This window comes from Telluria sp. AZSoR62, assembly GCF_058111565.1.
Genome location: NZ_JBYTST010000006.1, coordinates 1 through 114,242 on the forward strand (window position 1 = coordinate 1; position 114,242 = coordinate 114,242).

The following is a 114,242-nucleotide window of genomic DNA, read 5'->3' on the forward strand; positions in this document are numbered from 1 at the left end:
CACTGGCACCTTCATCAAACGCCCACACTTATCGACTGTTGATTGTTAAAGAACGGTATTCGGTACTGCCTTGCTGTATTCGACGAAGCGTTGTGTTCGTCAGCAGCAGAGAAGCGAGAGTATGCAGTGTTTCGCGTAACTCGTCAACCCCTCGTTCGCTTCGCTGCAGATTTCTCTGCAGCCCGTTGTTACCGTAAGCACTTGATTACGTTAACCTTTTCAGGCGCCCACACCAGCATTGACTGCTGAGTGTCCCGAAGCGGAGGCGAACTATAGCAACCGCCCGAGGCTTACGCAAGAGGCAATTCAGCTGTTGTATTTCTGCCGCCTGACGCCGTTCCGGCGCCTGGCGGCGGGGCTGGCGCCCCGCATTACTTAGATGCTTAGAGCCCGTCGAAGTTCGGCTTGCGCTTCTCGAGGAAGGCCGACATGCCCTCTTTCTGGGCTGGGGTGCCGAAGCCGGCATGGAAATAACGCCGCTCGTAACGCACGCCTTCGGTCAGCGGCATCTGGTAAGCCTGGTTGACGCAATCCTTGATCTGCATGGCGACCGACACCGGCATGTCCGCAATACCCTGGGCTGCCTTGATCGCCTCTTCCATTACGCTCTCGGCGGGGTACACGCGCGAAACCAGACCGGTGCGCTCGGCTTCGGCGGCGTCGATCATGCGGGTGGTGAGCAGCATGTCCATGGCTTTGGACTTCGAGATTGCCCGCGGCAGGCGCTGGGTGCCGCCGGCGCCCGGGGTGACGCCGACCTTGATTTCCGGCTGGCCGAACTTGGCATTGTCTGCCGCGATAAGGAAGTCGCACATCATGGCCAGTTCGCAGCCGCCGCCCAGGCAGTAGCCCGACACCACGCCCACTACCGGCTTGCGGATGTTCAGGATGTGTTCCCAGTTACGTCCAATATAGTTGCCCGGATAGGTGTCTGCCGCATAGGTGTAGTTCGCCATTGCTGCGATGTCCGCCCCAGCTGCGAAGACCTTGTCGCTGCCGGTCAGGACGATGACGTTGACGGCCGGATCGGCATCGAACTTGTGCAAGGCGTCACCCAGCTCGTTCATCATGTTGTCGTTCAGTGCGTTCATCGCCTTTGGACGGTTCAGGCGGATCACGACGACTTTGCCGTGGTGTTCGATAAGCAGATCTGCGTATTCCATGAGGCATCCTCTTTGTGAAGTGTGACGGATTGGAGCTTAGACGCGCGATTGTAACGTCTTGAACAGCGCCAAACACAGGTATGATTATTTGTTCAGCAACATCCCTAGGTGAGATCACTATTTTCTCGTTTGGCTCCAACTGGCTGCAAGGGCGCGTCCCGCTCGACTCGGTGATGCGCAATCCGGATTTCCGCCGTTTCTGGTTCAGCAGCATCCTGGCCCAGTTCGGCGCCCAGGTCACCCTGCTGGCCTTGCCGATCTGCGCGGTGCTGTTCCTGCATGCGACCCCGGGCCAGATGGGCGTGCTGGCCGCCTTCGAGTCCCTGCCCTTTCTATTGTTCGGCCTGCCGTCCGGCGTCCTGTTGGAGCGCAACCGGCGCCTGCCGATCATCATGTGCAGCGACCTAGCGGTGGCGATCGCCCTGGCCACCGTCCCGGCAGCCTGGTGGCTCGACCTGCTCACGATCGAATGGCTGTATGCGGTGGGCTTCGTGATCGGCGCCGGCCACGTGGTGGGCGGCAGCGCCGAACAGGTCTTCCTTACCTTCCTGGTCGGGCGCGACGGCCTGGTCGACGCCCAAGCAAAGTTCGCCGCCACCGAATCCGGCGCGCGCGTCCTTGGTCCCGGGCTGGCCGGGGGCCTGGTGCAGCTGCTCGGCGCGCCGGTCGCGATCCTGTGCAATGTGGCCAGCTTTGCGATCTCGCTGCTGAACCTGCGCCGCACCCGCACCCGCGAGCCGCAGCCGCCGGCATCCACTTCCCACCCGCTGCGCGATATCCAGGAAGGTTTGGCTTTTGTCTGGAACCAGCCCTTGCTGCGCACGCTGGCCTGGGTCTCGGCCTGCTGGCATTTGCTGTTCTATGGGTTCACGGCCCTGCATGTGATCTTCGCCACGCGGGTGCTCGGCATGACGCCGGGGACCATGGGGATGGCGAACATGCTGGGCGGCCTGGGGGTGCTGGCGGCTTCGCTGCTGGTCAAGCCGCTGTCGACGCGCTTCGGCACGGGCGGCGAAATCCTGATCGGCCTGTGCGTCTCGGCGCTCGGCTTCGCACTGGTGCCGGCGATTCCGCCCAAGCTGTTCGGCAGCGATGGCTGGACGGTTGCCGCCTACGCCATCGTGGTGTTCTGGATCGACTGCGGTGCGACGCTGTTCTTCGTGCCGTATATCGCGCTGCGCCAGCGCGTGACGCCGGACGCGGTGTTGGGGCGCATGGTGGCGACCATGCGCGCACTGACCGTGGCGGCAGCGCCGCTCGGCGCCTTGCTGGCCGGCGCGCTGGGCGAAGGCTTCGGCGTGCGCGCAGCCCTGGCCTGCATCGCCGCGGGCGCCGTCATGCTTGCGCTCGGGGGCGTATTCGGCACCCGCCTGCGTATGGCAAAGGACTAGCCCTCAGGGCGCGGCGGGACGCGGCAGCAGCACCCAGATCATGCCGCGCTGCTTCATCTTGCCGGCCCGGTCCATTGCATCCGGACCGAAACCGTAGAAGAAGTCCGCACGCACCGCGCCGCGAATCGCGCCGCCCGTATCCTGCGCCATCATCAGGCGCTGCATCGGAGTTTCGCTTGCCGCCTCGGTCGTGGCCAGGAACAGCGGCGCACCCAGCGGCAGCAAGGTCGGGTCGATCGCCACCGACCGGCCAGGGGTGAGCGGCACGCCAAGCGCGCCTTTGGGGCCGAGCGACGGATCGGGCAGCTTCTCTTCCCGGAAGAAGATATAACTGGGGTTCACATTGAACAGCTCCTGGCGGCGTCCCGGATTGCCGGCGATCCAGGCGCGGATGCCCTGGGCCGTCGACTGCTCGGCGGTGAGTTCGCCCTGCTCCACCAGCCAGCGGCCGATGGTTTTATAAGGATGGCCGTTCTGGTCGGCGTAGGCCACGCGCACGGTCTCTCCCGTATCCAGCTGGACGCGGCCCGAACCCTGCACCTCGAGGAAGAAGGACTCGACCGGATCGTTCACCCACAGCAGTTCCTTGCCCGCCAGCGGCGCACGCGCGATCTCGGCGCGGGTACTGTAGGGAACCACGGTCTTGCCGGACAAGCGCCCGCGCAGGCGCATGTTCTTCAGCTGCGGGTAGACGCTGCCAAGGTCCACGGTGAGCAGATCGTCCGGCACCCGGTAGAGCGGCGTCTGGAAGGCGCCGCCGCGCTTGCGCGAACCGTACAGCATGGCTTCGTAATAACCGGTGATCAGTCCCGTGTCCGCCCCGTCGCTGCTGCGCACCAGGTTCGGTACAAAGTAAGCTTCGAAGAAGCGGCGCACCGCGGCCGCATCGCCCGCATCGACGGCGCGCGCCGCGGCGCAGGTGGCCTTCCAGTCCGCCTTGCCCCCGAGCGCCCGGCACGACTGCATGAAGGCCGGCCAGGCCTGGCGCAGGTCGTCCTGCTCCCAGCCCGGCAGGGCGCTGAAGCTTGTCGGGGTGAAGAGCGGGACAGGCGCCGGCGGCGGGGCGGGCTGGGACGGCGCCGGCTGCTCCGGCACATAAACCGGACCGACGGGCGGCGGCATGCGTACCGGCTCGGCGGGCTTGGGTGGCTGCGGCTGCTGGGGCGGCGGCGTGGTCGAGCAGGCCGCCAAAAAGACGACCAGGGCAAGCGAAGCGGTTACACTGCGGCGTGTTGAAAGCATAAGGAACGATATGTGGATCTTGATGGTGGAAGCCGGCGTGGCGCTGTTCCTGCTCGTCTTTATCGTCTGGTGGACGATGTTCGCCGGCCGCAAGGACGTGCCTGACGACGAGGCGCAGGACGACCGGGACGCCGGCGGACAGCCCTAAATCAGTGCAGCGCGTGCGGCAGCGACAGCACGAACTCGGGTATCGGGACTTCGAAACGGTGGCCGTCCTCGGCCACGCAGAAGTATTCGCCATACATCGAGCCCTGGGCTGTCGCCATCTGCGTGCCGCTGGTGTACTCGAACTCTTCGCCCGGCTTGAGCAGCGGCTGATGGCCGACGACGCCCAGGCCGCGCACTTCCTGCACCGTGTTGTTGGCGTCGGTGATGACCCAGTGGCGCGAAATCAGCTGGGCGGGGACGGTGCCCGTGTTCTTGATGGTGATGGTGTAGCTGAACACGAACTGGTCCCGGTCCGGTTTGGACTGTTCCGGCAGGTGCTGGGTCCTGACGGTGACAGTGAATTCATAGGCGGACATACTATTTCCTTGCGTGATCGGCAATGCGGTTGTCGGGAATGCGCGGCTGTCGAGCCGGCGCGCCGGTGTGGCGCAAACGACAATCATACTCCGCGCCGCCCTTTCCCGGCGCCCTGCCACAGCACCAGCCCCTCTCATCGGCGTAGAATAGCGGCTTCACTTTACCTGCACTCCCGCCCATGACCACCTACCGCATCGCTCCCAGCATCCTGTCCGCCGATTTCGCCCGCCTGGGCGAGGAAGTGCGCAATGTCGTCGCCGCCGGCGCCGACATTATCCACTTCGACGTCATGGACAACCACTACGTCCCGAACCTGACCATCGGCCCGCTGGTATGCCAGGCGATCCGCCCGCACGTGCAGGTGCCGATCGACGTGCACCTGATGGTCAAGCCGGTCGACCGCATCATTCCCGACTTCGCCAAGGCCGGCGCCAACATCATCACCTTCCACCCGGAAGCCTCGGACCACATCGACCGCACGCTGCAGCTGATCCGCGATAACGGCTGCAAGGCCGGCCTGGTGTTCAACCCGCACACGCCGATGCATTACCTCGACCACGTGATGGACAAGATCGACATGATCCTGATCATGTCGGTCAATCCGGGCTTCGGCGGCCAGTCCTTCATCCCGCAGGCGCTGAAAAAGATCGCGATCGCGCGCCGCATGATCGACGAGTCGGGCAGCGACATCCTGCTGGAGGTCGACGGCGGCATCAAGGCCGACAACATCGCCGAAGCGGCCGCCGCCGGCGCCGACACGTTTGTCGCCGGCTCGGCCATCTTCGGCAAGCCGGATTACAAGGCGGTCATCGACGAGATGCGCGCCCAGCTGGCCAAGGTCGGCAAATAATGCAGGCCGGCGCACCAGCCATCCGGGCCGCCATCGTCGACCTGGACGGCACCATGCTCGACACGCTGCCCGACTTCGAGGCGGCCCTGAACGGCATGCGTGCCGACTTCAAGCTGGCGCCGATCACGCAGGCGGTGATCAAGCCGCTGATCGGCAAGGGCTCGGAAAAGCTGGTGCGCGATGCGCTGCTGCTGGATTGGGAACCCGCGCGTGTCGACGCGGCGTTCGAGGAGGCGCGCGCCGGCTACCAGCGCCACTACCTCGCCATCAACGGCGACCACAGCCTGCTGTTCGACGGCGTGCTCGAAGGCCTGGATGCATTGAAGGCGCTCGGGCTGCGGCTGGCCTGCGTGACCAACAAGCCGATGGCCTTCACCACCCCGCTGCTCGCGCAAAAGGGATTGGCCGGATATTTCGAGCTGGTCTACGGCGGCGACTCCTTCCCGAAAAAGAAGCCGGACCCGATGCCGCTGCTGGGCGCGTGCAGCGCCTTCGACCTGCCGCCGTCAAGCGTGGTGGCCATCGGCGACTCCTCGAACGACGCGGAAGCTGCGCGTGCGGCCGGCTGCCATGTGCTCACCGTGCCATATGGTTATAACCACGGACGGCCTGTACAAGAAATTAATTCCGATGGTATAGTTGGTTCGCTGCTCGATGCAGCGCACCTGATCGCTGCCCACAACCGCACGACAACCTGAACTTATCTATACATGTTTTTCACCAAAAAACACACTGTCAACCAGACCGGCGCCCTTGAGGCCTGGCTGTGGCGACGCTGGCAATCCTGGGCTGACTAAGCCGTACCGATTGCTGCCTGTGTTCGAGCCTACGCTCGTCCCCGGCAGGTTTTTTGAAACAACCACCGCCCTCTTCCCCCTTGGGCGGCACGGAGAAAAGCATGACCGAACTCGAATTCAAGTCGCTGGCCAGCCAGGGCTATAACCGCATCCCCCTGATCGCGGAAGCCTTCGCCGACCTGGAAACCCCGCTCACGCTCTACCTCAAGCTGGCCCAGTCGCAGGGAGCCGGCAAGAACACCTTCCTGCTCGAATCGGTCGTCGGCGGCGAGCGCTTCGGCCGCTATTCCTTCATCGGCCTGCCGGCGTCGACGCTCTTGCGCTCTTCCGGCAACCTGACCGAGATCGTGAAGCACGGCGCAGTCGTCGAAACGCATGAGGGCAACCCGCTCGACTTCATCGAAGCCTACCAGGCGCGCTTCCGTGTCGCCCTGCGTCCCGGCCTGCCGCGCTTCTGCGGCGGCCTGGCCGGCTACTTCGGCTACGACACCGTGCGCCACATCGAGCGCAAGCTGGCGGACACCGCCCCGCCGGACGCGCTCGGCCTGCCGGACATCCAGCTGATGCTGACCGAAGAACTGGCGGTGATCGACAACCTGTCGGGCAAGCTCTACCTGATCGTGTATGCCGATCCGGCCCAGCCCGAAAGCTACATGAAGACGCGCCAGCGCCTGAAGGACCTGCGCATGATGCTGCGCCGTAGCGTGGACGCACCGGTGACCTCGAGTTCGGTCCGTACCGAAGCGGTGCGCGAGTTCAGCAAGGAAGACTACCTGGCGGCGGTGGCCAAGGCCCACGACTACGTGATGGCCGGGGACCTGATGCAGGTGCAGATCGGCCAGCGCATCCGCAAGCCCTATGTCGATTCGCCGCTCTCGCTGTACCGCTCGCTGCGCTCGCTGAATCCGTCGCCTTACATGTACTACTACAACTTCGGCGACATGCAGATCGTCGGCTCCTCGCCGGAGATCCTGGTGCGCAACGAGGCGCTGCCCGAAGGCGGCAAGAAGGTCACGCTGCGCCCGATCGCCGGTACCCGCCCGCGCGGCGCGACGCCGGAACGCGATACCGAGCTGGCGGCCGAACTGCTGTCCGACCCGAAGGAAGTGGCCGAGCACGTGATGCTGATCGACCTGGCGCGCAACGACATCGGCCGCATTGCCGATACCGGCAGCGTGAAGGTCACCGACCGCATGGTCATCGAAAAATACTCGCACGTGCAGCACATCGTCTCGAACGTCGAGGGCAAGCTGAAAGACGGCATGTCCAACCTGGACGTGCTGCGCGCCACCTTCCCGGCCGGCACCCTGACCGGTGCACCGAAGGTGCGTGCGATGGAAGTGATCGACGAACTCGAACCGGTCAAGCGCGGCATCTACGGCGGCGCCTGCGGCTACCTCAGTTTCGGCGGCGAGATGGACGTGGCGATCGCGATCCGCACCGGCGTGATCAAGGACGGCAACCTGTACGTGCAGGCCGCGGCCGGCATCGTGGCCGACTCGATCCCCGAGATGGAATGGCAGGAGACCGAAAACAAGGCGCGCGCCGTGCTGCGCGCGGCCGAGCAAGTGCAAGACGGCCTGGATGGGGAGTTCTGACATGCTTTTGATGATCGATAACTACGACTCGTTCACCTATAACATCGTCCAGTACCTGGGCGAATTGGGCGAGGACGTGCACACGGTGCGCAACGACCAGATCACGCTCGAGCAGATCGAGACGATGGCGCCCGAGCGCATCTGCATCTCGCCAGGCCCGAAGGCGCCGAAGGATGCCGGCATCTCGCTCGACATCCTGCGCGAGTTCAAGGGCAAGCTGCCCATCCTGGGAGTGTGCCTGGGCCACCAGGCCATCGGCGAAGCGTTCGGGGGCAAGGTGATCCGCGCCAAGCAGGTCATGCACGGCAAGACCTCGCTGATCGCCCACACCGGCGAAGGCGTGTTCAAGGGACTGCCCAGCCCCTTCACCGTGATCCGCTACCACTCGCTGGCGATCGAGCGCGCGTCGCTGCCGGACTGCCTGGAAGTGACCGCCTGGACCGACGACGGCGAGATCATGGGCGTGCGCCACAAGGAGTACGACATCGAGGGTGTGCAGTTCCATCCGGAGTCGATCCTGTCGGAGCATGGGCATGCGCTGCTGAAGAACTTCCTCGTGCGCTGACGCACCCCTCGCGTATGCGCCGTCACCGCGGCGCAATGCCCGCGCAGTGACAACAACATTACGCCTAGCCTGACTGGACCCGCCATGCCGATCACCCCACAAGAAGCCCTGCTGCGCTGTATCGAACACCGCGAAATCTTCCACGACGAGATGCTGCACCTGTTCCGCCAGATCATGTCGGGCGAGATGTCGCCGACCATGGTGGCGGCGCTGACCATGGGCCTGCGCGTCAAGAAGGAAACCATCGGCGAGATCACCGCCGCCGCCCAGGTCATGCGCGAATTCTCGACCAAGGTGCCGATGGCCGACACCAGCCGGCTGCTCGACATCGTCGGCACCGGCGGCGACGGGGCCAACACCTTCAACATTTCGAGCGCCTCGATGTTCGTGGCCGCCGCCGCCGGTGCGCGCGTGGCCAAGCATGGCGGGCGCAGCGTCTCGTCCTCGAGCGGCAGCGCTGACCTGATCGAAGCGCTGGGCGCCTGCATCGACCTGAAACCCGAGCAGATCGCGCAGTCGATCGCGCAGACCGGCATCGGCTTCATGTTTGCGCCCAACCACCATGCGGCCATGAAGCACGTGGCGCCGGTGCGCCGCGAGCTGGGCGTGCGCAGCATCTTCAACATCCTGGGCCCGCTGACCAATCCGGCCGGCGCCCCGAACATCCTGATGGGCGTGTTCCACCCCGACCTGGTCGGCATCCAGGTGCGCGTGTTGCAGCGCCTCGGCGCCCAGCATGCGATGGTGGTCTGGGGCCGCGACAACATGGACGAGGTCTCGCTCGGCGCCGGTACCCTGGTCGGTGAACTGGTCAATGGCGAGATCCGCGAATACGAGATCCATCCGGAAGACTTCGGGATGTCGATGATCTCGAGCCGCAACCTGAAAGTGGCCGGCACCGCCGAATCGAAGCTGCGCGTGCTGGAAGCCCTGCGCGGCGACGCCGGGCCGGCCACCGATATCGTGGCCCTGAATGCCGGCACCGCACTGTATGCGGCCGGCGTGTGCGCCTCGATCGAGGAAGGCCTGGCCAAGGCGCGCGCCACGATCGCTTCGGGCGCCGCCACGGCCAAGCTCGAGCAGTTCGTGCAGGTGACCCAGCAGCTGGCGGGCCAGCGCTGATGCCGGGCGGCGCCGCTTTTACCTCACCTACCCTGGCCGAGCAGAATTAAAGGTTTTCATGTCCGACATCCTCAACAAGATCCTGGCCGTCAAGGCCGACGAAGTCGCTGCCGCAAAGAAGCACCGCGACCTGTTCAGCCTGCGCCGCGAGGTGGAAGGCGACGCCGAGGCGCGCGGCGGCATCCGCGGTTTCGAGAACAGCCTGCGCGCCAGGATCGCCGCGGGCCAGGCCGGCATCATTGCCGAAGTGAAGAAGGCTTCGCCGTCGAAAGGCGTGCTGCGGCCGGACTTCCAGCCTGCGGCGATCGCGCAGAGCTATGCCGAGCATGGCGCGGCCTGCCTGTCGGTGCTGACCGACGTGCAGTTCTTCCAGGGGTCGAGCGACTATTTGCGCCAGGCGAGGAGCGCCTGCTCCCTGCCGGTCATCCGCAAGGACTTCATGATCGACCTGTACCAGGTCTACGAAGCGCGCGCCATGGGGGCCGATGCCATCCTCCTGATCGTGTCGGCCCTGGACCATGGGCTGATGGCGGAACTGGAAGCCTGCGCCCACGAACTGGGCATGGACGTGCTGGTCGAGGTGCACGACGGTGACGAGCTAACCGCGGCGCTGAAGCTGCAGACGCGCCTGGTGGGCATTAACAACCGCAACCTGCGGACCTTCGAGGTGTCGCTGGAAACGACGCTGGGACTGCTGCCACGCATTCCGCCGGAGCGCATGGTGGTGACCGAATCGGGCATCATGGGCCCGGCCGACGTGACGAAGATGCGCGCGGCCGACGTGCACGCCTTCCTGGTGGGCGAAGCCTTCATGCGGGCGCCCGATCCGGGAGCGGAGCTGGCGCGCCTGTTCGGGTGAGCGCGCAGCGCGCTCAACACGATATGGAACTCCGGATGAATCGACGGGTCAAAGGATAGCGCTCCAGAAGCGCCAACCTGCGACCTTCATTCATCCGCCATGAACCTCACTCCTCGCAGTCAAGCGCTTCCCGTCTTTTTGCTGGCAGTCCTGTGCGGATGCGCCAGTCCCCCACCGCCCAACGCGGCGCCGGAGAGCCGGGTTGTCGTCAGCATCGCTCCCTTGCCGGCCGCAGCACCCGTCCCGCCTCCATCGCTGACGCTCGAGGCCTACAAGGCGAGTGTGGCGCGCCACATCGTCGAGCGCAATGCGGTGCACACCTTCAGCGGCAGGCTGCCGGCCATGCTTCCCGCCATCGTGGTGGTCAACATCACGGTGGACCGGGAAGGCCGGCTCACCGATGTCCAGGTGCAGCGCTCGCGCGACCCGGAGGCCTCGACGGTCGCGCTGGCCTCGATGCGGCGCAGCGGCACGCTGCCCCGGCCCGCTGGCCTGCTGGCGGCGAACGCCAGCGCCATGACCTTCTCCGAGACCTTCCTGTTCAACGGCGACTATCGCTTCCAGCTGCGCTCGCTGGCCGGGCCGCAGGAGTGAGGCTGCGCGGGTGCGGTCAGCGCCCGAGCACGTTCAACACGGCCAGGCTCATGGCCTGCGCGGCGGTCTTGATCGACGGTTCCGGCACCGGCGCATAGAAGGGCGAGTGGTTGAAGGCGATCGGCTTGCCGCCTTCGCGCTCGGCCTCCTGCACGGCTTTCGGGTCGTAGATGCCGGTGAAGAAGAACATCGACGGCACGCCTTCGTTGACATAGGCCGAGAAGTCTTCGCTGGCCGTCATCGCCGGCATGCGCTGGGCATTGGCCGCACCAAAGGCATCCTTGAACACCGCCTCGGTTTTTGCCACCAGCGCTTCGCTGTTGACGATGGCCGCGCCGCCGGTGATGAAATTGAGCTCCGGAGCCGGTGCGCCGGCCATGGCGGCGGACGCATTGGCGACCCGGCGCACGCCTTCGAGCAGCTTGGCCCGCACGGCCGGGCTGTACGAGCGGATGGTGCCGCGCACCAGCACGCTGTCCGGGATGATGTTGCCGACCGTGCCGCCCTGGATGGCGCCGATCGTCACCACGCCGAATTCCTTCGGATCCTTCTCGCGGCTGATGACGGTCTGCACGTCGACCACGAAGCGTGCGGCAATCGCAATCGGGTCGACCGATTTATCGGGCGCCGAACCATGGCCGCCGCGGCCCTTGAACACGAATTCGATGGTGTCCGAATTGGACGAGACCGCGCCGGAATTGAAGCCGATCGTCCCATGCGCCAGCGGCCAGGAATGCAGCGCGAACGCGTAGTCGGGCTTGGGGAAGCGCTTGAACAGGCCGTCGTCGAGCATTGCCCTGGCGCCGGCGCCGATTTCTTCGGCCGGCTGGGCGATGAAGACCAGGGTGCCCTTCCATTTTGGCTTGATTTCTACCAGGGTGCGGGCAGCGCCAAGCCAGCTGGCCATGTGGACGTCGTGGCCGCAGCTGTGGGTGACGAAGCTTTCGCGCCCGTCGCTCGTGGCCCGGGCGCGGCTGGCATAGGGCAGGCCGGTTTTTTCTTCCATCGGCAGGCCGTCCATGTCGGTGCGCACCAGTACCGTGGGGCCGGCGCCGTTCTTCAGCACCGCGACCACACCTGTCTTGCCGACCTTTTCGGTGACCTCGAAACCGAGCTTGCGCATTTCGGCGGCCAGCTTGCCGGCGGTGCGGGTTTCCTGGAAGGCGATCTCGGGATGGGCGTGCAGGTCCTTGTAGACGCTGTCGAGCCAGGGGTACATGGCGTTGACGCGGGTGCCGATGTCGGATTTGAGGGGAGCCGGGAGCTGGGCCGATGCGGCGCCGGTGGCGAGAGCGAGGACGGCGGCAATGCTGGTCAGGGCGGTTTTCAAATGGACCTCGAAGCTGGCACTGGTTGAACGCGTGGGCAGGAAAACCTGCCCACCCTACGGTGATGCGGGACGCAAGCGTCGCTTGTTAAATCGCGCTGGGACGCTTGAGTGCCGACGACTTCTTGCCGGCGACGGCCTGGGTCAGCGTAATGCACGGCACGCGGTCGCCCTGCAAGACCACGTCGAAGGCCATCAGCTCGTCGCGGCGGAAGGCGTGCACGACCACCTTGTCGCCGACGCGGTAGCGCGCCACCAGCGCGTCGAGGTTCGAAGGGTTGCCGTTGACGCGCAGGCCGTCGACGGCGATGACGATGTCCTGCGCCGACAGGCCGGCCTTGTGCGCGGCGCCGCCTTCGTGGACCTGGGTCAGCTTGGCCCCCAGCGGGTCGCGGCCGATGCCGGCGTCGAGCGAGGCCTTGGCGTTCTTGCGCTCGTCCACCAGCTTGACGCCGAAGGGCGCGTACAGCTTGGCCAGCGGCAGGTCTTCCATGCCCCGCACCCAGCGCTCGAACAGGCTGCGCAGCCTGGCGCCGCAGACTTCGTCGAAGATCGCCTCGACTTCCGCCTCGGTCACGCCGCGCCCTGCCCCGGCATAGAAATCGCGCCCGAAGCGCTCCCACAACGCCAGCATCACATCGTCGAGCGATTTGGCGCCGCCGGTCTTGGCGCGGATGGTCAAATCAAAAGCCAGCGCGATCAGCGAGCCCTTGGTGTAATAGCTGATGATCGCGTTGGGCGAATTCTCGTCCTGGCGGTAGTACTTGCTCCAGGCGTCGAAGCTCGAATCGGCCACGCTCTGCTTGGTGCGCCCGCTGCCGCGCAGCACGCCGCCGATGGTCTTGGCCTGCAGCTTCAGGTAAGTGGCCTCGCCGATGATCCCGGCGCGCACCAGCATCAGGTCGTCGTAATAGCTGGTGAAGCCTTCGAACAACCAGAGCAGCGGCGTGTAGTTCTCGACCTGCAGGTCGTAGGGTGCGAACACGGCCGGCTTGATGCGCTTGACGTTCCAGGTGTGGAAGTATTCGTGGCTGCACAGGCCCAGGAAGCGCAGGTAGCCTTCGCCCGGCTCGGCGCTTTTCGCGGCGGCCGTGCAGGGCAGGTCGGCGCGGGCGCAGATCAGGGCGGTCGAGGCGCGGTGCTCCAGGCCGCCGTAGCCGTCGCCCACCGCCATGGTCATGAACACGTAGCGGTCCATCGGCGCGCGCTGGCCCTGTGGGTCGAAGAAGGCGATCTGGGTTTCGCAGATGAGCTTCAGGTCGGCCTGCAGGCGCGCCATGTCCAGGTTGGGCACGCGGCCGGTGATGACGATGTCGTGCGGGATGCCGCAGGCGGTGAAGGTGGCCAGTTCGAAGTCGCCCATTTCCACCGGATGATCGATCAGCTCGTCGTAGTCGCCGGCGACATAGGTGCCGAAGCCGTAGCGCTTGGCGCCGAGCTCCTTCATGGCGGTGGCGACGCGCCAGCCTTTCGCTGCCGGGTCATGGGGACGCTGGATGTCGACCTGGTGCGCCAGGGTTTCCTGGCCGGCCACGCGCAGGAACACGCTGGTGCCGTTGAAGAAACCGTGGGTCTGGTCCAGGTGCGCGGCGCGCACCGACAGGTCCCAGGCATAGACCTCGTAGTGCAGGCTCAAGGGCCCAGAGGCGGGTGCGGCGCGCCACGAATGCTTGTCCAGTTTCGCCAGCGCGACGTCGGCCCCGCCGCTCTCGGCGCGGATGCGCACGATGTTGCGGGCAAACTCGCGGATCATGTAGCTGCCCGGGATCCAGGCCGGCAGTGCGAACACCTGTCCTTCCGGATCCGGGTTGGCAACCGTGAGGGTCACGTTGAACAGGTGGCCGGCCAGGTCCTTCGGCACGATGGTGTACAGGATGGCGGGCTGCTTTTTCGGGGATGGTTTCTTCATGATGGGATCGTGGTCGTCCGGCCGGCTTATAGTTGTTGTTCTTCCTAGTGTAATCGGATTCGATCACAGCGGGAAACAATGGCATGCATATGTCATGCCGGGAGGTCGGACGCGGTATCGATATCGCGCAGGATGCCGGGGTCGTCGACCGCGATCTCGGTGACCGGATGCTCGCGCAGCAGGCGGCGCGCGCCCTGGTCGCCGCCCAACTGCAGCAGCGCATCGCGGTGGGGGGCGCCGAAGGCCACCGGATTGCCGCGCTGGCCGCCGCTGACCGGCACGGCAATGCCGGCGCCCTCTTCCAGCGCCGCGCGCAGTGCGGCCAGCGTGGCCTCCTGCACGAAGGGCATGTCGCCCAACGCCACCAGCCAGCCGTCGGCGGGCAGCGCATGGCGGATCGCATGCACCAGCGAGGCCCCCATCCCGCTATCGGCCTGCGCGCACACGGTGACGTCGCAGCCGAGCGCACTCAAGGCGTCGGCCACGCCGCCATCGTCCGGCGGCACGACCGCCACCACGCGCGGAAGGCAGGACAGCAGCCGGCGCGCGCTGGCGACGACCACCAGGTCGCCGCCGGGCAAGCGCTGCAGCAGCTTGTTGCGTGCTCCGGAAGGATCGAAACGGCGTCCGCGTCCGGCGGCAAGCAGGATGCCGGCAAGGACCATGTCAGGCGAGGGTGGCGGCGGCATCCTTGATGGCGGCGCGGATGCGTTGGTAGGTGCCGCAACGGCAGATGTTGCCGCTCATCGCGCTGTCGATGTCGGCGTCGCTCGGGCGCTTGTTGGTGCGCAGCAGGACCACGGCGCTCATCACCTGCCCGCTCTGGCAGTAGCCGCACTGCGGCACGTCGTGCCTGACCCAGGCGTCCTGCACCGCCTTGCCGACCGGGTCGGCTTCCATCGCTTCGATGGTCGTGATCTGGCGGCCCTGCGCGCTGGCGATCGGCGTGATGCAGGCGCGCACCGGATTGCCGTCCAGGTGCACGGTGCACGCGCCGCACAGTGCGGCGCCGCAGCCGAACTTGGTGCCGGTCATGTCGAGGTTGTCGCGCAGCGCCCACAGGATGGGCGTGGCGGGATCGGCGTCGACCTGCCGGTCGCGCCCGTTGATGTGCAAGGTGACCACGCGGGCGCTTCCCGATTATTTGCCGAGGGACTGCAGCTTGGCTTCCAGCGACTTCAGGTCGATCGCGCCCGGGATGCGGCTGCCGTCGGTGAAGAAGATGGCGGGCGTGCCCTGGATCTTGAGCTTCTGGCCGAGCGCGGCAACCTTTTCGTTGGGCGAATCGCAGGCGGCAGGCGCCGTCGGCGGCACCTTGCCGTTGATCATCCAGTCGTCCCAGGCCTTGACGCGGTCCGGTGCGCACCAGATGTTCTTCGACTTCGTGAACGAATCCTCGGACAGGATGTTGTACATGAAGGTGTAGATCGTGACGTTGTCGATGTCCTTGAGCGTGGTCTGGCGCAAGCGCTTGCAGTAGCCGCAGTTCGGGTCTTCGAACACGGCGATGGTGCGCTTGCCGTTGCCCTTGACCTGCTTGAGGGCCATTTCCAGCGGCAGGTCGGAGAACTTGATCTTGTTGATCTCCTCGATCCGGGCGGTGGTCAGGTCGGTCGAGGTCTTGGTGTCGTAGACGCGGCCGATGAACAGGTAGTCGCCCTTCTTGTCGGTGTACAGGATGTCGCCGGCCACGCGCACTTCAAACAGGCCGCCGTAAGGCGTTTCACGGATCGATTCGATCTTGGCGCCGCCCAGGCGCGGCTCGAGCGCCTTGCGGATGCCGGCCTCGGTCGTGTTCTGCGCCTCGACGCAGGATGCCAGCAGGCCCGTCGCCAGCAGGACGGCGACCTTCGTTTTCAACATGGTATTTCCTTCAATAGTTACTTGCCCATCGCGTGCGCCATCAGGCGGCGCTTTACACCTGGCAATTTATCGAGCAAGTTTAATCCGAAATTGCGCACTACGCGCACTGGTTCGAGGTTGGCGCCGAACAGGCGCTCCAGTCCGTCGGTTGCCCATTGCATCAAGAGCACGTCTTCCTTGCGCTTGCGGGCATAGCGCGCCAGCACGCGTTCGTCGGCAATGCCGCGGCGGTCTTCGCGCTCGCGCAGCACGGCCAGCAGGTCGACGATGTCGCCGAAGCCCAGGTTCATGCCGTGGCCGGCCAGCGGATGCACCGCGTGGGCGGCATCGCCCACCAGCGCCACCCGCGGCGCGACGATCGAATGCGGGCGCACCAGCGCCAGCGGCACGGCCTTGACGTCTTCCGGCAATAAGGGACGCAGCGCACCGAGCTTGTCGTCGGCGTATTCGCCCAGCCGGATCGCCATTTCGCCCAGCGACTCGTCCATCAGGGTATCGGCCAGGGTTTCCGGGGCCGACCATACCAGCGACACCCGGTTGCCCGGCAGCGGCAGCAGCGCGATCACGCCGTCGGCGCAGGTGAACCACTGGTAGGCCACGCCGTGATGCGGCTTGTCGCAGGCAAAATTGGTGACGATGGCGCGCTGGTGGTACATGCGGTAGTCGACCCCGATGTCGCACTGCCCGCGCACCCAGGATTCGCGCCCGTCCGCGCCGACCACCAGTTCGCAGTCGATGCGCGTGCCGTCTTCCAGCTGCACGCCCGCACCCAGTTCGCTGCAGCCGAGCTTGATGGCGCAGCCCGTGACCAGCTGCACGTTGGCGGCGAACTTGAGCGCGGCGTCGAGCGCCCCGTTCAGGTTGCTGTCCTCGACGATCCAGGCCAGGGTGCCGACATGGGCGCCGAAGGCGTCGAAGCCGAGGTTGCCGCCCTCCTTGCCGTCGCCGTGGATGGCCATCGCATCGACCGCCTGCACCCGCGCCAGGTCCAGCGCACCCCAGACCTTGAGCGAGGCCAGCAGGTCGTGCGCCGTGTGGTTCAGGGCATAGACCCGCGCATCCCAGGGTTTGTCGGCGGTCGAGACGGCCGGTTTGTCCGGCGCCGGGCGCGACGGCGGCACCAGCAGTGTGACGCTGTACCCCGACTGGGCGAAACCAAGGGCGGCAGTCTTGGCGATGGCGCCATTGCCGACGATGCAGACGTCGCTGCGGTGCTGGGCGGTGGTGGTAGTCATGAAACACATTATAGCGAGATGTCAACAGCGCGCCGGGGCGCTTTGGCGCGTGCGGCAATTGTTCCGTGATCTCGGGGGCTTGCGCAGATGAAAAACGCTGGCTATAATCATGCCTCTCTTGGCCTGGTAGCTCAGTTGGTAGAGCAGAGGATTGAAAATCCTTGTGTCGGTGGTTCGATTCCGCCCCGGGCCACCAAGAATTCAGCAGCAAAGCACAACGCCAACCCATGCAGGTTGGCGTTTTTGTTTCCGAAGCTCGGAAGCATCGCGATCAAGCCCTGGCCGGCAAACCCGGGGCGACCGCCCCTTTAGTCTTTCTTCTCTCGAAATTCACCCTCGATCACCCTGTCATCGACGCGCGTGGACGGTTTTCGGCCGGTGAAGGCGGAGACGGACGAGACGATGCGATCGAAGACGGCCCTTCTCAACCAGGGATAGCCGAGAAGAAAAGCCATCGCAAACCCCGTGAACCCGGCAGGCGGGTAGTCGCCTCGCGACAGGAAAGTCACGAAGCACAGTGCCAATATGCCCAGGATGAGCGGCCGGCGGGCAGGTTTCGGCAGTAGGCCGACGATGCGCGGCTTGCCTTTGCGAATCCAGGGAAACCTCGCAAAGAGGATGCCGAGCAGCAGCCCGGCGGTAACGCGGCCCGTGCCGAGATACTCGGCCAGCACCCCGACCACCAGGAAACCGGTATAGGTCATCGTGCTGGCCAGGACGACCAGTACGAACAGGGTAACAGCGAGGGTGAGCTTGGGCGTACGGATCGCCGCTCTGAGTAGAAGACCTAGGATTTGTGTACTCCTGCAAATGGCGCCGGACGGCCAGGACAAATTCTAACCGGGGATCGCGCAACGCGCGCGACACTACCCCGGTTCAGGCCGGCGGCGCGACCCGCGTCATGACAAATTCCGCCCGCGGCCTGGCATGCCGCTCCAGCCGGTAGCGCAACTCCTTGCCATCCTCGCTCAGGCTGACGGTCCAGACATTGGTTTCCGCCCCCGGCACCATCTTCGCGGTGGCGGCATCGGCCAGGAAGGATTGCGAACGCGCCGTACCGCCCTCCTTCGCCATGCCCCCATACATGGTCACGGCATCGGGCGTGCCGTCCGGATGGCGATGGTCGTGGCGCAGTTCCAGCCCCGCTAGCGAGCGGGTAAAGATCCAGGTGCGCGAGCGGTCTTCGCCAACCCGCACCGGCATGCGCACGCTGCCCGCGGTGCAGACCACTTCGGTCGAGATTTGCTTGCCGCGGAATTCGCTGTTCGGGTCGATCGCATAGGCCAGGGCGCCTTCGAAGCGCTGGCCGCACATGCCCTGCAGGGTCGCCATGAAGGCGTCGCGTGGGTCAAGGGGCGCCGTGGCGCAAGCGCCCAGCACGAGCGCGGCGAAGAGGGGAACGAGTACGGGTTTCATGGCTGCGGACAGGAATGGATGAGCAACAAGGGTAGCATGCGCCCGGCTTCCCGCATGTGCCGAAAAGCGGTTCACATCGCCTCAATGACGCTCAATTGAACCGCTTATAGTTCGCACAATACGGTTCATGACTCGACATTTTAAGAATTTAGGCATAAATTCTAATGCAACAGCGGTACAAACCCACCCCCAAGGAGCTCAAGATGAAGAAACTGGTACTCGGCGCCGTCATGGCATTCTCCCTTTCCGCCGCACAGGCTGCCGACATCGTCGACACCGCCAAGTCGGCAGGCAGCTTCAACACCCTGATCGCAGCCGTCCAGGCAGCCGGCCTGGTCGACACCCTCAAGGGCCCAGGCCCGTTCACCGTGTTCGCGCCGACCGATGCCGCCTTTGCCAAGATCCCGAAAGCCAAGCTCGATGCGCTGCTGAAGGACAAGGCTGCCCTGACCAAGGTCCTGACCTACCACGTGGTGCCGGGCAAGGTGATGGCTGCCAGCGTCAAGCCGGGCGACGTCGCTACCGTCGAGGGCAGCACCTTGACGGTGAGCATGAAGGGCAAGAACGTCATGGTCGACAAGGCCAAGGTCGTCAAGACCGACGTGGAAGCCGACAATGGCGTGATCCACGTGATCGACTCGGTGATCATGCCGTAACGAGCGGCACCCAAGTCATTGGTAGGCCCAGGCCGGGCGGATGCATGCATCCGCCCGGTTTGCTTTATCGCTCAGCCGCCGTAGGGCGTGTAGGCGATCCCATGGCCGATGATGCCGATCAGCGCATCCTGGTTCTCCGCCGATTCGCTGAAGCTCTTGAGCAGCTCGGCCTGCGTCATGGCGCCGCGGTCCATCACGCTCACCCAGAAGTCGACGCCCGCGGTATCGGGCGTGCGGTGCAGTACGTGGCGGTACATGCCGTCCACCAGCTTGGTATTGCTCGGGTTCACGCCGAACACCGTCTTGAATTCGAGCGAATCCACGAAGTTCTGCGCCACTGCGTCGATCGACATGCCCGAGGCCAGGCGCGAAATCCAGTATCCCAGCCCTTCCAGGTCGGGCTTGCGGTCGAAGGCCGCCTGGTAGAGCCGGTAGGCCATGGCGGCCGTGCCGGTCGTCTCGAAGGTGACCTCGGCATCGGCAAACTTCAGGTGCTCGATGCCCTGCAGGTAGCTGACCGGGCCGCCACCGGTTTTCGCCACTTCGTGGCGCCAGCTGGTCCTGGTGAAGGTGTAGTCCTTGATCGAGCCGGTGAAACTCGCGATGTCGAAGCCGGCGTCGCCGTGCAGCGTGTCGGATCCGCCGTAGCCTTCGAGGACGTCGTTGCCGGCGCCGCCGCGCAGGACGTTGTCGGCTGCGGTGCCGCGCAGCAGGTTGTCCAGGGCGTTGCCGTTGGCGTTGAGCGCCGCCCCGGCCAGGTGCAGGAATTCCACGTTTTCCGGCAAAACGTAATTGTTGACCGATGCGACGACCAGGTCGCCGCCCTGCCCTGGATGCTCGATGACGATGTCGCCGTAATGGTTGACGTCGTAAATGTCGCTGCCCAGTGCCCCTGCGAAGGTATCCGCGCCGGTACTGCCGGAAAAGCGCGAGCTGACTTCCGCCGTCGTGAAGGCCGGCCGCGGCGCAACGAAGACGTGAAACACGGGGTGCAGCGACGGCGCGTCTTCCATCTTGACGCCCATGTAGGTCACCATCTCGCCGTTGGCCGAGATCTGGGAGGCCTCGACCGTGCTGGTGACGACCGCCGGGCTGCGGTTGACCAGGCCGACGCCGCCGGTCTGCAGGTCCTTGACGATAATGTTCGGCCCGTATTCCAGCGCGCCGGGAAGCCCCAGGCCGGTATGCGTCACCAGCGTCACGTAGCGGCCATCGGCCGAGATGCTCGAGACGCTGGCGCCGAACTCCAGCGGATTGCCTGCCGCATCCTCGGAGATCCGCACCAGTGCGCCGGTCCGCAAGTCCTTGACGTAGGCGGCTTGCTTGACGACGGCGCCGTCGGCGACCAGGTTGGTCGAATTCGAATCGAAGGCCACGTAGCGGCCGTTGGCGGACATGACGGCATTGAAGATATAGCCATTGCCGATGGTGCCATCGGTGCTCGACTGGACTGCCGCTGCCCTGCCTGTGAGCATGTCCTGGACAAAATAATCGTGGGACTGGTTCGTGTCGCCTGCCACGACGTTCGACGAATAGGTATGGAACATGACCGTGCGGCCGTCATCGGACACGCCGATGGCGCGCGGCGGACCATCGCGCAAGGTGTTGGCAACCGATTCGACCGGGCGCATCGCGCCGGTCTGGCGGTCGTGCCACTGGAGGCCGCCGAAGATCTGCCCGGGCTCCGCCTGGGCCTGCGCCAGCATGTAACGGCCGTTGCCGGACATCGGGCCGAAAGCGCTCGGGAACGAAGCGGCCGCCACGGTGACGCCGGTAATACCATCCGTCATGTATACGGTGCGCGCACCGCTGGAAGGCGTCGTGATCGACGAGAAAAAGACCTGGCTGGCGTCCTGGTTCATCCCCACGAACTCGGGATAGGGCTTGCCTTCCGCCTGGAGCGGCGGCGGCGTCATCGGCACCACGCTGCCATCGACGAGATCGAGGATGACCAGGCCGGTGGTGTATTGCTTGCCTCCCAAAAACTCGGTATTGCCTTCGACATTCACGACGAGATAACGGCCATCGTCGGACAGGAAAGGCCGCTTGGAATAGAAAGGCGCGGTGAGGATATGGGTGAGCGAGGCGATCGCCATGGTACGGTCTCAGCGTAAATAGGAAACCATTAGTATACCAACGGCAACAATTTGATTGCCAATGCAGCAAGCATCGATATGCCGGTATCGACGATAAAACAACGGGCCCACATCGCTGTGGACCCGTTGTCCCTGGCTGGCGCCGCTTACCAGAAGATCACACGCTCCTGCGGCGCCAGGTACATCTTGTCGCCCGGCTTGACCTCGAAGGCCTCGTAGAAGCCCGGGTGGTTGCGCAGGCTGCCGTTGACGCGGAATTCCGCCGGCGAGTGCGGATCCGACTTGACCTGGGCGACCAGGGCCGCATCGCGCGCCTTGCCCTTGCGGGCTTGCGACAGGCCCATGAACAGGCGCTGCTCGGCGGTAAAGCCATCGATCACCGGGCCGGGCCTGCCCTTCAGATAGATCTTGTAGGCGCGGCTGGCCATGATGGCGCCGGCGTTGTCGGCGATGTTCTCGCCCAGCGTGAGGTCGCCGTTCACCGTGTAGCCCGGCAGCGGGCTGTAGCCGCCGTATTGCGCCACCAGCACCTTGCCCCGCGCGGCGAATTTCTCCGCGTCGTCCTTGGTCCACCAGTTGCGCAGGTTGCCGTCGCCGTCGAACTGCGAGCCCTTGTCGTCGAACGCGTGGCTGATCTCGTGGCCGATCGAGATGCCCACCGAGCCGTAGTTGACCGCCGGTTCGGCGTCGGCGTCGTACAGCGGATACTGCAGGCGCGCGGCCGGGAACACGACTTCGTTCAGGGTCGGGCTGTAATAGGCGTTCACGGTCTGCGGCGACATGCTCCAGGCGCTACGGTCGACCGGCTTGCCCAGGCGTCCCACGTTGTACTCGTGGGCGAATTCGCGCGCGCGCATCACGTTCCCCACCAGGTCGCCGCGCACGACCTTGAGCTTGCCGTAGTCGCGCCACTTGTCCGGGTAGCCGATCTTGACCTTGATCTTGGAGAGCTTGACCTGCGCCTGCTTCTTCGTTTCCGGCGACATCCAGTCCAGCAGTTCGATGCCTTCGCCGAAGGCGGTGATGAAGTGCTTCGCCATGTCCTGGACCTGCTGCTTGCGCTCGGCCGGGAAGTGCTGGGCCACATAGGCCTTGCCGACCACTTCGCTCAGGTTGCGGTTGACCTCCGCAACCGCGCGCTTGTCCAGCGGACGGTTCTCTTTCGCGCCCGACAGCACGGCGCCGCGGAAGGCAAAGCTCTCGTCGACGAAAGCCTGCGACAGGTAGGGCGCATAGGCGCTGAGCAGGCGGAACTCGAAATACGGCTTCCACACGTCCAGCGGCGTGGCGGCGACCAGCTTGTCCAGGGCAGCCAGGTAGGAAGGCTGGTTGACGATCACCGATCCGGCCTGGCCCGCGCCGGTGCCCTCGAGGTAAGTCTTCCAGTCGAAGCCCGGGGTCAGGCTGGAGAGCTCGGCCAGGGTCATCTTGTTGTAGCGCTTGACCGGATCGCGGTTCTCGACCTTGGTCCACTGTGCGCGGGCGATCCCGGTTTCCAGGGCCACGATCTGCTGCGCCTTGGCCTCGGCATCCTGGTGGCCGGCCAGCGCCAGCATTTTCGCGATATGCTCCTGGTACTTCGCGCGAATGTCCTTCAGGCGCGCGTCGTCCGCCGACAGGTAATAGACGCGGTCCGGCATGCCCAGGCCCGACTGCGAGATGCCGACGATATAGCGGGTCGAGTCGCGGTTGTCCTGGCCGACGTACATGTCGAGCGGCGCATCCGCGCCGATGCGCGCAAAGCGCGCCATCAGCGACGCCAGCGCGCGCTTGTCCTTCAGCGCGGCGACGCGGGCGAGTTCGCCCTTCAGGGGCGCCAGGCCCAGTGCATTGCGGCGCGCTTCGTCCAGGTAGCTGGTGTAGAAGTCGCCCATCTTCTGCGCGTCCGAGCCGGCTGGCGCCTTCTTCGCCGCGGCGGCGCCCTCGATGATGGTGCGGACCTGTTGCTCCACCCGGTCCTGCGCGATATTGAAAGCGCCCCAGCTCGACCGGTCCGACGGAATCTCGACATCCTTGAGCCATGTGCCCTGGGTGTAGCGGAAGAAGTCGTCCTGCGGGCGCACGGTGCGGTCCATCGCCGCGACCTCGATACCGGAAGCCGCGCCTGCGACAGCGGCCGCCGCACCATGCGGGCCATCGTGCTCGCCGGCGTGGGACACGCACTGGGCGGCGAACAGGCCCGCAATCAAACTGCTGCACAAGCTGCGCTTCATGTCTCTCTCCGTATTGTTGGGAACCGGTCGATGCTAATCGAACTGGAGGAGCGATGCCAAGCGCATTGTTGTATGCATGTTGCGTCACGCGCCCCGTCAATACAGGCGCTATGCGAAGCTGTCCTTACTTGCCGCGCACCACCAGGAGCTTGGCTTTCTTGCCCTTGCGGTAGGTGTAGAGCGTCATCGCGGCGTTGCGCAGGTCGCCCTTCGGATCGAAGGCGATGCTGCCGGTCACGCCCTCGTGCTTGATACTGGCCAGCACGGGCAGGAACTTCGCTGGCTCGACCGACTGCGCCTTTTGCATCGCGGCGGCGAACACCATCACCGCATCGTAGGCATACGGTGCATAGGTTTCCACCGGCAGCTTGAAGCGCTCGCGGTAGCGTTCCGTGAAGGCCGTGTAGCCGGCTTCCTGCGCGCCGGTAACGCCGCCCGCCACCACGCAGAACACCTTGTCGTCGCCGAGTGCGTCGCCCGCCAGCAGCGGCAGCTTTTCCGAGCACACGCCGTCGCCGGCGACGAACCTGGCCTGCAGCCCGAGGGTCTTCATCTGCTTGAGCATGGGTCCGGCCACGGCATCCATGCCGCCATAGAAGACGACGTCCGGCTTGTGCGCGCGGATCTGGGTCAGGATGGCGTTGAAGTCGGTGGCCTTGTCGTTGGTGAACTGGCGGCTGACGACGGTGGCCGTGCCCAGGCGCCGCACTTCTTTTGCGAACTGGTCGGCCAGGCCCTGGCCGAAGGCCGTGCGGTCGTCGATCACGGCAATCTTCTTCGCCTTGAGCGTATTGATGGAATAGGCCGCCAGCGTGCGGCCGATCAGGTTGTCGTTGGCCACGACCCGGAAAGCCGTCTTGTAGCCCTGCTGGGTGTAGAGCGGCGTCGTGGCGGCCGGCGAAATCTGCGGGATGCCGGCGCTGGCATAGATCTTCGACGCGGGCACGGTGGTGCCCGAATTGAGATGGCCGACCACACCGGCAACGCGCGCATCGACCAGCTTCTGGGCGACGGCCGTTCCGGTCTTCGGGTCGGCCGCGTCGTCTTCGGCCTGCAGCACCCACTTGAGCTTGCGCCCGCCGATCGCCGCGCCCTTTGCATTGAGCTCGTCGATGGCCATGCGGGCGCCGTATTCGATGTCCTTGCCCTGGTGGGCGCCGGGACCGGACAACGGCGAGGCGGTGCCGATCTTGACCTCGGTCTGGGCATGCACGCCCGATGCGGCGAGCGCGAGGGCAAGGGCGGGAATCACGGCGGACGAACGCATGGGCAGCCTTTCAGCGAATGGATGGGGTCGATTGTACTGCCGCCCCGCAAGGCCGGGCGCTGCCCTGCCCGGCCCCGGTGTTACCCGCTAGTGCAGCACGTCGGGCGGACGCTTGACGATCACCGCCTCCAGGTATTCGGCAGGCACCACCAGCGAATCGTCGCCCGAGACATTGAAGCGCTCGAGCAGCGCCCGGATCTCGCTTTCCAGGCCCTGCTGCCCGGCCGGGTCGAGGGCGGCAAAGGCCTTGTGCACCGGCCCGTAGTAATCGCGGAACACCTGCAGCCAGTGCGCGATCGAGCCATAGCGCATGTTGAAGGTCTTGCGCTCGGCGCGGATGCTGGCCGCACTGCTGCCGAACAGCTGGCGCAGGTAGTCTTCCTGGCCCCATCGCGGTGGCGGGGTCAGGCCGGCCGGCGGCGGCACGAACCTGCCGACCGTCTTGAACAGGTTGCCGATGAAGCCGTCCGGGGTCCAGTTGGCGATACCGATCCGCCCGCCGGGACGCACCACCCGCATCATCTCGCTGGCCGAACGCGCGTGGTCGGGCGTGAACATGATGCCGAAAGTCGAGAGGGCGACGTCGAAGGCGCCGTCGTGGAAGGGCAGCGCTTCCGCGTCGGCTTCGCGGAAATCGACGGCCAGGCCTTCGGCCGCGGCGCGGGCCCGGCCTTTTTCGAGCAGCGCGGGCACGTAGTCGGTCGAGGTCACGTGGGCGAAGCGGCGCGCCGCGGCCAGGGTGGCATTGCCGTTGCCCGCGGCGATGTCGATGACGCGCTCGCCGGAGCGGATGTCGACCGCCTCTGCCAGCGACTCGCCGACGATCTGCAGCGTGACCCCGATGATGGCGAAGTCGCCGCTGGCCCAGGTGGCCTGCTGGCGCTGCTTGATGGCGGCGAAGTCGGGGGTGGGAAGAGCAGGCGCCTGCTCCGGCGCCGGCGTGGAAGGGGTGGGTTGGCTCATGACAGGTCTCCCCCGGGAAGTCCCGGCAGTTGATATCACGATTAGACTCACGGGAAGCGAAAAAGATCGTTGCCCCCGGCGCCTGCCAGGAACCGTCCGCCCATCCATGCGCACGCTAGCGCGGCGTTGGTGCGCCGGGTTTCTGGAGCCAGGGCTATACTCAGTTGTAGCCTGATCGACATGCACTGGCCCCGTCATGGGCCGGATGGCAGGCGATCGCTGGTCCATAGCGCTTACGTCGTTCCCGGCTGTTGCGCACCTGCTTGCCGCGGAACGAACATACCAACAATCCATATACTGACAGGGGGTAGCATGCCAACAACCTGGATTCTTTCGGCCAACGCTGGCCGTGCACGATTCTTCTCGGAGTCCGATTCTTCCAGTCCGCTGCAGGAAATCGAAGACATGGTCAATTCCGGCGCGCAGCTGCGTACAATGGACACCGAAACCGACCGCCTCGGCCCGACCTCGGCGTCCAACAGCAGCCATAATATCGGTCACTCCGGTGGCGCGGGGCCCGGCATGTCCCACACGGCCAACGCCGGCGCGCCGAACAAGCAATACGAGCCCAACCAGACGCCTGCCGAACACGCAACCGAGCTGTTTGCCAAGGACGTATCGGCTTACCTGCTCAAAGCGCAGCAGGAGGGCCGCTTCCAGCAGCTGGTCATTTCCGCTTCGCCCGAATTCCTGGGAGTCTTGCGCCAGAACCTGGATCCGCAAGTGAAGGGGCTCGTCAAGTCCGAGTTCAACAAGGACTACACGCACTCGAATGCGCAGCAATTGCGCGAGCAACTGCACGCACAGCAGGCGAAGTCCGAATAAGACCCATCGCCCGGACACCAGGCGCCAGCCGATACGGTTGGCGTTTTTTTTTGCGCAAAGCCCCGGGGGCTACCTCAGTGCCGCGCTGCGCAGCTGCCCCGAGGACTCCGCGCAGACCCGGTTACGCCCGCCCTCTTTCGCTTGGTACAGCATCGCGTCCGCGCGCAGGAAGAGCTCGTTCTCGCTCTTGTACTCGGGATAGGCCGCCACCCCGCCGCTGAAGGAAAAATGGCGGATGTCGCCGGCGCCGACCTCGAAGTGAATGGCGCAGAAGGCCCGGCGCATGGCGTCTAACCTGGCCTGCCCCTGCTCGAGCGTGCAATCCCAGAATACGACCACGAATTCCTCGCCGCCGAAACGGCTGAGCAAATCCGCGTCTCCCACCTGCGCGGCCAGCGTCAGCGACAGGCGCTTGATCACGATATCGCCGAAATAATGGCCCCAGGTATCGTTGATGGTCTTGAACTTGTCGATGTCGATCACGCCAAAGGCCAGGGAGCGGTCTTCCTGCCCGGCGCGGCGGATCAGGTCCTGGGCTTTCTTTTGCAGGCCGACCTTGTTGAGCAGGCCAGTGGCGCGGTCCTTGCCGATCAGGTCGCGGCCGATGCGGATCTTGCTGGCCCGGTTGATCAGCTGGGCCGCCAGCAGGTCGGCGTCCCCTACCGGCACGATCGCATCGAAGCCGCTGGCCAGCGCGCGCCGGGTCAGGGCCGGGTCCGGCTGGCGCTGCAGCAGGGCGATTTCGCGCACCGGGTCGGCTTCCATGTTCTTCTTGAGCACCCGCACCAGCGACTCGGTGCGCGCGTATTCGGCGTCGGTAATGAGGACGATATCGGGCTGCAGCTCCTTGACGCGCAGGTGCAGGGTCTGGGCGTCGAGGTGCTGGGTCAGCTCGATGCGCTGGTCCAGCAGGGCCGCCGGATCGAGCCCGGCCAGTTCGCCGAGATGAATCAGGCGCACCAGGTCGCCGCGCTTTTGCTGGACAAAGAGGTTGAACAGCTTGTCGACCAGCACGTCGTTGGCGATGGGTTTTTCGGCATAGGCCAGGCAATTGCTGTCGACCAGGCGCTGCTGGAGCAGGAAGCGGCTGCCCTGGCGCGCGCTTTGCAGGTAGACATAGCTGTGCTCGCACGGCAGGCGCTGCAGCAATTCGCCCAGCATCAGGGTCTTGCGGCTGTCGTGCATGTCCGCCTGCATATTGTGCAGGGCATCCAGGTCGATTACGTACAGGCTGTTGCACGCGTCGTGCTCGACGGCCGCGACGAAATCGCTCACTTCGCTAAAAAACAGGATGTCGAAATCGTACTTGTGTGCGCACAGCAGCAGCTCGGACTGGTTGTCCTTGATGAAAAAGTTTTGAGACAGGAACAGTACCTTGTTCTTATAAAGTGGCACGTCGCTCATCGTGTTCTCGTCAGCGTCATTGTTGCGGTAAATACCCGTCTGCAACATCAACCATACACAAGAATCGCTGTCCCATGTGCAATTCTGGAGGGCCTGTTGCGAAAAAACCGGGGTGGCCGCGCGTCCCGTTCGGCTACCCGGACAGGCCGTCCGCCGGACCCGTGCTTGCTGGGGCGGGAGCGCGGTGCGACAATCCCCGTTTCCCCCTGGATTCACGACCGCCATGAGCGCCCTGCCCCCTTGCCCGCAATGCCAGTCCACTTATACCTACGAGGACGGCTCGGGCCAGTACGCCTGTCCCGAATGCGCCCATGAATGGCCCATTGCCGCCAGCGGCGCCGCGGCGGAGAGCGCCCGCGTCTACCGCGATGCCTCGGGCACGATCTTGCAGGACGGCGATACCGTGACCGTCATCAAGGACCTCAAGCCGAAGGGCTCGGGCGGCGTCATCAAGCAAGGCACCAAGGTCAAGAATATCCGCCTGGTCGACAGCGACCACGACATCGACTGCAAGATCGAAGGCTTTGGCGCCATGAGCCTGAAAACGGAATTTGTCAGGAAAGTCTGATTTAGCTCAAGACGGTCGCCAAAGGAGACGCTAGACCCTTCGGCTGTCTCGAACTCCCCTTCCCCGCATCGACTCCAATCCGGATGCCCTGGCATGTGGGAGCGGATTGATGAAAACAGCACAGTTCTTTACGGCAGCCGGCGCCATGGCGCTGGCAGCAGCGGCCACGGTGGCCGCGGTCTCTTCGGCGCAAGACGCACCCACGGCGGCTCAGCCTGCCTTCGATCCCCTGTTTGCCGGCGGCGCCAACTGCGCGCCGGCGCGCGGCGGCCGTCCGCCCCTGCTCGATCGCCTGGTGCTGGCCCAGGCCGAAACGGCGCCGTTCAAGCCGGGTCAGCAAAAGCCGGTCGCAAGCGACAGCGCCATGCCGCCCCTGTACGACAACCTCGGCGCACTGCACGTCCCGATCACCACCGGCAACCCCAAAGCGCAAGCCTATTTCGACCAGGGCATGCGCCTGACCTTCGCTTTCAACCATGCGGAGGCCGCGCGCGCCTTCCGCGCCGCGCAAGCTTTCGATCCCGGCTGCGCCATGTGCTACTGGGGCGAGGCGCTGGTGCTGGGGCCGAACATCAATGCACCCATGTTCCCCACTGCGGCGGCGCCGGCCGCGGCGGCGGCGGCCAAGGCCGTGTCCCTGGCCGGCAAGACCACGCCGCACGAACAGGCCCTGATCCGCGCCGTGTCCAGGCGCTACCTGGCAGAGCCGCCGCAAGACCGCTCCCCGCTCGACAGGGCCTATGCCGATGCGATGGCCGAGGCTGCGCGCGCCTTTCCGACCCACGACACCATCCAGGTGCTGTTTGCGGAAGCGCTGATGGACCTGTCACCCTGGGATTACTGGCAGGCCGGTGGCGCCCAGCCGAAGAACCGCACCCCCGAGATGCTCGCGGCACTGGAGCGGGTACTCGAGCGCAATCCCACCCACCCGGGTGCGGCCCACTATTACATCCATGCCATGGAAGCGTCCACCCATCCGGAAAGGGCGCTGCCGGCGGCCAGGGTGCTGGCGCGCCAGATTCCGGGCGCGGGCCATATCGTCCACATGCCCTCGCATATCTATTACCGGCTGGGCATGTACCGCGACGCCCTGCAAGCGAACCTCGACGCCATCGCCATCGACGAGCACTACTTCAGCCGCTCGCCGAGCGACCCGGTCTACCGCGGCGCCTACTATCCCCACAACATCCATTTCGTGATGGTGTCGGCCCTGATGGGCGGCGACGGCCGCACGGCGCTCGAAGCGGCCGGCAAGCTGGACAAGGCGATTGCCGCCGACGTGCTCAAAGAGTTCGCCAGCCTGCAACCCGTGAAGGCGGCGCCGTATTTCTCGCACGTGCAGTTCAGTTCGCCCGACGTGCTGGTCTCCCTGCCCGACCCGGGACCTGACTTCGTGCTGGTGAAAGCGATGTGGCATTACGCCCGCGCCGTCGGCTTCGCGCGCAAGGGCATGCTGGTCGAGGGCAAGCGCGAAGTCGCTGCCCTGGACCGCATCGAAAAGACCGCCGACTTCAAGCCGATCGCAGACTGGGGCATCCCGGCGCGCCAGGTCGTGCAGACGGCGCGCGCCGTCGCCCGCGGCCGCCTGGCCGATGCAAGCGGCAAGCTGCCGGAAGCCATCGCTGCATATCGCGAAGCCATTGCCGTGCAAGACCAGTTGCCGTACATGGAGCCGCCGCACTGGTATTACCCGGTGCGCCAGTCGCTGGGCGCGGCCCTGCTGCGCGCGGGACAGCTCGACGCCGCCGAGCAGGTGTTCCGCGATTCGCTCGCCCGCATCCCGAGCAATGGCTGGGCCCTGCGTGGCCTGATCGAGGTCTATCAACAGCGCGGCGATACGCGCGCGCTGGCGGCGGCGCAGAAACGCTTCGAGACGACCTGGCTGGGGGAACGGGGCGGCCCGCCCCTGGCGCGGCTGTAGCGCCTTGTTACAGACCGGCGCTTTCGCGGCGCCGGTGCGGCTGCTATAGTGAGATCTGCCGCGCGGGTTTGCTTCACCTGCCGGCCCATGAAAACGCTGACTTCCCCGGTCGGCGTTTTTGCATTCTTGCTTGAGTTTATTTACTGTCAATGCAACTTTGTCATACCGGCGCCCGCGCGCGACGAGGAATCATCTTGCACCCGACCATCCCGACCCTTGCTTTTCCTCCTAACGCCATCCGGCAAGGCGTGCTGCTGCTCGCGCTCGCAGCGTCCTGGCCGATGCAAGCCTCGGCCGCGCCGTCGCCGGCCGAGGCAAGCCTGACTGCCCTGATCAATGCCTACCGCACCGCGCCCGGCAGCTGCAACGGCCGCGCCGCGAACCCGGTCGATGCGCTCACTGCGCACCCGGCGCTGGCGCGTGTGCGCATCGGCCCGGCCACCTTCATCGAGACCGCCCTGGAACGCGCCGGTTATGACGCCGACCACGCCGAAACCATCAGCGTCACCGGCCCTCAGAACGCCTCCGATGCAATGACCGTGATCCAGGAAAAATACTGCAAGACCTTGCTGAATCCGCGCTTCTCCGCGGTCGGCAGCTACCGCGACGGCAATGCCTGGACGGTCGTGCTGGCCCGTCCGTCGCCACCGCTGCCCTCCAGCGTCTATCCGGACTGGCGCGATGCGGGCCAGGCGATCCTGGCCGGGGTCAACGCGGCTCGCGCCAGCGGGCGCACCTGCGGGACGCAGTCGTTTGCGCCGGCGCCGCCTTTGAGCTGGGACCCGGAGCTGGGCAATGCCGCCCTGGCCCACAGCCGCGACATGGCGGCGCGGCGCTATTTCAGCCACAAGGCCAAGGATGGCAGCACCGCCGCCGAGCGCGCCCGGCGCGCCGGCTACCAGTGGCAGCGCGTGGGCGAGAACATTGCCTTCGGCCAGCGCACCCCTGAAGAAGCCATCGCCGGCTGGCTGGACAGCCCGGGGCACTGCGCCAACATCATGAACCCGGGCTTTACCGAGATGGGCGCGGCCTACGCCCTGGCCAGCCAGCACCGCGCCGGCATCATCTACTGGACGCAGGTGTTCGGCCGCCGGGGTTGACGCCGGGACGAATCCGGGACGCCGTTCGTGCCGTGTGCAAGGGTCGCTTAAGATAGAGTTCCCTGCCCAGCCAGTCGACTCCAGCTACCATGCTACCCCATCTCGGCCTCGTTTGCATTACCGCCTCGAAAGACGTCCGCTACCGCATGGTGACGCGCAAGCGCCTGCTCGAACACGACGACGCGGGACAGCGCCGCATCCTCGAAGACATCTACCGCGACAATATCCAGACCTTCGACAAGGCGATGGCGTATTGCCAGGGCGAAGGCATCGGGCTCTACCGCATCCCCTCGTCGATCTTCCCCTTTGCCGATGAAGACATCGGGCGCGAGGTGCTGGCGCCCTTTGCCGCTACCCTCGCGCGCTCGGGGCGGCGCGCGACCGAGCGCGGGATCCGGCTGGTGATGCACCCGGACCAGTTCGTCGTGCTCAGTTCGGATTCGGAGGGCGTGGTGGCGAACAGCATCAAGATCCTGCAGATGCACGCCGACATCATGGACTTGCTCGAACAGCCGCGCTCGCCGTGGGCCCTGCTCGAGGTGCATGGCGGCAAGGGCAACCGGGCCGATGCGCTGGTGGCACGCATCGCCACCCTGCCCGACGGCATCCGCCTGCGCCTGGGCCTGGAGAACGACGAATATGCCTACGGCGCCGAGGAGATCCACGCCATCTGCATGCGTAGCGGCGTGCCGATGGTGTTCGACGCCCACCACCACATCGTGCACGCCAACCTGTCCAGCTACGAGGATCCCAGCGTCGGCGCCATGCTGCTCAAGGCGCGCGAGACCTGGGCCGATCCGGCCCACCAGCTGGTGCATATCTCGAACGGCCGCGAAGGCTTCAACGACCGCCAGCATTCCGACCTGATCGCCGTCATGCCTTCGTCCTACCTGGCCGCGCCGTATATCGAGATCGAGGCCAAGCTCAAGGAAGAAGCGATCCGCGGGCTGCGCGACTGGTCGCTCACCCAGCCTGGCGTCGCGGCTACCGCATCGCTCTAGGCGGGCAGCACCCGCTCCAGCCAGGGCAGCACGGCCCCCAGCAGCGCCTCAGGCGCCTCCAGCGGCAGCAGATGGCCGCTCTCTTCGATCACCACATACTCCGCGCCCGGGATGCCCGCATGCAGCTCGTCGGATTCCTCGCGCGTGCGCAGCCGGTCCTGGCCCGCCGCAATGACCAGGGTCGGGCAGCGGATCTCGTGCAGGCGGTCGAGGTCGCCCGCGCGCTCCAGCGCCGACTGGCGCCGGAACACCTCCCCGCCCAGGCGCACGCCCATCGCGCGCACGCGTTCGATCAGCGCGTCGTTGTCGCGCTGCTCCGGGTGCAGCGAGGTGGCGATCGCCGTGCGGCTCAAGCCCGAGAACGATACCGACTGGGCTGCCGCGCCGACCCGGCCGCGGCTCTGGCGCAGCGCCGGCGAGTCCGGACGGGTCGAGGTGGCGATGAGCACCAGCGCCTGCACGCGGTGGGGCGCCATGCGGACGATCTCGCGGGCGACATAGCCGCCCATCGAAAAGCCGACCAGGATGAAATGCTCGGGCGCGTTGGTCAGCGCGCGGCTGGCCATGGCGTCGATGGTGGCATCGTGACGCAGGTCGGCGTGCACCAGCGGTCCGAACCTGTCGAGCCCCTGGGCGACGTCGTCCCACAGTGTTTCATCCAGCATGTAGCCGGGAACGAGGAGAAGTGACATCGCGCCATCATAGCAAAGCGCGCGCGGCGAACTGCCGCGCGACGCATCAGGTATTGCGCGACTGGGCCTGCGAGACGTTGCTGCCGGGCGGCACGCTCTGGGTCAGCCAGACGTTGCCGCCGATGGTCGAACCCGCGCCCACCGTGATGCGCCCCAGAATGGTGGCGCCGGCATAGATGACGACGTCGTCTTCGACGATCGGGTGGCGCGGCGCGCCCTTGACCAGGGCGCCGTTGGCGTCGACCGGGAAACGTTTCGCGCCCAGGGTCACCGCCTGGTACAGGCGCACGCGCTCGCCGAGGATTGCGGTCTCGCCGATGACCACGCCGGTGCCGTGGTCGATGAAGAAGCTGCCGCCGATGGTGGCCGCCGGGTGGATGTCGATGCCGGTCAGCGAATGGCCGATGTCCGCGACCAGGCGCGCCAGGAAGGGCACCCCCAGGCGGTGCAGGCAATGCGCCAGGCGGTGGTAGAGGATCGCGATGGTGCCGGGATAGCACAGCATGATCTCGGCCACCGAGCTGGCGGCCGGATCGCCCGCCAGTGCGGCCTGCACGTCCGACACCAGCAGCGCGCGGATCGCCGGCAGGCTGGCGGCGAATTCGTGCGTGATGGCGCGCGCCCGGTTGGCCAGCAGCGCCTCGTCGTCTTCCTCGAACTGGGGCGAGAAGCGCAGCGCCCGCCGCACCTGCTCGACCAGCCGGTCGAGCGTCACGTTGAGGGTGTCGCCGACAAAATAATCGATGCTCTCGTCATTCAGGTCGGGCCGCCCGTAATGGGTCGGGAACAGCGCCGCCGAGACGCCGTTGACGACCTGCGTCAGGACGTCGCGCGAGGGTAGTTCGCGCACGCGCCCCTGGTGGCGGATGTTGTGGGTCGACTCGCGCGAGGTGCGCAGGGCATCGATGATCGGACCCAGGTGCCATTGCACGGAGCCGCTGGAGGGAGGGAAATCGCTGTTCATGTGCCGAGCCTACCCGATCCGCCGGGGTACGTGAACGATTCAGATCACACTTAGATATAAGTAAATCGTCATAAGGCATTCGCCGCCGGTTTGATCCAGTCGCTAGTCCGCAGGCATCCTTTTGCTCTACGTTAATAGTTTGCGGGCAACACCTGCACCTGCAGCCCCGCCACGACCCAGGAGCCACCGTGTTCAAAGCAGCGTCCCATGTCCGTGCCCAACTGCGCATCGCCTTCGCCTTCGTCATCGTCATTTCCTTCCTCTCCACCGCCGTCGCAATCTGGCGCCTGCAGGTACTGGCGCAGGAAACCAAAGCGCTCACCCAGCGCCCGCTGGTCAAGGAGCGCCTGATCTCGCAATGGCTGCTCAACCTGTCGGTGTCGGCCAAGCGTACCTCGGCGGTGGCGCGCTCGACCGACGCGGAGCTGGCCAAGGTGTTCGCAGTAGAGAGCACCGAATCGAGCCAGCGCACCAGCGTGCTGCAGGAGAAGGTGGGACAGCTGCTCGACACGGCGGCGGAAAAGGCCCTGTTCGACGCCGCCGTCGAGGCGCGCAGCCGCTACATCGCCAGCCGCGACCGCGTGATGCAGCTCAAGTCCGGCGGCAGCGCCGAGCAGGCGATGACGGTCTACGAACGCGAGTTCCTCCCCAGTACCCAGCAATACCTGGACAAGGTCTCCGAACTGCAGGCCCTGCAGCACAACACCATCGACAGCGCCACCCGCGAGGTGCTGTCCGGCGCCGGCGACAGCACCAGCATGCTGGTGCTGCTGTGCGGCTTGAGCCTGGCGGGCAGCCTGGGCGCATCCGCCCTGTTCTCGCGTTCCCTGTTCCGCCGCCTGGGCGGCGAACCGGCGGAGGCGGCGCGCATCGCCAATGAAATCGCCGCCGGCAACCTGGACGTGCGCGTCGCGCTGCGCCCGGGCGACGAGTCCAGCCTGCTGTACGCCCTGCAGCGCATGCGCGACAGCCTGGCCGAGATCGTCGGCAAGGTGCGCGAAGGCACGGTCACCATCGCCTCGTCGGTGGATGCGATGGCGAGCGAAGCGCAAGACCTGTCGCGCCGCACCGAGAGCCAGGCCGCGGCGCTGGAGCAGACCGCCTCGTCGATGAACGAGCTGGCGCATGCGGTCCAGCACAGCGCCGCCAATGCCGAAGAAGCCAATGGCCTGGCGCTGGCGGCGTCGAAAGTCGCGCAGCAAGGCGGCGACATGGTGGGCCAGCTGGTCGAGACCATGGGCGCGATCAACGAATCCTCGGCGCGCATCGTCGACATCATCGGCGTCATCGACGGCATCGCCTTCCAGACCAATATCCTGGCGCTCAACGCCGCCGTGGAAGCGGCGCGCGCCGGCGAGCAGGGACGCGGCTTTGCCGTGGTAGCCGGCGAGGTGCGCTCGCTGGCGCAGCGCTCGGCGGCCGCGGCCAAGGAAATCAAGGAACTGATCGACGACTCGACCCGGCGCGTGTCGAACGGCGCCGACCTGGCCGGCCGCGCCGGCACCACCATGACCGGCATCGTCGAGAGCATCGGCCGCGTAACCGCGATCATGGGCGAGATCGTCCACTCCAGCCACGAGCAGGCCAGCGGCATCGGGCAGGTGCATGGCGCGGTGGCGGACATGGACAGCGTCACGCAGCAGAACGCCACCCTGGTGGAAGAATCGGCCGCCGCCCTCGAGTCGATGAAGGACCAGGCTTCAAGCCTGGCCCAGCTGGTGTCGGTGTTCCGGCTGGCCGGCAAGCCGGTCCGCGGCGCGGCGCGCTTGAGCTCGCCCGTTCCACCCGCGAAGGCCGGCGCCAGGGTGGAAGCTCGGGCGAACGCCAAGCCGGCGCCCAAGGCTACCCATTCCGTGCAACCTGTCACGCCGGCCGTGCGCCCTGAACCTGCCGCGCGCCGCGCTTCGGCCGCTGCCGCCAGCGCCGACGAGGCATGGGAAGAGTTCTGAGCCCATACGGGGCCGCGGCAAGGCGACCCCGCCCTACCAGCTCGCCGTCATTGCCTGTTGGGCATTTCTGAAGCAACATAGGACTTTGCCCTGAAGCGAGTCCCGCATGAACCTGCCCTCCCACCAGCTGTCGATGACGGTCCTGATGACGCCGGACACGGCGAATTTTTCCGGTAACGTCCACGGCGGCACCATCCTCAAGCTGCTCGACCAGGTGGCCTATGCCTGCGCCAGCCGCTACGCCGGCCGCTACGTCGTGACGATGAGCGTCGACCAGGTGAGCTTTCGCCAGCCGATCCATGTCGGCGAACTGGTGACCTTCCTGGCCTCGGTGAACTATGCCGGCCGCAGCTCGATGGAGATCGGCATCAAGGTCGTCGCCGAGGACATCCGCTCCCAATCCGTGCGCCATGTGAACAGTTGCTTCTTCACGATGGTGGCGGTGGACGACGACCGCAAACCGGTGGCGGTGCCGCAGCTGACGCCTTCGACGCCGGAAGAAGAGCGCCGCTTCGAGGAAGCCAAGGGGCGCAAGGCCGCGCGCCTGGAGCTCGAGCGCCAGCACGCCGAGCGCGCCGCCGCGCGTACCTAGTTGCCGCCACGGCGGCCTGCGGTGCGGCGTGCCCGGGGCACGGGCCGCTACCATAGGCGCTCGACCATTCAAGGAAACGACATGAAAGCTGCCCTTCTCGCACCGCTGGCATTGCTGTTCGCCGTCCAGGCCCAGGCCCAGGCAGCCGGCGCGGCGCCCGCCCAGGACAAGCCGCTCGCCGCCATTGCCTCGCTCGACGTCAAGCGCTACATGGGCACCTGGTACGAAATCGCCAAGTTCCCGAACTCGTTCCAGAAAAAATGCATCGGCTTCACGACCGCCACGTATAGCGCGCGCGACGACGGCCGGGTCGACGTGGTCAACCGCTGCCGCCTCGCGGACGGCGACAACAACGTGGCGACCGGCGTCGCGCGCCAGCCCGCCGGCCCGAGCTCGCCGAAGCTGGAAGTGCGCTTCGCACCCGCCATCTTTTCCTTCCTGCCGATGATATGGGGCGACTACTGGGTGATCGACCTGGACCCGGATTACCAGCTTGCCGCGGTCAGCGAGCCCAAGCGCGAATACCTGTGGATCCTGTCGCGCACGCCCAAGGTCGATCCCGCTGCCTACGATGCGCTGCTGGGAAGACTGGCGGCCCAGGGGCTGGACATGAAGCGGCTGGAGCCGACCAGGCAGTAAGCCGGCCAGCGCCCGTGCAGCGCATATCGGCGCAACACTACCGCCGGGTTTGCGGCTGTGCTAGAATGCGAGCCCTTGGCCTGGTAGCTCAGTTGGTAGAGCAGAGGATTGAAAATCCTTGTGTCGGTGGTTCGATTCCGCCCCGGGCCACCAAGAATTCAGCAGTATGTGAAAAACGCCACCTTCGGGTGGCATTTTTGTTTCTGCATGACCCTTCAAACATTGCGTCGACACAGGCATTCAGCGATTTCTGTTGCGCCAGGAAAAACAGCGTTCGTGATACTTTAAAAAGCAGGGTTGGTCTACCGGCCATCGGACGCAAGCCATGGCCACTGTCCATGCGCCGGACCTTACTATCGCAATGTTCATTGGAGTAAGCATGTCAACACAAGCAAGTACTGGTGATGAGGACGCGGCCCGGCGCGAAACGGTCGCGGAGTTCAAGCAGGCGGTGAACATGACGCCAGCCCAACTGGAGAAGTGGCTCGACACCGACGATTCCAGGCGTGTCGGCCAGAAGCACGGCAATGCCGAATCGACCGGGCACCAGTCCGGACGCCGCATCGTCGAACTATTGCACCGGCACGCCCAGGACTTGAGTGCGGAAGACGTCGCACACATGCGCAAGGTGGTCGGGTACATCCACCGGCACCTGGCACAGGGGCCTACCGGGAGCGATCCGGCATCGAGCGATTGGCGCTATTCACTGATGAACTGGGGCCACGATCCCGAGAAAAAGTGAGCCTCTTATTGAAGCCTTGCGCCGCTTTTCGCAGGCTTGCGCCGCAACGGCAAGCTAAAACGCCAACCCATGCAGGTTGGCGTTGTCGTTTCTGGAACATGGATCAGGCGCAGCGCGCCTAGATGGTGCCCTGCCTGCCTCCGGTCTTGCCGGGAATGACGACGCTCTCGAGGTCATCGTTCCCATGCTGGAACAGGGCGGGGGAAGTCTGGACAGGCGCCTTCCTGCGCTGGCATCCAGTCTGTTTGCATTGCTCGCCGAACTTCAATTCTATGTAGGCGGGACAATTTCTATAGTCATGATCAACGCAGGGCATAGTGCCTCCCAGGATGTTGATTGATTACGAGGCTCTTTCTTCTTCAGACTACGCTGCGCGCTAAAAGTTTGCCTAAAAATAGTGCACCTTTCCTACACTGCCTCCAGCACCACCGACTTGCTGTTGAGCTCATCGGAAAATACCGATTGTCTGTATCCTCCTGTCGGCCCTATTCGCAAGCATGGGCGTCGCCCAGGCACAAGCTTCAGCCCCTGCTCCGCTGCAGTGGCTCGCCGGCATCGGCATCAGCGGCGGCGGCGACGACCTCGCCACGGCCGAATACACCAACGGCAGCTCGCAGGATATCAAGGCCGGCGGCGGCGTTTACTTCACCGCCGGTGCCAACTACCGCTTCAGCCCTGCGTTCTCGGTCCAGGGTTCGCTCAACTTCCACGTCGACGACACCAATGCCGATAACGGCAGCATCAAGTTCAAGCGTTTCCCGGTCGAAGTGCTGGGCTACTACCACCTGAACGACGCATGGCGCGTCGGCGCCGGCGTGCGCTATGTCAGCGGCGCCAAGCTGAGCAGCAGCGGCGTTGCGTCCGGCCTGGAACTCAAATTCGACAACACCGTCAGCGGCGTGATCGAAGCGGAATACTTCTGGTCGCCGCAGGTGGGCGTGAAGCTGCGTTATGTGAACGAAAGCTTCGAAGCCCCGCGCTATCGCGATGTGAAGGCAAGCCACGTCGGCATCTCGGGCAACTTCTACTTCTAAGCCTTGCCAGGACCTTGCCCCAGGGCGAGGATCGACGCTCGATGCGTCGTCGCGACAACGCCAACCCTCGCCGGTTGGCGTTGTCGTTTGTGGACTAGCTGCCGCCCTGCGCCTGCGCCATCTCCAGCGCCGGCAGGGTAACCGTCAGGAAGGACGACACTTGCCCGATCAGGTCGGCGGCCTGCTGGCGCACCTGCCCCATTTGCAGGATCGACAGTTCCGCCTGGCGCACCGCCTGCTGGATCAGGGTGCGGCGCTGAGTGAGCGCATCTTCCAGCGCCGCATCCAGGGCGCCGCCGGCCAGCTTGGCCACCACGGCCAGCACGGCCCCGTGCAGGGCCAGGTTGCGCGCCGATGCTTCCAGGTTACGGGTGGCGCCTTCGCTGTCGGCCAGCAGCTGCACCAGCTGCTCGCGCGACGCCATCAACACAGGCTTGTACTGCGCGGGCGTCATCTGGCGGCGGAACAGCTTGCCGAACATGCCGGGCGCCGCCCGCGTGCTCTCCAGCGCAGCCTCCAGCTGCGCGGGCACGGCCAGCTGCGCGAATGTGAGCACCAGTTCCGTGATGGGCTGGAGCTGCGCCGCCTGCTCCATCAGCGCCCCTTCCGCCCAGTCCGTGACCAGCTTCAGGCGGACCGGCAGGATGCGGCGGAACAGGGCCGCCATGCGCTGCTCGGCGTGCTCGAACAAATCAGGGTAGTCGGCCCAGGCCAGCGCCAGGGCATCGCGCACTGCGGGATGGTCTTCGCTGTCGAACAGGGCCTTGGCCACGGCCTTCGGCATGGCGCTGGATGGCGCCGGCGCCGCGGGAAGCTCGTCAAAGGACAGCGCCCTGGGCGGGCTGGCGGGAGCCGGCGGCGCCGGCTCCTCGCCAAGGTCGAAGGCCCGCGGCACGGCCTCGAACCCGGCCTGCGCCGTGGACGGCTCCGGCTCGTCGTCGAAATCGAAGGCCTTGGGCGTCTGGTGGGTCATTGGCTAGTCGACAGCCATGCGCGCTGCAGGGGGCAAGCGGCAGGCGCGCGGGGCCGTCTTCAGACGGTGCCGCCGAGCTTGCGGATGAAAGTCGCCAGGTTCAGCTTGAAGCCTGCGCCGACGGCATGGAAGCGCCATTCGCCATCCTTGCGGTACAGCGAGCCGAACTGCAGCGCGGTCTTGTCCGAATAGTCTTCGTCGAGGTCGTATTCGGCGATCACCTCGCCGGTCTCGTCGTTGTAGACCTTGACGTAGGCGTCGGTCACGCGCCCGAACGTCTGCTTGCGCGCCTCGGCCTCGTGGATGGTGACCACGATCGGCATTTCCATGACGGCCGGGTCGACCCTGGACAGGTCGACGGTGATGACCTCGTCGTCGCCATCCTTGTCGCCTGTGCGGTTGTCGCCCGAGTGCACCACCGCGCCATCCGGCGAGGTGGTGTGGTTGTAGTAGACGAAATGGGCGTTGCTGAGCATGACCGGGTGGTCGCTCGCATCCTTCTTGCACAGGAATACCGACGAGTCGAGGTCGAAGGCCTGGCCCTCGGCCGCGTTGACCTTCCATCCGAGGCCGATCCGCACACGCTTCAAGCCCGGGGCAGATTTTTCGAGATTGATGCGATGGCCAGTTTCGAGCGTCGTCGACATGATGTTCCTTATAGTGAAAATGTTGGTTTCGCTGGAATGCCCATCGCCGGCAATGGGCGCCCTTCTGCTTACGCCCCGCCCGGCGAGAAGCGTTCGATCAGCTCGCGCTCGAGTTGCTGCAGTTTCGGCAGCTCGTCGCGGCGGCGCTGCTGGCCTTCGTTCGAGATCTGCTCGAGCTTGTCGAAGGCGGTAATGAGCTGGGTCTGGACATGCTGGGCGGTTTCCAGGCTGACCAGGGAGCGCTGCTTGGCGCGGGCCACGGTCTCGGTATTTTCCAGCAGCATGTCGGCCTGGGCGCGGAAGGCCGCGTCGGTGGCGTCGTAGGCCGCATTGGCGACCGCCGCGCTCTGCTTGGCCTCGAGCTGCAGCAGGTACAGCGAGAACACGTTGCGCCAGGCCGGGATCGACACGTTGACGATGTCGGTGAAGGTGTCGGTCAGGGCGCGTGCATTGTCCTGCGACAGGCGGATCTGCGGCACCATCTGCGTGGCCATCAGCATGGCGCGGCGCAAATCGTCGATGCGCTTTTCCAGGCGCTCGAGACGGCGCTTGAGCTCGGTAGCCTGCTGGGCCTCGAAGGCATTGGCCGGCGCAGCCTGCTGCGCCACGGCCTGCCTGAGCTGCTCGGCCCAGGCTTCGCCCTTCTTCACGTCGGCATCCAGGCCCTGGTAGTACATCTCCAGGCCCTTGTACATCTCGTCGAAATCCTGGATGCGTCCGCGGTGCACGTTGGCATGGCGCGTCATCTCCGACACCAGCGTATCCATGCGCGACTCGACTACCTGGTATTGCGACAGCATCTTTTCCTTGACCGAGCCGAACATGTTCGTCACGCGCGACAGCAGGCCGCCCGAGCGCAGCTTGGCCGGGTCCAGCCCCTTCGATGTAGCGATCAGTTCGTTCAGCTGTGTGCCGAACACATCCGCATCCGACGCGCGCACGGTGCCGAGCAGCTTGGCCGAGACCTTGGCCACGCCGGCGCCGGTGTTGCCCCCCAGGGCCTCGATGGCCTTGTCGTCGATGCCGGAGACGTCGACGCGGACCAGCGGGGCCGCGTTCGCCTCGGGACGCAGTGCAGGCAGCGCGTCGGGCATGCCGGCAGGCGTGAGCAAGGGCGCCAGTGTGGGCGCGGGCGCCGCGGGTGCTGCGTTCGCTTCTTCGTCGGAGGAGAACAGCGGTTTCATAACTTTCCTTCAGGTTGAAGTGACAACGTGAATAGCTTACCACCGGACAATGCCGCTGGGCGAGCATCGCCTTGCCGTCCTGCCTGGCCTCAACCAGCCATGCCCAGGGTGTCCGTTCAGTATAACCAATCTGCGCACCGCCATTTCTCACCAATCGACACGCCTTCGGCCTGGCCTGGCCGGCAACGGCCACGGCCTCGGCCGCCAGGGGTGGGCAGCCGATCGCGCGATCCGGTAGGCTGTTGTTTCGATAGTAAAACCTGCCGGCGCCCTGCCGCACACATGGATCCTTATGAAAATGCGCAAGAAATCCGAGCTGCCAGCCAAGCTCTGCGCCCATTGCGGTCTTCCTTTCAGCTGGCGCAAGAAATGGGAGCGCGACTGGGAGCAGGTCAAGTATTGCTCCGACCGCTGCCGGCGTGCCACGCGGCCGGCCACCGCCGATACGCCGCAACGCCCTGCTTGACGCGCCGCCTGCACGCTTCTTTTCACAAGGTCACCTCCACGGCGGCCTTGCCGCTTCACCCGGTCAGGCGTACCTCGATGCGTTCGATGACCTGCTGTACGTCGGCAGGCGGCACTGGCGGGCTGAAGAAATATCCCTGGCCGACATGGCAGCCATGGGCCAGCAGCCAGTTCATCTGCTCGCGGGTCTCCACCCCTTCGGCCACCACCGTCATCTTCAGCGCGATGCCCATGGCGACGATCGCCTGGGTGAGTTTTTCGGCGTTCGGGTCCTGCAGCATGGTGCGGGTAAAGGACTGGTCGATCTTCAGGCATTGCAGCGGCAACTGGCGCAGGTAGCTCAAGGAAGAAAAGCCGGTGCCGAAGTCGTCCAGCGCCGTGGCGATGCCGCTCTCGTTGAGCGAACGCAGCACGTCCTGGGTTTCGACCAGCTCGCGCATGAAGCACGACTCGGTCACCTCGATTTCCAGGTCGGTGGGCGGCACCTGGTATTCCTCCAGCAAACCGGTCAGGTAGCCGACCAGGTTGGGCGAGTGGATGTCCGCGATCGACAGGTTGATGGAAATGGGCAGCTTCATCTGTCCCTGGGTACGCCAGCGGGCCTGTTCCGCGATCGCGCTGCGCATGACCCAGCGGTCGATGCGGATGATCTGGTCGCTGTGCTCGGCGATCGGGATGAAGGCGGCGGGGCTGTTCTGGCCGCGGGTGGGATGGTTCCAGCGCACCAGCGCTTCCAGGCCGACCACCTTGCGGCTGATGAGGTCGACCTTGGGCTGGAACACCAGCGACAGCTGGTTGCGCTCGACCGCCTCGTCCAGGTCGCGCTCGAGCAGGTAATGCTCGAGCTGGTCGGCCGCCATCGCCAGCTCGAACACCACGCTGCGGCTGCGTCCTTCCGATTTGGCCTGGTACAGCGCCAGGTCGGCGTGCCGCAGCAATTCGCTCACCGTGCGCCCATGCGCCGGCGGGATCGCGATGCCGACCGAAATCCCCAGCCGGAATTGTTGTCCCTTGATGTAGAACGGGGCGGCCATGGCCTGGTGCAGGCGCTCGGCAAAGGTCAGGGCGGTGGCCGCGGTCGGGTGCGGGATTTGCAAGAGCAGCATGAACTCGTCGCCGCCCAGGCGCGCCAGCAGGTCGAACTCCCGCATCACGGCCTTCAGCCGCAGGCTCAGCTGCTGCAGCACCAGGTCCCCGGTTTCGTGGCCATAGGTGTCGTTGATCTTCTTGAAGTGGTCCAGGTCGAGCAGCATCAGGGCCGTGTTGTACTGGCCGTCCTCGAGACGGTGCGACACCTCGTCTTCCATGGCGCGGCGGTTGTACAGCCCGGTGAGATGGTCGTGGTGGGCGCGCCAGTGCAGGGTTTCCTGCATCTTGCGGTTCATCTGCAGCTTGTTGACTTCGCTCAGGATGCGCAGCAGGTTCTGCAGCGCGTCGGCATCGACCTGCAGCCACGGGTCCGAATGACCCCGCACGGATTGTTGCCATTCGGCAAACGAACGGCGCGGCTCGAGGCGGATGCGGCCATTGGGCAGCGCCCGCACATCCTTGACGGGCTCGCCGCCCCAGCGCACTTCGCGCACCACTTCGCGGCGCGTCAGGAAGCAGAAGATGACGTCCTCGTCGCGCCGTTGCGCCAGCAACAGGCCGGCCGCCTCCGGCAGGAACACCAGGGCATTGCGGCTGGACGTGAGCAGGTTGTCCCACATCCGCACTTCGGGGCTGCTGCTTTGCAAGTCGACCCGCGCCCCGACTTCGTCGAGGATCTGGTGGGTCGACCCCTGGCGCCGGCCTGCCCCGCCGATGCAGGCGAGCGTACCGATCTGCACGCCGAAATTGCTGGCATTGAAAGCCTGCAGCAGCTTGGGCAGCCACAGCTCCAGGATGACCGGAATATCGCCGTCGTGGATCAGGGCCTGGTGAAACTGGTTCAGCAGGCCGTCGAGGGCCAGGCGGTGGCGCACCGCCTCCAGGTGCGACAAGGCCTCGATCCGCATGTTGGCGATTTCCGCCAGCAGCTCGGCGATCTGGCGCATGCCTTCCCGGATCTGGTACGGCGGCGTCCTGGGGCGGTGGTGGTGGCAGGCGATCAGTCCCCACAGCTTGCCGTCGCAGACGATGGACAGGGTCATGGTCGCGCGCACGCCCATGTTGCGCAGGTAGGACAGGTGCACCGGCGACAGGCCGCGCAGCATGCAGTGGCTCTGGTCGAGCGCCTCGCCGTTGGGAAGCAGCCTGGGCACCAGCGCATCCATCGAGGCTTCGACATCGGCCAGCACGCGCAGTTTGTTGGTCAGGTAGAGCGTGCGTGCCTGGCTGGGGATGTCGGAGGCGGGAAAGCGCAGGCCCAGGTATTTTTGCTGGTACTCGCTGGAGGTGTGCTCGGCCACGACTTCCCCGCAGCCATCGGGCATGAAACGGTAGAGCATGACGCGGTCGAAGGCGCTCACTTGCTGGACCACCTTCACGCACACGCGGAAGAAGGCGTCGAGCCCCTCGGCGCGGCGCAGGCGGGCAATGACGTCGGCAAAATCGGCGAAGATCTGGTGTTGCCGCCCCGGTTCATCCGGGCAGGCATTCACGGGCAACCATTCGATCACCGCCATTGCCCCGGACCGGTGGCCCAGGCACTCCCATTCGAGGCTGGCAGGATGGGCCTGCGCGCTTGTATGCTCGAAGCGGGGCCGCCAGGGCAAGGCAACCGGATGCGACGGCGGCAGGCTGTCGAGGTCGAAGGGATCGGCGGCGTCGGCGGAAGCGACGAGCTCACTGAGCGGCCTGGAGAGGAGCGCGGTGGCGTCGTGCAAGCCCGGCCAGTGGCGCACGACCCCGGCCGAGACCTGGACGGTGCAGCCGCTGGCGATGTCCACGACCATGAGGAAACCGTAGGCCTGGACCGTGCCCAGGAGGTGGATGGCCTCCTGGGCACAGGATTTCTCCAGTTCTGCAGGGATGGTGTCGTCATGCACACCCGGGCTCATGCTCTCCAACCTTTTCCAGATTGCGGACAACGGAAAGTGAGACATGCGCCATGGCCGTTGGTTCCGCCCCCGGGCAGGCAGTGCCCGGGAGCGGATCGCATGTGCCGCCGAGAGGCGGCGCCGGGTTAGTTGCGCTCGGCTGCCGACTTGTCGCGCGCCGCGCGGAACTCGGAATCGACCGACCAGTTCGGCCAGGTCTTGCCATTGGCCAGGTCCAGGCCCAGCGAGTACAGCAGCCCGAGGTCGCGCGCCATGCCGGTGAAGGTCCAGCTCGGGTCGAATTCATCGGCCGGCTGGTGGTAGGCCTTGGCCGTATAGTCGTCCTCGGCGGCCTGGCCGGCCTTGTCTCCGCCATCGATCCAGTTCTTGCCGGAGCCGAAGGAAATGGCCGGCACACCGCGTTTTGCGAATGGGAAGTGGTCGGAGCGGAAGAAATAACCCGCTTCCGGCTTCGGATCCGGCGAGTAGCTGATGTCCGCCGCCTTGGCCTTGGCGACCAGCTGGTCGAGCAGGTCCAGCTTGGCATTGCCCGAGATATTGAAGTCGCGCGAAGGACCACGCGGGTTCAGCGCATCCATGTTGATCAGGGCGACCGTCGTGGCCAGCGGATAGACCGGATTGGACGCGTAGTATTCGGAACCGAGCAGGCCCTTTTCTTCGGCTGTCAAGGCCAGGAACACGACGCTGCGCTGCGGCGCCGGCGCCTTGCCGTAGGCGCGCGCCAGTTCCAGCAAGGCGGCGATGCCGGTCGCATTGTCGACCGCGCCGTTGTAGATCTTGTCGCCCTTCGCATCGGGCTGGCCCACGCCCAGGTGATCCCAATGGCCGCTATAGATCACGACTTGCTTCGGTAACTTGCTGCCTTCGCGGATTGCCACCACGTTCTTCGATTTGATCACCTGCGCATCGACCGCGTAGTTGGCCGACAGGGTCACGCCCTTGAGCTCGACCGGCTTGAAGGTGCGTGCCTGCGCCTGCTTTTTCAGGGCCTCGAAGTCCAGGCCGGCTGCCTTGAACATGTTGGCAGCCAGGTCGCGCTGGATCCAGGCTTCCATCGGGGCATGCGCCTTGCGCGGCTCCTTGCGCACGATGTCGTACATCGTGTTGGTGTTCGAGTTCTTCACCGTCGGCCAGCCATAGGATGCCGGGGCGGTCTCGTGCACGATGATCGTGCCCAGTGCGCCGCGGCGCGCCATTTCCTCGAATTTATACGTCCAGCGGCCGTAGTAGGTCATTGCCTTGCCGCCGAACTCGCCCTGGCCCGTCTCGAAGTCCGGGTCGTTGATCAAGACCACTGCGAGCTTACCCTTCAGGTCCATGCCCTTGAAATCGTCCCACTTGCGCTCGGGGGCGGTGACGCCATAGCCCACGAACACCAGGGGGGCCTTCTTGAAGTCGACCTGCTTCGCGCCGCTCATCGATGCGCGCACTGCCATGTCCTCGCCCTGCACCAGCTGGCGGCTGCCCTTGGCGTCGACCAGGGTCAGCTGGACCGGACCCTTGATCTCGAAACGGCCGAGCGGCACGTCCTGGGTCCAGCTGCGCTTGCCCCCTTGCAGGTCGCCGCCGGGCTGCAAGCCGGCCGCCCTGAATTGCTCGACCAGGTAATCGACGGTCTTGGTCTCGCCGGGGGTGTTCGGGCCGCGGCCTTCGAACGCGTCCGACGACAGGACCTTGACGTCCCGCGCCAGGCGCTGTGGATCGATGACCGGGGTTTCAGCAGCCTGGGCGCATGCGCCCACCAGGCCCAACAGCACGAAGCTAAGGTGTTTCAATCTGGCTCTCCATCGTGTGAACATAGCAAGAAGGCCACATTATCACAGGCGCCGCCGGAAACGGGCGGCGTCCCGCGCCTGCCTTCCGGGGTTCACACCTTCTTGAGCGCATCCGCCTTGTGCGCCGCTTCGGCGCCGGTCTTGTCGCTCACGACCAGGTATTCCGGATGGTCGGGCGAGGCCGCGACGTGGTGCCCCTTGATGTCGGTGGGCGAAGTCAGCTTCTTCTTGATGGTGCCGTGCACGGTGCCCTGGGATGATTGCCAAGTCACCTTGTCGCCAGCCTTGAATGCGTTCGTCATGATGTCCTCCGAAATGAGCGGCCTGTCTGCTCTCCCCCCAGGAAGAGCCGGCCAGGCTGTCATTTGACCATACATCGCCAAGGCGTCCTGCACGCTATGGCGCCGCGCCATCGGGCCGGCAGCTAGTCGAGCACGATGCTGCCGCTGCGCAGCCGGCTGCTTCGCGCGGCAGTGGGCGCACGCCCATTGTCGTAGTCGACTACGTCTGCCTTGCTGGCCGGATCGGTATGCCAGATCCTGAGCCCGAACCGCCCTGCCGCGCCCGCGGCGCCGGGATCCGTCGCCAGCCTGAACCGGTAGCCGTCCTTGCCCTGGAGCCTGCCGCTGCCCTCGAACACGTGCTGCGTCCCCTGCCGTCCCAGCAACCGGATGCTGTCGCTGCGGAAGTTCCAGCCCGGCAGGTCGAACTGCAGCCGGGCCGGCAGGCCGGCATTGGCGGCCGAGGGCGCGACCAGGCTGAACGCCGCTGGCCCCGCATGCGAGGGCTGGCGCCGGAGCGCGCCGGGCGGCGACATGATGGCGCCGCTTCCCGCCACCATGCTGCCGGACGGCCCCGCCACCGCGACGTTGCGGCTCACGGTCGTGCTGCGGCCCCTGCCGTCGGTCACGGTGGCGGCGACCCGGTAGATGCCGGGAGCGGCAAAACTGTGGCCGGCGCTGGCGCTGCCGGCGCCATTGGCCTCGGCCACCCGGCCCGCCTGGGCGCCGCTGCCGTCGCCCCAGGACCAGCTGACGCTGCGCGTGCCGGCCCGGTCTTCGTCGACGAAGGCCAGGGTTGCCTGCAAGGCCACGCCGGCCCTGGCCACGGCCGGCAGCACGATGGGACCGGCCACGGGGCCGCCGGCCAGCTCGCTCTTGCTGGCCATGACCGGCTTGAGCAGCACCAGGCCCGCATTCGAGCTCGCCACGATGGCGCCGCTGTCGTTGATGGCGATGGCGTTGTCCAGCACCAGTCCGGCCGGCGCCTTGCGCAGGCGCTTGTTGAGGTCGACCATGCCGCCCTGCGCGGTCCAGGCGAAGGCGCGCGCTTCGCCGGCCCGGTTTTCGGCCAGGCCGACGATCTGGCCGAGGCCGTTGATGCCGAGCGCAAAGGAGGTAGCGCCGCCCAGCGTGCCCAGGTTGCGCATGCTGGTGGCGCGGGTCCAGGACATGGCGCGCTGGGTGCCGTCGGGCAGGTTGATGATGCCTGCGATGTGCAGGCCGGGACTCATCGCGCTGACGAAGGATTCGGTGCCGCCGGCCGTCCCCAGGTCTTTCATCGAGCCGCCCGGCGTCCACAGGAAGGCATGGTAGAGGAAGCTGGTGTCGAGGATCACGTTGCCGGCCACGTGCCCGCCGGCGCCGACGGCCACGCCGATGGAGTCGAGGCCGCCCAGGGTGTCGATATCGAGCAGGCCGCCGCCGCGCGTCCAGGCAAAGGCATGCCCGCTCATGCTGGCGCTGGTGGAGCTGCCGGTGATCAGGCCGGCATCGTTGAGCGCCGTGCCCGAGGAAAAGCTTCCGGAGCCAGGCGTGAGGGCCCCGAGGTCTTCCATGCCGCCGGCCGCGCTCCAGCGGAAGGCGCGCGGCGGGAAGGACGGCACCGCGTCGGAAGTGCCGGTGACCACGCCCTGCCGGTTGATCGCGGCGGCGCGCGCAAAGCTCGCCTGCGGCAGCACGCCGATGTCGCGCATGCCGCCGCCGGCCGTCCAGACGAAGGCGTGCTCGTTGCCGTTCGCCAGCATGGAGCCGCCGGTGACCTGTCCTGCATTGTTCAGGTCGACCGCCAGGGTCTCGGCGCCGCCCAGGGTGCCGATGTCCTGCACCGCATGGCCGTTATAGAAATAGCCGCGCGAGCCGGCGCCCGGGTTCAGCGAGAACGACACCTGGCCCATGGCGTTGATCTTCGGTAATGCGCTGAGCGGATCGGCGCCGAGGTTGACGACGCGATAGGCCGTGGGCAGCGCTGCAGCAGCCTGCTGGGCGCGCGCCGCGCCGGCCACCGCCAGCACGAGGACCAGCAGCAGGAGGGATAGCCAGGCTGCACCGCTGCTTTGTAAAAGGTTTCGAGGAAGTCGTCGCATGATTTCTCTACCGGTCGGGATTGAAGAAGCGGCCTCGGCGCCACAGCGCAGGTGGCGACGGCAAGCCGACCAACGATCATGCGCCGCATCGGCGCCGCGCGGTAGGGGTCATGCACGCCAAAGCAGGCGCGCGTGGCCTAAATCAAACGACTTTTTGGCTCTATTCCCGCTAGGTTATTGCACAGGCAAAAAAAAGGCCTGGCGTCAGCCAGGCCCATCAGCGTTACCTTCAGGCAGCGTGCTTACGCCGCCTTGCCCGGCAGCGGCAAGCCTTCGGCCAGCGCCAGCCTTTCCATCGCACCTTCCAGCACCATGCGCGCCCGGGCCGCGGCCAGCCCCAGCTCGTGGTGCAGGCGCGCGTCTTCCTGGTTGCGCGAAGCGCATTGGGCGCTGTAGCGCTCGAAGCTGCCGACCATCATCAGGATGTCCGACAGGTGGCGCGGGCATTCGCAGGACAGGCGGTTGCCGGCGGCAATAATAGTCGCCAGCATCTCGTCGTCGAAGCGGCGCGGCGCGATCTGCTCGCTTGCCTGCTCGGGCGCCGGCAAGCCCTGCCCGGCCAGGGCCGAGCGGCACAGCAGCACCAGTTCGCCGATCTCGGCCGGCACGCGCGCCACCAGGCAACCCTGCTCGCGCAGGGCGCGGATGGTAGCGCTGCCGCAGAAGCGGTACAGCACCACCACGGCCGTGGCCCGCGTGATGTCGCGCGCCGCCGCGATTTGCGGCACCGTCTCGTCGTTCAGCTCGGACGCCTCGATCAGCAGCACGTCCAGGCCCAGGCCGTCGGCAACCGCCGCCACCCCTTCTAGGCGGGCGCAGTGGCGCTGCACCTGGAGCGCGCGGCCGTCACGGCCGCTGGCCGCGATGCGGCGCACCAGGCTGTCGCCGACCACCAGGGTACGCATCGGCCCGCTGACGTCCGCCGCGCGCGACGCGTCCGGCGCGATCATTTCCTCGAGCCGTTCGACCGGCAGCTCGGTCAGCACGCCGATCGGATGGCCGAGGTCGACCAGCTGCTTGAGCAGGCCCAGGCGGCGCACCTGCTCGGCCGTATAGAGCCGTTGCCCGTGCGGCGAACGCTGGGTATCGGACAACGCATAACGCCGCTCCCACACCCGCAAGGTTTCCACCGGCAAGCCGGCCAGCCGCGCCGCCACGCCGCTACGGTAGGTTACCTGCCGCTGCCCGTCCTGCTTCTCATCCGTTTTTTCGATCATCTGACCCGCCGTTGAACCTGTATTTTAAATATATGTCCCGCGACAAACCCGAGACATACAGAGTGTAGCGCAAAAATATGCCGAATATGAGTACAAATGCCATTTGTGCGCTGCATTCAGGCAAGAAAAAGCCACCCGGAGGTGGCGGCGCAGATGGCAAGGCTGGCCCGGATTACCAAGTGAAGTCGTCCGGAATCTGGTAATCGGCATACGGATCGTCCGCGTCGACCTCGTTGACTGCCTGCTTCACCTGGATCACGATGGCCGGATCGCGCTCGGCGATCTTGGCGGCAATGACCTTCGGCACCAGCTCATAGGTCCCGTTCAGGAACACGATCGCCAGGCGCCCGGCCACCAGGTGTTTCTGCACGGCGGCCGAGACGTGGATGCGCTCGATCTTGGTGCCGTGGGTGAAGTTGTAGGCGATGTCGCCGGCGCCGCGCGGCTGGCGGTTGGTGTGCACCAGCTGGGCAATCTGCGCCGCCACGGCTTTCTGCTGGGCCGCCGCGTCGCGCTGGGCATTGAGCTCGCGCGCCCGCTCGGCATTCTTGCGCTGCAGCTCGAGCGCGGCCTCGCGCGATTCGTTGACCGACTCGGTACCGGTACGGCGCTCGATCTTTTTCTGCTTGGTCTTGTCCTGCGTGACCTTCTGGACCTTCTTCTTGTCTACCAGACCTGCTTTGAGCAACTGCTCCGCCAGCGACACCATGTTCTTGCTCCTTCGAATGCCGGCCAGCACCCTGCCGGCCGCCGTCAAGCCGCTAGCATAGCAAACCATTGCCAGGCTGCGGCTATCCTTCCCGGCGAGAGCCCATGCCGGGCAGCCGGAGCAGGCATGCGACCGGCAAGGGCCTTGTGGTGCAATCGCCTCAACTATTTCGCCACGACATCGTATTTGCCGCATAATCCCTGTAACTACAGCAACCTTCTCCTGCGATGCCTTGCCGCTTTGCGCCACGCCTGCTATTCGCTTTCGCCGCCATTGCGGGCGCGACCCCATGACTACCAAGGCGCCGTCGCGCGTGTCGCGCCTGTACGAAGTCATGGACCTGATGCTCGACTCGGTTGGCGAACCGCTGGCGCTCGATGGCCTGGCCGCATCGGCCAGCTACTCCAGCTTCCACTTCGACCGCATCTTCCGCGAGCTGACCGGCTTTTCGGCCGTCGAATACCAGCGCAAGCGGCGCCTGCGCCGCGCCGCGCACCAGCTGCGCCATGAGCCGGACGTGCCGGTCGGGCGCATCGCCCAGGATTGCGGCTTTCCGTCCAATGCGGCCTTCGCCAAGGCCTTCAAGCAGCAGTTCGCGATGTCCGCCAAGGCCTGGCGCGAAGGCGGCTGGCGCGCCTACATGGACCAGCAGGTCGGGCGCGAGAGCGACGTCAGTTTCTTTGTCGCGGAGCCGGGCAACCTCGACGTGATCCTGGCGCCGTATTGCGCGCCCGAGCCGGGCACGGTGGCCGCGCGCATCGAGGTGCGCACGCTGCCGGCGGTGACGCTGCGCTACCAGCGCTTCTTCGGCCAGTCCGGGGCGGCGCTGTCGATCGCCTGCCATGGCTTCATCTGCGAGGCCGAGCGCCGGCACGGCATCGCGCCCGGCGCCCCCTGGTATGGGGTGTTCGACGAAGACCCGGGCTTTACCGGCGAAGACGAATACTGCTACGACTTCGGCCACGCGGGCGCGGCCGCCGATGCGGGCCTGGGCATGCGCGTGCTGCCGGCCGGGGCCTACGCCTGCCTGGATTTCCGCCACGAGTGGCCGCGCTTCCGGTCGATGTATGAAGATTGGCTCGACCGCCAGGCGGCCTGGCGCCTGGACAGCACGCGCCCGCACATCCAGAAGGTCGAGCGCGACGGCGCCGGCCAGTGGCGCGGCTACCTGGCCCTGCCGGTCAAGAAGCGCTGACTTCTTTCTCTCCGCCGGTTTCGAGCCGCATGAAACGGCTCAGCACCAGCACCGGCAGTGCGCAGGCCAGCACCCACAGGAAGAAATCGCGGTAGCCAAGCCAGCGCTGGATGTCGCCGCTCACCATCTTGGACAGCACGAAGCCGAGCTGCATGAAACCGGTGCCCAGCGCATAGTGGGCCGTCTGGTAAGGGCCGCTGGCCACCACCTGCATAATGAACAGGATCACCCCGACGAAGCCGAAACCGTAGCCGAACATCTCCAGTCCCAGCGCGGCGGCGATGACGCCGAGCGACTCCGGCTGGGCCGTGCCCAGGTACCAGAACACGGCATTGGGCAGGTTCATCGCCACGATCAGCCAGGGCATCGCGCGCCGCAAGCCCAGGTAGGCGGTGAAATAGCCGCCCGCGATGCTGCCGGCCAGGAAGGCCACCGTGCCGGCGGTGCCATACACGGCGCCCACTTGCGCCGTCGTCAAGCCCAGGCCCCCCAGGGCGCGCGCGTCGCGCAGGAACAGCGGGCCGATGGTCTGGATCTGCCCTTCCCCGGCGCGGAACAAAATGATGAACAGGATCGCCATCCAGATGCCCGGCTTGGCGAAGAAGGCGCGGATCACGTCCAGCAGCGTGGCGGCCGCGCCGCGCGCACCGCCGCCGGGGCGCGCCACCGGCGCCGCCGCGGGCAAGGCCCACAGGTGGTACAGGCCCAGGCCCGCCATGAGTGCGCCGAGCAGGCCGAACACCACCGCCCATGCCTGGGCGGGCCCCATGTGCTGCTCCAGGTGCCCGGCCAGCATCACCAGGGCGCCCAGCGACAGGAATTTGGCGGCATTGAAAAACGCGCCCTGCCAGCCGGCGTAGGCAGCCTGCTGGCGCCCGTCCAGGCTGGCGATATAGATGCCGTCGGCCGCGATGTCGTGCGTGGCCGAGGCGATGGCCACCACCGCGAACAGCGCGATCGCCAGGCCGAACCAGCCGGGCAGCTGTAGCGCCAGCGCCACCGCGGCCAAGGCCAGGCCCCCGGCCAGCTGGAAAGTCACCACCACCCCGCGCTTGCTGCGCGCCAGCTCCAGGAAAGGGCTCCACAGCGCCTTGAAAACCCAGGCCAGCCCGAGCACGCCGGTCCAGCGCGCGATCTGGTCGTTGGGCACGCCCATCGACTTGAACATCAGGCCCGCCACCAGGGCCACCGCGTAGAAGGGCAATCCCTGCGCCAGGTACAGGGTCGGCACCCAGGCCAGCGGGTGGCGCTTGCGCGCAGGTTGATGCGAGGCGGCGGGGAGTTCGTGCATGGCGGTCATGGCGACTCCACGGTCGGGGCCAGGTTGAGGGTGACGATGCGGCTGCCACGGCCGCGGGTGTCGAAGCTGGCCAGTTTCACCTGCGCCGCGCCGAACACCGGCACCGGCGCATCGTAACGCAAGCCGCGCACACAGGGGTCGCTGCCGTCGACAGTGTAATGCAGCGCCAGCCCCGGCAAGGCGACATTCGCATGCAGCACGCCGCCGCGCACCACCGCGCCCGGCGGCGGCAGCCGGTAGTCCCAGGGCTGGCGCGCGCGGTCCAGGCGCGGGAGCTCGCGCTGGCCGAGGCGGTTGGCGAATTCGTTCCAGTCGCGCAGCGCCAGGGCCGCGCGCCGGTCCGGCTCGCGGATGTCCTGCCAGGCCGGGTCCTGGGTCCAGGCCCGCTCGGCCAGGCCGATCAGGCGCGGCAGCGCCAGGTAGTCGAGCCGCGCGCGGGTGCGCACGTTCTCGCCCCACAGCTGGCCCTGCAGGCCCTTGATGCGGCGCCGGCCTGCCGCGTCGAGCGGCTGCAGCGCGGCGAGCATGCGAGGGTCGAGCGCCCTGCCCATCGCATCGGTGCCCGCCATCGCCCCTGCGTCAAACGGGCAAAAGCCGAAGGCGTCGCGGGTGTCGACGAAGCCGGCCCAGTAATAGCCCGGCTCCTGCGGATGCTTGGCATGGGCCAGGTCGAAGTACAGGTTGGCGGCATTGGCCAGCACCACCTCGTAGCCGGCATTGGCCAGCCGGTGCGCGCAATCTTCCTGGCCGGCGCCCCAGGCATTGTTCCAGACATAGACCTGCAGGCCGGCGCCGGCAAAGCGCGGGTTGGGCAGCATGCGGCCGTCCTGGTGCACCAGCGCGGTCTCGTCCCAGCCGGCGAAGGCCACGCCATGGCGCGCCAGGATCGCGCGGCAGCGTTCGGTGAAATCGTCGTGCAGCTGCTGCACCCCGGTCCAGCCGTGTTCCCGCATGCGCGCTCGGCAGCGCGGGGAGCCGAGCCAGGCGCCCTTCGGCACTTCGTCGCCGCCGGTATGGATGGTGCGCAGCGGCACCCCGGCTTCGCGAAACAGCAGGCAGACCTCTCCCACCACGGTCTCGATGAAGCGGTCGACCGAGGGCAGCGCAATGCAGATCACGTTGTCGTGCCAGAGCTGCACCGATTCGTAGACCGACGCGTCGTCCGGGTCGTGCAACAGGAAGCGTTCAGCCGCTTCGGGCTCGCCGGCGGCCAGCAGGCGCAGGTAGCGTTCGCGCATCGCCACCACCGCGGCGCGCGCATGGCCAGGCATGTTGAACTCGGGGATGACCTCGATGTGGCGCGCGTGCGCGTGGCGCAGGATGGCGACGAAGTCCGACGCCGTGTAGAAGCCGCTGCCCCCGGCGCCGTCGATGTCGGCCCCGGAGCCGAAGGACGGCGGCAGGCAGGGCCGGCCGGGCGCCACGCCGCGCAGCGCGCCGATGGCGGTGAGTTCGGGCAGCGCGCCGATCGCCAGGCGCCAGCCCTCGTCGTCGGTCAGGTGGAAGTGGAAGCGGTTCAGCTTGTAGCTGGCCATGCAGTCGAGCAGGCGCAGCACCGTCGTCACGTCGGCGAAGTGGCGCGCGACGTCGAGCATGAAGCCGCGGTAGCCGAAGCGGGGGGCGTCCAGCACGCGCCCGGTCGGCAGTTCGCCACCCTGGCCCAGCAGCTGGCCCAGGCTCTGGATGGCGTTGAACACGCCATGCGGGCTGGCGCCGCGGATGCGCACCCTGCCCGGCTCGATATCGAGAAGATAGGCTTCGGGCGCGTCGCCATCCAGGCCCTCGATGGCGCCGACTTCCAGCAAGACGTCGGCCGAGCCGCCCGGCACCAGTCCGGGCAGGCTGCCCAGCATCGAGGCCAGCAGCGACGCTTCGTTCCACAGCGCGCCGTCGTAGCTCAGCGGCGCGTGGCGCGACAGCAGGCAGCGGCGACCGTCGAACTGGGCCGACAAGGGTCGCGGCGTGATGCGCCCTACCCCTGCCTCGGGCAGACGGTACAGGGCGGCATTCTGCTCGAAGCGCCACGGTGCGTCGGCGGTCGGCAACAGGTCGCCGCGCATCCGGTGGCGCTGCTCCGGCCGCACGAAGGGCGCGATCTCCGGGTCGCCCAGGTCCAGCGGCGCGCCGCCGTCGCCCGGCAGCAGGTAAAAGCCGAGGGGTGCGTCGGTGAAGCTGATGGCCCAGTGCAGCGCCTCGTATTCCACGACCAAGCTGTCGCCCGGCATCCAGGCGCCGGCGCCGGGCATGCTCAGGCAGAACAGGTCGCCGTTGACGTGGACGATCGCATGGCCGGCGCTCACGCTCTCCGGCAGCACCTTGCGGCAGGTATTGAAGCACAGCCGCCAGCCGGGCGCGATCGGCGCGCCGGTATCGTTGCGCAGCGCCAGGCGCGCGGTGAACGCGTCGTCGCGCGTGAAGTTGCTCAGGCATTCCCAGGCGATGGCGATCGCCGGGCCGCCTGCCGGCAGGTCCGTAGTCGGGATCATGATGGGTCTTGTGCAGCCGGCGGGCAGCCCGTTCCGGGGCGCCCGCCGTGGTGGGACCGGCTTACAGCTTGCCGCGGATGCCGACGTAGAAGGTGCGGCCGTTCGAGTAGAACGCGCGCGGGCGGTCCTCGTTCTCGGCATACATCTTGATCGTCTCGTTGGTCAGGTTCAGCGCATCGAAGGTCAGGGTCAGGCGCTCGGTGAGCTTGACGTTGAGCGAGGCCGCCAGCGAAGGCATGCTGTCCACGTGCTGGCTGGCGCCGCGGTCCACGCCGGCCTTGTACTTCGAGCGGTAGTTCCAGGCCAGGCGCGCCGAGAAGCGCTCGTTCTCGAAATAGCCCGTCACGTTCCAGGTGTTCTTCGAGGAGTTCAGCAGCTCGCCGCCGTCATCGAGCTCGCCGTCGGCGTGGGTGTAGTTCACCAGCGTGCCGAAATTGCCCCACAAGGGCTGCTGCCAGCTCAGTTCCATGCCCTTGTTGGTGCCGGTCGTGTTGAACGGCGAGGTGATCTGGTAGACCGCCTGGGCGCTGCGCTTGTTGTTGTAATAGGTGCCGGTCGAGGTGCCCTGGGCCACGATCGAGCGCAGGTCCATGTAGAAGAAGCCGGCCGAGAGCAGCGCCTTGGGCGCGTAGTACCACTCCATCCCGAGGTCGAAATTGGTCGAGCGCACCGGCTCCAGGTTGACGTTGCCGCCGCTGCCGCTCAGGGCGTCGTCGTTGAGCGAGACCGAGCCGCCCAGCGCGCTGTAGTCGGGACGCGCAATGGTCTTGGCCAGCGCGCTGCGCACCACCAGCTGCGGCGTCACCTCGTATTTCACGTTCACGCTCGGCAGATAGTCGCGGTAGCTGCGCTTGAAGGTGGTCGGGGTGTAGGGGCCGAAGGCCGAGCCCGTGATGGGGCTGGGGCCGCCAGGCAGGTTGACCACCGTGGTCTGGCGCGTCTCGACCGCGCGCAGGCCGATGTTGCCGCTCCAGTTGTCGCCGCCAAAGTCCGCCATCGCATACAGGGCCGCGGTCTTCTCGCCGACCTGGAATTCGTCCATCCAGTTGTGCCGCAGGGTGTAGTCGAGCAGGCGGTTGCCCGGCGCCGCGCCCCAGGCGCCCAGGGCGGCGCCGTCGTACTTGAAGTAGTTCGACGAGAGATTGCCGCCCAAATCGTTGGCGAAGTCGGACGGGTACATCTGGCCGCTCCAGGCCGGGCCCGGCGCCGTGAAGCCGTTCGGGCCGGGGCGGGTTTCCAGCGGGTGTTCGGCCGTGCGATGGTGGTCGGTCCAGCGCGCGCCGAAGCGAATCGCCTGCAGGCTGGAATCGCGCACCCGCCATTCGCCATCGAGCTGCGCGTATTTTTCCTGGTCCACCGATTGCGCTTCGCCGCCGCCGGCCCAGGCCGTGGTACCCGGCGACGTCGTGTTCCCGCCCGGGTAGCTCACCGAAGCCGGCGACAGGCCGTTCAGGGCGTACACCATGCCGCCGTCCACGTTGTTCTGGTAGAAGACGTCGTCGCGGTCCCAGCCCACGCCATGGGTTTTACCGAGCTTGCCGGAGACGGTGAGCTGGTCGCTCACGCGCATCTTGCCGTTGAAGTCGAGGTACCAGGACTCGCCGCCGGCGTCGGGGCGGTAGATGTTGTCGACCTCGCCCGCATTGCGGGTGAAGGCCGCCGCCACCAGGGTGTTGTTGCGCACCACCGGGTTTTGCGGGATCAGGTTCAGGCTGTTGATCGAATTGGCGGGCGCCGCCAGCCAGTTGGTGTTCAGGTGCGGCGCTTCCAGTTTCGAATAGAAGCCGTTCAGGTCGAGCGAGAGCCCCTGCATTGGACGCACCTCGATGTCGAAGGCGCCCCCTTGGCGCTTCTTGGTCTGCTCGAACAGGCTGGCGCCGATGAAAGTCGGGATGGCCACGCCCGCCAGCGCCGGGTTGGCGATCGCTGCGGCGCTGGTAGCGCTGATCGGCGTATAGCCGAGGATCTCCTGGCCGTCGCGGCGCACGGTGGCCTTTTCCGAAAACGCCTGCACCAGCACGCCGGCGGTATTGGCGGCGTTCTTCCAGCTCACCAGTCCCGACAGATGCGGCTGCGCCTTGTCGGACAAGTCGTTGTAGTTGGCCTGGACCGAACCTTCCACCGTCAGCTGCTGGCGGAAGTCGAGCGGGCGGCGGGTGATCACATTGATGGCGCCGGAGACGCCGCCTTCGACCAAGTCGGCGGTCGGGCTTTTCTGCACCACGATCGACCCCACCAGCTCGGAAGGCAGGAGCGAAAAGCTGCTGGAGCGGCCGACATTGCCGCCGATCTGGTTCAGCAGGAACCAGTCGCCGGTGCTGATCGCGTGGCCGTTGAACAGGGTCTGCTGCAGGCTCGGGCTGGTGCCGCGCAGGCTGACCCGGTCGTTCTCGCCGAAGCCGCCTTCGCCGCCGGCCGAGGACTGGGTGTTCACGCCGGGCAGGCGCTGGATCGCGTCGGCCACGTTCTTGTCGGGCATCTTGCCGATGTCTTCGGCCGTGACCACTTCGACGAAGGCATCGGCATTGCGCTTCTGGCGCAGCGACTGCTCGAGCGCGGCGCGCACGCCGGTCACCACCACGGTCTGCGGCTCCACCGCTTCCTGGGCGGCTGCCTGCGGGGCCAAGCCCATGATGACGCCCGCTACTGCCGCCGCGATCGCGGTGCGCTTGTACTGCCCTGCCTTCATCTCGTTCATGTTGTCTCCCAAAATCAGGTTGGTGGTTCGGCGACGGGCCGGAACCGCTTCACTTCAGCCTTCGGCCGTGCCTGGACGTTCGGCGTCTCTCGTGTGAAGGCATTGTGTCGTCATCGTTTGGGCGATGTTTGTCAAATCTTGCTATGACAAGAAGATTTCATGCAACAGGCGGGGTGCAGGCAGGCTGCGGGGAGATGCGGGCAAGGCGGGCGCCTTGCCGCTGCGGGAGGGGTGCGGGCTGAGGCGCCGTCAGGCGGCGTCCGCCATCGGCAGGCGCGCCATCGCCTTCTTCAGCGCGGCGAAGCAGTCCGCGTCGAGCGCGCTGCCGACGGTCTTTTCCATCATCTCCAGCGCCTGCGGCACGGGAATCGCGCCGCGGTAGGGGCGCTCGGCGGTGATGGCGTCGAAGATGTCGGCGGTGGTGATGATGCGGGTCTCGATGCCGATCTCCTCGCCGCTCAGGCCGCGCGGATAGCCGGTGCCATCGAGGCGCTCGTGGTGCGCGCCCGCGATCCGGGCCAGGCCCGCGAACGCGTGGATGCGGCCGAGGATCGTTTCGGTGTACTGCGCATGCTGGCGCACCGCGTCCCATTCGTCGCGGTCGAGCGAGCCTGCCTTGTCCAGCACGCTGTTGCTCACGCCCAGCTTGCCGACGTCGTGCAGCAGCGCGCCGCGCTTGAGCCAGCGGCGCTGCTGCGCGCCCATGCCGAGTTCTTCCGCGATCAGGTCGGTGTACAGCGCCACGCGCGCACTGTGGCCGCTGGTATAGGGGCTCTTGGCGTCGACCACCTGGCCGAAGGCAGTAGCGATGTCGTCGAGGTAGTCGTCGTCCAGCGGCACTTCGCGGCCGGCCGGCTCCAGCGCGAACACGGCCTGGTCGATGTCTTTCGATGCCAGCATGTCCCAGAAGGCCGGGGCGGCGGCTACCTGCTCGAAGGCCGCCGCCAGGCGCGGGTCGAACCAGCTGCCGGCGCGTTTGCGTACTTCCTTCATGGCGCTGTCGCGTCCCGACGAGGTGTTGAACACGTCGATCACCTGGGCCAGCAGCGCGATGCGCGCATACACCGGGATGGCCTCGCCGGCCAGGCCCGCGGGCTTGCCCTTGCCGTTGAAATGCTCGTCGAGCGAATAGATGCCGGCCGCAACCCCTTCGGAAAAGCGCAGCAGGCGCGCGATCTCGGCGCCGCGCTGGCAGCGGGTGGCGATCAGGCCTTGCGCGATGGTAGGGCCGTCGCGCAGGATGGTCATCACGCTGCGGAAGCGCTCGGCCAGGCCGGCCTTCAGGCCGGTATGGGACAGCACGAAGGAGAGCACCTGCGGCAGGCTGTCGCCCACCAGCTTGAAGTCGCGCTTGAAATTCCGGTCGTCGGTGAGATACAGCTCGCAGATGCGCGCCGCGTTGCTGCTGCAGCCCAGGTCCTTGAGCAGCAGGGTGTAATACAGCTCCCACAGTTCTTCACGCGGCAGGCCGATGGCCTGGCCGATGTGCATGCCGATCCAGCAGGAGCGCACGCAATGGCCGTCCGGCTGGCCCTCGGTGATATCGAGCGCGTAGCTCAAGGCGCCGATGAGTTCGGAAAGCTTCATGGCGCTGGGCGGAAACGCCTGGACTGGGCCGGTGGCTTTATTCATCGTTATAGTTCCTGTGGGTAATATCAGTTAATTCTACGCCACAAAATCCTTGTCAAACCATCCTGTCGTCAATTTCGACAATACTGGTGCTAGCTTGCCACAAACTCCCCGCCCGGAACGCGCCGCTGCCGAGGCGATCGGGCCTGGGCATCGTGCTACGGGCTTTCCCGACGCCCGGTAGACTGTGGCCGAGGACTGAGCGGCCGCCCGCGGCCCGTCCTGCCTTCCCGCGCCGGCGCCCGGCGCCCTGCACAGAAAGGATGACGACATGGCTGCTACGACGAATGGCGCTTCGGTCTCGCTCTGGCTCGACACCGCCGACCTGCCTTCCGCTCCTCCCCTGTCCGGCGAACTCGATACCGAGGTCTGCATCATCGGCGCCGGCATCGCCGGCTTGACTACCGCCTACCTGCTGGCCAAGGAGGGGCGCTGCGTGGCGGTGATCGACGCCCTCGGCATCGGCGCCGGCGAGACCGGCCGCACCACGGCCCACCTGTTTCCGCCCGACGAGTGGTATGCCACCATCGAAGACAAGTTCGGCGCCGGCAATGCCCGGCTGGTGGCCGACAGCCATGCGCGCGCAATCACGCTGGTGGAGGCCATCGTGGCCGAAGAACACATCGACTGCGGATTCGAGCGCCTCGACGGCTACTTGTACGCCCTGCCCGGCAACGGCCTGCGCGATCTCGAGAAAGAGTACGCCTGCGCCAAACGCGCCGGCGTGGCCGTCGAGCTGTTGCCGGGCGTGCCCGGCCTGCCCTTCGATTCCGGCCCCGCCGTGCGCTTCTTGCGCCAGGCCCAGTTCCATCCGCTGAACTACCTGGCCGGCCTGGCGCGCGCCATCGAGCGCCTGGGCGGCAGCATCCATGGCGCCACCCACGCGCGCCGGGTGCGCGGCGACCAGCAGCAGCAAACCGTCAGCACCGACCGCGGCGACATCCGCGCCCGCGCCGTGGTGCTGGCCACGCACACGCCCTTCAACGACCGCGTGGTGATGCACACCAAGCAGGCCGGCTACCGCACCTATGTGGTGGGACTGCAGGTAGCACGCGGCGCGCTGCCGCGCATCCTGCTGTGGGATACGGGCGACCCGTATTACTACGTGCGGCTGGAGTCGCCGGCTGGCGCGGAGCACGATATCCTGGTGGTCGGCGGGGCCGACCACAAGACCGGCCAGGACGACCATCCCGAACACCGCTACGACGAGATCGAACGCTGGGCGCGCGAGCACTTCCCGCAGGCGCAGGCGGTCGCCTACCGCTGGTCGGGCGAGGTGATGGAACCGTCCGACGGCCTGCCCTACCTCGGCCGCAATCCGATGGACGACGACAACGTCTACCTGATCACGGGCGACTCGGGCAACGGCATGACCCATTGCACCATCGGCGCCATGCTGATCACCGACCTGATCGGCGGGCGCGAGAATCCCTGGCAGGCCCTGTACGACCCGGCGCGCAAACCCGTGCACGGGCTGGCCGATTTCGCCTCGGAGCAGGCCAACACGCTGGCGCGCTATGGCGAATGGCTGACCGGGGGCGACGTCGATTCGGTGCAGGAAATCGCGGCCGGCGAAGGCGCGGTGGTGCGCGACGGCCTGCGCAAGATCGCCGTCTACCGCGACGCCCAGGGCGGGCTGCACGCGGTGTCGGCCAAGTGCACCCACATGGGCTGCGCCGTACACTGGAATTCGGCCGAACGCTCCTGGGACTGCCCCTGCCACGCCTCGCGCTTCGACATCGAGGGCAAGGTGCTGCATGGACCGGCGCCCGAGCCGCTCGAGAAGATCGAACTGGCCGAAGGCAGCCCGCTTCCCCGTTCGCCGCGTCCCGGCATGCGGGGACGCAATGCCCGCTGAGGGCGCGCCGGCCCTGTAAACGAGGACACCAGCCCGCAGGCTGGTGTCGGGCGCGGCCACCTGGCCGCGCAGGGGGATAACCGAGCGTGCTGGCGTGTCAGTAGCCGCGGCCGGTGCCGCCGGTGGTACCGGTCGTACCCGTGGTCCCGGTCGTACCGGTGGTGCCAGTCGTGCCGGTGGTGCCAGTCGTGCCGGACGTACCTGAAGTTCCCGAACTACCCGTGGTTCCGGTCGTGCCGGTCGTACCCGACGTGCCCGAGGTACCGCTGGTGCCAGTGGTGCCGCTACGGCCGGTGGCATCCATCGTGCCCGTCGAACCGCTGGTGCCCATCGAACCGGTAGTGCCGGTGGTGCCCATGGTGCCGGTAGCGCCCGTGGTGCCGGTCGTACCGGTAGCGCCGCTGGTGCCCATCGAGCCCGAGGAACCGCTGGTGCCCATCGTGCCGGTGGTACCGGTGGTGCCGGTGGTGCCGGTGGTGCCGGTCGTGCCGGTAGCGCCGCTGGTGCCCATCGAGCCCGAGGAACCGCTGGTGCCCATCGAGCCGCTGGCGCCCGACGAACCGCTGGTGCTGGAACGGGTTGGCGGCTCGCTCGAGGCGCCGGTGCTGGTGCGGCCGGCTTCGACGCCCATGCTGCCCGATTCGGTCTGGCCGCTGGAGCCGGTTGCGCCCATCGAGCCGGTGCTGCCGCTCGAGCTGCTTGCAGCGCCGGTGTCGCCGCTGGTGGCGCCGCTCATGCTCGAGCCGCTGGTGCTGCCGGTGCTACTGGCGCCGTGCGCAGCGTTATGGTGCTTGCCCTTCTTGCTCTGTTTCTTGTCCTGCTTCTGCGAGCTGCCCGTGGCGCTGGCCGAGGAGCTGCCGCTGCTTTGATCGTTCATGCTGCCGCTCTGGCTGGTGCCGGCGGTGGTGCCGGTGCTCGAGGTCGTGCCGGACTGGCCGGCAGTGCTGCTCGATTGTGCATGGACGGTAGTGGCGCCGAACATGGCAGCGGCAACGGAAGCACCCAGCAGGCCTTTCAGTAGCTTATTCATCTTCATGTCGATCTCCTAAAATTGTGTTCGGACGAAATGCTGAACAATATCAATGAGATATTGCATAGGTCTCGAAGTGTAGGGATGCACGACACAGGCAGGCGCACGGTAGCCTGCTGGAAAAATAAGCAAGTCCGGTCAGTTGCGGATCGCGGCAATGGCAGGGGCCGCCACGCGCACGGCCTGGGCCGACAGCGTGCCGAGCTGGGTGTACAGCGCCAGCACATTGCTTTTGTCGTCAGGGTAGACCCGGTTGGACAGGAAGACGTAGAAGCTGCGCGACTGCGGATCGATCCACAGGATGCAGCCGGTAAAACCCGTATGCCCGTAGGAGCCGACCGGGAACAGCGTGCCGCGCGGCCGCTGGGCATAGGGCGAATCGATGTCCATGCCCAGGCCGCGCAAGACCAGGCCGGGCGGAGACTGCGCGGTGGTGAGCAGGCGCACGCTCTCGTTCGACAGCACGCGCACGCCGTCCAGTTCCCCGCTGCCCAGCAGCATGCGGGCAAAGCGCGCCACGTCGCGCGCGGTGGAAAACACGCCGGCCGAACCGGCCACGCCGCCCATGCGCCGCACGGTGGGGTCATGCGCGGCGCCCTGCAGCATCTGGCCGGGGGCCAGGTCGCCATGCAGGGCCGCATTGCCGTCAAGCGGCGCGCGCTGGGTCGGCGCGATCCGCCCCGCAGGCATGCGCGCCAGCGGCAGGTAGCCGGTATCTTTCATGCCCAGCGGCATGAAGATGCGCTGCTGCGCGAACTGGTCAAGCGGCATGCCGGCGACGCGCTCCACCAGCCGGCCGAGCAGGATGTAATTGATGTCCGAGTAGCGGAAGAAGCTGCCCGGCGCATGCGTCACCAGCTGGGCGCAGGCCAGGGCATGCGCGGCATCCCCGCCCTGCCAGCTCGGCTTGGCCGGCAGGCCCGCAGGCAGCCCGGAAGCATGCGCCAGCAGATGGCGCACGGTGATGGCCTCCTTGCCGCCGTTCGCGCATTCGGGAAAATAGCGCGCCAGCGGCGCGTCGAGCGCGAGCTTGCCGTCCTGGGCCAGGATCAGCACCGAGGGCGCGGTCGAGAGCACCTTGCTCAGGGATGCTGCATCGAACACCGTATCGGTTGTTACCGGCGTGGCATCGGGCTCATAGGTATAGCGTCCAAAGCCCTTTTCGTGCACCCTGCCCGCGCGTTCCAGATGGAAGACGGCACCCGGCAGTTTGCGATCGGCGATATGGCCGAGGATGGCGCGATCGAGCTCCGCCAGCGGTCCCGCGTCGAACCCCGTTTCAGCAGGCACGGCGGCGCCTCCCATGCCCGGCAGCTGCGCGCAACCGGTGGCGAACAGAACGGCGCAACAGGCGGCGAGGATGGTCGTGCGGCTGCATGGCAAACTCAGGAATCTGGACATTGGCAGGAGTAAAGTATAGGGACTGCGCGACCGATCATAAGGACGTGTTCGTCTTTGGTCAATCTTTAGGCGCTGTGCCCGTTACGTGTGGAAGATGCCCAGCGCCGCTCGGAGCAGCTGCTCGGGCGAAGCAATGCGTTCGCCGTCGAGCGCCCAGCGCCAGCCCAGGTAATTGGTCAGGTAGTGCGAGGCGACACCGCAAAAACGCGCAAGCCACTGTCGGAAGCGCTGGTGATAGCCATTCACGTTCTGCACGTGAACTGCGCCGCGCACCCGCTCACCAAGGCGCAGATTGACGATAGCGTGCGCGATGCCTGCTTCGCGCGCAAAAGCCCGGTAGGCAGGATGCCCGTCAGTCACGAGCAGCACATCCTTGTCGAGCCTGGGGCCGAGATGGCGGTGTAGCTGCCGCTTGGTGACGGCGGCCCGGCCGGTGATGAAATCGAGGGTTCGGCCGGTGCGGTCGCGCGCGACCAGAATGCAGACGTGTTCATGGGTAATGCCGCGTATGGAGGCGACTGCGCCGCGCCGCCGGGCTGGCCGGTCCAGCTGTCGCGAGCCCTTTTGCGACTCGAGTAAAAACATCTCGTCGGCTTCGGCAATCCCGGAGAGGCGCTCGACCCGGTCGTGCTGCGTGAGCGCGAGAAAACGGTGGCGCCAGCGAAAGCTGGTGTTGCGGTGCACATTGGCCGCCTTGGCAGCTGCGCGGACGCTTGGTCTCAAGCATCTGTGAGAGGAAGTCGAGCCATTTGGCGCGATGGCGCAGGCGCGACAGCGGTGTGCCGCTCAAAGCGCTGAAGGTACTGCGGCAGGCGCGGCAGCGGTAGCGCTGGATCCCGCGGTCCATGCCGTGCCGGCAAGGGTGCTCGGCCTGGCAGGAAGGGCAACAGGGCCTGGGTTTGGCCTGCGTGATGGCCGCGCAGACGCGCTCGAATCCGATTGCCGGACGCAAGGCGTCCAGCAGCTGCCCTCGCTGCCGCGGCGTCAGCGAAGACAGTTTCCTCAGCAACCTGGTAAAACCTGCTCCGTTCATGCCCCACCGGGTGATCGATCGGATCATCGTTGGACTGCGCCGGAGCTCGACAGTTCAATTTCTACAGTTTGCGGTGACAGCGCCATCTTTACAGAACATCAAGCCGATACTGGCGTTCTGGGCCATCGCGCACGCGAAAAAGCGCGTCAAGGTATCATCATTGGATGATTCCATTCTCGATACTCGACCTCTCGCCGATCGCAGAAGGCAGCGATGCGGCAACATCTTTCCACCGTTCACTAGACCTCGCCCAGCACGGCGAGCGCTGGGGCTACAACCGCTTCTGGCTGGCCGAACACCATGGCATGCCGGGCATCGCCAGTGCCGCCACTGCGGTGCTGATCGGGCATGTCGCGGCCGGCACCTCGACCATCCGGGTCGGCGCCGGCGGCATCATGCTGCCCAACCATTCGCCGCTCGTGATTGCCGAACAATTCGGCACGCTCGCATCCCTCTTCCCGGGACGCATCGACCTGGGCCTGGGCCGCGCGCCGGGTTCGGACCACGTCACCGCACGCGCCCTGCGCCGCAACCTGGCGTCCGACGCCGACGCCTTCCCGCAGGACGTCGTCGAGCTGATGGATTACTTTGCCGACTCGCCACGCCGCCAGGTACGTGCGGTGCCGGGCGCGGGCCTGGACGTGCCGGTCTGGATCCTCGGCTCGAGCCTGTTCGGCGCCCAGCTGGCTGCCGCGCTCGGCCTGCCGTTTGCCTTCGCCTCGCATTTCGCCCCGCAGATGATGATGCAGGCGATCGAGATCTACCGCTCGACCTTCCGCCCGTCGGCCCAGCTCGACAAACCCTACGTCATGCTCGGCTTTAACGTGTTCGCCGCGGACACCGATGCCGAGGCTCAAGTGCTGGCGACCTCGATGCAGCAGGCCTTCGTCAACCTGCGCAGCGGCCGCCCGAGCAAGCTGCAGCCGCCCGTGCCGGGCTACCTGGAGAGCCTGGGCACGGCCGAGCGCATGATGCTCGACAGTGTCTTGTCGTGCACCGCGATCGGGGCGCCGGACACCGTGGAAGCCCAGCTGCGCACTTTCATTGCACGCACCGGGGCCGACGAGCTGATGATCACCTCGCAGGTGTTCGACCACGCGGCGCGCCTGCGCGCCTACGAGATCACGGCCGAGATCCAGCGCAAGGGCTGAGCGGCGCGCACGCCATTCGCAGCGTCCGCCGTTCCGGGAAAGCGGCAGCTACAATGCAACTGCCATTTTCCCGGGAGTCCCCATGCGTATCCGTTTTTCCCTGCTCGCCCCCGCCGTCTTCGCGTTCGCCCTGTCCGGCTGCGCCGTCATCGACAAGGTCACCACCGGGCCCCTGATCGAACGCCACCTGCCGAAGCAGTACAGCGGCGTGGCCGCCGTGCGCAAGGATGCCCGCTCGACCCTGGTCACGCACGCCAGCGGCCTGGCCCTGCGCGAGGAAGCCCAGGCCAATACCAAGGACACGCGCTTCATGATCGGCTCGATCACCAAGTGGATCAGCGCCGTCGCCGTGCTGCGCCTGGCCGACATGGGCAAGCTCGACCTGGACGCGCCGATCGCACGCCACCTGCCGGAACTGCCGGCCCCAAATGGGGCGGTCACGCTGCGCCAGTTGATGTCGAACCGGAGCGGCATCCCGAACGGCCTGTCCGAGGCGCTGAAAAAAGACAAGGCGATCGAGAACCTCGAGATCGGCCCGGTCGAAGCGGCCCTGCGTTTCGGCGCGGGCCAGACCGGCGCCGCCGGATCGGCCTACGATTACTCGGTGACGAACTGGGTGCTGGTCGGCGCCGTCGTGGAACGCGCTACCAAAAAAACATTTACCGAAGTGGTGGAAGAACTGGTGCTGGCCCCGGCCGGCGTGCGCGACACCAGCTTTGGCGCCACCGGCTACGAAGACGCGGTCGGCATGGCGGTGGCCTATACCGCCGCCGGCGTGCGCAAGGTCCCGGCCGCGCCGCCGATGGTGGCGGCCAGCGGCACCCTGTACAGCACAGCGCGCGACCTGGTGGCGCTGGCCGACAGCGTCTATTTCACCAAGCTGCTGTCGGACAAGGCGCGGCGCGAATTGTCCACCGTGCAGGTGGCGTCCGAAGACTATGCGCTGGGCGGCCGCGTAAAAAACCTCGCCACGAAAAAAGGCGCCCGTTCCCTTACGTGGGTAACGGGCGCCTTTGGCGGCTACAAGACCTTGCTGGCCTACGATCCGCTTGACGGGCGTGCGGTGGTGCTGCTCAATAACACCGACATGCCGCAGCCGGAGCAGGCGAAGATTGCGACGGCCTTGTTCCAGGACCTGGATTGATCGAGGTCGGTAACGTGGGCGGCATCGCCCACGTCATGCCTCCTTATTTAACAGGATTCCCATCCACGTCGATCTTGCGCACTTCGCCGATGTTCAGCGAGCGGATGCCCGATTCGATCTTGCCCAGGTCACCCACCACGACCCAGACCAGGCGGTCCGGCGTGTAGCTGCGGGCAGCCAGCGCGTTGGCTTGCTGCGGCGTGAGCGACAGCGCCTTCTCGGTGAAGGTGTTGTAGTAGTCATCCCCCAGGCCGTACTGCACGATGTTGGTGTAGGCGCTCGTCAGCTGGCTGGCGGTCTCGAAGCTGCCCGGCAGGCCCAGCGTGTTGTTGTCCAGCGCCGCTTTCAGCTCCTCGGCCGTGATCGGCTTGCCGCCGGCGATGTTGCGGTATTCCAGCACGAGTTCCTGCATCGCTTCGCGGGTCTTGTCGGTCTGCACCGGCGAGACGCTCATGAACGGACGCTGGCCGATGGCCGGCGACAGCTGGCTCGACACGCCGTACGACCAGTGCTTGTCTTCACGCAGGTTCATGTTGATGCGCGAGCTGAAGGTACCGCCGAAGACGTCGTTGACGATTTCCAGCGGCAGCGACTCCGGGCTGTTGCGCGGCGGGGCCAGTTGGGCGCCGACGATCACGCTTTGCAGCGCGCCCGGACGGTCGACCAGGTAGACCACGCTTTTCTCCTGGGGCGCCACGGTGGCCAGCACCTTCTTCGGCACCTCGCCCGCCTTCCAACCCGCGAACGATTTCTCGAGCAGCGGCTTGATCTCGGCCAGCGTGGTGTCGCCCACCACCAGCAGGGTCGCGTTGTTCGGCTTGAACCAGGTGGCGTGGTACCTGGCCAGGTCCTCGCGGGTCATGCGCTTGACCGCTTCCTCGGTGCCGGTGCCGGTAAACGGCTTGGCATACACATGCTCCTTGCCATACAACAGGTTCGGCAGCACGCGCAGCGCCATCAGCTGCGGCACGGTTTTCTCGCGCTGGATGGCGGCCAGGCGGTCTTTCTGCAGGCGGGTGAACTCGTTCTGCGGGAAGGCCGGATTCAGCACCAGGTCCGAGTACACGGCGAGCGATTGCGGCAGCGTGGCCTTGAGCGTGTTCATGGTGACGAAGGCGCTATCGAGGTTGGTGCCGGCGCCGAACTGCGCGCCCAGGCCCGCGAACTCTTCGCCGATTTCCAGCGACTTGCGGGTCTTGGTGCCTTCTTCGAGCATGCGCAGCGCCAGGCTGGCCACGCCCGGCTTGTCCGCCGCGTCCGATGCGTAGCCGCTGTCGACCAGCAGTTGGAAGTTCACCACCGGTGCATCGTGGCGCTCGGCCAGCACGACCTTCAGGCCGTTCGACAGCGTCGTCTTCTGCATGTCCGGCAGCTTGAGCGACATCGGCTTGCCCAGTGCCGGTTCCTTGCTGCGGTCCGCGGCGGCGCCGGCCACCAGGGTGGTCGGGTAAGGGTCGACCTGCAGCACGAAGTCGCCGTCGCTGAGCCAGTCGTTCATGGCCTTTTTCACGGTCGCCGGGGTGGCGGCCTTGATGCGCTCCAGGTAGACCTTGTAGCAGTCCGGGTTGCCGGTATAGGTGGTGCAGGAGGCCAGCAAGTCGCTCTTGCCGCCGAAGCCGCCGACGCGCTCGATCATGCGGGTGTACTGGGCCAGGATGGTGGTCTTGGCCAGGCGCAGTTCGGACTCAAGCGGGCCGTTCTTCATCAGCGCGCGCAGTTCTTCGTCCGCCGCGCGTTCCATCTTCGCCACGTCGGCGCCGGGGCGCGCGGTCAGGGTCAGGTCGAACTGGCCGCCGATTTCGGCCGCGTCGTCGCTGGCGGTCGCGCTGGTGGCCAGCTGGTCCTTGTACACCAGGCGCTTGTACAGGCGCGAGGTCTTGCCGCCGCCCAGCACCAGCGCAGCCAGGTCGAGCTGCGCTTCTTCCGGCGTGTGCGCGCCCGGGACGTTCCAGGTGCGGTAGATGCGCGATTGCGGCACGCGGTCCTGCACGGTGGTGCGATGGCTGCCGGTGCGCTTGGCGATCCAGGCTTCATGCTTGGCCAGCGGCGGGCCTGGAGGAATATGGCCGTAATACTGCTCGACCTTCTGGCGCGCCACTTCCGGCGTGATGTCGCCGGACAGCACCAGCACCGTGTTGTTCGGGCCGTAGTTGGTCTTGAACCAGTCCTGCACGTCCGTCATCGAGGCCGCGTCCAGGTCTTCCATCTTGCCGATCACGGTCCACGAATATGGGTGGCCGACCGGATAGGTGTTGGTCACCAGCAGTTCGTAGGCCACGCCGTAGGGCTGGTTCTCGCGCTGGCGCTTCTCGTTCTGCACCACGCCGCGCTGCAGGTCGAGCTTCTTCTTGTCGACGGTGCCCAGCAGGTGGCCCATGCGGTCGCTCTCGGCGAACAGCGCATAGTCCAGCATCGAGGTCGGCACGTTCTGGAAGTAGTTGGTGCGGTCCTGGTTGGTGGTGCCGTTCAGGTCCGTCGCGCCGATCCCTTCCATCGCATTCAGGTAGGTCTTCTTGAAGTTGTCGCTGCCGCTGAACATCAGGTGTTCGAACAGGTGGGCGAAGCCGGTCTTGCCGACCTTTTCGTTCTTCGAGCCGACGTGGTACCAGGTGTTGATCGCCACCACCGGGGTCTTGTGGTCTTCGTGCACCAGCACCGTCAGGCCGTTCTTGAGGACGAACTTGGTGTACGGGACGTTGGGGATCGGGATGTCGGGCGTGGTCGCCTGCTTGGCGGGCGCAGCATGCGCCGCGGAGATGCTGGTCACCAGCGCCAGCGCTGCGGCCAGCTTGAGATTGCGAACGGATACTGCCATGCTGCTCCTCCTGTGGGTCATCCGGGTCGGATGGAAAGAGCATTCTAGGCAGCTTTTCTCCTTGCAACAATCAATTGCGCATGGATTCGGGGAATCCATGCGCAACGCATTGCCGCCGGACGTGGCGGGCTTATTTCGGAACGATGCGCAACAGGCTGCCGCGGGTCTCGTCCGTCAGCGCATACAGCTGCCCGTCCGGTCCCTGGCGCACGTCGCGCACGCGCTTGCCGATGGCGAGCTTTTCCTGGCGCGTGACCTTGCCTTGGGCATCGAGCGCCACGCGGCGGATGTCCTGGCCGGCCAGGCTGCCGCTGAACAGGCTGCCGCGCCAGGCCGGGAAGGCCTTGCCGGTGTAATAGGCCAGGCCCGACGGCGCGGGCGAAGGCGACCAGACCACGATCGGCTGCACCATGCCCGGCACGGTCCGGGTGCCGATCGGCTCGCGGCTGCTGTAGTCCAGGCCATAGCTTTGCAACGGCCAGCCGTAGTTCTTGCCGGCTTCGACCAGGTTGATCTCGTCGCCGCCGCGCGGGCCATGTTCGCTGGCCCAGACGCGGCCGCTTTGCGGGTCGAGCGCCATGCCCTGGATATTGCGGTGGCCGATGCTCCACAGTTCCGGCAGCGCGCCTGGCTGGCCGGCCAGCGGGTTGCCCGCGGCGGCCTTGCCCTCGGCGGTCAGGTGCAGGATGGCGCCGTTGTGGCTGCCCAGGTTCTGCGCCTGGTCGCGCGCCAGCATGTTGCCGATGCGCTGGGGCGGGTTGCCGCCGTCGCCGATGCTCATCAACAGGGTCCCGTCCTTCAGGAAGACGATGCGCGAGCCGAAGTGCTGGCCGCCGCTCTTGGCGGGCGAGGCGGTGAAGATGGTCTTGATGCCATGCACGCGCTTGCCGTCGAACACGCCCTGCACCAGCACCGTGCGGTTCTCGTCCTGGGTGCCGCTGGCCATGGTCATGTAGATGCGCGGATTCGGGCCCTTGTCGGCCGGGTGCACGGCGATGTCGAGCAGGCCGCCCTGGCCGCCGGTGAACAGCGCCGGCAGGCCTTCCACCGCGACCTCTTCGACGCGCTTGCCGTTCACCAGGTGCAGCGTGCCCTTCTTGCCGGTGACGAGCATGCGGCCGTCCGCCAGCCAGGCCATGCCCCAGGGCTGGGGCAGGCCGTCGGCCACGGTTTCGGTGCGCCAGCCCTGGGCTGCGGGCGGCTCGTCCACCGGCGTTACCGCCTGTGCTGCGGCATGACCGGCTAGCGAAGTGAGCAAGGCGGCAATGGAAAGTAGACCCTTCGCCGGGATTCGTTGATAACTCGTCATCGAAAATCTCTCAAAGTTGATGAAAACATCAAGATCGTAGCCTAAAAGCCGCATTTATCCAGACCTTATCGGCAGATTTAACAAAACTGGCGTAAAATTGACCTTTGAGCGCAACCACCATAAGGATCCAATCCGATGATGCCACGCCGAGCTTTCCTGAAGTCCTCCCTCATCCTTGCAGCACCCACTCTCAGCATCCCAGCACTTGCCAAAACAGCACAAGCCGCCCCTGGCGAGCGTACGCTGCGCCTGTACAACACGCACACCGGCGAAAAGCTGACCAGCGTGTTCTGGGCTGAAGGCCAGTTCATCCCGGATGCAATGAAGGACATCAACAAGGTGCTGCGCGACCATCGCAACAACAAGGTTGCCGAGATGGATCCGGAACTGATGCTGCTCCTGACTGCCGTGAACGAGAAAATGGGCAACAACAAGGAATTGCACATCATTTCGGGCTACCGCTCGCCGGAGTCGAACGCCAAGCTGCATTCCGCCAGCGGTGGCGTGGCCAAGCGCAGCCTGCACATGGAAGCGAAAGCCATCGACATCCGCATCCCGGGCAAGGACCTGAAGATGCTGCAGCGTGCGGCATTGTCGATCGGTGGCGGCGGCGTCGGCTACTATCCCGACTCGCAATTCGTCCACATGGACACCGGCCGCGTCCGCTCCTGGTAAGCCGATGACGCGGCGAATTTTCCGCGTTGTCCCGGGGCTGGCGCTTGTTGTGGCCGCCCTCGCTGCTTTCCCGGCCCTCGCTGCCGGGCAGGCCGCCACCGTCACGGTGCAATCCACCCGTGATCCGGTCGATAAATCCTATAGAAAAATGATCAAGGGCATGGAGCGCTTCGAGCGCGAGCATGCCCTGGCCCCAAACGCGCCTCTGCGCTTCCAGTTGCTGCCGCGCCTGCCCACCGTCAACATGAGCGGCATCACCCTGCGCGTGGCCGGCGACAGCGTCAGCGTCCCGGTGGCGGTTGCGTCCGACAACAGCTTCGTGCTGCCGCGCGTCGATGCCGCGCTGCGCGAAGACGCCGCCGTGCTCGCCAACCGCAAGACCACCAGCATGACCTGGCGCGCCCTCGTCGTGACTCCCGGCTTGCCTGCGGGCACGCGGCGCCTGGGCGACATGCGCCTGGAATGCCGGGTCGGCGTCGAAGCCGGGCTGGTATCGAACAGCTCGCCGCTGTTCGCCTGGGTCGCCAATGCCTTGAGCTCGCCCGACCAGGTCTGCGGCAGCCCCGACGGCAATTACCTGTTCTTTGCCGACCGCCCCGTGTTCGCGGTCACCTTGCGCGCGGGCGAGCGCGTCGAAACCCTGCCCTTCAAGATGATGTACGCCGGCGGCGAGCAGACCAGGACCGATTTGCAATACTGCGACTGCCAGGTGATGCTCGACCGTACCTTCTACGCACCGATCTGGGATGCGTCCTGGCCGAACGATACGCTGGTCGAGTTCACCTATATGGAAGACGCGCCATGAAGCTGCCAGCCTCCGTCCTGGGCGCCATCCTGCTGGCCGCCTGTGCCAGCTCTCCCGTGCCGCCCGGCGCACAAGTCTCGACCGAAAGGCTGCAGCAAACCGTCGTGCCGGGCACGACGACCAAGGTGCAATTGCTGGCGGCCTTTGGGCCGACCAAGAGCGTCGTCTTCGACAGCGGCTTCGAGACCTGGGTCTACCAGTCGCCCTCGGGCGGCGGACGGTTTACCGAGTACGTCGTGCTCATCAATCCGCAGGGCGTCGTCACCAAAGCCCGCACCGGCGCGACCATCCTGCCCTGAGCGGGTTGAACGGCCTGCCCCAGCGGGCGCATCCGTAGTAGAGTTGGGCATTCTTCATTGCAACGGATGCCCGACATGCCACGCCAGCTTGCCTCCTCCTTGTTACTGACCGCCCTGCTCTGCAGCACCGCCGCGGCCCAGGGCCTGTCCCCGCTTGAACAGCGCATTGCCGGCGAGGTCAAGGCATGGCAGCCCCAGGCGATCGAGCTGCTCGAGCGTAGCGCGCGCATCAACAGCGGCACCATGAACTTGCCGGGCGTGCGCGCCGTGGGCGAGGTGTTCCGCCAGGAACTCGACGCGCTCGGCTTCAAGACCGCGTGGGTCGAGATGCCGCGCGAGATGGGCCGCGCCGGCCACCTGGTCGCCAACCGCACCGGCGCCGCGGCCAAGGGCAAGCGCCTGCTGCTGCTCGGCCACCTCGACACCGTCTTCGAACTGGACGCGCCCGGCCCGCTGTGGCAGCGCGAAGGCATGCGCGCGCGCGGCCAGGGCGTGGGCGACATGAAAGGCGGCAATGTGATCGTGATCGCCGCCCTGCGTGCGCTGCAACGTGCGGGCGCGCTCGACAACACCGACATCAGCGTGGTCTTCACTGGCGACGAGGAAAATGCCGGTCAGCCGAGAGAGGTATCGCGGCGCGACCTGGTCGAACTGGCCAGGCGCAGCGACGTCGCACTCAGTTTCGAAGGAGCGATGACCGATGCAAGCGGCCAGGCGATGGCGACTGTAGGGCGCCGCGCCACCGCCACCTTCGATCTCGACGTCAAGGGCCGCCAGGGCCATTCGCAAGGCGTGTTCGGCAATGGCGGCTACGGCGCCGTGTACGAAGCTGCGCGCATCCTCGACGGCTTTCGCCAGGCCGTGGTCGAGCCGGGCCTGACCTTCAATCCGGGCGTGATCCTGGGCGGCACCGACGTCGTCATCGACGAAGCCAATTCGAAAGGCACGGCCGCAGGCAAGACCAATGTCATCGCCAATACGGTCACCGTGCGCGGCGACCTGCGCTACCTCGACTACGCGCAGCGCGACCGCGCCCAGGCCCGCATGCGCGGGATCGTCGCGCAAAGCCTGCCGGGCGCCAGCGCCACCATTACCTTCCACGATTCCTATCCGCCGATGGCGGTCACGCCCGGCAACCTGGCGCTGCTGGCGCAGTATTCCCAGGCCAGCCTGGATGCCGGCCTGGGCACGGTCGGCGCGGTGCCGCCCTCCGCGCGCGGCGCTGGCGACATCCAGTTCGTCGCGCCCCTCATCGACAGCCTGGATGGCCTCGGCGCCAGCGGCAGCGGCGCGCATGCGCCGGGCGAAACGGTCAACCTGGAGTCGCTGGAAACCTCGGCCATCCGTGCTGCGCTGCTGATCCATCGCCTGACGCGCTAGGCCGGCCCGGCAAGGGCGTCGCGCCGCAGCCACGCTGATCTGCGGTGCGCGCGTGCGCCTGCCTTCGCTGGCAGAATGGGTTCGACGATGTGATGTGGCTCCCCTGGAGGCAACATGCTGAGCGAACACCTGCGGATGCTTTTGCGGATCGTGCTGCTGTCACTGCTGGCCTTTCTGCCGGCCTGCGGCGGCGGTGGCGGCAGTCCCGGCGCGCCCGGCCCCACCCCGCCGCCCGCGGCCACCACCGGCACGCTCGCCCTCGCTACCACCGGCCTGCCGGCGGGCGTGAACGCCTCGGTGCGCATCACCGGCCCCAACAATTTCCAGCAAGACCTCACCGGCTCGCAAACCCTGCCCAACCTCGCAACCGGCAGCTATAGCGTGGCCGCGGCGCCGGTCACGTCCGGCGGCGTCACCTACACGCCCACGCCCGCCACCCAGAGCGCGGTCGTCACTGCGGGCGGCACCGTCACCGCCAGCGTCGCCTATGGCAGCGCCGCCGTCAGCATCGCCCTGAGCGAAGTGGTGTCCAATCTCGAAAACCCGACCTGGCTGACCGCCCCCAGCGGCGACACGCGCCTGTTCGTGCTCGAGCGGCCCGGGCGCGTGCGCATCGTCCAGAACGGTAGCTTAGTGGCCACGCCCTTCCTCGACATCAGCGGCCGCGTCTTGACCAGCGGCGAAGGCGGCCTGCTGTCGCTGGCCTTCGACCCGGCCTTCAGCCGCAACGGTTACCTCTATCTGTATTACACCGACCTGCAGCAGAACATCGTCATCGAGCGCTACACCGCCGGCAGCAATCCCAACCTGGCAGACCCGACCTCCAACCTCGTGATCCTGCGCATCCCGCACCCGAACTTCACCAACCATTTCGGCGGCCAGGTCGCCTTCGGGCCGGACGGTTTCCTCTACCTCGGCACCGGGGACGGCGGTGGCGCGGGCGACCCGCAACGCAACGGGCAGAACTTCAATTCGCTGCTGGGCAAGCTGCTGCGCATCGACGTGGCGGCCGCCACCGCGGCCCAGCCCTACACCATCCCGCCCGGCAATCCGTATATCAACCAGGCCGGGCGCCGCGGCGAAATCTGGGCCGCCGGCCTGCGCAATCCCTGGCGCTTCAGCTTCGATGGCAGCCAGCTCTACCTCAGCGACGTTGGCCAGGACCGGCGTGAGGAAGTCAACATCGGCCCTGCCAGCGCCGGCGGACTGAACTACGGCTGGAACATCATGGAAGGCACGCTGTGCTACAACGCCGCCACCTGCGACCGTACCGGCTTGACACTGCCCGTGTTCGAGTACGACCACGGCGCCAACGAAGTCAACGGCTGCTCGATCACCGGCGGCTTCGTCTACCGCGGCAGCGCCCTGCCCGAGCTGGCCGGGCGCTATTTTTACTCGGACTATTGCCGCGGCTTCCTGAAGAGTTTCTTGGCAACGGGCGGCAATATCACCGAACAGCGCGACTGGAACATCACCGGCATCGGCAACGTCATTTCATTCGGCCAGGATGGCGTGGGCGAGCTGTACCTGACGACCGCGCGCGGCAGCGTCTACCGCATCGTGCGCGCCGCCGCGCCGTGAATGACCGGCTGAGGTTAAAATTGAAATATGGCACGCTTACAACTAAACTTCCCCGAAGACCAGTTCTGCTACTCCACCCCGATGTCGGTGCGGGTCACCGACATCAATGCCGCCAACCACCTCGGCAACGACTCGATGATCTCCATGATCTCCGAGGCGCGGGCACGCTTCCTGTTCGAGTTCGGCATCGGCGAGACCGAGCGCGACGGCACCGGCATCATCGTCACCGACCTGGCCACCACCTACCGCGCCGAAGCCCACGCCCGCGACCAGCTGCTGTTCGAGGTCGGCGTCATGGACTTCAACAAATACGGCGGCGACATCATTTTCCGCATCAGCCGTCCGCGCGACCGCAAGCTGATCGCCATGGCCAAGTCCGGATTCGTGTTTTTCAACTACAAGTCCAGCCAGGTCGTGGCCATGCCGGACGAGTTCCGCGGAAAGTTCGATCGGGTGAACTGGGTAGACTAGGCTACCCACCGCGGCTAGACAAAAAAGCAATGTCGTGTTGCAATAGTCGATCGTGTTCACTTCACCATCGACGGCTATCTCCATGCACTTCCTTGCCAAGCTCTGCTTTACCGGCCTTGCCTGCCTGTTTCCTTTCGCCGCCCAGGCCGAGTTGATCACCTACCGCTATGCGGCCACGATCAATGGGGTCGGGATGTCCGATGGCGACCTGGCGGAGCTTCCTTTCCGCTCCGGCGACGTCCTCATCGGCAGCTTCGCCTACGATACGGCAGCGCTGCTCAAGCCAACCCAGCCGGACTCCTACCCCAGCTTCCGCTCGGCGGTCTACGAGATGTCCTTGCCCGCCTTCATGAATTACCTGGTCGAGCGGACCGGCTACAGCTTCGCCTCCTCGCCGCTTGCCGATCTTCAGGGTTTCTCCCAAGTATGGGATTCCTACGATGGGCAAGTCATGTCCGACCAGTTCGAGCTGCTCATGTGGGACACGGATGCGCACTACGACCGCAGCATGCATCTGCGTTTCCTGCTCCCTGCCACCACCTTCCAGGAGACGGCGATGCCGCCCCTCGTCGACCCGGCGAATGTGGAGATTGCTTCCATGTATGGCAACTTCCTTCGGAAAGACGGCTCCGGATATATGTATTACTTCGCCGATGTGACCTCGCTCGAACAGGTGGCCACCGATGTACCGGAGCCCGCCTCCCTGCTGCTGCTGGCTGCTGGCGCCACCGGCCTGCTCGCCTCGCGCCGCCGCAGGGGCGTCGCTGCCATCGGCTAGCATCCCCTGCCGGCCGCGCTCGCGGCCGGCTTCCCCGGCGTCCCGCGCCGACGCATCCTTCACCGCTTTCGAAAAAAAGTTGGAACTTTTCCGCCTCCCGGGCGGAATACGGTGAAAGATGACGACCATGACCACGCCACCCGCACCCACCGCCGACGACGCCGACCTGCTGCGCCAGACCCACGCCGGCCGCGCCGAGGCCTTCACGGCGCTGTACCGGCGTCACCAGGGTCCCTTGTTCCGCTATGCGCTGATGCGCTGCGGCTCCAGCGACACGGCAGCCGACGTGGTGCAGGAAGCCTTCATGGGCCTGCTCACCAAGCGCTTCGGTTTCGACCCGCTGCGCGGCCAGCTCCAGCACTTCCTGTTCGGCGTGGCGCGCAACCTGATCCTGAAGCTGGAAGAAGCGCGCCGGCGCCAGGTGGCGCTGCCGGATCCCGACGAGGACGGCGACTATGAGCTCGACCTCGCCTGCGAAGGCGCCGGGCCGCTGGCCCGCCTGCTGGGCAACGAGACGGCCGAGGAAGTGCGGCGCGCGCTGGGACTGCTGCCGGCGCATTACCGCGACGTGGTCATCCTGTACGAACTGCACGACCTGTCCTACCTGGAGATCGCCACGGTCTGCCAGGTCGATATCGGCACCGTCCGCTCGCGCCTCTCGCGTGGCCGGGCGGCCCTGGCCAAGCGCCTCCAGGCGCATGCGCCCGGCTGCCTCGTGAATTGATGGAGTAAACGATGGACACCCAAGACAATCCGGACACCCTCGCCCCCTGCTTCGCGGCCCTGCGCAGCGAACTGGCCGGCCTCGATGCGCCGCGCTGCGTCGAAAAGGAATTGATGCAGGCCTTCACCCGCCAGTTCGCGCCGCCAAAGCGCTGGTACCACGCCTTGACCCTGCCGCAATGGGGCATGGCCGGCGCACTGTGCTCGCTGACGGCGGTGGCCATGCTGCTGGCGCTGTCGCCGCACCAGGCCGTGAGCGTGAGCGGCCAGCCGCTGGTCAGCATCGACAAGGGCGGCGCCTTCGTGGCCCTCGATACGCTCGAGCGCATCGAATCCGAACCCGATGCCCAGCTGGTCGAGGCCGAGCTGCCGCGCACCGAACTGGCCTCGCTCGGCGTCGCGGTCGATCCCGGCAATGCGCTCGATACCGTGCGCGCCGAAATGCTGGTCGCCGCCGACGGCCATCCGCTGGCCGTGCGGCTCAGTTCCACCCAGTAAGCGTCCAACCCCATCACAGTGACCCAGAAGAGGAAACCCATGACACCCACGAAGATCCTGATTGCAGCGCTGCTGGCCTGCGCCTTTGTTCCGGCCATGGCCAATGAAGCCGGCGCCGAAGCCACGGCCGCCCCGCAAGCCGAAGGCGCGCCCCGCACCGAGCGCATCGAACGCCGCATCGTCACCCGCAGCGGCGACGCCGTCCACGTGGAGATGGGCAACCTGGCCGAGCTGCGCGCCCTGGACGCCATGGGCGGCGCCACCGTCGTGCACATGCACGGCGCGAAGCTGGTGAAGAATGCCCCCTACAGCGCCGAGATGGTCTCCGAGCGCATCCAGACACTGGGCGACGGCAACCAGATCGTCAACAAGACCAGCACCATGAGCTACCGCGACAGCGCCGGCCGCACGCGCACCGAAGTGCGCAATGCCGAAGGCGAGGTGCGCAGCGTGACCATCGTCGATCCGGTCGAAGGCACCCGCACCATCCTGCGCCCGCGCGACAAGACCGCGATCCGGATCTCGGCGCCGGATGCGACTGTCGCCGCCGCCCGCGCGCATGCCCGCGCCGCCGCCGGCGAGGCCCGTATCGCCGCCGCCGAAGCGCGCGTGGCCGGCTCCGAAGCCCGGCTTGCCGCCCGCGCCGCCGCCCATGCCCGGCTCGAGGAACTGCGCAAGGAAGGCAAGCTGCCCGAGGGTGCGCACGAGCGCGTGATCGTCAAGCAGGTCGAACGCAGCGGCGCCGGCGAGCAGCGCGACGTCCAGATCCGCATCGCCCAGGTCGCCTCGCCCGCCATCGCGGCGCGGGTCGCCCCGATGATCGCCGGCGCCATGGACGAGCACAAGTGGACTGCCAAGGCGCAAACCAAAGACCTCGGCACCCGCGAATTCAACGGCGTGAAGGCCAACGGCAGCAGCCGCAGCTACGAAATCCCGGCCGGCGAGATCGGCAACCGCAACCCGATCGTGGTCAGCACCGAGACCTGGGTGTCGCCGGAACTGCAGGCGGTGGTTTACCAGAAGCGCACCGACCCGCGCGCGGGCGACGCAGTGCTGCGCCTGGAGAGCCTCAAGCGCGAGGAACCGGCGGCGGCGCTGTTCACGGTGCCGTCCGATTACACGGTGAAGGACCCGGTGGCCATGGCGAAAAGCCGCATCGAGAAGAAGTCGCAATAATCCGGACCATGAAAAACGGCGCTGTCAAAGCGCCGTTTTTCATTCCTGCAGGCAAAACTCAGCCCGGTTTCTTCTGCAAGATGGTCTTGTTGAACCACTCGTCGATCATGCGCTTTTCGTAGCGCAGGCTGTCGTGGTCCGAGAAACGGCTGCCGCGGTCGAGGTAAGACATGTCTTGCAGGCGCTCGCTGCCGCTGCCCACGACCTGGCCATTGCTGGTGAGCGTGTAGCGCAGCTCGATCATCGGCCAGTCAGCCATGCCCTTGAGCACGCGCAGCTCGCGGCCGGAACGCATATTCGGATATTCGCGGCCCGCCAGGTCGATCTCGGTGATGTCGACCGTCAGGTCCATGCCGGGCGGCAGGGTCTTGCCCAGCCTGGCGAAATGGTCGGCCAGGTCGCTCAGTACTTCCTTGCGCTCCCATGGCGCAAATGGCAGGTCCGCGAATTTATCGGACTCCACATAATTGACGGTCACGCCCGCCGAGGCGGCGCCGGCGCCCAGCGCGAGCAGGCCTGCCAGGGCCAGTTTGCCGATCGAGGTGTTCATCGCACTTCCTTTCATTGTCCGGACTATTCTCATAATTGAATATACGCCCTTTGCCCGGCTTTTCGAGGGGGGCGAGTGTCGAAGTTTTGTATCCAAATGTTAGGCCCCGCACACGGTATTTTGCGTACTCGTCCGACAATGGGGCAAAGGAGGCAACACCGTGCCCGAAGGACCCTCACTGTATATCCTGAAAGAGCTGGCCAAGGATTTCTCCGGCCAGCAGATCGTGCGCGCCGGCGGCAACGTGCGCGCCATCGACCCGGAGCGCCTGGTGGGCCAGACCATCACGGCCATCCACACCTGGGGCAAGCACTTCCTGATCGAGACGCCGGCAATCGTCCTGCGCGTGCACTTCCTGTTATTCGGCACCTACCGCATCAACGAGACGCGCGAAGGCAAGGTGCCGCGCCTGTCGATCGAGACCGCCAGCGGCGACGAGCTCAATTTCTACGCCTGCGCCATTCGCGAGATCGACCGCGAAACCTTCGACGCCTACGACTTCAGCGCCGACGTGATGTCCGAGACCTGGGATCCGAAGAAGGCGCGCAAGAAGCTGCGCGCCAACCCGGACATGCTGGCCTGCGACGCCCTGCTCGACCAGGACATCTTTTCCGGGGTCGGCAATATCATCAAGAACGAAGTGCTGTTCCGCATCCGGGTGCATCCGCTGTCCACCATGGGCGCCCTGCCCGCCCCGAAACTGCGCGCCCTGGTCGACGAAGCCCGCCAATACAGTTTCGACTTCCTTGAATGGAAGCGCCAGTACGTGCTCAAGCAGCACTGGCTGGCGCATGCCAAGAAGATCTGCCCGCGCTGCGACATCCCCTACCTCAAGGCCAACCTGGGCCGCTCCAACCGCCGCAGCTTCTACTGCGAACGCTGCCAGAAACGCTACGATTAACGCCTGCTGTATTGACACCGGGCCTGCGGAACGCAGTCTGTGACATCGTTAACCAACACTTTTAATGTTGCCTGTTGTTAAGCCACAAGGGGCGTACTACAATCGAATTGACTTGCGGCATTATTTTTGTGACTTTTCGCCGCGGATTGTGTCGTCAATCAACCAAGGTAACGAAAACCTATGTCCTTCTTGTCCTCTGCCGCGCCTAAGCTGGCTCCGTGGAAAGTCCTGCTCGTCGACGACGAACCGGACATCCATGACATTACCAAGCTGACCCTGTCGCGCTTCCGCCTCGACGGCCGGGCACTGTCCTTCGTGCACGCCTACAGCGGCGCCGAGGCCAAGGAAATACTGGCGCGCGAAAAGGACATCGCCCTGGTCTTCCTGGACGTGGTGATGGAGCGCGAGGACAGCGGCCTGGAAGTGGCGCGCTGGATGCGCCAGGACCTGGACAACCAGTTCACCCGCATCGTGCTGCGCACCGGGCAACCGGGCCAGGCGCCGGAAGAACGCGTGATCGTCGACTACGACATCAACGATTACAAGGAAAAGACCGAGCTCGATCGCACCAAGCTGTTCACCACCACCTTCGCCGCCCTGCGCGCCTACCGCGACATCATGAAGGTCGAGGACGCGCGCCGCGCGCAGCAGAACTACCGCGAAGGCCTGGAGCGCGTGATCGCGGCATCGGCCCATATTTTCCAGCAGCGCAACCTGAAGGATTTCGCCAACGGCCTGCTGCAGCAGGTGGTGGCGCTGCTGCGCCTGGAGCAGAGCATGCTGCTGCGCCTGACCGGCGCGAGCGTGATCGCCGGCGAAAGCCAGTACGAAGTGCTGGCGAAAATAGGCGAAATGGAAGGCGAGGAAATCGGCCCGGAACTGGTTGCCCAGCTGGACGATGCGCGCCATAACCGCATCTCGCGCCTGCGTGGCGACACCTATGTCGGCTACTTCCCGAACGCCAGCGGCAAGGCCTCGCTGCTGGTGCTCAAGGGCGTGGAAGAGATCGCGGACATCGACGCCCAGCTGCTGGAAGTGTTCTGCTCTGGCGTGGCGATCGCCTTCGACAACATCCTGCTGAACCAGGAGATCACCGATACCCAGGCCGAACTGATCCTGCGCCTGGGCGACGTGGTCGAATCGCGCTCGCACGAAGCCGGCAACCACGTGCGCCGCATGTCGCAGGTCTGCCACCTGCTGGCGCAGGCCGCCGGCATGCCGGAAGACGAAACCGCGACCCTGATGCACGCCGCCCCGATGCACGACATCGGCAAGATCGCCACCCCGGACGCGGTGCTGCTCAAGCCGGGCAAGCTCGATGCGGACGAGTGGGAAATCATGCGCCAGCACCCCACGGTCGGCCTGCAGATCCTGGACGGCTCGCAGCGCCCGATCCTGAAGGCCGCCGCCGTGATCGCGCACCAGCACCACGAGAAATTCGACGGCAGCGGCTATCCGCAAGGCCTGCGCGGCGATGCGATCCATCCCTACGCCCGCATCGTGGCGGTGGCCGACGTGTTCGACGCCCTGAGCCACAAGCGCTGCTACAAGGACGCCTGGCCGGCGGCGAAAGTGACCGAGCACCTGCGCGAAGTGGCGGGGCACCACCTCGATCCGTTCTACGTGGACCTGTTGATCAAGAATATGGACAAGGCGCTGGAGATCAATGCGCAGTGGCCGGATAACGAGGCGCATTGAAGCACCGCTAATCCGTAGGTGGGCAGGCGAAACAGTCCAGTGGACTGTTTTGCGCCCACGCGGTGACAGTCACAGGGAATGCAGCCGCTCGGGCAGATCCGGCCCGGGTTGAACGCGTGGGCGGAAATCTGCCCACCCTACGATTTACAGGCTGACCAGCTTCTTGCGCGAGCGCGGAAAGCGCAGGTAGTACTTCAAGCCCTTCCCTGGCGCGCTCTCCACCCGCACCGTGCCGCCGAGCGGCCCGGTCACCAGGTTGTACAGGATGTGCGCGCCCAGCCCACTGCCCCCGGTGCCGCGCTTGGTGGTGAAGAACGGATCGAACAGCTTGTCCAGCGTCTCCCTGTCCATCCCCGCGCCGTCGTCGGCGTACTCGAACACTACCTGCTCGTCTTCCTGCGCCGCCCGGATCGTGATCCGGCCCTGGTGCTCGTGCTCGTAGCCGTGCACCAGCGAATTCATGATCATGTTGGTGACGATCTGCGACACCGCGCCCGGGAAGCTGTCGAGCACCAGGTCCCTGGCGCAGTCCACTTCCACCGCCACCTTGCGGCCCTTGAACTTGGGCTGCAGCGACAGCAGCACTTCGTGGAGGTAGGCGCCCAGGTTGAAGTTGCGGATGTCGTCCGAGGACTGGTCCACCGCCACCTGCTTGAAGCTGCGCACCAGTGCGGCGGCGCGCTGGGTGTTGGTGGTCATGATGCGCAGCGACTGGTCGATGATGTCGAAGAAGGACTGCAGGCTGTCCTCGGTCATCTCTCCGGCCGCCAGCTCTTCGCGCGTGAGCTTGAGTTCCTGCACCAGGTGGCTGGTGGCGGTGACGCAGATGCCCAGCGGCGTATTGATCTCGTGCGCCACGCCGGCCACCAGGCGCCCCAGTGAAGCGAGTTTTTCCTGGCGTACCAGTTCCGACTGCGCTTCCTGCAGGCGGTGCAAGGCTTCGTTCAGCGCCGCGTTCTGCGCTTCCAGCGCTTCCTTGGTCTTGCGCATGCGGCGGTCGGCCTGCATGCGCGCCAGCGCCACCGCGACGTGGCTGGCCATGAAGGCCAGCAGGTCGAGGTCGGCCTTGGTGTAGACGATGGACGGGTCGTAGCTCTGCACGATCAGCACGCCGTAGGGCTGCTCGTGCACCAGCATCGGCGCGCCCATCCAGCTGGCGATGTCCGTGTTCCCCAGCGGCTGCTGCACCAGCCCGTTGGCGACCAGGTGGCCGAAGCTGGTGGCGTCGTGCAGCTGCGGCTGCTTGCTCGACAACACGTAGGAGCACATCGCCTTGCCGAAGGGGAAGCGCTTGACCGGCGCCTCGCTGTCTTTCTGGTCGACGAAATACGGGATGCTGATTTCCTGGGTCTCGGCGTGGTACAGGCCGATCAGGAAGTTCTCCGCCACCATCAGTTCGCCGATGATGCGATGCAGGCTGGCCGACAGCGCGGCGGTGTCGAGCGCCTGGGCCGACAGGCTGGCGATCTGGTACAGCGCATGCTGCACCTGCTCGGCGCGGCTACGCTCGGCGACTTCGTGCGCCAGCGCGGCGGTGCGCTCCTGAACGGCGCGCTCGAGCCGGTCCATGCTCTGCAGGCCCTGCAGCGCGTTGGACACGTGGTTGGCGATCTGGGAAAACAGCGCCTGGTCTTCCTCGCTGTAGGTGACGTTCTTGGTATAGCTCTGGATGACCATCGCGCCCAGCGCCTGCTGGTGCTGGTCGAGCAGCGGCGCGCCCATCCAGTGCTCGGCGGCGCTGCCGTGGCCCCATTCCATGCCTTCGCTGCGGCGTGCCTTGAAGTCCTCGGCCGTGATCATCAGGCGCTGGCGGTTCACCACCACCCAGGAGGTCGGCGACTGTTCGGGCGCGGCCAGGGTGATGCGCTGGCCCGGGGCCGGCACCTCGTCGTCGGCTTCATCGACGAAATAAGGGAAACGGATGGTCCCGTCTTCGCGGTCGCACAGCGCGACATAGAAATTGGCCGCATACATGATGCGGCCGAGCGCGCGGTGGACTGCGCCGATGAAGTCGGTGATGTCGCTGCAGGTGGTCGACAGCTGCCCGATTTCGAGCAGCATCGACTGGACGGCTTCCAGCCGGTCGAGACGTTCCATTGCTTCCCCAAGAATAAATGCACAGGGGAAATATTAACAGTTCGCGCCGGCAGGCCGAAGCGCTATCGGCGGGAGTGTGGCTTTTAAGGCTGCAGAAAATAGAGGCGCCTGACAAAACCCCGAGGGCAAGGCGCAGCGTCAAAGACAGTACGTTCGTACGGCGAGACGATGCAACGCTGCCATCGGGGGAATTGTCAGGCGCGTGGCGCTTTGAAGTCGGCTTCGATCCAGGCGATGGCCGACGACTGTGTCAGCTTGAAACTGGCCGGCACGCGCACCTTGGCCACCTGCTCGCTCATCTCGTCGGTCGCGGCCAGCATGCCGTAGGGATCGTCGTCGTCCGGCACGATATCCAGGGTCACCTTCAGGTTGCCGCTCTTCTCGGTCCAGACATGCAGGTTCTTGTGCAGGATCGCATGCAGGTGCTGCTCGTGGCGGCGGATCACTTCCGAGGCGGTTTTCACCAGGGTGTTGAAGGCGTTGGTGTCGAGCGGCTTCGGGTTCTTCTTGTCGCGGCCCATGGTCCAGGGTCCGACCAGGGCCGGTTCCGGCTCGCCGTCCTTGATCATGGCCACGGCCCAGCCCTCGTCGTCCTCGTTCTTGATGACGCGCGCGGTCCAGCCGTTGCCCTGCCACAGGCGCGGCTCCTGCACCGGTTCGCCTTCGCCGTCCTCGTGATCCTGCTCGATATGGTCGTTCATGTCGTGTTTCCTGCTTCCTCTAACGGTAAGCCAAGATCATAGAGGAAACACGGCGCAGGACGAAGCCCGTTTGGCAGACTTTGCCCTCGGTGCAATCCGGCCGCCTCAGGCGATGCGCGGAAAGCGCCAGTCGGGTCGCCTGGGCGGGCGCACCGGCGGGCGGTCCGGCATGGGGCGCGGATCGACGGCGGGCGGCGGTGTCTCGCGGTTGAACGGATTGATGATGATCGGCGGAATGGCGGGCGGCGCCGAGGGCGGGTTTTTCGGACCGTCGTTTGCCAATGTGCAATGCAGGGTGACGAGGTGGTCCGCGATTCTCTTGATGACAGCGTGCATGGGATCTCCCTGTAACGGAGCAGGCTGTCAGTATAGGTAAGGAAGCCATGATTGCAATGCCAAAGCATCCACGCTTCTTTCCCGCGCGCCAGAACCGAGTTGCAGCTTTATCGCCGCTGCGCGCCTCTTGGTGGGCCAAAATTGCAGCCTGTCGCAATCCGGTGGCCGCCAGCGCTGCACCTGCCTACAGTACCAACATTGCTTGAGCCGAAACCACACCACTTGACGAGGACTGCCATGAAAAAATATGTTCCCTACCTGCTGCTCTTCCTGTTCGCCGTGCTGCTGTGGGACATGGCCACGGCCGACTTCATGACCGTGAACTTCGACGGCGACGAGATCGACGGTCCGCTGGGCGCCTTGCTCGGACTGGTGTTTGCCGGCGGCGGCGTGATCATCGGCGGCGTGGTGATGCTGGTGGTCGGCGTGGTGCTGGCGGTGGTGTTTGCCGGCCTGGGCGTGATCCTGCTGGGCGCCCTGTGCGTGGCCGCGATCGCGGTGGCGCTGGCGATCTCGCCCCTGATGCTGCCCCTGCTGGTGCCGGTCGCGCTCATCTGGTATCTGGCCAGCCGCAAGCGCAAGACCGCAGCCGCGTCGGCTACCGCGCCGGGTACCGCGTCGGCTGCCGCGCCGGCTGCCGCCTGAGCCGCCGGCCTACCCGGGCAACACGGCCGGCGCAGCCCGGCCGTGTTGCCCGAACAGCATTTTCACTCCAATTCCGGTGTCGCATGTAGAATTGACCTGTAGTCATTCGGCAAACGACACCGGTGCACATGCCCCTCAAAAAGCCTGAACCAGGACCACCGATCCGCCCTTACCCGCTTGCCCGACTCGTGGTCGTGACGGCCGGGCTGATTGCTGCGCTCGGCCTGGTGACCGCCTCGATGCTGTATGCGAGCTACGAGGACACCTTGCGCGACCAAAAAATCACGCTGCGCAACATGGCCATTGCCTTCGCCGCCCAGACCGCCGGCGTGGCCCAGGCCATCGACAGCACGGCGCAGCGCACCGCCACCCTGTACCGCGCGCGCGGCGCCGGCGTGATGGTGCCCGGCTTCGTCGAAGAACACGCCGGCCTGGCCCACCCCTACCTGCTGCGCCTGATCGTATTCGACGCCACCGGCAAGGTCGCGGCCAGCGTCACGCCCGCCGAAGGCGGCGACCTGCCCCCGCCCACCCTGCCGCCCGCGCGCGCCGAAGGGCCGCAAATCAGCATCACCAATGTCGACCGCGCGACCGGGCACGGCATCCTCAATTTCAGCCGCACCGTGCGTGATTCGGCCGGCCATTACGCAGGCACGGTATCGGCCCAGGTCGATTCCCTCCGCTTCGAAAGCCTGTACCGCCTGATCGAGCTCGGCGAGGGCGGCTCGGTCACGCTGCTGCACCGCGACGGCACCATGCTCATCCGCGGCCCTGGCTATCCTGCCGGGATCGGGCGCTCGTTCACGGAGACGCCGCTGTTCCGCGCGCAGCTGCCCCACGCCAGCCGCGGCGCCTTCGAGTCCCGCAGCCCGATCAACGGCAACCTGGGCCTGTACGGCTACGACAGCGTGGAGGGCTTCCCGCTGGTGATCATTACCGGCATGAAACGCAACGTGGCCCTGGAAGCTTGGTACGGCCGCCTGTGGACGGCGCTGGCCTTCTATGTGTTGCTCTCCGGCGTGCTGGTGCTGCTGGCATGGCGGGTCGCGCGCGACGCGCGGCGCCAGTTCCGCCTGATCGAACTGGTCTCGGCCAGCGAGGCGCGCCTGGTCAAGCGCTTCGACTACCTTGCCTCGATCGTCAATGCGGTGGGCGCCCCGATCTGGGTGCTCGACAGCGAGCGCCGCATCGTGCTGGCCAACGACGCATTTGCCCGCCTGGTCGGGCGGCCGCGCGACGCCCTGCTGGGACAGGACGAGCACGCGGTGTTCGACGGCAGCGACACTGAGCGCGAGCGCCGCTACCAGGCGGTGCTGGACAAGGGCGTCAGCCTGGACGCTGCCGGCACCATGCGCGACGGCAGCGGCGAAACCCGCACCGTGATCCAGCTGACCACGCGCCTGACGGCCGAAGACGGCAAGGCCCACCTGGTCAATGTGCTCAGCGACATTACCGAACGCGAACGCGCCGAGGCGCGCCTGGCCTGGCTGGCCGAGTTCGACCCGGTCACCGGCCTGCCCAACCAGGCCCAGTTCGGGCGCCTGCTGGCCGCGCGCATCACGCAGGCCGGCCCGAGCGCGGTGCTGGCGGTGGTGGCGCTGGCGCTGGAGCGCCTGCGCGAGATCGTCGACCTGCTCGGCCACGAAGCGGGCGACCGCGCCCTGCAGCAGATCGGCGAGCTGCTGCGCAGCGCCTTCGGCGAGCAGGCTACCGTGGCGCGCATCCGCGGCGCAGAATTCGCCTTCCTGTTCGATGCGGGCGGCGGGCGCCAGGACGTGGAGCGCTTCGCCACCGAGGTGCATGCCCTGCTGTCGCGCCCGTTCTCGCTCGACGGGCGCGACTTCTTCCTCAACCCGGTGCTGGGCGTGGCCCTGTCGCCGCAGGACGGCCGCCAGGCGGACGAGCTCTACCGCAACGCACAGGGCGCCAGCAGCGGTACCGGCGCCGACGAAGAAGCCATCCGTTTCTTCTCGGCCGGCATGCACACCGAACTCGGCCACCGGCTCACCGTCGAGGCCCACCTGCGCCGCGCCCTGGAACGCGGCGAGCTGCGCCTGGTCTACCAGCCGAAGGTCACGGTGGAGGGGCAGGACGTGGTCGGCTTCGAGGCGCTGCTGCGCTGGACCAATCCCGAACTGGGCGAGGTCTCCCCGGTGCAGTTCATCCCGGTCGCCGAGCGTACCGGCCTGATCATCCCGATCGGCGCCTGGGCGCTGGAGCAGGCCTGCCGCCAGATCGGCGAGTGGTCCGCGATTCTGGGCCGGCCGGTCAAGGTGGCGGTCAACCTGTCGCCGCGCCAGTTCTATCAAAAATCCTTGCTCGACACGATCCGGCGCTGCCTGGCGCAATACCGCATTCCGGATGGCAGCCTGGAACTGGAAATCACCGAAACGGCCCTGATGAGCCGCGAAAAGGAAGTCGACGTCCTGATGCACGACATCCGCGCCCTGGGCGTGGACCTGGCGATCGACGACTTCGGCACCGGCTACTCGAGCCTGGCCTACCTCAAGCGCTTCCCGGTCTCGCGCCTGAAAGTCGACCGCGCCTTCGTGCGCGACATCGACCGCGACGAGGACAGCGCCGCCATCGCCCTGTCGATCGTCAACCTGGCGCGCGGGCTCAAGCTCAAGGTCGTGGCCGAAGGCGTGGAAACCCAGGCCCAGCTCGACGTCCTGCGCGGCATGGCCTGCGACGAATACCAGGGCTTCCTGTTCAGCCGGCCGCTCGAGTACGCCGACGTACTGCCCTTGCTGGAGCGCACCAAGGTACCCGGGTGAACCTGCATTGCCCCGCCCTATCAATGTTTCACGCAAGTTAATTCTTCATGTCACAAACTTACTAAACTGTTGTTTATAAAGCTGTTTTTCTTAAGCTAGTGACAATGCAACGACAATTTTTACTGCCGAGTTACTTTAGAGCAATCACTCTAGCGTAAAGTCATCACACCGTCCCTGAATGATGGTTATTTGCGCCGGCGACCTGGAATCAGGTCCAGCTGGTGGTCCCGGTCCCGACTTTATGGTGTAAAAATGGTCTTCAATAACTTTCGTATCGGCGCGCGCCTTGGCGGTGCGTTTGCCACTCTCCTCGTCTTGATGGCAATCATGCTCGGTACTGCAATATGGCAGTTGAGCCGGATCGCGGACGGCAAAACCGTCATGGCTGCTGCCAACCACAAGGCCAACCTGGCCCAGGACTGGCTGGACGGCATTGCCACCAACAGCGTGCGCACGCTGGCCAAGGTCAAGAGCACCGATCCGGACGACGACAAGTACTACACCGATGAAATGAAGGCGGTCAGCGCCGGCGTCACCAAGGTGCAGAAGGAGCTGGAAGGGCTGGTGCAAAGCGACAAGGGCAAGCAGCTGCTGCAGGACGTCGCCGCGCGCCGCAAGGAATATGTGGCCATCCGCGACGAAGCCTTCCAGCGCAAGACCGCGCTGGGGCCGGGCGACGCCGCACTCAAGGCCTACGTGGCCGGCTCGCTGATGCCTGCGATGAAAGCCTATGTCAGCTCGGTCGAGGCGGTGGTGGCGTTCCAGGAAAAGCTGTTCGACGACGCCAGCGCCCAGATCGATGCGCTGTATGCGGACGCCAAGCGCTTCCTGATCGCCATTGGCCTGGGCGCCATCGTGTGCGGCGCCGCCTTTGCCCTGCTCCTCTCGCGCAGCATCACCCGTCCCCTCGCGCGTGCCGTGGGGCTGGCGCGCCAGGTCGCCTCGGGCGATCTCACCGCCGACATCCAGGTCACCTCGCACGATGAAGTGGGCGATCTGCAGGCCGCGCTGAAAACCATGAACGACAGCCTGCGCAAGACCGTGACCGAAGTGCGCAGCAGCACCGACGCCATCGTCACCGCTTCCCAGGAAATCGCTTCGGGCAACCTCGACCTGTCGTCCCGCACCGAGCAGCAGGCCAGCTCGCTGGAAGAAACCGCCTCGTCGATGGAAGAACTGACCAGCACCGTGCGCCAGAACGCCGACAGCGCGCGCCAGGCCAGCACCCTGGCCCAGGCCGCATCCGGTATCGCGGTGCGCGGCGGCGCCGTGGTGGCGCAGGTGGTCTCGACCATGGCCTCGATCAACGCCTCGTCCAAGCAGATCGGCGACATCATCGCCGTCATCGACGGCATCGCCTTCCAGACCAATATCCTGGCCCTGAATGCGGCCGTGGAAGCAGCCAGGGCCGGCGAGCAGGGCCGCGGGTTTGCCGTCGTGGCCTCGGAAGTGCGCAACCTGGCCCAGCGCTCGGCCAGCGCGGCCAAGGAAATCCGGGCCTTGATCATTGATTCGGTGTCGAAGGTCGATGCCGGCGGACGCCTGGTCGATGAGGCGGGGTCGACAATGCAAGAGATCGTGCAGGGCATCACCCGGGTCACCGACATCGTGTCCGAGATCGCCTCGGCCAGCGCCGAGCAGACCCTGGGCATCGAAGGCGTGAACGCCGCCGTCAGCCAGATGGACGACGTCACCCAGCAAAATGCCGCATTGGTGGAAGAAGCGGCAGCGGCGGCGCAGTCGCTGGAAGACCAGGCGACGGCGCTCGCGCGCCTGGTGAGCACGTTTATCGTGCACAAGGCGGAGGTGGTGCAGGCCCAGCGGCCGGTGCAGCAGGTCCCACGCGCGCAGCTCCTTGCCGCCTGAGCAGCCGCGCATCAACGGGTGGGCGATTCCTTGCCCACCCAACGAGCTGACTAGTCTCGGCCCTTGCGGGCCGCATACTGTTCATACCCCCGCGCCCGCAGCGCACAGGCCGGGCAAGTCCCGCAGCCATGCCCCCATGCATGCGCGGCGCCGCGCTCGCCCAGGTAGCAGGTGTGGGTGTCGAACCGGATTACATCCACCAGCGCATCGCCCCCGCAGTCATGCGCCAGCTCCCAGGTCTGCGCCTTGTCGATCCACATCAGCGGCGTCTCGACCTTCAGCCGGGTCGCCATGCCCAGGTTGAGCGCCACCTGCAAGGCCTTCATCGTGTCGTCGCGGCAGTCCGGATAGCCCGAGAAATCGGTCTCGCACATGCCGCCCACCAGCACCGTCAAACCACGGCGGTAGGCGACGGTGGCCGCCACCGTCATGAACAGCAGGTTCCGGCCCGGCACGAAGGTGTTCGGCAGCCCGTTCTCCTGCATCGCGATGGCCACGTTGCTGGTCAGCGCCGTATCCGAGATCTTCGCGATCAGCGACAAATCGATCATGTGGTCTTCGCCAAGGCGCGCATCCCAGCCGGGATCGAGCGCCCGCATTTTCGACAGCACGGTCGGGCGCACCTCCAGCTCGATCGCATGGCGCTGGCCGTAGTCGAAACCGATGGTCTCCACGCGCGCATAGCGCTGCAGCGCCCAGGCCAGGCAGGTGGCGGAGTCCTGGCCTCCACTGAAGAGGACGAGCGCGGTGTCTTGGGAATGCATGGTGGTGGTCCGGAAAAATGGTGGGCACGAACGTGGGGAAGCGCGGATTCTGGCATAAAACGGGGCTTCCCGTGAAGCCGCCGGCCTCACACGGATGAGTTAAGCGTCCGTCATCATTTTTGCCGATCCGCTAAGATTGCCGTGAACCTTACCATCGGAGCGCCATGTTTGCTGCAAGATCGATTCCCCGCCACCACCTGCGTCCCCTGCCCCGCCTCGCCCTTGGCCTGGGCGCCCTGCTGGTAGCGGGCACCCTCCACGCGCAGGGCATCGATTACCAGGTCCGGATCGACGCCCCGCGCCAGATCGAGAACATGCTGGAAGACAACCTCGACCTGATGCGCTGGCGCGGCAACCCGAAGGTGGACATGGAGCAGCTCCAGCGCCTGGTCAAGGAGGCGCCGGAACAGGCCAAGACCCTGATCGCCACCGAAGGCTATTACTCGCCCAAGATCTCGGCCGGCCTCGATACCGATGGCGGGCGTCCCGTTGCGCGCGTCATCGTCGACACCGGCGAGCCGACCCTGGTGGGCGAAGTCGATCTGGTGCTGCAGGGCTTCGCGCCCCTGGAGAAAGGAGCGGCACCCTTCGACGCGGCCGCCCTGCGCAGCCGCTGGAGCCTGCCGGTGGGCGCGCGTTTCCGCATGGCCGACTGGGAAGGCGCCAAGAAAGGCCTGCTGCGCGACGTGGCGCAGACGCGCTTCCCGCGCGCCCAGCTGGTCGAGACCAGCGCCACGGTCGACCCGGAAGCGCGCCGCGCCCTGCTGCGCGTCGTCATCGACAGCGGCCCCGAGATGCGCTTCGGCGAGCTGCGCATCCGCGGCCTGAAACGTTATCCGCGCGAAGTCATCACCAACCTGAACAAGATCAACCCGGGCGACATGTACAGCGAGGCCGCGCTGCAGGCCCTGCAGTCGCGCCTGCAGGACACCGGTTACTTCGCCACCGTCGAAGTGAGCGCCGACATGCGCGCCGTGCTCAACGAAGAGCTGCGCGAACTGCGCGAAGGCGACGACGATCCCGATGGCGACGCCACCACGCCAAAACCCCCGACCGGCCCCACCGTGCTGCCGGTGCTGGTGCGCGTGACCGAAAACCTGCGCAAGAACGTCGAAGTCGGCGTCGGCTTCTCTACCGATACGGGTGGGCGCCTGCAGGCCAGCTACGACGACCTGAACGTGCTGGGCAAGCGCATGAAGACCGACCTGATCTACGAACAGAAGCGCCAGACCGCGCGCGTCGACTTCTACTGGCCGACCACGCCCAAGGGCTATAACGACAGCGTCGGCGCCGGCGTCGAGCGCAACGACGTACGCGGCGAGATCACCACGCTGGCCACCGTCGCCGCCCGCCGCGCCTGGGGCTCGCCCCTGCTCGAGCGCAGCCTGACGCTGGAGGCCCTGGTCGAGAAGCGCGAAGTGCCGCCGCAAGAAGCCACCACCACGCGCAGCCTGCCGCTCACCTACAGCATCACCCGCCGCAAGCTCGACAGCCTGATCCAGCCGACCAACGGCTATGTGCTCCAGGGCCAGCTGGGCGGCGCCCTGCTGCCGATCCTGACCGACGAGAAATTCCTGCGCCTCTACCTGCGCGGCCTGATGTACAAGCCGCTGGGCCCGAGCGGCACCTTGATCCTGCGCGGCGAATTCGGCGCCGTCGCGGCCAAGGAAAAACTCGGCGTGCCGAGCACCTTCCTGTTCCGCGCCGGCGGCGACCAGTCGGTGCGCGGCTACGGCTACCGCGAACTGGGCGTGCGCGAAAACGGCGCCATCGTCGGCGGCAAATACCTGGCCACGGCCAGCGCCGAATACCAGTACTGGTTCCGTCCACCATGGGGCGTGGCGGTGTTCTACGACGTCGGCAATGCGGCCGACAAGGTCGGCGACCTGCAGCCGAAATCGGGCTTCGGCGTCGGCGCGCGCTGGCGCAGCCCGGTCGGCCCGATCAATGTCGACGTGGCCTACGGCCATGCCGTGAAAAAGGCGCGCCTGCACTTCTCCCTGGGATTCACCTTCTGATGGACACGAACGACACCACCCCAGCCGCCGCGGATACTCCCGCGCCGGCGCCGCACAAAGGGCGCCGCTGGCCGCGCCGCCTCGCCATCGGCGTCGTCGTCACCGGCGCCATCGTCGGCGGCACGCTCTGGTACCTGGGACGCGAAACCACGCTGCAGATGATCGCGCAAAAGGTCGCCGCCTCCACCGGCGGCAAGCTGACCATGACCGGTGTTTCCGGCTCGCTGTATGGCGCGATGTATATCGACCGCCTCACCTGGCGCACCGACGAGCAGCTCATCGTCGCCAACAAGATCAACCTGGCGTGGTCGCCGCGCCAGATCGTCTCGCGCGGCATCCTGGTCGACAAGCTGCATGCGGCCAACCTGCGCGTCGAGACGCTCAAGGAAAGCGAGGAGCCATCGACCATGCCGGTCAAGCTGGCCTCGCCCTTCCCGATCTCGATCCAGGACGCGCGCCTGAACCGCGCGACCTTTGTCGCCAACGGCGCCGAAACCCATATCGACAATATCCGCCTGCGCCTGGAAGGCAACAAGACCCGCTGGCAGATCCGCGACGCCGCCGCCGTCACCCCCTGGGGCGATGTGGCGGCAGCCGGCACCATCGCCGCCCAGCGTCCCTTCAAGCTCGACGCCACCGCCAGCCTGAGCCAGTCGCAAGCCAAGGCCGGCGCCCGCGCGGCCCAGCTCAAGATGAAGCTCGGCGGCGACCTCGAGACCACCCTGCTCGACGCCAGCGGCCAGGCCGGACGCGCAGTGGGCGAAGCGCACATGGTGCTGTCGCCCTACGCGAAGATCCCGCTGCGCTCGGTGCGCATCAGCGGCCGCAATGTCGACCCGGGCTTCTTCAACCCGTCGCTGCCGACGGCCGACCTGACCTTCGCCGTCAACGGCCAGCTGGATGCCAAGCGCAATGTCAGCGGCAAGGTCGACATCGTCAACGAGGGCCCCGAGGGCACCATCGACCAGCAACGCCTGCCGCTGCGCACCATGCGCGGACAACTGGGCGGCAACCTCGATGCGCTGCAGGTGTCCGACGTGCTGATGGACTTCGGCGGCGCCGGGCGCTTCACCGGCACCGGCGGCGTCGAGCGCGGCCCCGATGGAAAAGGCGTGGGCGTCGCCCGCTTCACCCTGCACACCGACCGCTTCGACCTCAAGCAGATCCACTCCAGCATGAAGCCGACCGCGATCCGCGGCGACATCCAGGTCACCAATGCCGGCAAGACGCAAACCCTGCAGGCCAGGCTGCTGGACAAGGGCTTGACGCTGGCCGCGCTGGCCACGCTCGAAGACAACGTCGTCACGCTGCGCGAAGGCCGCCTGTCCGCGGGCAGCAGCAGCGTCGCCGCCACCGGCAGCATGAACCTGCTCAAGGACAAGGCCTTCAAGGCCAGCGCCAGCGCCAGCCGCTTCAACCCGGCCGCCTTCGGCGACTACCCGCAAGCAGACATCAACGCCAGCGTCAACGTGGCCGGCGCCCTGGCCCCAAGCTGGCGCGTGGACGCCGACTTCGCCGTGCGCCGCAGCCGCCTGTTCGACCAGCCGCTCTCGGGCGAGGGCAAGCTGCGCGCCGACGCCAAACGCATCAGCGGCATCGACGCCGACCTGGCCCTGGGCCAGAACACGGTGGCACTGAACGGCGCCTTCGGCGGCAAGGGCGACCGTCTGCAATGGCGCGTCGACGGCCGCCAGCTGGCCGCCGTGCGCAGCGACCTGTATGGCGCAGTGGTGGCCAATGGCGTGGCCACCGGCACCATGCAGGACCCGCGCACCACTTTCGAAGTCAATGCCAATGGCCTGGGTTGGGTGGCCGCCCAGCGCAAGCAGGCCAGCGGCGCCTTGAGCGCCAAAGGCGAAGCCTGGCTGGCCGGCCCCGAAGGCGCGCGCACGGTGGAAGCGAAGCTGGCCGGTACGGCCCAGCGCTTCAACCCGGCCGCTTTCGGCTCGCCCCTGCCCGGCTCGATCAACGCCAGTTTCAGCGGCAGCGGCCGCGGCGGCGCCGACTGGCGCGCCGCGCTCGACCTGCGCGTGCAGGATTCGACCCTGTCGAAGTCGCCGCTGTGGGGCCACGCCCGCTTCAACGCCGACCGCCGCCACGTCTCGAACGCCGACGTCGACCTGCATGTCGGCGCCAACGTGGTCGCGGCCAAGGGCAGCTTCGGCGCGGGCAGCGACCAGCTGGCCTGGCGCATCGACGCGCCGCAACTGGCCGCGCTCGGCCCCGACTACGGCGGCGTGCTGCGCGGCCAGGGCACCCTGTCCGGCAGCATGGACACGCCGTCGCTCACCGCGGCGCTGGAAGGCCAGAACCTGCGCCTGCTCGGCACCCACAGCATCCGCACGCTGCGCGCCAGCGCGAATCTCGGCTCCGGCCGCGGCGCGCGCGACGCGCTGGCCAGCGACATCCAGATTACCGAGTACACGAGCGGCGAGACCCGCATCGCCTCGGCCAGCTTGAAAACCGAAGGCACGCGCGGGGCCCACACCCTGCGCGCCGCGGCGGTCGGCGACACCTTCGACGCCAATACCGAAGTAAGGGGTGGCTGGACGGGCGACACCTGGAGCGGCACCCTGGCCGCCCTGCAGAACCGCGGCCGCTACGCCATGGCCTTGCAGGCGCCGGTCCCGCTGCGCATCAGCGGCGCACCGGGCAGCGGCGTGATGGGGCTGGCCAAGCCGGAACGCATCGCCTTCAACGGCGCCGTGATCAAGCTGGCCTCGGGCAGCGTCACGGTCGACTCGCTCGTGAAGAACGGCCCGCGCTGGTCTAGCAAAGGCCATGCCGACAACGTGCCCCTGACCTACCTGGCGCAGTTCTCGCCGGCGATCCGCGAGAACGCGCGCGGCGACCTGACCGTGGGAGCGCAATGGGCGCTCGACCTGCGTACCGCCACCGGCGGCGCCCCGGCGCTGGACGGCATGGTGCACGTGTTCCGCGAAAAGGGCGATGTGATTGCCGGCGGCGACAGCCCGGTGCCGCTCGGCCTGCGCCAGTTCGAGGCCCGCGCCGACGTCCAGGCAGGCGCCCTGCGCGTGCGCCTGAACCTGGACGGCGCCCGCACCGGCACCGCCAGCGTCGAAGGCAGCGCCCAGCTGCTGCAAGGCCGCCTGCACCGCGACAGCCCGATGCGCATGACGGCCAACGCCAACATGGCGTCGATCGCCTGGCTGGCTTCCTTTGCCGGCCAGCCAGGCCTGGAGCTCGACGGCGCGCTGCGCCTGGCGCTCACGGGCGCCGGCACCATCGGCACGCCCCGCCTGAACGGCAACGTCACGGGCGACAACCTGGCCGTGCGCTGGGCCGAACAGGGCGTGCGCCTGCAGAACGGCCAGCTGCGCGCCGCGCTCGCCGGCGACGAGCTGCAGCTGCAGCGCCTGTATTTCCAGGGCCGCCAGGGCAGCGCCACCGCGGACGGCTTCCTGCGCTTCTCGAGCGGGCTGTCGGCGGCCAACCTGAAAGTCACGGCGGACAAGCTCGAAGTGCTGTCGCGTCCCGACCGCACCGTGGTCGTCAGCGGCAATGCCGCGCTGGTGCGCGACGCCAGCCAGTTCACGCTGGAAGGCAATGTGCGCGCCGACCGCGCATTGATCGAATTCGCGCCGCAGGGCCGCCCCACCATCTCGGACGACGTCATCGTGCTGGGCCAGGGCGGCGCCAAGCCGGCGCCCTCGAACAAGGAAGCGGAGATGCCGCTGTCGATCAACCTGCGCGCCGACCTGGGCGACGAGTTCCGCCTGCGCGGCCTCGGTATCGACGCTACGCTCGCCGGCAACGTCCGCGTGCGCAAGGTCGGCGCGGCCGCGCCGCGCGTGAACGGCACCATCCGCGCCGTCGACGGCAATTACGCGGCCTATGGCCAGAAGCTGGCGATCGAGCGCGCCGTGATGACATTCAGCGGCGCCTACGACAACCCGGCGCTCGACATCCTCGCCGTGCGCAAGCAGCCGGAAGGCGAGCAGCTGTCGCAGACCAACGTCGAAGCCGGCGTGCAGGTGCGCGGCACCGCGCAGTCGCCGGACGCGCGCCTGGTGTCGACGCCGAACGTGCCGGACAGCGAAAAACTGTCCTGGCTGGTGCTGGGTCACGGTATGGAAGGCACCAGCGGCAACGAGAAGGACGTGCTGGCCGCGGCTGCCGGCGCCCTGCTGGGCGGCAAGGGCGGCACCGGCGGCTTCACGCAGAAGCTGGCGACCTCGCTCGGCGTGGATGAACTGGGACTGAAGCAGGCCAACGGCGGCGGCACCGGCCTGGAAGGCACCGTGGTGACGGTGGGCAAGCGCATCTCGTCGCGCGCCTACCTGAGCTTCGAACAGGGCGCCACCACGGCCTCGAGCCTGGTACGCCTGCGCTACAAGCTGACCCCGAAGATCTCGCTGCAATTCCAGACCGGCACCAATACCGCGCTGGATGTGCTGTACTCCTGGGCCTTCGACTAGCCCGGCCCGGCCTTGCCGGCAGGCTGGCGCTGGTAGAGCGGCTGCTGCAGCAGGATCGGATGCACGTCCAGCCGCATCCGGTAGACCGACATCCCCTGCCCGGTGGCCGACAGCCAGGCCTCGGTTTCAAGCAGGCGCCTGAAGGAAAATTCAAAACCCTTGCCCGGATCGGCGCCGGCCGGCCCGCCGAAGGCAAGGCCGGTCGCGCCGGTCTGGTCGCTGTCGGCCAGCTTTTCCATCAAGTCGACCACCATCGTATTGGCCAGGATATCCGGATAGAACAGCGCGCCCCGGTGCGCCGGGCGGGCCGGGTCGAGTTTTTCCTTGTCCGGCCCCGGCACCAGGCGCATGCGGGAAAAATCGATGCGGTCGCCGCTGTCGAGATAGCTGATGCGCGCATTGCTCAGGCTGAAAGCCGCGCCCGGCGCGGCGCCGATAGCGCCGGACAATTCGAGCAGCACCGCCCCCTTGTAGCCGATCACCTGCGCCTCGCGCCCCGGTCCCAGCACCACGGCGCTGTTCTCGTCCACGCCCAGGCCGAGGCGGTAGCCCTTGGCCAGCATCGCCGGCAGCATGCGGGCAAAGCGCCCGCGCACCAGCAGGTGCTGGTCGATGAACAGTTCCTCTCCCGCGAAGCCCAGGCCGGGCGCGATGTCCTTGCCGTCCACCACGCCCTGCTTGAGCAGGGCCAGCACCGGCGGCGCTTCGTAGAACATGGTGCTGCTCATGACGGCCGCGCCGGCGCTGGTGCCGGCGATGACGCCGCCGCGGCGGTACATCGACCACAAGGCTTGCAGTACCTGCGAGCGGCTGCCGTCGGGGCGCACCAGCGCGGCGGTGATGCGGCCCTGGTCGCCGCCGGTGAAGAACGCGCCCCCGGCCGCGGCGACGCGCCGGGCCAGCTCGGGATCCTCGGCCGCCTGGCGCGGGCCGGCGCCCAGTCCGGCGCCCACCGGCACCACGAAGGGCCGCGCGCCATACCGTTCCAGCTGCGCCGCCGTGCTGCGCGCGGCCCGCTCCGGATTGCCCGACGCGGTCGGCAGCACCGCCACCGCCGCGCCCTTGCCGCCGGCCAGCTGCACGATGCGTTCCCATACCTCGGCATTGTCGCCGCGCAGCGCGCCGCCGATCACCACCAGCGAACCGGCCGGCGCCGGCGCGCCGTCCCGGGCCGCGGCGCCCACCTGCAGCGCCAGCAGCAGCGCCGCCATGCATGCGCGCTTGAACATGTCCTGCTCCTTGAAAAAAAAGGCTGCCCGGGATGCCGGACAGCCGCAAGACGGCTTAACGGAAAGCGTAGTTCAGGCTGACGAACCCGTTGCGCCCGCGCGGGTCGGTGTAGGTCGGGTCATACCCGGCCAGGAAGTAATAGGCCTGGTTCGAGAACGGCGGCGCCTTGTCGAACAGGTTCAGCACCCCGGCGCGCAGCTTGAGCTGCTTGGTGATGTTCCAGCTGCCGGTCAGGTCCCACAGCGAATACGAGGACACTTTGCGCGACGGCAGCAGCGCATCGCTGACCGGATCGTAGGTGGTGTTCTGGTCGGTGTAGCCCGAGGAGAACTGGTTGGCCAGCGTCAGCCCGACCTCGCCCATGCTCCAGTCCACGCTGGCGCGGTGGCGCCAGCGCTGGATCACCTGGTCGTTCAGGAACACGCCGAGGTTGCTGCGGTAGCCTTCCTGCGGACCGAACTGGCGGTCGTACTTGAGGATATAGGTGCCGCTCAGGTTGGCGGCCAGGCGGCCATAGGCGCCGGCGGCGCCGCGCCACTCGCCCGACAGGTCGATGCCCGAGGTCTTCAGGCGCCCCTGGTTTTCCTTCTGCAGCAGGATGTTGGAGATGAAGCCGTCGCTGTCGCGCTGGATGTACTTGCCGTTGTAGGCGGCCGGGTTGTCGACGATGATCTGCTCGCCCAGGGTGCTGATGACATCCTTCTTGCTGATGTTCCAGTAGTCGAGCGCGATGCTGGCGCCGCGGCCCGCTTCCAGCACGGCGCCCAGCGAGAGCTGGCGCGACTTCTCCGGTTTGAGGTCGGGATTGGAGCGGCGCTCGACCGCCCACTGGTCGGTGCACAGGTCGATGCTGCCTTCCTGCGCGACGCATTGCGGGTCGGTCAGGAAGCTCGAGGCGGTGCCGTAGGTGGTCGGGCGCTTCAGGTCCGACAGCGAGGGCGCGCGGAAACCGGTGCCGGCCGAGGCGCGCACCATCAGCGGCTTGAGCGGCTGCCAGCGCATGCCCAGTTTCGGATTGGTGGTCGAGCCGACTTCGCTGTAGCGGTCGTGGCGCAGCGCGAACTGCATTTCCAGTTCCTTGGTGAACGGGGCGTTCAGCTCGGCGAACACCGAGCGCACCTTGCGGCTGTCGTCGGTGGCCTTCAGGTCGGTGGTCGAGCCGACCGCCACACCGCTGTCGCGGTCGCCGGCGATGTTGTTCGACAGGAGCAGTGCGGAGGGGCGGAACTGCTGGTCCTCGTGGCGGATTTCACCGCCCACCGCGACCGCCAGGTCGCCCCCGCCCAGCGCCATCAGGGCGCGCGAGGCCTTGGCGTCGAACGAGGTGGACACGCCCTTGGACTTGCGCGCCTCGTCGTTGACCTTGATGCTCTCGATCAGGTCGCGCCCCGCCTGCGACGAGGGGCCGAAGGGATTGACGGTGCCGGCGCGCACCGCGGCATCGAACTTGTCGAACAGGACGTAGCCGTCGATGTACTTGTCGACCGCGCGGTTCTCGGCGCGCGCCAGGCCCACGTCGTAGTCCCAGCCGGCGGCGATGCCGGTGGCGCCCAGCACGATGCGCTGCGCGCTGCTGGTCACTTCGTTGGTGCGGTTGCCGGCCTCGGTCATGCGGTAGCGGATGCCGCCCACGGTGGCAGGCAGGCCGGGACCGGTCAGGGCCGTGCGGTAGCGTTCCGGCAGCACCGCTACCGGCAGGTTGCGGATGCGGATCGGGTTGGGCGAGAGCACATAGCTGCTTTCGGCCTCGGACTGCACCAGCTCGGCGAACAGCTGGTGGTCGTCGGCCAGCTGGAAGGTGGCGCGGCCGACAAAGCCGATCTTGCGCGACTCCGGATAGATCTCGGTGTCCTGCATGTAGTCGTAGCTGCAGCCGAGCGCCCCGCCCGGGCCGCGCGGCACGAACACGCTGGCCGGCGGGTTGCAGCCCGGCGCGCTCGGGTTGACGCGGTTGGCGGTGGCGCCCGCGGCCAGCACGCCGGCGCGGATCAGGGCCGCGCGCTGCGCGCCCGAGATATCGATGTTGGCCGGGTAGGTGTTGCTCGACATGAGCGCCGGCAGCGTGCCCGCCAGCGGGCGCTCGGCGATGAAGTCGCGCTGGCTCGAACGGAGCGACCCCAGCTTCTGGGCGTCGAGTACGCCGAACACGTTGAAGCGGTCGCGCTCCAGGTCGCCGACGCCGCCGCTGATGCTGGCGGTCTTCTTTTCCGCCCCGCCCTCGTGCGTGGCCGCGGCCGAGACGCTCAGGTCGACGCCGGTGTAGTCCTTGCGGGTGATGAAGTTGATCACGCCGCCGATCGCATCGGTGCCATAGATCGCCGAGGCGCCGTCCTTGAGCACCTCGACGCGCTGGATCGCGCCGGCCGGGATGTTGTTCAGGTCCACGCCGGCGTTGTCGCCGGGCGAAGCGAAGTTGGCCAGGCGGCGCCCGTTGAGCAGGATCAGGGTCGAGGACACGCCGATGCCGCGCAGGTTGGCGCCGTTGAAGCCGCGCTGGCCGGAGGTGCCGTCGGTGATGCTGGCGCCGTCCGACAGCGGCGCCGTGTTGGCGCTGATGTTGCGCAGCAGCTCGGCCGCGGTGGTCACGCCGCTTTTCTCGATGTCTTCACGCTTGATGAGCTGTACCGGCAGCGCGGTCTCGTTGTCGATGCGCTTGATCGACGAGCCGGTGATCTCGACGCGCTGGATCTTCGGCGGCGTCTCCTGCCCCTGCGCCATGGCCTGGTGCGGCGCCAGGTTCAGTGCGGCGATCACGGCCAGCGCCATGACCTTCGGCTGCGGCAACCTGCTTGCTTGCTCTTTCATGCGTGTGCTCCCTTTATGTTCACTACGATTTTTGTCGACGCTTGCTGGTGCTGCTGGAAACGGGATCGGGACCGCACAGGTAGGCGGAGATGGCCTCGGTCAGGCGCGCCGCCTTGGCCACGTTGGATTTGTTGGACACCATCAGGGCCACCGCCAGCGCTTCGATGACCGCCAGCGTGGCGCTCGAACTGCTGGGCAGGACCGGATGCACGCTGTGGGCATACAGGACGTGGTGCCCGAGCCCGGCCAGCGGCGAGGCCGGCGAATCGGTGACCGCGACCACGGTGGCGCCGCGGTCGCGCGCGAACTGGGCCAGGCGCACCACGTCCAGCGCGTAGCGCGGCAGCGAGATCACGACCAGCACGTCCTTACCGGTGATGTTGGCCAGGTGGCCGGCCGCCACTTCGGTGCCGCCGCTGCCGGCCACCTCGACCACGTGCGGGCAGAAGGGTTGCAGGTGCATGGCCAGGATGCCGGCCAGGTGCGAGGACAGGCCGAAGCCCAGCACGTAGACGGTGCGCGCGCCGGTCAGCGCCGCCACCACCTTGTCCACCGCGCCGCCGTCGAGCGACTGGCGGCTGGCCGCCACGGCGGCCTCGGCGTAGTTCAGGCTTTCGAGTGCGGGCGAGGCGCTGCGCGTGCGGCGCGCGATGTTGTTGCGCAGCTTGTCGACCGGCTGCAGCACGGCCTGCAGGGTCTCGGCCACCGCCCCGCGCATGGCTGCGTAGTTCTTGAATCCGAGGTCGCGCGCAAACCGGCTGATGGTGGCGGTCGAGACCTGGCAAGCCTCGGCCAGCTCCTCGATGCCCAGCGCGGTGGCGCGCATATGGTTGCGCAGCAGGTAGTCGGCGATGCTGCGGTTCGACGCCGATCCATCGGCCAGCACCTGCAGCAGGCGCTGCCCCAGCGCCGACTCGGCAAAGCCGATGTCGGGCGAGGCGTTGTGCTTCACGGTGGCGGTGTCGTGTGGAGTCATGGGATCGGCCTTCGCGGAATGTAAGTAAATTTACATTCTACGTTGTCATGCAAATGTCCTAATTTTTCTCAACTGTAATCACATCGAGACATAAACTCAACAATATTTTGAAAATTTTCTTTCATTGATGTAGTGTGTGTAAAAAATCAAACATCGAGGGCGCAGCACATGCATACACACATCCATCCGCTCGGGACCGAGGACTGTCCCGCCGCCCACGCGCTGCAGTCGCTGCACTACGGCGCCGCCGGCAGCGGCAAGAAGGTTTACATCCAGGCCGCGCTGCACGCCGACGAAGTGCCGGCCATGCTGGTGGCGCACGCGCTGCGGCGCGAGCTGGCGCGGCTCGAAGCCGAAGGGCGCATCCGCGGCGAGGTGGTGCTGGTGCCGGCCGCCAATCCGATCGGCCTGGCGCAGACGATCCAGGGCACGCCCTTCGGACGCTTCGACCTGGGCAGCGGCACCAACTTCAACCGCGCCTTTGCGCACCTGGCCGAGACCCTCAAGCCGGCGCTGGCGGGCAAGCTTGGTCCCGATGCGGAGGCGAACGTGAAGCTGGTGCGCGCGCAGGCGCGCCAGGCGCTGGCGCGGATCGCCACCCACAGCGCCACGGACGAACTCAAGAAGGTATTGCTGACGCTGGCGATCGACGCGGACATCGTGCTCGACCTGCATTGCGATAACGAGGCGGTGATGCACATGTACACCGGCACGCCGCTGGCCGGGCGCATGCTGCCGCTGGCGGCGCTGCTGGGTGCGCGGGCACTGTTGACGGCGCGCGACTCGGGCGGCGCTCCCTTCGACGAAGCCTGCAGCCGCCTGTGGTGGGAGCTGGCCGCGCACTTCGGCGAGGACACGCCGCTGCCGCCGGCCTGCGCTGCCGCCACCATCGAACTGCGCGGCGAGATGGACGTCGGCTATGCGTTGGCCGACGCGGATGCGCAGGCCATCGTGCAGTTCCTCGCGCACGAGGGCGTGCTCGAGCTGCCGCCGGCGCCCCTGCCTGCTGCGCAATGCCAACCTACGCCGCTGGAAGGCGTCGAGCCGCTGCAGGCGCCGCATTCCGGCGTGCTGGTGTTCCACCGCGCGCTGGGCAGCCGGGTGGCGGCAGGCGACCCGGTGGCGGACCTCGTCAATCCCGTCAGCGGCAAGACGACCACCCTGCGCGCCGGCGCCGCCGGCATCCTGTTCGCCTCGACCGCCCACCGCCACCTGCTGCGCGGCATGCATGTCTGTAAAATTGCCGGCGCCGCCGCCTTCCGTACCGGCGAACTCCTGAGCCAATGATGAAGCACTTCAGACTGCCCAACACCTTCGTGCTGCTGTTCGCGATCCTGGCGCTGATCGCGCTGGCGACCTGGTTCATCCCCGGAGGCAAATACGAGACCCATCTCGTGGCCGGCAAGACCCTGGTCGATCCGGCGTCCTTCCACTATGTGCAGAGCGCCCCGCAAGGCCTGGTGGCGCTGCTCAAGTCGCCGATCCGCGGCTTCGTGGAGGCGGCCCAGATCATTGGCTTCGTGCTGATCGTCGGAGGCGCCTTCGCGGTGCTGCAAAAGACCGAGGCCATCGACAGCATGATCCTGGCGATCGTGCGCGCCCACGCCCATTCGCGCTTCGTGCGCGCGGCCCTGATCCCGCTGTTCGTCACCATGTTTTCCCTCGGCGGCGCCACCTTCGGCATGAGCGAGGAGGCGATTCCCTTCGTGCTGATCTTCGTCCCGCTGGCGCTGGCGCTGGGCTACGATTCGGTGGTCGGGGTGGCGATTCCTTTTGTCGGCTCGCAGGTAGGCTTTGCCGCGGCCTTCCTCAATCCCTTCAACGTCGGCATCGCCCAGGGCATCGCCGGGGTGCCGGTGTTTTCCGGGGTCGGCTACCGCCTGGTGGTGTGGTGCGCCTGCACCGCGGTCACCGTCGCCTTCCTGATGTGGTACGCGGCCAGGGTCAAGCGCCATCCGGCGCTGAGCCCGACCTGGCAGCTCGACGAGGCAAAACGGGCCGAGCGCAGCGTCGACGTGGCAACGCCGCAGTTCACGCGCCGCCACGGCGCGATCCTGGCGCTGTTCGCGCTGACCCTGGGCGTCATGGTGGTGGGCGTGGTCGGCTTCGGCTGGTTCATCGACGAGATCGCGGCGCTGTTCTTCGCGATGGCGATCCTGGTCGCCATCGCCGGGCGCCTCTCGCCCGACGTGTTCGTCGCCAGCTTCATCCAGGGCGCGCGCGACATGGTTTCGACGGCCCTGGTGATCGCCATCGCGCGCGCCACGGTGGTGATCGCACGCGACGGCCAGATCATCGACACCATGCTGCACCACCTGACGCCGCTGGTGCAGTCGGAACATGCTGCATTCGCAGCGCAGAAGATGTTCGTGATCCAGTCGGTCATCAACTTCTTCATCCACTCGGGCAGCGGCCAGGCGGCGCTGACGATGCCGATCATGGCGCCGCTGGCGGACCTGGTCGGGGTCAGCCGCCAGACCGCGATCCTGGCCTTCCAGCTGGGCGAACTGTCGACGCCGGTGATCCCGACCTCGGGCATCACGGTCGGGGTGCTGGCGCTGGCGCGCATTCCATGGATCGTGTGGTTCAAGTGGATGCTGCCGCTACAGCTGGCCTACCTGGTGCTGGCGCTGCTGCTGCTGGTGCCGCCCACGCTGATGGGCTGGCAGTAAAGGCCGGGGTCAAGCCGGCGCAAGGGCCGGCCCGGCCGCGGAATCGAGCTGCTGCAGGTGGTGCAGGTGGTGCAGGAAGGCGGTGGCGACCGGCGAGAGCTTCTTGCCCTTCCGGTACAGGGTCGACCAGCTCGACTGCACCGGGAAGCCGCCGGCGCGCAGGATGGCCAGGCCTTCCGCGGACGGATCGGCCCCCAGCGCATGGCGCGACACCACGCCCAGGCCGAGGCCTGCCGCAACGGCCTGCTTGATGGCCTCGTTGCTGCCCAGCTCCAGGCGCAGGTCGGGCTTGAATCCCAGCGCACGGAAGTGCTGGTCGCAGGCGAGCCGGGTGCCCGAGCCCTGTTCGCGCAGGATGAAGCGCAGCGGCGCCAGCGCGTCCAGTCCGGGACCCTCGGCGCCGGCCAGCGGATGGCCTGCCGCGGCGATGAGCTCGAGCGGATTGGCCAGGAAGGCATGGCGCTCCAGCTCCAGGTCGTCCGGCGGCATCGACATGATGTAGAGGTCGTCCAGGTTCTCGCGCAGGCGCCGCACGACGCCGTCGCGGTTGAGCACTTCGAGGGCGACGTCGATGTCGGGATGGGCGGCGCAGAACGCGCCGAGCATGCGCGGCACAAAATACTTGGCCGTGCTTACCACCGATACCCGCAGGCGGCCCCGGGTCATGCCGCGGATGCCATCGACCTGCTGCTCGAAGGCCGCCCATTCGTCGAGCATGGCGCGCGCCGTCACCGCGAGCGCCTCGCCCGCCGCCGTCAGGTACAGGCGCTTGCCGACCTGCTCGTACAGCGGCATGCCGACGCTGCCGGCCAGTTCGCGCAGCTGCATCGAGGCGGTCGGCTGGGTCACGTGGCAGGCGCGCGCGGCGGCCGTCACGCTCAGGTGCTGGGCGAAGGAGAGAAAGAGGCGAAGCTGGCGGAAGGTTGCATTCATAGAGTTTTATCTATTCTGCGCATCATAATAATCGATTTTTCTTTATTCGCTCTTGCCCTTAGGATGCAGGTCCCTTTGCCCCGGACCCATCCATGCATAATTTTCTCGATCCCGCCATCCTGTTCTTTGCCTTCGGCATCCTGGCCGGCTGCCTGAAGTCGAACCTGGACATTCCCCAGCCGATCTCGCGCTTCCTGTCGCTCTACCTCTTGATGGCGCTCGGCCTGAAAGGCGGCTTCGCGCTCGCGCAATCCGGCCTCACCGTCGAGATTGCGGCCAGCCTCGGCGCTGCCGTGCTGCTGGCGATCCTGGTCCCGCTGGCGGCCTGGCAGATGCTCAAGCGCGTGGTGCCGCCCTTCGACGCAGCCGCGGTGGCCGCCACCTACGGTTCGGTCAGCGCCGTCACCTTCATCACCGCGACCCAGTACCTGGACGTGCACGGCATCGCCTACGGCGGGCACATGGCGGCCGCGATGGCGCTGATGGAGTCGCCCGCCATCGTGATGGCGGTGGTGCTGGCCAATAGCCTGCGCCAGCGCGCCGCGGCGCCGGCCGTCCTGGGCGCGGGGCAGGTTGCGGTGCTGGGACCCGCCCCTGGCACGGGCCTGGGCAAGATCCTGCATGAGTCCTTCACCGACGGGACCCAGTTGCTGCTGCTGGGCGCGATGGCGGTCGGGCTGATCACGGGAGAGGCCGGCAAGGCGGCGATGGCGCCCTTCTCGATCGACCTGTTCAAGGGCATGCTCGCCTTCTTCCTGCTGGATATGGGATTGCTGACGGCGCGCAACCTGGGCAAGCTGCGCGGCCAGTCGCGCTGGCTGCTGGCCTATGCGGCCGGAGCGCCGCTGGCGCATGCCGGGCTGGCCCTGGGCATGGCCGCCCTGCTGGGGCTTGGGGCGGGCAATGCCGCCCTGCTGATGGTGCTGGCCGCCAGCGCCTCGTATATCGCGGTGCCGGCCGTGCTGCGCCATGCGATTCCAGAAGCCAACCCGGCGGTCTATTTCAGCATGTCGCTCGGGATGACCTTCCCGCTGAACATCGTGCTGGGCATTCCTGTCTATACCTGGGCTGCCGGCCGCGTGCTGGGGTGAGGGTTTAGCCGAACATGCTCGGCTTGGGATCGGGTACCGGTTCCTCGTTGAAAGGCGTGTGGCCGTGTCCATGGCCCGGCGGGTGGTGCGGCTGGGGCACGTCGAAGGGCTGGGGCGCCGGTTCTTCGATCGGGGCCGGGTCGGGTGCGCGGTGCGCGTGCACGGGAGGCGCCGCGGGCAAACTCGTCGACAGGGGGGCATTCATGGCGGGAACTCCTCGAAATAGCGGAGTGACAACCTTATCATGATGCCGTCCAGGCCGCGCTCGGGCGCCGCCTGCCGTGCGGCATCGCGCCGCTCCATTACAATGACGGCCTCGACTCTCACTAGCGCACCATGGACCTCTCGATCACCACCCTCGCCCTGCTCGTCCTGACCCCGCTGCTGGTCTGGCGCGTCTACAACCGCATCAAGGCCCGCATGGCGCGCCAGCGCTCGATCGTCTCGCGCCACTACACCGGCGTGCTGGTGTTCGGCGCGATGATCGTGGTGCCGGCCGCGCAGCTGCTCGACAATCCCACCAATCTCGGGGCGCTCGTGATCGGCGCGCTCGGCGGCATCGCCTACGGTGTCTGGGGCCTGAAGCTCACGCGCTTCGAGGATACGCCGCAGGGCTATTTCTTCACGCCGAATGCGCGCCTGGGCATCGTCATGGCGATGATCTTCGTGGCGCGGCTGCTGTATATCGGCGTGGAGATCTATGCGAACCAGGGCAAGGGCATTCCGGCGCCGAAGCTGACGGACAGTTCGCTGACCATGCTGTGCGTGGGGCTGACGGCAGGCTACTTCGGCTACTACTCGGCAGGCCTGCTGCGCTGGCGCCGCCGGATGCGCAAGGAGCTCGACGCTGCGTGAGCATTACCGCGGCGGCAGGTATTTGAGGAGCAACTCCGCATGCAGCGCTGTCAACTGCCCCAGCGCAGGGTTCGCGCTAGCGCCGCAGGTCTCGCTGCCATGCAGGGAAAAGTTGTGCCGGACGTCATTGCGGGTAATGGAAACGTCGTAGCCTTCCGAGCGGCATACCCCCGGCCCCGGCGGACCCGTGCGCACCGCCAGCCCCCGGATCAGGTCGGCTGAATCGACCAGGGCCGCCAGGCGCTGGAAGTCCGCCGGCGCCAGGGCCCCATCGAACTGCCGGCTCAGGGTGCCGGGCCCGGTCTCCGTATAGTGAAGCCGCCCCGGCGTGATGTCCGTCCGGCTCGATGTCAGCGTCACGAAACTGCCCTTGTAGACGATCTGCAGCGCCTGCAAGCCGGGGCCTGGCGGCGGCACAGGATCATCGCCGCCGCCGCAGCCGCACAGGGCCAGCGCCAGCAAACCTGCCGTGAAAAACCGTGTCATGCCTGCTCCATCCATGTATAGGCCTGCAGGATAGCAGCGGCACCGCCGCCAAAGGCTCACACTTATCCACGCAGGCCTTAGACGAACAGCTTGTCGCGCGCCAGGGTGCTCACGGCCACCGTGGCCGGATGGCTCATGCGGCGCTCGGTGGTGAGGGCGTAGACCTGCTCGACCACCTTGTCGATCTGGCCCAGCACCTGTACGCCGTACTGGCGGCATACCTGCTGCGCGATCACGGTGGGCGCGAAGAACACGCCCGCGCCCGACTGGCCGAAGGCTTTCATCATGGCGCTGTCGTCGAACTCGCCCACCACGCGCGGATGGACTTCGCTGTCTTCCAGCCAGCGCAGCAGGCGCTGGTGGATGGCGAAGTCTTCGCCCGGCAGCAGCAGCGGCGCCTCGTCCAGGCAGGCCGGAAACGGTGTGCCCAGGGTTTCGGCCAGGGCCGCCGTGGCGAACGCGCTCATGGTGCTCTCGCCCAGCAGGTGGCTATAGGCGCGCACGCTGAAATGCGCCGGAATCGGACGGTCGGCGATGACCAGGTCGAGGCGGTGCACGGCCAGGTCGGCCACCAGGTTGTCGAGCCTGCCTTCGCGGCAGATCAGCCGCACCGGTTCGCTCAGCTTCAGGGCCGGCTCGACCAGCTGGCAGGCGATCAGCTTCGAGACCGAGTCGGCGCAGCCGACGCGGAACGACACCGTGGTGGTGAACGCCTTGTCGCGCACCAGTTCCAGCAATTCGTCGCCCGTGCTGAAGATATCCTCGGCATAGCGCGCCACCCGGCGGCCGGTGTCGGTCAGTTCCAGGTTGCGCCCGGCGCGCCGGAACAGTTCCACCCCCAGCGTGTCGGCAAACTCGGTCAGCTGTCCCGAGATCGATTGCGGCGTCAGGTGCAGCTGCGCCGCCGCCTTGGCGATGCTGCCGGTCTTCGCTACCATCCAGAAATAACGCAAGTGCTTGTAGTTGAGCGATGCCACGGCGGACTCCATACATCGAAAAACACGATGTTACCTTATATCATATTCGAATTGTACGATGAGTTGCTCCAGCATATAGTGAAGCTTCACTCAACAGGAGAATCATCATGCGTATCGCGATCCATGCCAACGGCTTCGACATGACCACTGCCCTGCGCCAGTACACCGAACAGCGCCTGGCCACGGCGCTCGGGTGGGCGCGGCACCATATGCGCAAGCTGGCCGTGTCGCTGTCGGACATCAACGGACCGCGCGGCGGCGTCGACAAGCGCTGCAAGATCCAGGTCCAGCTCGGCAACGGCCGCGAGGTCATCATCGAGGAATGCGAGGCCGACCTGTACGCGGCCATCGACCGCGCCGCCGAACGCGCCGACCGCGCGGTAGTGCGGCAGGTCGAACGCACCCGCCAGTTCACCCACGAGCGGCTCGCCGCTCCCGCCCAGGAAGGGGACGCGGCCGAACCGGCCGGCGTGCCGGGCCACGATAACAACAAGGAGCACACCGAATGACTGGATTGGAAAGTATTGCAAGCGGCCCGATGTGGGCCGCCTTCGTCGGCTTCGTGATCGTCATGCTGGCCCTGGACCTGTTCGTCTTCGGCGGCAACAAGGCGCACAAGGTCAGCGTCAAGGAAGCAGGCATCTGGTCGCTGGTGTGGGTCAGCCTGGCACTGGCCTTCAACGGCGGCCTGTGGTGGTACCTCAACGGAACGGTGGGCGAAGCCATCGCCGACCAGAAGGCGCTGGAATTCTTCTCGGGCTACCTGATCGAGAAAGCGCTGTCGGTCGATAACGTCTTCGTGTTCCTGCTGATCTTCACGGCCTTCCAGGTGCCCCAGCAGTACCAGCGCCGGGTCCTGATCTACGGCGTGCTGGGCGCCATCGTGATGCGGGCCATCATGATCAGCGCGGGTGCATGGGTGGTCAGCGAATTCAGCTGGGTGCTGTACATCTTCGGCGCTTTCCTGCTCTACACCGGCATGCGCATGCTGGTGGCGGTCGACCAGGAACCGGACGTGGCCAACAACCCGGTGCTGAAGTTCGCACGCAGGCACCTGAAGGTCAGCGAAGAAGACCATGGCGAGAAGTTCTTCGTCACCAAGGCCGGGGTGCGCTACGTGACGCCGCTGTTCCTGGTGCTGATCCTGATCGAGGTCACCGACCTGATCTTCGCGGTGGATTCGATCCCGGCGATCTTCGCGATCACCACCGATCCCTTCATCGTGTTCACCTCGAACATGTTCGCGATCCTGGGCTTGCGTGCGCTTTACTTCCTGCTGGTGGACGTGGCCGACCGCTTCCACCTGCTCAAGTATGGCCTGGCCATGGTGCTGACCTTCATCGGCGCCAAGATGCTGATCATGCCGTGGTACCACGTGCCGGTGCAGGCCTCGCTGACGGTGGTGGCCGTACTGATCGCCGGCAGTTGCATCGCCAGCCTGATCGTGACGCGCAAGGGCGCCGGCAAGTAAGTCGCAACGAAAAAGGGAGCCAGTTCAAGTGGCTCCCTTTTTTTGTGCAGGTCAGCTTCCCGCCCCGGTCCAGCCGCCGCGCGCCGGATGCGCGTTGCGGCGCTCGTTGATCATGTCGATCAGCGCCCGCAGCTTGGGCTGGGATTGCGAGCGGGCCGGGAAATACAGGTACAAGCCCTCGTCGGGCGGGATGAAGCCTTGCAGCGCCGTCTCCAGCTCGCCGGCGGCGACGGCCTCGCCCACTTCCATGTCGGAGACGAAGGCAAGGCCGAGGCCCTGGCGCGCCAGCTTGACCAGCATGGCACGGCTGTTGACGACCAGGCCGCCCGAGACATCGACCGTGTACTGGCGGCCTTCTTCGCGAAACTCCCAGCGGTGCATGCGGCCGGAGACGGCGAAACGGTAGCGGATGGCTTCGTGCCCGAGCAGGTCTGCCGGCGTGGCCGGGCGCCCGCGGCGCGGGAAATAGGCAGGCGTGGCGACGACCGACCAGGTCACCGGCGGCGTCATGCGCACCGCCAGCATGTCCTTTTCCACCGCGTTATCCAGGCGAATGCCGGCGTCGTAGCCCTCGGCGATCAGGTCGACGAAGCCGTCGTTGCTGTCGATCTCGAGCGTGATGCCCGGATAGGCAAGCCGGAAAGCCGGCACCAGGCCGGCCAGCACGCGTTCGTTGACGATATGCGAGGCCGTGATGCGCAAGGTGCCGCCGGGACGGCCCTGCTGCTCGCGCAGGCGCGCGAAGGCGTCGGCGATGTCGAGGCTGGCGGGACGCAGGCGGGCGTACAGGGCGGCGCCCGCCTCGGTCAGCCCGACGCGCCGCGTGGTGCGCTGGAACAGCACGACCGCGTGGCGCTGCTCGAGCTGGCGCACGCTCTTGCTGACGGCGGCGGTGCTCACGCCCAGGGCCTCGGCCGCGGCGGTAAAGCTCTTGCGTTCGGCAACGGCAAGAAACACCCCGATGCCGTCGAAAGGATCGTCCATGCCCACGATTGTTAACCTCTGGTTGATAAGCCTTATAGGTGCACCTAGTTTATCTTAACAATCGTCGCCGCTACCATGGGTGCTCACTTTCACAGGAGGCTCACATGACGCAACGACATTGGTTCATCACTGGCACA

General features: G+C 66.6%; 97 protein-coding genes, 2 tRNA genes and 1 pseudogene (1 of these 100 running past the window's edge). 51 read left to right on the forward strand and 49 right to left on the reverse strand.

The genetic code is table 11. The annotated features are described in order from the left end of the window. Positions 1-383 precede the first annotated feature (383 nt). Entirely contained in the window at positions 384-1,163 is a 780-nt protein-coding gene (locus AC3XQU_RS10925) for an enoyl-CoA hydratase (RefSeq protein ID WP_489874191.1), read from the reverse strand. Between the two features lie 173 nt (positions 1,164-1,336). Between AC3XQU_RS10925 and AC3XQU_RS10930 the strand changes: the two genes are divergently transcribed. Next, complete coding sequence (locus AC3XQU_RS10930) at positions 1,337-2,554, forward strand: MFS transporter (protein WP_489874192.1); 1,218 nt, start codon at positions 1,337-1,339, stop codon at positions 2,552-2,554. A 3-nt stretch (positions 2,555-2,557) separates the two neighbouring features. On the opposite strand, the gene mltA is transcribed toward AC3XQU_RS10930, so the two are convergent. Further along, the gene (gene mltA / locus AC3XQU_RS10935; RefSeq protein ID WP_489874193.1) at positions 2,558-3,796 is read right to left on the reverse strand and encodes a murein transglycosylase A; all 1,239 of its coding nucleotides are present in this window, start codon (positions 3,794-3,796) and stop codon (positions 2,558-2,560) included. A gap of 10 nt (positions 3,797-3,806) precedes the next feature. On the opposite strand from mltA, the gene AC3XQU_RS10940 reads away from it, so the two are divergent. Then, the gene (locus AC3XQU_RS10940) at positions 3,807-3,944 is read left to right on the forward strand and encodes a hypothetical protein (protein ID WP_489874194.1); all 138 of its coding nucleotides are present in this window, start codon (positions 3,807-3,809) and stop codon (positions 3,942-3,944) included. Position 3,945: 1 nt separating this feature from the next. Here AC3XQU_RS10940 and apaG read toward each other — a convergent pair whose 3' ends face one another. Then, a complete protein-coding gene (gene apaG / locus AC3XQU_RS10945) occupies positions 3,946-4,320 on the reverse strand; it encodes a Co2+/Mg2+ efflux protein ApaG (protein ID WP_489874195.1) in 375 nt (124 codons plus the stop codon). Between the two features lie 179 nt (positions 4,321-4,499). Between apaG and rpe the strand changes: the two genes are divergently transcribed. The 7 genes from rpe (at position 4,500) to AC3XQU_RS10980 (ending at position 10,706) form a co-directional block, all read left to right on the forward strand. Beyond that, on the forward strand, positions 4,500-5,171 hold the full coding sequence (rpe, locus tag AC3XQU_RS10950) for a ribulose-phosphate 3-epimerase (protein WP_489874196.1): 672 nt from the start codon (positions 4,500-4,502) through the stop codon (positions 5,169-5,171). After that, positions 5,171-5,869 (forward strand): phosphoglycolate phosphatase, encoded by a 699-nt coding sequence (locus tag AC3XQU_RS10955; RefSeq protein ID WP_489874197.1) that lies wholly within the window; start codon positions 5,171-5,173, stop codon positions 5,867-5,869. The genes rpe and AC3XQU_RS10955 overlap by 1 nt, the downstream gene beginning before the upstream one ends. Positions 5,870-6,069: 200 nt before the next feature. Then, entirely contained in the window at positions 6,070-7,566 is a 1,497-nt protein-coding gene (trpE, locus tag AC3XQU_RS10960) for an anthranilate synthase component I (RefSeq protein ID WP_489874198.1), read from the forward strand. A gap of 1 nt (position 7,567) precedes the next feature. Then, entirely contained in the window at positions 7,568-8,131 is a 564-nt protein-coding gene (locus tag AC3XQU_RS10965) for an anthranilate synthase component II (protein ID WP_489874199.1), read from the forward strand. 84 nt (positions 8,132-8,215) lie between these two features. Further along, on the forward strand, positions 8,216-9,253 hold the full coding sequence (gene trpD / locus AC3XQU_RS10970) for an anthranilate phosphoribosyltransferase (RefSeq protein WP_489874200.1): 1,038 nt from the start codon (positions 8,216-8,218) through the stop codon (positions 9,251-9,253). A gap of 58 nt (positions 9,254-9,311) precedes the next feature. Then, entirely contained in the window at positions 9,312-10,112 is an 801-nt protein-coding gene (gene trpC, locus AC3XQU_RS10975) for an indole-3-glycerol phosphate synthase TrpC (protein WP_489874201.1), read from the forward strand. Between the two features lie 222 nt (positions 10,113-10,334). Further along, positions 10,335-10,706: an energy transducer TonB gene (locus AC3XQU_RS10980; RefSeq protein ID WP_489874202.1), complete on the forward strand. Its 372-nt coding sequence runs from the start codon at positions 10,335-10,337 to the stop codon at positions 10,704-10,706. Between the two features lie 16 nt (positions 10,707-10,722). Here the strand turns inward: AC3XQU_RS10980 and AC3XQU_RS10985 are convergent, their stop codons facing one another. From AC3XQU_RS10985 to AC3XQU_RS11010, 6 genes are all read right to left on the reverse strand, one after another. Further along, entirely contained in the window at positions 10,723-12,036 is a 1,314-nt protein-coding gene (locus tag AC3XQU_RS10985) for an amidohydrolase (protein ID WP_489874203.1), read from the reverse strand. 85 nt (positions 12,037-12,121) lie between these two features. Continuing rightward, positions 12,122-13,942 carry a M61 family metallopeptidase gene (locus tag AC3XQU_RS10990; protein WP_489874204.1) on the reverse strand — a complete coding sequence of 607 codons (1,821 nt, stop codon included), beginning with the start codon at positions 13,940-13,942 and terminating at the stop codon, positions 12,122-12,124. A 92-nt stretch (positions 13,943-14,034) separates the two neighbouring features. Beyond that, a complete protein-coding gene (locus AC3XQU_RS10995) occupies positions 14,035-14,631 on the reverse strand; it encodes a nucleotidyltransferase family protein (RefSeq protein WP_489874205.1) in 597 nt (198 codons plus the stop codon). Continuing rightward, the gene (locus AC3XQU_RS11000) at positions 14,609-15,067 is read right to left on the reverse strand and encodes a (2Fe-2S)-binding protein (RefSeq protein ID WP_489874206.1); all 459 of its coding nucleotides are present in this window, start codon (positions 15,065-15,067) and stop codon (positions 14,609-14,611) included. Before AC3XQU_RS11000 ends, AC3XQU_RS10995 begins: the two co-directional genes overlap by 23 nt. A gap of 15 nt (positions 15,068-15,082) precedes the next feature. Continuing rightward, complete coding sequence (locus AC3XQU_RS11005; RefSeq protein WP_489874207.1) at positions 15,083-15,805, reverse strand: DsbC family protein; 723 nt, start codon at positions 15,803-15,805, stop codon at positions 15,083-15,085. 17 nt (positions 15,806-15,822) lie between these two features. Further along, entirely contained in the window at positions 15,823-17,040 is a 1,218-nt protein-coding gene (locus tag AC3XQU_RS11010) for an FAD-dependent monooxygenase (protein ID WP_489874208.1), read from the reverse strand. Positions 17,041-17,160: 120 nt separating this feature from the next. On the opposite strand from AC3XQU_RS11010, the gene AC3XQU_RS11015 reads away from it, so the two are divergent. Next, positions 17,161-17,236, forward strand: a tRNA-Phe gene (locus AC3XQU_RS11015). A gap of 112 nt (positions 17,237-17,348) precedes the next feature. Here AC3XQU_RS11015 and AC3XQU_RS11020 read toward each other — a convergent pair. Together AC3XQU_RS11020 and AC3XQU_RS11025 are read right to left on the reverse strand one after the other, a co-directional pair. Further along, the gene (locus AC3XQU_RS11020; protein ID WP_489874209.1) at positions 17,349-17,744 is read right to left on the reverse strand and encodes a hypothetical protein; all 396 of its coding nucleotides are present in this window, start codon (positions 17,742-17,744) and stop codon (positions 17,349-17,351) included. Between the two features lie 172 nt (positions 17,745-17,916). Next, a complete protein-coding gene (locus AC3XQU_RS11025; RefSeq protein ID WP_489874210.1) occupies positions 17,917-18,456 on the reverse strand; it encodes a hypothetical protein in 540 nt (179 codons plus the stop codon). A 203-nt stretch (positions 18,457-18,659) separates the two neighbouring features. Here AC3XQU_RS11025 and AC3XQU_RS11030 point away from each other — a divergent pair, with 203 nt between their 5' ends. Beyond that, positions 18,660-19,112 carry a fasciclin domain-containing protein gene (locus AC3XQU_RS11030; RefSeq protein ID WP_489874211.1) on the forward strand — a complete coding sequence of 151 codons (453 nt, stop codon included), beginning with the start codon at positions 18,660-18,662 and terminating at the stop codon, positions 19,110-19,112. A 71-nt stretch (positions 19,113-19,183) separates the two neighbouring features. Here AC3XQU_RS11030 and AC3XQU_RS11035 read toward each other — a convergent pair whose 3' ends face one another. The 4 genes from AC3XQU_RS11035 to AC3XQU_RS11050 form a co-directional block, all read right to left on the reverse strand. Then, a complete protein-coding gene (locus tag AC3XQU_RS11035; protein WP_489874212.1) occupies positions 19,184-21,208 on the reverse strand; it encodes a DUF4214 domain-containing protein in 2,025 nt (674 codons plus the stop codon). A gap of 146 nt (positions 21,209-21,354) precedes the next feature. Further along, positions 21,355-23,421 carry a M13 family metallopeptidase gene (locus AC3XQU_RS11040; protein ID WP_489874213.1) on the reverse strand — a complete coding sequence of 689 codons (2,067 nt, stop codon included), beginning with the start codon at positions 23,419-23,421 and terminating at the stop codon, positions 21,355-21,357. A 124-nt stretch (positions 23,422-23,545) separates the two neighbouring features. After that, the gene (locus AC3XQU_RS11045) at positions 23,546-24,688 is read right to left on the reverse strand and encodes a branched-chain amino acid ABC transporter substrate-binding protein (RefSeq protein ID WP_489874214.1); all 1,143 of its coding nucleotides are present in this window, start codon (positions 24,686-24,688) and stop codon (positions 23,546-23,548) included. An 87-nt stretch (positions 24,689-24,775) separates the two neighbouring features. Beyond that, positions 24,776-25,651: a class I SAM-dependent methyltransferase gene (locus AC3XQU_RS11050; RefSeq protein ID WP_489874215.1), complete on the reverse strand. Its 876-nt coding sequence runs from the start codon at positions 25,649-25,651 to the stop codon at positions 24,776-24,778. 312 nt (positions 25,652-25,963) lie between these two features. On the opposite strand from AC3XQU_RS11050, the gene AC3XQU_RS11055 reads away from it, so the two are divergent. After that, on the forward strand, positions 25,964-26,476 hold the full coding sequence (locus AC3XQU_RS11055; RefSeq protein WP_489874216.1) for a host attachment protein: 513 nt from the start codon (positions 25,964-25,966) through the stop codon (positions 26,474-26,476). A 69-nt stretch (positions 26,477-26,545) separates the two neighbouring features. Here the strand turns inward: AC3XQU_RS11055 and AC3XQU_RS11060 are convergent, their stop codons facing one another. After that, the gene (locus AC3XQU_RS11060) at positions 26,546-27,880 is read right to left on the reverse strand and encodes a GGDEF domain-containing protein (RefSeq protein ID WP_489874217.1); all 1,335 of its coding nucleotides are present in this window, start codon (positions 27,878-27,880) and stop codon (positions 26,546-26,548) included. 223 nt (positions 27,881-28,103) lie between these two features. Between AC3XQU_RS11060 and AC3XQU_RS11065 the strand changes: the two genes are divergently transcribed. The 4 genes from AC3XQU_RS11065 (at position 28,104) to AC3XQU_RS11080 (ending at position 32,470) form a co-directional block, all read left to right on the forward strand. Then, positions 28,104-28,448, forward strand: coding sequence for a zinc ribbon domain-containing protein YjdM (locus AC3XQU_RS11065; protein ID WP_489874218.1), 345 nt, complete (start codon positions 28,104-28,106; stop codon positions 28,446-28,448). A gap of 109 nt (positions 28,449-28,557) precedes the next feature. Next, on the forward strand, positions 28,558-30,369 hold the full coding sequence (locus AC3XQU_RS11070) for a tetratricopeptide repeat protein (RefSeq protein ID WP_489874219.1): 1,812 nt from the start codon (positions 28,558-28,560) through the stop codon (positions 30,367-30,369). 194 nt (positions 30,370-30,563) lie between these two features. Continuing rightward, positions 30,564-31,469: a CAP domain-containing protein gene (locus AC3XQU_RS11075; RefSeq protein ID WP_489874220.1), complete on the forward strand. Its 906-nt coding sequence runs from the start codon at positions 30,564-30,566 to the stop codon at positions 31,467-31,469. Positions 31,470-31,558: 89 nt separating this feature from the next. Continuing rightward, positions 31,559-32,470 carry an apurinic/apyrimidinic endonuclease family protein gene (locus AC3XQU_RS11080; RefSeq protein WP_489874221.1) on the forward strand — a complete coding sequence of 304 codons (912 nt, stop codon included), beginning with the start codon at positions 31,559-31,561 and terminating at the stop codon, positions 32,468-32,470. Here the strand turns inward: AC3XQU_RS11080 and AC3XQU_RS11085 are convergent. Next, complete coding sequence (locus AC3XQU_RS11085; protein ID WP_489874222.1) at positions 32,467-33,162, reverse strand: alpha/beta fold hydrolase; 696 nt, start codon at positions 33,160-33,162, stop codon at positions 32,467-32,469. The genes AC3XQU_RS11080 and AC3XQU_RS11085 overlap by 4 nt on opposite strands. 46 nt (positions 33,163-33,208) lie before the next feature. Continuing rightward, positions 33,209-34,126 carry a serine O-acetyltransferase EpsC gene (gene epsC, locus AC3XQU_RS11090; RefSeq protein ID WP_489874223.1) on the reverse strand — a complete coding sequence of 306 codons (918 nt, stop codon included), beginning with the start codon at positions 34,124-34,126 and terminating at the stop codon, positions 33,209-33,211. A 188-nt stretch (positions 34,127-34,314) separates the two neighbouring features. Between epsC and AC3XQU_RS11095 the strand changes: the two genes are divergently transcribed. From AC3XQU_RS11095 to AC3XQU_RS11120, 6 genes are all read left to right on the forward strand, one after another. After that, entirely contained in the window at positions 34,315-36,075 is a 1,761-nt protein-coding gene (locus AC3XQU_RS11095; protein ID WP_489874224.1) for a methyl-accepting chemotaxis protein, read from the forward strand. A gap of 106 nt (positions 36,076-36,181) precedes the next feature. Beyond that, positions 36,182-36,667: an acyl-CoA thioesterase gene (locus tag AC3XQU_RS11100; RefSeq protein WP_489874225.1), complete on the forward strand. Its 486-nt coding sequence runs from the start codon at positions 36,182-36,184 to the stop codon at positions 36,665-36,667. A gap of 81 nt (positions 36,668-36,748) precedes the next feature. Further along, a complete protein-coding gene (locus tag AC3XQU_RS11105) occupies positions 36,749-37,306 on the forward strand; it encodes a lipocalin family protein (RefSeq protein ID WP_489874226.1) in 558 nt (185 codons plus the stop codon). A 77-nt stretch (positions 37,307-37,383) separates the two neighbouring features. Next, positions 37,384-37,459 (forward strand) — tRNA-Phe (locus AC3XQU_RS11110). A gap of 226 nt (positions 37,460-37,685) precedes the next feature. After that, positions 37,686-38,048, forward strand: a complete 363-nt coding sequence (locus AC3XQU_RS11115) for a DUF3140 domain-containing protein (RefSeq protein WP_489874227.1) — start codon at positions 37,686-37,688, stop codon at positions 38,046-38,048. Between the two features lie 497 nt (positions 38,049-38,545). Next, positions 38,546-39,082, forward strand: coding sequence for an outer membrane beta-barrel protein (locus tag AC3XQU_RS11120; protein WP_489874228.1), 537 nt, complete (start codon positions 38,546-38,548; stop codon positions 39,080-39,082). 94 nt (positions 39,083-39,176) lie between these two features. On the opposite strand, the gene AC3XQU_RS11125 is transcribed toward AC3XQU_RS11120, so the two are convergent. From AC3XQU_RS11125 to AC3XQU_RS11135, 3 genes are all read right to left on the reverse strand, one after another. After that, entirely contained in the window at positions 39,177-40,055 is an 879-nt protein-coding gene (locus AC3XQU_RS11125) for a hypothetical protein (protein WP_489874229.1), read from the reverse strand. 59 nt (positions 40,056-40,114) lie between these two features. Further along, positions 40,115-40,702, reverse strand: a complete 588-nt coding sequence (locus AC3XQU_RS11130) for a TerD family protein (RefSeq protein WP_489874230.1) — start codon at positions 40,700-40,702, stop codon at positions 40,115-40,117. A 68-nt stretch (positions 40,703-40,770) separates the two neighbouring features. After that, positions 40,771-41,886 carry a toxic anion resistance protein gene (locus tag AC3XQU_RS11135; RefSeq protein WP_489874231.1) on the reverse strand — a complete coding sequence of 372 codons (1,116 nt, stop codon included), beginning with the start codon at positions 41,884-41,886 and terminating at the stop codon, positions 40,771-40,773. A gap of 298 nt (positions 41,887-42,184) precedes the next feature. Between AC3XQU_RS11135 and AC3XQU_RS11140 the strand changes: the two genes are divergently transcribed. Continuing rightward, positions 42,185-42,352, forward strand: coding sequence for a DUF2256 domain-containing protein (locus AC3XQU_RS11140; protein ID WP_489874232.1), 168 nt, complete (start codon positions 42,185-42,187; stop codon positions 42,350-42,352). Positions 42,353-42,407: 55 nt separating this feature from the next. Here the strand turns inward: AC3XQU_RS11140 and AC3XQU_RS11145 are convergent, their stop codons facing one another. From AC3XQU_RS11145 to AC3XQU_RS11170, 6 genes are all read right to left on the reverse strand, one after another. Next, on the reverse strand, positions 42,408-45,332 hold the full coding sequence (locus AC3XQU_RS11145) for a bifunctional diguanylate cyclase/phosphodiesterase (protein WP_489874233.1): 2,925 nt from the start codon (positions 45,330-45,332) through the stop codon (positions 42,408-42,410). Between the two features lie 125 nt (positions 45,333-45,457). Then, positions 45,458-47,107, reverse strand: a complete 1,650-nt coding sequence (locus AC3XQU_RS11150; protein WP_489874234.1) for a M28 family metallopeptidase — start codon at positions 47,105-47,107, stop codon at positions 45,458-45,460. 92 nt (positions 47,108-47,199) lie between these two features. Next, positions 47,200-47,409 (reverse strand): hypervirulence associated TUDOR domain-containing protein, encoded by a 210-nt coding sequence (locus tag AC3XQU_RS11155; RefSeq protein ID WP_489874235.1) that lies wholly within the window; start codon positions 47,407-47,409, stop codon positions 47,200-47,202. 122 nt (positions 47,410-47,531) lie between these two features. Next, complete coding sequence (locus AC3XQU_RS11160) at positions 47,532-49,472, reverse strand: PKD domain-containing protein (RefSeq protein ID WP_489874236.1); 1,941 nt, start codon at positions 49,470-49,472, stop codon at positions 47,532-47,534. Between the two features lie 242 nt (positions 49,473-49,714). Further along, positions 49,715-50,689, reverse strand: coding sequence for a MerR family transcriptional regulator (locus AC3XQU_RS11165; protein ID WP_489874237.1), 975 nt, complete (start codon positions 50,687-50,689; stop codon positions 49,715-49,717). A gap of 172 nt (positions 50,690-50,861) precedes the next feature. Next, on the reverse strand, positions 50,862-51,398 hold the full coding sequence (locus AC3XQU_RS11170) for a DUF2058 domain-containing protein (RefSeq protein ID WP_489874433.1): 537 nt from the start codon (positions 51,396-51,398) through the stop codon (positions 50,862-50,864). Positions 51,399-51,687: 289 nt separating this feature from the next. On the opposite strand from AC3XQU_RS11170, the gene AC3XQU_RS11175 reads away from it, so the two are divergent. Beyond that, positions 51,688-52,593, forward strand: a complete 906-nt coding sequence (locus AC3XQU_RS11175; protein ID WP_489874238.1) for a helix-turn-helix domain-containing protein — start codon at positions 51,688-51,690, stop codon at positions 52,591-52,593. Here AC3XQU_RS11175 and AC3XQU_RS11180 read toward each other — a convergent pair. The 4 genes from AC3XQU_RS11180 to AC3XQU_RS11195 form a co-directional block, all read right to left on the reverse strand. Further along, on the reverse strand, positions 52,580-53,893 hold the full coding sequence (locus tag AC3XQU_RS11180; RefSeq protein ID WP_489874239.1) for an MFS transporter: 1,314 nt from the start codon (positions 53,891-53,893) through the stop codon (positions 52,580-52,582). The genes AC3XQU_RS11175 and AC3XQU_RS11180 overlap by 14 nt on opposite strands. After that, positions 53,890-56,379, reverse strand: coding sequence for a family 20 glycosylhydrolase (locus AC3XQU_RS11185; RefSeq protein ID WP_489874240.1), 2,490 nt, complete (start codon positions 56,377-56,379; stop codon positions 53,890-53,892). The genes AC3XQU_RS11180 and AC3XQU_RS11185 overlap by 4 nt, the downstream gene beginning before the upstream one ends. Positions 56,380-56,440: 61 nt before the next feature. Continuing rightward, positions 56,441-59,077 (reverse strand): TonB-dependent receptor, encoded by a 2,637-nt coding sequence (locus AC3XQU_RS11190; protein WP_489874241.1) that lies wholly within the window; start codon positions 59,075-59,077, stop codon positions 56,441-56,443. Positions 59,078-59,326: 249 nt separating this feature from the next. After that, positions 59,327-60,709 (reverse strand): HD-GYP domain-containing protein, encoded by a 1,383-nt coding sequence (locus AC3XQU_RS11195; protein ID WP_489874242.1) that lies wholly within the window; start codon positions 60,707-60,709, stop codon positions 59,327-59,329. 268 nt (positions 60,710-60,977) lie between these two features. Here AC3XQU_RS11195 and AC3XQU_RS11200 point away from each other — a divergent pair, with 268 nt between their 5' ends. Next, positions 60,978-62,564, forward strand: a complete 1,587-nt coding sequence (locus tag AC3XQU_RS11200; protein ID WP_489874243.1) for an FAD-dependent oxidoreductase — start codon at positions 60,978-60,980, stop codon at positions 62,562-62,564. A 97-nt stretch (positions 62,565-62,661) separates the two neighbouring features. Here the strand turns inward: AC3XQU_RS11200 and AC3XQU_RS11205 are convergent, their stop codons facing one another. From AC3XQU_RS11205 to AC3XQU_RS11215, 3 genes and pseudogenes are all read right to left on the reverse strand, one after another. Continuing rightward, positions 62,662-63,600, reverse strand: a complete 939-nt coding sequence (locus tag AC3XQU_RS11205; protein WP_489874244.1) for a hypothetical protein — start codon at positions 63,598-63,600, stop codon at positions 62,662-62,664. 132 nt (positions 63,601-63,732) lie between these two features. Next, a complete protein-coding gene (locus AC3XQU_RS11210; protein WP_489874245.1) occupies positions 63,733-64,884 on the reverse strand; it encodes a serine hydrolase domain-containing protein in 1,152 nt (383 codons plus the stop codon). Between the two features lie 192 nt (positions 64,885-65,076). Next, positions 65,077-66,028: pseudogene (locus AC3XQU_RS11215) on the reverse strand (IS1595 family transposase). A 164-nt stretch (positions 66,029-66,192) separates the two neighbouring features. On the opposite strand from AC3XQU_RS11215, the gene AC3XQU_RS11220 reads away from it, so the two are divergent. Both AC3XQU_RS11220 and AC3XQU_RS11225 read left to right on the forward strand, forming a co-directional pair. Continuing rightward, positions 66,193-67,179 (forward strand): LLM class flavin-dependent oxidoreductase, encoded by a 987-nt coding sequence (locus tag AC3XQU_RS11220; protein WP_489874246.1) that lies wholly within the window; start codon positions 66,193-66,195, stop codon positions 67,177-67,179. An 82-nt stretch (positions 67,180-67,261) separates the two neighbouring features. Next, positions 67,262-68,323: a serine hydrolase domain-containing protein gene (locus AC3XQU_RS11225; RefSeq protein ID WP_489874247.1), complete on the forward strand. Its 1,062-nt coding sequence runs from the start codon at positions 67,262-67,264 to the stop codon at positions 68,321-68,323. 43 nt (positions 68,324-68,366) lie between these two features. Here the strand turns inward: AC3XQU_RS11225 and AC3XQU_RS11230 are convergent, their stop codons facing one another. After that, a complete protein-coding gene (locus AC3XQU_RS11230; RefSeq protein ID WP_489874248.1) occupies positions 68,367-71,138 on the reverse strand; it encodes a M16 family metallopeptidase in 2,772 nt (923 codons plus the stop codon). A 130-nt stretch (positions 71,139-71,268) separates the two neighbouring features. After that, the gene (locus tag AC3XQU_RS11235; protein WP_489874249.1) at positions 71,269-72,396 is read right to left on the reverse strand and encodes a PQQ-dependent sugar dehydrogenase; all 1,128 of its coding nucleotides are present in this window, start codon (positions 72,394-72,396) and stop codon (positions 71,269-71,271) included. A gap of 186 nt (positions 72,397-72,582) precedes the next feature. Between AC3XQU_RS11235 and mepK the strand changes: the two genes are divergently transcribed. The 10 genes from mepK (at position 72,583) to AC3XQU_RS11285 (ending at position 80,833) form a co-directional block, all read left to right on the forward strand. Further along, on the forward strand, positions 72,583-73,122 hold the full coding sequence (gene mepK / locus AC3XQU_RS11240) for a peptidoglycan L,D-endopeptidase MepK (protein ID WP_489874250.1): 540 nt from the start codon (positions 72,583-72,585) through the stop codon (positions 73,120-73,122). Between the two features lie 49 nt (positions 73,123-73,171). Further along, the gene (locus AC3XQU_RS11245) at positions 73,172-73,927 is read left to right on the forward strand and encodes a hypothetical protein (protein WP_489874251.1); all 756 of its coding nucleotides are present in this window, start codon (positions 73,172-73,174) and stop codon (positions 73,925-73,927) included. After that, positions 73,924-74,226 carry a hypothetical protein gene (locus AC3XQU_RS11250; RefSeq protein ID WP_489874252.1) on the forward strand — a complete coding sequence of 101 codons (303 nt, stop codon included), beginning with the start codon at positions 73,924-73,926 and terminating at the stop codon, positions 74,224-74,226. The genes AC3XQU_RS11245 and AC3XQU_RS11250 overlap by 4 nt, the downstream gene beginning before the upstream one ends. Positions 74,227-74,301: 75 nt before the next feature. Beyond that, positions 74,302-75,606 (forward strand): M20/M25/M40 family metallo-hydrolase, encoded by a 1,305-nt coding sequence (locus AC3XQU_RS11255; RefSeq protein WP_489874253.1) that lies wholly within the window; start codon positions 74,302-74,304, stop codon positions 75,604-75,606. 114 nt (positions 75,607-75,720) lie between these two features. Beyond that, positions 75,721-77,187 (forward strand): PQQ-dependent sugar dehydrogenase, encoded by a 1,467-nt coding sequence (locus AC3XQU_RS11260; RefSeq protein ID WP_489874254.1) that lies wholly within the window; start codon positions 75,721-75,723, stop codon positions 77,185-77,187. Positions 77,188-77,214: 27 nt separating this feature from the next. Further along, a complete protein-coding gene (locus AC3XQU_RS11265) occupies positions 77,215-77,658 on the forward strand; it encodes a thioesterase family protein (protein ID WP_489874255.1) in 444 nt (147 codons plus the stop codon). Positions 77,659-77,740: 82 nt separating this feature from the next. Beyond that, positions 77,741-78,436 carry a PEP-CTERM sorting domain-containing protein gene (locus AC3XQU_RS11270; RefSeq protein ID WP_489874256.1) on the forward strand — a complete coding sequence of 232 codons (696 nt, stop codon included), beginning with the start codon at positions 77,741-77,743 and terminating at the stop codon, positions 78,434-78,436. 118 nt (positions 78,437-78,554) lie between these two features. Continuing rightward, positions 78,555-79,160 carry an RNA polymerase sigma factor gene (locus AC3XQU_RS11275; RefSeq protein ID WP_489874257.1) on the forward strand — a complete coding sequence of 202 codons (606 nt, stop codon included), beginning with the start codon at positions 78,555-78,557 and terminating at the stop codon, positions 79,158-79,160. Between the two features lie 11 nt (positions 79,161-79,171). Then, a complete protein-coding gene (locus AC3XQU_RS11280; protein WP_489874258.1) occupies positions 79,172-79,657 on the forward strand; it encodes a hypothetical protein in 486 nt (161 codons plus the stop codon). Between the two features lie 39 nt (positions 79,658-79,696). Next, complete coding sequence (locus tag AC3XQU_RS11285) at positions 79,697-80,833, forward strand: hypothetical protein (protein WP_489874259.1); 1,137 nt, start codon at positions 79,697-79,699, stop codon at positions 80,831-80,833. Positions 80,834-80,891: 58 nt separating this feature from the next. Here AC3XQU_RS11285 and AC3XQU_RS11290 read toward each other — a convergent pair whose 3' ends face one another. Beyond that, positions 80,892-81,383 (reverse strand): DUF3016 domain-containing protein, encoded by a 492-nt coding sequence (locus AC3XQU_RS11290; RefSeq protein ID WP_489874260.1) that lies wholly within the window; start codon positions 81,381-81,383, stop codon positions 80,892-80,894. 160 nt (positions 81,384-81,543) lie between these two features. Between AC3XQU_RS11290 and AC3XQU_RS11295 the strand changes: the two genes are divergently transcribed. Both AC3XQU_RS11295 and AC3XQU_RS11300 read left to right on the forward strand, forming a co-directional pair. Next, complete coding sequence (locus AC3XQU_RS11295; protein ID WP_489874261.1) at positions 81,544-82,284, forward strand: DNA-formamidopyrimidine glycosylase family protein; 741 nt, start codon at positions 81,544-81,546, stop codon at positions 82,282-82,284. A 180-nt stretch (positions 82,285-82,464) separates the two neighbouring features. Beyond that, positions 82,465-83,982: a DUF3369 domain-containing protein gene (locus AC3XQU_RS11300; protein WP_489874262.1), complete on the forward strand. Its 1,518-nt coding sequence runs from the start codon at positions 82,465-82,467 to the stop codon at positions 83,980-83,982. Positions 83,983-84,126: 144 nt separating this feature from the next. Here AC3XQU_RS11300 and AC3XQU_RS11305 read toward each other — a convergent pair whose 3' ends face one another. The 3 genes from AC3XQU_RS11305 to AC3XQU_RS11315 all read right to left on the reverse strand — a co-directional run bounded on the left by AC3XQU_RS11305 (position 84,127) and on the right by AC3XQU_RS11315 (position 87,116). Continuing rightward, positions 84,127-86,079 (reverse strand): GAF domain-containing sensor histidine kinase, encoded by a 1,953-nt coding sequence (locus AC3XQU_RS11305; protein ID WP_489874263.1) that lies wholly within the window; start codon positions 86,077-86,079, stop codon positions 84,127-84,129. 194 nt (positions 86,080-86,273) lie between these two features. Further along, complete coding sequence (locus tag AC3XQU_RS11310; protein WP_489874264.1) at positions 86,274-86,780, reverse strand: hypothetical protein; 507 nt, start codon at positions 86,778-86,780, stop codon at positions 86,274-86,276. A gap of 105 nt (positions 86,781-86,885) precedes the next feature. Then, a complete protein-coding gene (locus AC3XQU_RS11315; RefSeq protein WP_489874265.1) occupies positions 86,886-87,116 on the reverse strand; it encodes a hypothetical protein in 231 nt (76 codons plus the stop codon). Between the two features lie 237 nt (positions 87,117-87,353). Here AC3XQU_RS11315 and AC3XQU_RS11320 point away from each other — a divergent pair, with 237 nt between their 5' ends. The 3 genes from AC3XQU_RS11320 (at position 87,354) to AC3XQU_RS11330 (ending at position 92,404) form a co-directional block, all read left to right on the forward strand. Continuing rightward, positions 87,354-87,761 (forward strand): hypothetical protein, encoded by a 408-nt coding sequence (locus AC3XQU_RS11320; RefSeq protein ID WP_489874266.1) that lies wholly within the window; start codon positions 87,354-87,356, stop codon positions 87,759-87,761. 128 nt (positions 87,762-87,889) lie between these two features. Further along, complete coding sequence (locus AC3XQU_RS11325) at positions 87,890-90,538, forward strand: EAL domain-containing protein (protein ID WP_489874267.1); 2,649 nt, start codon at positions 87,890-87,892, stop codon at positions 90,536-90,538. Between the two features lie 252 nt (positions 90,539-90,790). Next, on the forward strand, positions 90,791-92,404 hold the full coding sequence (locus AC3XQU_RS11330) for a methyl-accepting chemotaxis protein (RefSeq protein ID WP_489874268.1): 1,614 nt from the start codon (positions 90,791-90,793) through the stop codon (positions 92,402-92,404). A 50-nt stretch (positions 92,405-92,454) separates the two neighbouring features. Here the strand turns inward: AC3XQU_RS11330 and queC are convergent, their stop codons facing one another. Further along, positions 92,455-93,168, reverse strand: coding sequence for a 7-cyano-7-deazaguanine synthase QueC (gene queC / locus AC3XQU_RS11335; RefSeq protein WP_489874269.1), 714 nt, complete (start codon positions 93,166-93,168; stop codon positions 92,455-92,457). A 164-nt stretch (positions 93,169-93,332) separates the two neighbouring features. Here queC and AC3XQU_RS11340 point away from each other — a divergent pair, with 164 nt between their 5' ends. Then, positions 93,333-95,186, forward strand: coding sequence for an autotransporter assembly complex protein TamA (locus AC3XQU_RS11340; RefSeq protein ID WP_489874270.1), 1,854 nt, complete (start codon positions 93,333-93,335; stop codon positions 95,184-95,186). Then, positions 95,186-99,625, forward strand: coding sequence for a translocation/assembly module TamB domain-containing protein (locus AC3XQU_RS11345; protein ID WP_489874271.1), 4,440 nt, complete (start codon positions 95,186-95,188; stop codon positions 99,623-99,625). The genes AC3XQU_RS11340 and AC3XQU_RS11345 overlap by 1 nt, the downstream gene beginning before the upstream one ends. Here AC3XQU_RS11345 and AC3XQU_RS11350 read toward each other — a convergent pair. From AC3XQU_RS11350 to AC3XQU_RS11360, 3 genes are read right to left on the reverse strand one after another with little or no spacing between them, the layout of a single operon-like run. Next, positions 99,622-100,854, reverse strand: coding sequence for a cyanophycinase (locus tag AC3XQU_RS11350; RefSeq protein ID WP_489874272.1), 1,233 nt, complete (start codon positions 100,852-100,854; stop codon positions 99,622-99,624). The two genes, AC3XQU_RS11345 and AC3XQU_RS11350, sit on opposite strands and share 4 nt — an antisense overlap. A gap of 55 nt (positions 100,855-100,909) precedes the next feature. Then, complete coding sequence (locus AC3XQU_RS11355) at positions 100,910-103,660, reverse strand: TonB-dependent receptor (RefSeq protein WP_489874273.1); 2,751 nt, start codon at positions 103,658-103,660, stop codon at positions 100,910-100,912. Between the two features lie 22 nt (positions 103,661-103,682). Continuing rightward, positions 103,683-104,636: a MurR/RpiR family transcriptional regulator gene (locus AC3XQU_RS11360; RefSeq protein ID WP_489874274.1), complete on the reverse strand. Its 954-nt coding sequence runs from the start codon at positions 104,634-104,636 to the stop codon at positions 103,683-103,685. 168 nt (positions 104,637-104,804) lie between these two features. Between AC3XQU_RS11360 and AC3XQU_RS11365 the strand changes: the two genes are divergently transcribed. Further along, positions 104,805-105,923, forward strand: a complete 1,119-nt coding sequence (locus AC3XQU_RS11365) for a succinylglutamate desuccinylase/aspartoacylase family protein (RefSeq protein ID WP_489874275.1) — start codon at positions 104,805-104,807, stop codon at positions 105,921-105,923. Continuing rightward, complete coding sequence (locus AC3XQU_RS11370) at positions 105,923-107,308, forward strand: YfcC family protein (RefSeq protein ID WP_489874276.1); 1,386 nt, start codon at positions 105,923-105,925, stop codon at positions 107,306-107,308. Before AC3XQU_RS11365 ends, AC3XQU_RS11370 begins: the two co-directional genes overlap by 1 nt. Before the next feature lie 9 nt (positions 107,309-107,317). On the opposite strand, the gene AC3XQU_RS11375 is transcribed toward AC3XQU_RS11370, so the two are convergent. After that, positions 107,318-108,241 carry a LysR family transcriptional regulator gene (locus AC3XQU_RS11375; RefSeq protein ID WP_489874277.1) on the reverse strand — a complete coding sequence of 308 codons (924 nt, stop codon included), beginning with the start codon at positions 108,239-108,241 and terminating at the stop codon, positions 107,318-107,320. Between the two features lie 92 nt (positions 108,242-108,333). Between AC3XQU_RS11375 and AC3XQU_RS11380 the strand changes: the two genes are divergently transcribed. Continuing rightward, complete coding sequence (locus AC3XQU_RS11380; RefSeq protein ID WP_489874278.1) at positions 108,334-109,332, forward strand: sodium-dependent bicarbonate transport family permease; 999 nt, start codon at positions 108,334-108,336, stop codon at positions 109,330-109,332. A gap of 4 nt (positions 109,333-109,336) precedes the next feature. Here AC3XQU_RS11380 and AC3XQU_RS11385 read toward each other — a convergent pair whose 3' ends face one another. Then, positions 109,337-109,537 (reverse strand): hypothetical protein, encoded by a 201-nt coding sequence (locus tag AC3XQU_RS11385; RefSeq protein ID WP_489874279.1) that lies wholly within the window; start codon positions 109,535-109,537, stop codon positions 109,337-109,339. Positions 109,538-109,668: 131 nt separating this feature from the next. Here AC3XQU_RS11385 and AC3XQU_RS11390 point away from each other — a divergent pair, with 131 nt between their 5' ends. Continuing rightward, on the forward strand, positions 109,669-110,187 hold the full coding sequence (locus AC3XQU_RS11390) for a CcdC protein domain-containing protein (protein ID WP_489874280.1): 519 nt from the start codon (positions 109,669-109,671) through the stop codon (positions 110,185-110,187). Between the two features lie 3 nt (positions 110,188-110,190). Here AC3XQU_RS11390 and AC3XQU_RS11395 read toward each other — a convergent pair whose 3' ends face one another. Next, the gene (locus tag AC3XQU_RS11395) at positions 110,191-110,673 is read right to left on the reverse strand and encodes a hypothetical protein (RefSeq protein WP_489874281.1); all 483 of its coding nucleotides are present in this window, start codon (positions 110,671-110,673) and stop codon (positions 110,191-110,193) included. A gap of 77 nt (positions 110,674-110,750) precedes the next feature. Then, complete coding sequence (gene nhaR, locus AC3XQU_RS11400) at positions 110,751-111,650, reverse strand: transcriptional activator NhaR (RefSeq protein WP_489874282.1); 900 nt, start codon at positions 111,648-111,650, stop codon at positions 110,751-110,753. A gap of 107 nt (positions 111,651-111,757) precedes the next feature. Between nhaR and AC3XQU_RS11405 the strand changes: the two genes are divergently transcribed. Continuing rightward, entirely contained in the window at positions 111,758-112,159 is a 402-nt protein-coding gene (locus AC3XQU_RS11405) for an HPF/RaiA family ribosome-associated protein (RefSeq protein WP_489874283.1), read from the forward strand. Continuing rightward, a complete protein-coding gene (locus AC3XQU_RS11410; protein WP_489874284.1) occupies positions 112,156-113,121 on the forward strand; it encodes a TerC family protein in 966 nt (321 codons plus the stop codon). Before AC3XQU_RS11405 ends, AC3XQU_RS11410 begins: the two co-directional genes overlap by 4 nt. A gap of 51 nt (positions 113,122-113,172) precedes the next feature. Here AC3XQU_RS11410 and AC3XQU_RS11415 read toward each other — a convergent pair whose 3' ends face one another. Next, positions 113,173-114,105 carry a LysR family transcriptional regulator gene (locus AC3XQU_RS11415; RefSeq protein ID WP_489874285.1) on the reverse strand — a complete coding sequence of 311 codons (933 nt, stop codon included), beginning with the start codon at positions 114,103-114,105 and terminating at the stop codon, positions 113,173-113,175. A 104-nt stretch (positions 114,106-114,209) separates the two neighbouring features. Here AC3XQU_RS11415 and AC3XQU_RS11420 point away from each other — a divergent pair, with 104 nt between their 5' ends. Beyond that, positions 114,210-114,242, forward strand: the beginning of a protein-coding gene (locus tag AC3XQU_RS11420; RefSeq protein ID WP_489874286.1) for an SDR family oxidoreductase. It continues 804 nt past the right edge of the window; only the first 33 of its 837 coding nucleotides appear in the window; it begins with the start codon at positions 114,210-114,212; its stop codon lies off the right edge, out of view.

Bases quoted from the DNA above. Each gene is read 5' to 3' on its own strand.
- AC3XQU_RS11310 (WP_489874264.1), bottom strand. From the start codon at position 86,780: ATGAACGACCATATCGAGCAGGATCACGAGGACGGCGAAGGCGAACCG.
- AC3XQU_RS10940 (WP_489874194.1), top strand. From the start codon at position 3,807: ATGTGGATCTTGATGGTGGAAGCCGGCGTGGCGCTGTTCCTGCTCGTC.
- AC3XQU_RS10990 (WP_489874204.1), bottom strand. From the start codon at position 13,942: ATGAAGAAACCATCCCCGAAAAAGCAGCCCGCCATCCTGTACACCATC.
- AC3XQU_RS10930 (WP_489874192.1), top strand. From the start codon at position 1,337: ATGCGCAATCCGGATTTCCGCCGTTTCTGGTTCAGCAGCATCCTGGCC.
- rpe (WP_489874196.1), top strand. From the start codon at position 4,500: ATGACCACCTACCGCATCGCTCCCAGCATCCTGTCCGCCGATTTCGCC.
- AC3XQU_RS11145 (WP_489874233.1), bottom strand. From the start codon at position 45,332: ATGAGCCCGGGTGTGCATGACGACACCATCCCTGCAGAACTGGAGAAA.
- AC3XQU_RS11385 (WP_489874279.1), bottom strand. From the start codon at position 109,537: ATGAATGCCCCCCTGTCGACGAGTTTGCCCGCGGCGCCTCCCGTGCAC.
- AC3XQU_RS11195 (WP_489874242.1), bottom strand. From the start codon at position 60,709: ATGAATAAAGCCACCGGCCCAGTCCAGGCGTTTCCGCCCAGCGCCATG.
- AC3XQU_RS11180 (WP_489874239.1), bottom strand. From the start codon at position 53,893: ATGACCGCCATGCACGAACTCCCCGCCGCCTCGCATCAACCTGCGCGC.
- AC3XQU_RS11305 (WP_489874263.1), bottom strand. From the start codon at position 86,079: ATGGAACGTCTCGACCGGCTGGAAGCCGTCCAGTCGATGCTGCTCGAA.
- AC3XQU_RS11105 (WP_489874226.1), top strand. From the start codon at position 36,749: ATGAAAGCTGCCCTTCTCGCACCGCTGGCATTGCTGTTCGCCGTCCAG.
- AC3XQU_RS11250 (WP_489874252.1), top strand. From the start codon at position 73,924: ATGAAGCTGCCAGCCTCCGTCCTGGGCGCCATCCTGCTGGCCGCCTGT.
- AC3XQU_RS11230 (WP_489874248.1), bottom strand. From the start codon at position 71,138: ATGGCAGTATCCGTTCGCAATCTCAAGCTGGCCGCAGCGCTGGCGCTG.
- AC3XQU_RS11265 (WP_489874255.1), top strand. From the start codon at position 77,215: ATGGCACGCTTACAACTAAACTTCCCCGAAGACCAGTTCTGCTACTCC.
- trpD (WP_489874200.1), top strand. From the start codon at position 8,216: ATGCCGATCACCCCACAAGAAGCCCTGCTGCGCTGTATCGAACACCGC.
- AC3XQU_RS11315 (WP_489874265.1), bottom strand. From the start codon at position 87,116: ATGCACGCTGTCATCAAGAGAATCGCGGACCACCTCGTCACCCTGCAT.
- AC3XQU_RS11370 (WP_489874276.1), top strand. From the start codon at position 105,923: ATGAAGCACTTCAGACTGCCCAACACCTTCGTGCTGCTGTTCGCGATC.
- AC3XQU_RS11325 (WP_489874267.1), top strand. From the start codon at position 87,890: ATGCCCCTCAAAAAGCCTGAACCAGGACCACCGATCCGCCCTTACCCG.
- trpE (WP_489874198.1), top strand. From the start codon at position 6,070: ATGACCGAACTCGAATTCAAGTCGCTGGCCAGCCAGGGCTATAACCGC.
- AC3XQU_RS11165 (WP_489874237.1), bottom strand. From the start codon at position 50,689: ATGATCGAAAAAACGGATGAGAAGCAGGACGGGCAGCGGCAGGTAACC.
- AC3XQU_RS11380 (WP_489874278.1), top strand. From the start codon at position 108,334: ATGCATAATTTTCTCGATCCCGCCATCCTGTTCTTTGCCTTCGGCATC.
- AC3XQU_RS11170 (WP_489874433.1), bottom strand. From the start codon at position 51,398: ATGGTGTCGCTGGCGGAGCAGTTGCTCAAAGCAGGTCTGGTAGACAAG.
- queC (WP_489874269.1), bottom strand. From the start codon at position 93,168: ATGCATTCCCAAGACACCGCGCTCGTCCTCTTCAGTGGAGGCCAGGAC.
- AC3XQU_RS11280 (WP_489874258.1), top strand. From the start codon at position 79,172: ATGGACACCCAAGACAATCCGGACACCCTCGCCCCCTGCTTCGCGGCC.
- AC3XQU_RS11175 (WP_489874238.1), top strand. From the start codon at position 51,688: ATGACTACCAAGGCGCCGTCGCGCGTGTCGCGCCTGTACGAAGTCATG.
- AC3XQU_RS11050 (WP_489874215.1), bottom strand. From the start codon at position 25,651: ATGAGCCAACCCACCCCTTCCACGCCGGCGCCGGAGCAGGCGCCTGCT.
- apaG (WP_489874195.1), bottom strand. From the start codon at position 4,320: ATGTCCGCCTATGAATTCACTGTCACCGTCAGGACCCAGCACCTGCCG.
- AC3XQU_RS11365 (WP_489874275.1), top strand. From the start codon at position 104,805: ATGCATACACACATCCATCCGCTCGGGACCGAGGACTGTCCCGCCGCC.
- AC3XQU_RS11115 (WP_489874227.1), top strand. From the start codon at position 37,686: ATGTCAACACAAGCAAGTACTGGTGATGAGGACGCGGCCCGGCGCGAA.
- AC3XQU_RS11060 (WP_489874217.1), bottom strand. From the start codon at position 27,880: ATGAGCGACGTGCCACTTTATAAGAACAAGGTACTGTTCCTGTCTCAA.
- AC3XQU_RS11070 (WP_489874219.1), top strand. From the start codon at position 28,558: ATGAAAACAGCACAGTTCTTTACGGCAGCCGGCGCCATGGCGCTGGCA.
- AC3XQU_RS11405 (WP_489874283.1), top strand. From the start codon at position 111,758: ATGCGTATCGCGATCCATGCCAACGGCTTCGACATGACCACTGCCCTG.
- AC3XQU_RS11275 (WP_489874257.1), top strand. From the start codon at position 78,555: ATGACGACCATGACCACGCCACCCGCACCCACCGCCGACGACGCCGAC.
- AC3XQU_RS11055 (WP_489874216.1), top strand. From the start codon at position 25,964: ATGCCAACAACCTGGATTCTTTCGGCCAACGCTGGCCGTGCACGATTC.
- AC3XQU_RS11355 (WP_489874273.1), bottom strand. From the start codon at position 103,660: ATGAAAGAGCAAGCAAGCAGGTTGCCGCAGCCGAAGGTCATGGCGCTG.
- AC3XQU_RS11135 (WP_489874231.1), bottom strand. From the start codon at position 41,886: ATGAAACCGCTGTTCTCCTCCGACGAAGAAGCGAACGCAGCACCCGCG.
- AC3XQU_RS11025 (WP_489874210.1), bottom strand. From the start codon at position 18,456: ATGAAACCCGTACTCGTTCCCCTCTTCGCCGCGCTCGTGCTGGGCGCT.
- AC3XQU_RS11320 (WP_489874266.1), top strand. From the start codon at position 87,354: ATGAAAAAATATGTTCCCTACCTGCTGCTCTTCCTGTTCGCCGTGCTG.
- AC3XQU_RS11300 (WP_489874262.1), top strand. From the start codon at position 82,465: ATGTCCTTCTTGTCCTCTGCCGCGCCTAAGCTGGCTCCGTGGAAAGTC.
- AC3XQU_RS11360 (WP_489874274.1), bottom strand. From the start codon at position 104,636: ATGACTCCACACGACACCGCCACCGTGAAGCACAACGCCTCGCCCGAC.
- AC3XQU_RS11410 (WP_489874284.1), top strand. From the start codon at position 112,156: ATGACTGGATTGGAAAGTATTGCAAGCGGCCCGATGTGGGCCGCCTTC.
- AC3XQU_RS11020 (WP_489874209.1), bottom strand. From the start codon at position 17,744: ATGACCTATACCGGTTTCCTGGTGGTCGGGGTGCTGGCCGAGTATCTC.
- AC3XQU_RS11030 (WP_489874211.1), top strand. From the start codon at position 18,660: ATGAAGAAACTGGTACTCGGCGCCGTCATGGCATTCTCCCTTTCCGCC.
- AC3XQU_RS11005 (WP_489874207.1), bottom strand. From the start codon at position 15,805: ATGTTGAAAACGAAGGTCGCCGTCCTGCTGGCGACGGGCCTGCTGGCA.
- AC3XQU_RS11085 (WP_489874222.1), bottom strand. From the start codon at position 33,162: ATGTCACTTCTCCTCGTTCCCGGCTACATGCTGGATGAAACACTGTGG.
- AC3XQU_RS11350 (WP_489874272.1), bottom strand. From the start codon at position 100,854: ATGTTCAAGCGCGCATGCATGGCGGCGCTGCTGCTGGCGCTGCAGGTG.
- AC3XQU_RS10965 (WP_489874199.1), top strand. From the start codon at position 7,568: ATGCTTTTGATGATCGATAACTACGACTCGTTCACCTATAACATCGTC.
- AC3XQU_RS11040 (WP_489874213.1), bottom strand. From the start codon at position 23,421: ATGAAGCGCAGCTTGTGCAGCAGTTTGATTGCGGGCCTGTTCGCCGCC.
- AC3XQU_RS11185 (WP_489874240.1), bottom strand. From the start codon at position 56,379: ATGATCCCGACTACGGACCTGCCGGCAGGCGGCCCGGCGATCGCCATC.
- AC3XQU_RS11330 (WP_489874268.1), top strand. From the start codon at position 90,791: ATGGTCTTCAATAACTTTCGTATCGGCGCGCGCCTTGGCGGTGCGTTT.
- mepK (WP_489874250.1), top strand. From the start codon at position 72,583: ATGATGCCACGCCGAGCTTTCCTGAAGTCCTCCCTCATCCTTGCAGCA.
- trpC (WP_489874201.1), top strand. From the start codon at position 9,312: ATGTCCGACATCCTCAACAAGATCCTGGCCGTCAAGGCCGACGAAGTC.
- AC3XQU_RS11160 (WP_489874236.1), bottom strand. From the start codon at position 49,472: ATGCGACGACTTCCTCGAAACCTTTTACAAAGCAGCGGTGCAGCCTGG.
- AC3XQU_RS11080 (WP_489874221.1), top strand. From the start codon at position 31,559: ATGCTACCCCATCTCGGCCTCGTTTGCATTACCGCCTCGAAAGACGTC.
- AC3XQU_RS11125 (WP_489874229.1), bottom strand. From the start codon at position 40,055: ATGACCCACCAGACGCCCAAGGCCTTCGATTTCGACGACGAGCCGGAG.
- AC3XQU_RS11290 (WP_489874260.1), bottom strand. From the start codon at position 81,383: ATGAACACCTCGATCGGCAAACTGGCCCTGGCAGGCCTGCTCGCGCTG.
- AC3XQU_RS10955 (WP_489874197.1), top strand. From the start codon at position 5,171: ATGCAGGCCGGCGCACCAGCCATCCGGGCCGCCATCGTCGACCTGGAC.
- AC3XQU_RS11130 (WP_489874230.1), bottom strand. From the start codon at position 40,702: ATGTCGACGACGCTCGAAACTGGCCATCGCATCAATCTCGAAAAATCT.
- AC3XQU_RS11220 (WP_489874246.1), top strand. From the start codon at position 66,193: ATGATTCCATTCTCGATACTCGACCTCTCGCCGATCGCAGAAGGCAGC.
- AC3XQU_RS11045 (WP_489874214.1), bottom strand. From the start codon at position 24,688: ATGCGTTCGTCCGCCGTGATTCCCGCCCTTGCCCTCGCGCTCGCCGCA.
- AC3XQU_RS11340 (WP_489874270.1), top strand. From the start codon at position 93,333: ATGTTTGCTGCAAGATCGATTCCCCGCCACCACCTGCGTCCCCTGCCC.
- epsC (WP_489874223.1), bottom strand. From the start codon at position 34,126: ATGAACAGCGATTTCCCTCCCTCCAGCGGCTCCGTGCAATGGCACCTG.
- mltA (WP_489874193.1), bottom strand. From the start codon at position 3,796: ATGCTTTCAACACGCCGCAGTGTAACCGCTTCGCTTGCCCTGGTCGTC.
- AC3XQU_RS11035 (WP_489874212.1), bottom strand. From the start codon at position 21,208: ATGGCGATCGCCTCGCTCACCCATATCCTCACCGCGCCTTTCTATTCC.
- AC3XQU_RS11065 (WP_489874218.1), top strand. From the start codon at position 28,104: ATGAGCGCCCTGCCCCCTTGCCCGCAATGCCAGTCCACTTATACCTAC.
- AC3XQU_RS11255 (WP_489874253.1), top strand. From the start codon at position 74,302: ATGCCACGCCAGCTTGCCTCCTCCTTGTTACTGACCGCCCTGCTCTGC.
- AC3XQU_RS11140 (WP_489874232.1), top strand. From the start codon at position 42,185: ATGCGCAAGAAATCCGAGCTGCCAGCCAAGCTCTGCGCCCATTGCGGT.
- AC3XQU_RS11225 (WP_489874247.1), top strand. From the start codon at position 67,262: ATGCGTATCCGTTTTTCCCTGCTCGCCCCCGCCGTCTTCGCGTTCGCC.
- AC3XQU_RS11200 (WP_489874243.1), top strand. From the start codon at position 60,978: ATGGCTGCTACGACGAATGGCGCTTCGGTCTCGCTCTGGCTCGACACC.
- AC3XQU_RS11205 (WP_489874244.1), bottom strand. From the start codon at position 63,600: ATGAAGATGAATAAGCTACTGAAAGGCCTGCTGGGTGCTTCCGTTGCC.
- AC3XQU_RS11190 (WP_489874241.1), bottom strand. From the start codon at position 59,077: ATGAACGAGATGAAGGCAGGGCAGTACAAGCGCACCGCGATCGCGGCG.
- AC3XQU_RS10995 (WP_489874205.1), bottom strand. From the start codon at position 14,631: ATGCCGCCGCCACCCTCGCCTGACATGGTCCTTGCCGGCATCCTGCTT.
- AC3XQU_RS11155 (WP_489874235.1), bottom strand. From the start codon at position 47,409: ATGACGAACGCATTCAAGGCTGGCGACAAGGTGACTTGGCAATCATCC.
- AC3XQU_RS11285 (WP_489874259.1), top strand. From the start codon at position 79,697: ATGACACCCACGAAGATCCTGATTGCAGCGCTGCTGGCCTGCGCCTTT.
- AC3XQU_RS11375 (WP_489874277.1), bottom strand. From the start codon at position 108,241: ATGAATGCAACCTTCCGCCAGCTTCGCCTCTTTCTCTCCTTCGCCCAG.
- AC3XQU_RS11120 (WP_489874228.1), top strand. From the start codon at position 38,546: ATGGGCGTCGCCCAGGCACAAGCTTCAGCCCCTGCTCCGCTGCAGTGG.
- AC3XQU_RS11390 (WP_489874280.1), top strand. From the start codon at position 109,669: ATGGACCTCTCGATCACCACCCTCGCCCTGCTCGTCCTGACCCCGCTG.
- AC3XQU_RS11345 (WP_489874271.1), top strand. From the start codon at position 95,186: ATGGACACGAACGACACCACCCCAGCCGCCGCGGATACTCCCGCGCCG.
- AC3XQU_RS11415 (WP_489874285.1), bottom strand. From the start codon at position 114,105: ATGGACGATCCTTTCGACGGCATCGGGGTGTTTCTTGCCGTTGCCGAA.
- AC3XQU_RS10925 (WP_489874191.1), bottom strand. From the start codon at position 1,163: ATGGAATACGCAGATCTGCTTATCGAACACCACGGCAAAGTCGTCGTG.
- AC3XQU_RS11395 (WP_489874281.1), bottom strand. From the start codon at position 110,673: ATGACACGGTTTTTCACGGCAGGTTTGCTGGCGCTGGCCCTGTGCGGC.
- AC3XQU_RS11260 (WP_489874254.1), top strand. From the start codon at position 75,721: ATGCTGAGCGAACACCTGCGGATGCTTTTGCGGATCGTGCTGCTGTCA.
- AC3XQU_RS11100 (WP_489874225.1), top strand. From the start codon at position 36,182: ATGAACCTGCCCTCCCACCAGCTGTCGATGACGGTCCTGATGACGCCG.
- AC3XQU_RS11010 (WP_489874208.1), bottom strand. From the start codon at position 17,040: ATGACTACCACCACCGCCCAGCACCGCAGCGACGTCTGCATCGTCGGC.
- AC3XQU_RS11270 (WP_489874256.1), top strand. From the start codon at position 77,741: ATGCACTTCCTTGCCAAGCTCTGCTTTACCGGCCTTGCCTGCCTGTTT.